This window comes from Aureimonas sp. AU20 (assembly GCF_001442755.1).
Taxonomy (GTDB): Bacteria; Pseudomonadota; Alphaproteobacteria; order Rhizobiales; family Rhizobiaceae; genus Aureimonas.
In genome coordinates, this window is the sequence record NZ_CP006367.1 from 736,918 (window position 1) to 846,949 (window position 110,032).

At 68.4% G+C, this 110,032-nt stretch carries 108 protein-coding genes, 2 pseudogenes and 1 riboswitch (2 of these 111 running past the window's edge); of the genes and pseudogenes, 45 read left to right on the forward strand and 65 right to left on the reverse strand.

All coding sequences use genetic code 11. The features are described from left to right. A protein-coding gene (locus M673_RS03345) for a sulfate transporter family protein (protein ID WP_061973557.1) crosses the window boundary here: on the reverse strand, window positions 1-380 show its 5' end (the start). It extends 400 nt beyond the left edge of the window; the window shows 380 of its 780 coding nt (coding positions 1-380); its start codon is at window positions 378-380; its stop codon lies off the left edge, out of view. A 110-nt stretch (window positions 381-490) separates the two neighbouring features. Here M673_RS03345 and M673_RS03350 point away from each other — a divergent pair, with 110 nt between their 5' ends. Beyond that, window positions 491-1,489: an adenosine kinase gene (locus M673_RS03350; protein WP_061973558.1), complete on the forward strand. Its 999-nt coding sequence runs from the start codon at window positions 491-493 to the stop codon at window positions 1,487-1,489. Window positions 1,490-1,698: 209 nt separating this feature from the next. Here the strand turns inward: M673_RS03350 and M673_RS03355 are convergent, their stop codons facing one another. Then, window positions 1,699-3,231, reverse strand: a complete 1,533-nt coding sequence (locus M673_RS03355; RefSeq protein ID WP_061973559.1) for a YifB family Mg chelatase-like AAA ATPase — start codon at window positions 3,229-3,231, stop codon at window positions 1,699-1,701. Between the two features lie 101 nt (window positions 3,232-3,332). Here M673_RS03355 and M673_RS03360 point away from each other — a divergent pair, with 101 nt between their 5' ends. Beyond that, window positions 3,333-3,863 carry a GNAT family N-acetyltransferase gene (locus tag M673_RS03360; RefSeq protein ID WP_061973560.1) on the forward strand — a complete coding sequence of 177 codons (531 nt, stop codon included), beginning with the start codon at window positions 3,333-3,335 and terminating at the stop codon, window positions 3,861-3,863. 117 nt (window positions 3,864-3,980) lie between these two features. Here the strand turns inward: M673_RS03360 and M673_RS03365 are convergent, their stop codons facing one another. Together M673_RS03365 and gshB are read right to left on the reverse strand one after the other, a co-directional pair. Continuing rightward, a complete protein-coding gene (locus M673_RS03365; RefSeq protein WP_061973561.1) occupies window positions 3,981-4,610 on the reverse strand; it encodes an SH3 domain-containing protein in 630 nt (209 codons plus the stop codon). Window positions 4,611-4,751: 141 nt separating this feature from the next. After that, complete coding sequence (gshB, locus tag M673_RS03370) at window positions 4,752-5,690, reverse strand: glutathione synthase (RefSeq protein WP_061973562.1); 939 nt, start codon at window positions 5,688-5,690, stop codon at window positions 4,752-4,754. 216 nt (window positions 5,691-5,906) lie between these two features. On the opposite strand from gshB, the gene M673_RS03375 reads away from it, so the two are divergent. Continuing rightward, window positions 5,907-6,515 carry a hypothetical protein gene (locus M673_RS03375; RefSeq protein WP_061973564.1) on the forward strand — a complete coding sequence of 203 codons (609 nt, stop codon included), beginning with the start codon at window positions 5,907-5,909 and terminating at the stop codon, window positions 6,513-6,515. Between the two features lie 21 nt (window positions 6,516-6,536). Here M673_RS03375 and M673_RS03380 read toward each other — a convergent pair whose 3' ends face one another. The 6 genes from M673_RS03380 to rph all read right to left on the reverse strand — a co-directional run bounded on the left by M673_RS03380 (window position 6,537) and on the right by rph (window position 11,277). Beyond that, complete coding sequence (locus M673_RS03380) at window positions 6,537-6,935, reverse strand: YraN family protein (protein ID WP_061973566.1); 399 nt, start codon at window positions 6,933-6,935, stop codon at window positions 6,537-6,539. Beyond that, window positions 6,932-7,888, reverse strand: a complete 957-nt coding sequence (gene rsmI / locus M673_RS03385; RefSeq protein WP_244493259.1) for a 16S rRNA (cytidine(1402)-2'-O)-methyltransferase — start codon at window positions 7,886-7,888, stop codon at window positions 6,932-6,934. The genes M673_RS03380 and rsmI overlap by 4 nt, the downstream gene beginning before the upstream one ends. Continuing rightward, on the reverse strand, window positions 7,885-8,226 hold the full coding sequence (locus M673_RS24830; protein WP_061973568.1) for a YnfA family protein: 342 nt from the start codon (window positions 8,224-8,226) through the stop codon (window positions 7,885-7,887). The genes rsmI and M673_RS24830 overlap by 4 nt, the downstream gene beginning before the upstream one ends. 367 nt (window positions 8,227-8,593) lie before the next feature. Continuing rightward, entirely contained in the window at window positions 8,594-9,814 is a 1,221-nt protein-coding gene (gene hemW / locus M673_RS03395) for a radical SAM family heme chaperone HemW (protein WP_061973570.1), read from the reverse strand. Further along, a complete protein-coding gene (gene rdgB / locus M673_RS03400) occupies window positions 9,811-10,464 on the reverse strand; it encodes an RdgB/HAM1 family non-canonical purine NTP pyrophosphatase (RefSeq protein WP_061973572.1) in 654 nt (217 codons plus the stop codon). The genes hemW and rdgB overlap by 4 nt, the downstream gene beginning before the upstream one ends. A gap of 93 nt (window positions 10,465-10,557) precedes the next feature. Further along, on the reverse strand, window positions 10,558-11,277 hold the full coding sequence (gene rph, locus M673_RS03405) for a ribonuclease PH (protein ID WP_061973574.1): 720 nt from the start codon (window positions 11,275-11,277) through the stop codon (window positions 10,558-10,560). Window positions 11,278-11,456: 179 nt separating this feature from the next. Here rph and hrcA point away from each other — a divergent pair, with 179 nt between their 5' ends. After that, window positions 11,457-12,578: a heat-inducible transcriptional repressor HrcA gene (gene hrcA, locus M673_RS03410; RefSeq protein WP_061973576.1), complete on the forward strand. Its 1,122-nt coding sequence runs from the start codon at window positions 11,457-11,459 to the stop codon at window positions 12,576-12,578. Window positions 12,579-12,693: 115 nt separating this feature from the next. Then, a complete protein-coding gene (gene grpE, locus M673_RS03415; protein WP_082639145.1) occupies window positions 12,694-13,443 on the forward strand; it encodes a nucleotide exchange factor GrpE in 750 nt (249 codons plus the stop codon). A 66-nt stretch (window positions 13,444-13,509) separates the two neighbouring features. Here grpE and M673_RS03420 read toward each other — a convergent pair whose 3' ends face one another. After that, entirely contained in the window at window positions 13,510-14,118 is a 609-nt protein-coding gene (locus M673_RS03420) for a LysE/ArgO family amino acid transporter (RefSeq protein ID WP_061973578.1), read from the reverse strand. Between the two features lie 100 nt (window positions 14,119-14,218). Here M673_RS03420 and M673_RS03425 point away from each other — a divergent pair, with 100 nt between their 5' ends. Beyond that, entirely contained in the window at window positions 14,219-15,124 is a 906-nt protein-coding gene (locus M673_RS03425; RefSeq protein ID WP_061973579.1) for a LysR family transcriptional regulator ArgP, read from the forward strand. Between the two features lie 3 nt (window positions 15,125-15,127). Here M673_RS03425 and folD read toward each other — a convergent pair whose 3' ends face one another. Beyond that, the gene (gene folD / locus M673_RS03430; protein WP_061973581.1) at window positions 15,128-16,030 is read right to left on the reverse strand and encodes a bifunctional methylenetetrahydrofolate dehydrogenase/methenyltetrahydrofolate cyclohydrolase FolD; all 903 of its coding nucleotides are present in this window, start codon (window positions 16,028-16,030) and stop codon (window positions 15,128-15,130) included. Window positions 16,031-16,230: 200 nt separating this feature from the next. Here folD and M673_RS03435 point away from each other — a divergent pair, with 200 nt between their 5' ends. From M673_RS03435 to M673_RS03440, 3 genes are all read left to right on the forward strand, one after another. Beyond that, the gene (locus tag M673_RS03435; RefSeq protein WP_061973583.1) at window positions 16,231-17,010 is read left to right on the forward strand and encodes a 3-hydroxybutyrate dehydrogenase; all 780 of its coding nucleotides are present in this window, start codon (window positions 16,231-16,233) and stop codon (window positions 17,008-17,010) included. 50 nt (window positions 17,011-17,060) lie between these two features. Beyond that, window positions 17,061-17,204: a DUF3096 domain-containing protein gene (locus M673_RS23475; protein WP_082639146.1), complete on the forward strand. Its 144-nt coding sequence runs from the start codon at window positions 17,061-17,063 to the stop codon at window positions 17,202-17,204. Between the two features lie 110 nt (window positions 17,205-17,314). Continuing rightward, a complete protein-coding gene (locus M673_RS03440) occupies window positions 17,315-18,610 on the forward strand; it encodes an NAD(P)/FAD-dependent oxidoreductase (protein ID WP_061973585.1) in 1,296 nt (431 codons plus the stop codon). Window positions 18,611-18,647: 37 nt separating this feature from the next. On the opposite strand, the gene cobO is transcribed toward M673_RS03440, so the two are convergent. The 8 genes from cobO to M673_RS03480 form a co-directional block, all read right to left on the reverse strand. Beyond that, window positions 18,648-19,289: a cob(I)yrinic acid a,c-diamide adenosyltransferase gene (gene cobO / locus M673_RS03445; RefSeq protein WP_061973587.1), complete on the reverse strand. Its 642-nt coding sequence runs from the start codon at window positions 19,287-19,289 to the stop codon at window positions 18,648-18,650. Next, window positions 19,286-23,056: a cobaltochelatase subunit CobN gene (gene cobN / locus M673_RS03450; protein WP_061973589.1), complete on the reverse strand. Its 3,771-nt coding sequence runs from the start codon at window positions 23,054-23,056 to the stop codon at window positions 19,286-19,288. The genes cobO and cobN overlap by 4 nt, the downstream gene beginning before the upstream one ends. Window positions 23,057-23,062: 6 nt before the next feature. Beyond that, entirely contained in the window at window positions 23,063-24,142 is a 1,080-nt protein-coding gene (gene cobW / locus M673_RS03455) for a cobalamin biosynthesis protein CobW (RefSeq protein ID WP_061973591.1), read from the reverse strand. Window positions 24,143-24,146: 4 nt separating this feature from the next. After that, window positions 24,147-24,659 carry a bifunctional adenosylcobinamide kinase/adenosylcobinamide-phosphate guanylyltransferase gene (gene cobU / locus M673_RS03460; protein ID WP_061973593.1) on the reverse strand — a complete coding sequence of 171 codons (513 nt, stop codon included), beginning with the start codon at window positions 24,657-24,659 and terminating at the stop codon, window positions 24,147-24,149. Then, the gene (locus M673_RS03465) at window positions 24,656-25,390 is read right to left on the reverse strand and encodes a CbtA family protein (RefSeq protein WP_082639147.1); all 735 of its coding nucleotides are present in this window, start codon (window positions 25,388-25,390) and stop codon (window positions 24,656-24,658) included. Before M673_RS03465 ends, cobU begins: the two co-directional genes overlap by 4 nt. Before the next feature lie 114 nt (window positions 25,391-25,504). Then, complete coding sequence (locus M673_RS03470; RefSeq protein WP_061977639.1) at window positions 25,505-25,690, reverse strand: CbtB domain-containing protein; 186 nt, start codon at window positions 25,688-25,690, stop codon at window positions 25,505-25,507. A gap of 32 nt (window positions 25,691-25,722) precedes the next feature. Further along, a riboswitch (cobalamin riboswitch) is annotated at window positions 25,723-25,960 on the reverse strand. Window positions 25,961-26,076: 116 nt separating this feature from the next. Continuing rightward, on the reverse strand, window positions 26,077-26,454 hold the full coding sequence (locus tag M673_RS03475) for a response regulator (RefSeq protein WP_082639148.1): 378 nt from the start codon (window positions 26,452-26,454) through the stop codon (window positions 26,077-26,079). Between the two features lie 162 nt (window positions 26,455-26,616). Further along, window positions 26,617-28,407 carry a sensor histidine kinase gene (locus M673_RS03480; protein ID WP_187301292.1) on the reverse strand — a complete coding sequence of 597 codons (1,791 nt, stop codon included), beginning with the start codon at window positions 28,405-28,407 and terminating at the stop codon, window positions 26,617-26,619. Window positions 28,408-28,629: 222 nt separating this feature from the next. On the opposite strand from M673_RS03480, the gene M673_RS03485 reads away from it, so the two are divergent. Beyond that, window positions 28,630-29,481 carry an SDR family NAD(P)-dependent oxidoreductase gene (locus M673_RS03485; RefSeq protein ID WP_061973597.1) on the forward strand — a complete coding sequence of 284 codons (852 nt, stop codon included), beginning with the start codon at window positions 28,630-28,632 and terminating at the stop codon, window positions 29,479-29,481. Window positions 29,482-29,522: 41 nt separating this feature from the next. Here M673_RS03485 and M673_RS03490 read toward each other — a convergent pair whose 3' ends face one another. From M673_RS03490 to M673_RS03505, 4 genes are all read right to left on the reverse strand, one after another. Further along, complete coding sequence (locus M673_RS03490; RefSeq protein WP_061973599.1) at window positions 29,523-30,110, reverse strand: cytochrome b; 588 nt, start codon at window positions 30,108-30,110, stop codon at window positions 29,523-29,525. 205 nt (window positions 30,111-30,315) lie between these two features. Further along, window positions 30,316-31,818, reverse strand: coding sequence for a cobyric acid synthase (locus M673_RS03495; RefSeq protein ID WP_061973601.1), 1,503 nt, complete (start codon window positions 31,816-31,818; stop codon window positions 30,316-30,318). Next, window positions 31,815-32,561, reverse strand: coding sequence for a TSUP family transporter (locus tag M673_RS03500; protein WP_061973603.1), 747 nt, complete (start codon window positions 32,559-32,561; stop codon window positions 31,815-31,817). The genes M673_RS03495 and M673_RS03500 overlap by 4 nt, the downstream gene beginning before the upstream one ends. Before the next feature lie 79 nt (window positions 32,562-32,640). Next, window positions 32,641-33,900, reverse strand: coding sequence for an MFS transporter (locus tag M673_RS03505; protein WP_061973605.1), 1,260 nt, complete (start codon window positions 33,898-33,900; stop codon window positions 32,641-32,643). A gap of 350 nt (window positions 33,901-34,250) precedes the next feature. On the opposite strand from M673_RS03505, the gene M673_RS03510 reads away from it, so the two are divergent. The 6 genes from M673_RS03510 to cobM all read left to right on the forward strand — a co-directional run bounded on the left by M673_RS03510 (window position 34,251) and on the right by cobM (window position 41,277). Further along, a complete protein-coding gene (locus M673_RS03510; RefSeq protein ID WP_061973607.1) occupies window positions 34,251-35,462 on the forward strand; it encodes a sirohydrochlorin chelatase in 1,212 nt (403 codons plus the stop codon). A 9-nt stretch (window positions 35,463-35,471) separates the two neighbouring features. After that, window positions 35,472-36,305: a precorrin-8X methylmutase gene (locus tag M673_RS03515; RefSeq protein WP_244493257.1), complete on the forward strand. Its 834-nt coding sequence runs from the start codon at window positions 35,472-35,474 to the stop codon at window positions 36,303-36,305. Window positions 36,306-36,753: 448 nt separating this feature from the next. Further along, the gene (locus M673_RS03520; protein WP_061973609.1) at window positions 36,754-37,971 is read left to right on the forward strand and encodes a bifunctional cobalt-precorrin-7 (C(5))-methyltransferase/cobalt-precorrin-6B (C(15))-methyltransferase; all 1,218 of its coding nucleotides are present in this window, start codon (window positions 36,754-36,756) and stop codon (window positions 37,969-37,971) included. After that, complete coding sequence (gene cobI / locus M673_RS03525; protein WP_061973610.1) at window positions 37,968-38,687, forward strand: precorrin-2 C(20)-methyltransferase; 720 nt, start codon at window positions 37,968-37,970, stop codon at window positions 38,685-38,687. Before M673_RS03520 ends, cobI begins: the two co-directional genes overlap by 4 nt. Further along, a complete protein-coding gene (gene cobJ / locus M673_RS03530) occupies window positions 38,684-40,498 on the forward strand; it encodes a precorrin-3B C(17)-methyltransferase (RefSeq protein WP_061973611.1) in 1,815 nt (604 codons plus the stop codon). Before cobI ends, cobJ begins: the two co-directional genes overlap by 4 nt. Next, a complete protein-coding gene (gene cobM, locus M673_RS03535) occupies window positions 40,495-41,277 on the forward strand; it encodes a precorrin-4 C(11)-methyltransferase (RefSeq protein WP_061973612.1) in 783 nt (260 codons plus the stop codon). Before cobJ ends, cobM begins: the two co-directional genes overlap by 4 nt. Here the strand turns inward: cobM and M673_RS03540 are convergent. Continuing rightward, window positions 41,266-42,009 (reverse strand): cobalt-precorrin-6A reductase, encoded by a 744-nt coding sequence (locus M673_RS03540; RefSeq protein WP_061973613.1) that lies wholly within the window; start codon window positions 42,007-42,009, stop codon window positions 41,266-41,268. The genes cobM and M673_RS03540 overlap by 12 nt on opposite strands. After that, window positions 42,002-43,105, reverse strand: a complete 1,104-nt coding sequence (locus tag M673_RS03545) for a cobalt-precorrin-5B (C(1))-methyltransferase (RefSeq protein WP_061973614.1) — start codon at window positions 43,103-43,105, stop codon at window positions 42,002-42,004. Before M673_RS03545 ends, M673_RS03540 begins: the two co-directional genes overlap by 8 nt. Window positions 43,106-44,171: 1,066 nt before the next feature. Here M673_RS03545 and M673_RS03550 point away from each other — a divergent pair. The 4 genes from M673_RS03550 to M673_RS03565 all read left to right on the forward strand — a co-directional run bounded on the left by M673_RS03550 (window position 44,172) and on the right by M673_RS03565 (window position 49,815). Further along, window positions 44,172-45,509: a cobyrinate a,c-diamide synthase gene (locus M673_RS03550; protein ID WP_061973615.1), complete on the forward strand. Its 1,338-nt coding sequence runs from the start codon at window positions 44,172-44,174 to the stop codon at window positions 45,507-45,509. After that, window positions 45,506-46,522 (forward strand): threonine-phosphate decarboxylase CobD, encoded by a 1,017-nt coding sequence (gene cobD / locus M673_RS03555; RefSeq protein ID WP_061973617.1) that lies wholly within the window; start codon window positions 45,506-45,508, stop codon window positions 46,520-46,522. The genes M673_RS03550 and cobD overlap by 4 nt, the downstream gene beginning before the upstream one ends. 381 nt (window positions 46,523-46,903) lie before the next feature. Continuing rightward, window positions 46,904-47,866 carry an adenosylcobinamide-phosphate synthase CbiB gene (gene cbiB / locus M673_RS03560; RefSeq protein ID WP_061973619.1) on the forward strand — a complete coding sequence of 321 codons (963 nt, stop codon included), beginning with the start codon at window positions 46,904-46,906 and terminating at the stop codon, window positions 47,864-47,866. A gap of 284 nt (window positions 47,867-48,150) precedes the next feature. Then, window positions 48,151-49,815 carry a hypothetical protein gene (locus tag M673_RS03565; RefSeq protein WP_061973621.1) on the forward strand — a complete coding sequence of 555 codons (1,665 nt, stop codon included), beginning with the start codon at window positions 48,151-48,153 and terminating at the stop codon, window positions 49,813-49,815. Window positions 49,816-49,821: 6 nt separating this feature from the next. On the opposite strand, the gene M673_RS03570 is transcribed toward M673_RS03565, so the two are convergent. The 4 genes from M673_RS03570 to M673_RS03585 all read right to left on the reverse strand — a co-directional run bounded on the left by M673_RS03570 (window position 49,822) and on the right by M673_RS03585 (window position 51,157). Continuing rightward, on the reverse strand, window positions 49,822-50,028 hold the full coding sequence (locus M673_RS03570) for a hypothetical protein (RefSeq protein WP_061973623.1): 207 nt from the start codon (window positions 50,026-50,028) through the stop codon (window positions 49,822-49,824). A gap of 62 nt (window positions 50,029-50,090) precedes the next feature. After that, window positions 50,091-50,273 carry a hypothetical protein gene (locus M673_RS03575; RefSeq protein ID WP_061973625.1) on the reverse strand — a complete coding sequence of 61 codons (183 nt, stop codon included), beginning with the start codon at window positions 50,271-50,273 and terminating at the stop codon, window positions 50,091-50,093. Beyond that, window positions 50,270-50,467 carry a CsbD family protein gene (locus M673_RS03580; protein WP_061973627.1) on the reverse strand — a complete coding sequence of 66 codons (198 nt, stop codon included), beginning with the start codon at window positions 50,465-50,467 and terminating at the stop codon, window positions 50,270-50,272. Before M673_RS03580 ends, M673_RS03575 begins: the two co-directional genes overlap by 4 nt. A gap of 63 nt (window positions 50,468-50,530) precedes the next feature. Beyond that, a complete protein-coding gene (locus M673_RS03585; RefSeq protein ID WP_061973629.1) occupies window positions 50,531-51,157 on the reverse strand; it encodes a ribonuclease D in 627 nt (208 codons plus the stop codon). A gap of 194 nt (window positions 51,158-51,351) precedes the next feature. Between M673_RS03585 and M673_RS03590 the strand changes: the two genes are divergently transcribed. The 3 genes from M673_RS03590 to M673_RS03600 all read left to right on the forward strand — a co-directional run bounded on the left by M673_RS03590 (window position 51,352) and on the right by M673_RS03600 (window position 53,778). Continuing rightward, entirely contained in the window at window positions 51,352-52,395 is a 1,044-nt protein-coding gene (locus M673_RS03590; protein WP_061973631.1) for a zinc-dependent alcohol dehydrogenase family protein, read from the forward strand. Between the two features lie 6 nt (window positions 52,396-52,401). Then, entirely contained in the window at window positions 52,402-53,100 is a 699-nt protein-coding gene (locus M673_RS03595) for a CHASE3 domain-containing protein (RefSeq protein ID WP_061973633.1), read from the forward strand. Between the two features lie 165 nt (window positions 53,101-53,265). Then, on the forward strand, window positions 53,266-53,778 hold the full coding sequence (locus M673_RS03600; RefSeq protein WP_061973634.1) for an NUDIX hydrolase: 513 nt from the start codon (window positions 53,266-53,268) through the stop codon (window positions 53,776-53,778). 28 nt (window positions 53,779-53,806) lie between these two features. On the opposite strand, the gene M673_RS03605 is transcribed toward M673_RS03600, so the two are convergent. From M673_RS03605 to treS, 5 genes are all read right to left on the reverse strand, one after another. Next, complete coding sequence (locus M673_RS03605; protein WP_061973636.1) at window positions 53,807-54,583, reverse strand: endonuclease III domain-containing protein; 777 nt, start codon at window positions 54,581-54,583, stop codon at window positions 53,807-53,809. Between the two features lie 186 nt (window positions 54,584-54,769). After that, complete coding sequence (locus tag M673_RS03610) at window positions 54,770-55,153, reverse strand: hypothetical protein (RefSeq protein WP_061973638.1); 384 nt, start codon at window positions 55,151-55,153, stop codon at window positions 54,770-54,772. A gap of 478 nt (window positions 55,154-55,631) precedes the next feature. Next, on the reverse strand, window positions 55,632-56,360 hold the full coding sequence (locus M673_RS03615; protein ID WP_061973640.1) for an LrgB family protein: 729 nt from the start codon (window positions 56,358-56,360) through the stop codon (window positions 55,632-55,634). Then, complete coding sequence (locus M673_RS03620; protein ID WP_061973642.1) at window positions 56,357-56,731, reverse strand: CidA/LrgA family protein; 375 nt, start codon at window positions 56,729-56,731, stop codon at window positions 56,357-56,359. The genes M673_RS03615 and M673_RS03620 overlap by 4 nt, the downstream gene beginning before the upstream one ends. 188 nt (window positions 56,732-56,919) lie before the next feature. Next, window positions 56,920-58,986: a maltose alpha-D-glucosyltransferase gene (gene treS, locus M673_RS03625; protein ID WP_061973644.1), complete on the reverse strand. Its 2,067-nt coding sequence runs from the start codon at window positions 58,984-58,986 to the stop codon at window positions 56,920-56,922. A 243-nt stretch (window positions 58,987-59,229) separates the two neighbouring features. On the opposite strand from treS, the gene M673_RS03630 reads away from it, so the two are divergent. Continuing rightward, on the forward strand, window positions 59,230-61,182 hold the full coding sequence (locus M673_RS03630) for a putative bifunctional diguanylate cyclase/phosphodiesterase (RefSeq protein WP_061973646.1): 1,953 nt from the start codon (window positions 59,230-59,232) through the stop codon (window positions 61,180-61,182). Window positions 61,183-61,188: 6 nt separating this feature from the next. On the opposite strand, the gene M673_RS03635 is transcribed toward M673_RS03630, so the two are convergent. Next, window positions 61,189-62,229: an HD-GYP domain-containing protein gene (locus tag M673_RS03635; RefSeq protein WP_061973648.1), complete on the reverse strand. Its 1,041-nt coding sequence runs from the start codon at window positions 62,227-62,229 to the stop codon at window positions 61,189-61,191. 229 nt (window positions 62,230-62,458) lie between these two features. Next, window positions 62,459-62,650 carry a helix-turn-helix domain-containing protein gene (locus M673_RS24505; protein WP_061973650.1) on the reverse strand — a complete coding sequence of 64 codons (192 nt, stop codon included), beginning with the start codon at window positions 62,648-62,650 and terminating at the stop codon, window positions 62,459-62,461. 683 nt (window positions 62,651-63,333) lie between these two features. On the opposite strand from M673_RS24505, the gene M673_RS03645 reads away from it, so the two are divergent. Continuing rightward, entirely contained in the window at window positions 63,334-64,440 is a 1,107-nt protein-coding gene (locus tag M673_RS03645; RefSeq protein ID WP_061977642.1) for a site-specific DNA-methyltransferase, read from the forward strand. Window positions 64,441-65,049: 609 nt separating this feature from the next. Further along, the gene (locus M673_RS03650; protein ID WP_061973652.1) at window positions 65,050-66,078 is read left to right on the forward strand and encodes a LysR family transcriptional regulator; all 1,029 of its coding nucleotides are present in this window, start codon (window positions 65,050-65,052) and stop codon (window positions 66,076-66,078) included. Here the strand turns inward: M673_RS03650 and M673_RS03655 are convergent. Then, on the reverse strand, window positions 66,059-66,304 hold the full coding sequence (locus tag M673_RS03655; protein WP_061973655.1) for a hypothetical protein: 246 nt from the start codon (window positions 66,302-66,304) through the stop codon (window positions 66,059-66,061). The two genes, M673_RS03650 and M673_RS03655, sit on opposite strands and share 20 nt — an antisense overlap. After that, window positions 66,301-66,873 (reverse strand): hypothetical protein, encoded by a 573-nt coding sequence (locus tag M673_RS03660; protein ID WP_244493256.1) that lies wholly within the window; start codon window positions 66,871-66,873, stop codon window positions 66,301-66,303. The genes M673_RS03655 and M673_RS03660 overlap by 4 nt, the downstream gene beginning before the upstream one ends. 88 nt (window positions 66,874-66,961) lie before the next feature. Here M673_RS03660 and M673_RS03665 point away from each other — a divergent pair, with 88 nt between their 5' ends. Further along, a complete protein-coding gene (locus M673_RS03665) occupies window positions 66,962-67,171 on the forward strand; it encodes a hypothetical protein (protein WP_148639962.1) in 210 nt (69 codons plus the stop codon). 6 nt (window positions 67,172-67,177) lie between these two features. Here M673_RS03665 and M673_RS03670 read toward each other — a convergent pair whose 3' ends face one another. Genes M673_RS03670 through M673_RS03680 form a run of 3 tightly spaced genes read right to left on the reverse strand, consistent with a single transcriptional unit; the run spans window position 67,178 to window position 69,178 of the window. Further along, on the reverse strand, window positions 67,178-67,786 hold the full coding sequence (locus tag M673_RS03670; RefSeq protein ID WP_061973659.1) for a DUF1007 family protein: 609 nt from the start codon (window positions 67,784-67,786) through the stop codon (window positions 67,178-67,180). Beyond that, window positions 67,783-68,589 carry a hypothetical protein gene (locus tag M673_RS03675; RefSeq protein ID WP_148639963.1) on the reverse strand — a complete coding sequence of 269 codons (807 nt, stop codon included), beginning with the start codon at window positions 68,587-68,589 and terminating at the stop codon, window positions 67,783-67,785. The genes M673_RS03670 and M673_RS03675 overlap by 4 nt, the downstream gene beginning before the upstream one ends. Then, window positions 68,579-69,178, reverse strand: coding sequence for a HupE/UreJ family protein (locus M673_RS03680; protein WP_061977644.1), 600 nt, complete (start codon window positions 69,176-69,178; stop codon window positions 68,579-68,581). The genes M673_RS03675 and M673_RS03680 overlap by 11 nt, the downstream gene beginning before the upstream one ends. Window positions 69,179-69,924: 746 nt before the next feature. On the opposite strand from M673_RS03680, the gene M673_RS03685 reads away from it, so the two are divergent. Both M673_RS03685 and M673_RS03690 read left to right on the forward strand, forming a co-directional pair. Continuing rightward, on the forward strand, window positions 69,925-71,229 hold the full coding sequence (locus M673_RS03685; protein ID WP_374755570.1) for an alpha/beta fold hydrolase: 1,305 nt from the start codon (window positions 69,925-69,927) through the stop codon (window positions 71,227-71,229). A 30-nt stretch (window positions 71,230-71,259) separates the two neighbouring features. Beyond that, window positions 71,260-72,423 carry a M24 family metallopeptidase gene (locus M673_RS03690; RefSeq protein WP_061973663.1) on the forward strand — a complete coding sequence of 388 codons (1,164 nt, stop codon included), beginning with the start codon at window positions 71,260-71,262 and terminating at the stop codon, window positions 72,421-72,423. Between the two features lie 101 nt (window positions 72,424-72,524). Here the strand turns inward: M673_RS03690 and M673_RS03695 are convergent, their stop codons facing one another. Genes M673_RS03695 through M673_RS03705 form a run of 3 tightly spaced genes read right to left on the reverse strand, consistent with a single transcriptional unit; the run spans window position 72,525 to window position 76,328 of the window. Further along, window positions 72,525-74,780: a xanthine dehydrogenase family protein molybdopterin-binding subunit gene (locus M673_RS03695; RefSeq protein WP_061977646.1), complete on the reverse strand. Its 2,256-nt coding sequence runs from the start codon at window positions 74,778-74,780 to the stop codon at window positions 72,525-72,527. Beyond that, window positions 74,773-75,831, reverse strand: coding sequence for an FAD binding domain-containing protein (locus M673_RS03700; protein ID WP_061973665.1), 1,059 nt, complete (start codon window positions 75,829-75,831; stop codon window positions 74,773-74,775). The genes M673_RS03695 and M673_RS03700 overlap by 8 nt, the downstream gene beginning before the upstream one ends. After that, the gene (locus M673_RS03705; protein ID WP_061973667.1) at window positions 75,828-76,328 is read right to left on the reverse strand and encodes a (2Fe-2S)-binding protein; all 501 of its coding nucleotides are present in this window, start codon (window positions 76,326-76,328) and stop codon (window positions 75,828-75,830) included. Before M673_RS03705 ends, M673_RS03700 begins: the two co-directional genes overlap by 4 nt. A 199-nt stretch (window positions 76,329-76,527) precedes the next feature. Between M673_RS03705 and M673_RS03710 the strand changes: the two genes are divergently transcribed. The 8 genes from M673_RS03710 to rnhA all read left to right on the forward strand — a co-directional run bounded on the left by M673_RS03710 (window position 76,528) and on the right by rnhA (window position 84,767). Continuing rightward, complete coding sequence (locus tag M673_RS03710; RefSeq protein ID WP_061973669.1) at window positions 76,528-77,124, forward strand: TetR/AcrR family transcriptional regulator; 597 nt, start codon at window positions 76,528-76,530, stop codon at window positions 77,122-77,124. A gap of 164 nt (window positions 77,125-77,288) precedes the next feature. Continuing rightward, a complete protein-coding gene (locus M673_RS03715) occupies window positions 77,289-78,395 on the forward strand; it encodes a LacI family DNA-binding transcriptional regulator (RefSeq protein ID WP_082639151.1) in 1,107 nt (368 codons plus the stop codon). A gap of 25 nt (window positions 78,396-78,420) precedes the next feature. Then, the gene (locus M673_RS03720) at window positions 78,421-79,476 is read left to right on the forward strand and encodes a sugar phosphate isomerase/epimerase family protein (RefSeq protein ID WP_061973671.1); all 1,056 of its coding nucleotides are present in this window, start codon (window positions 78,421-78,423) and stop codon (window positions 79,474-79,476) included. Beyond that, complete coding sequence (locus M673_RS03725; protein WP_210178632.1) at window positions 79,476-80,621, forward strand: Gfo/Idh/MocA family protein; 1,146 nt, start codon at window positions 79,476-79,478, stop codon at window positions 80,619-80,621. Before M673_RS03720 ends, M673_RS03725 begins: the two co-directional genes overlap by 1 nt. Further along, on the forward strand, window positions 80,606-82,123 hold the full coding sequence (locus M673_RS03730; protein WP_061973674.1) for a sugar ABC transporter ATP-binding protein: 1,518 nt from the start codon (window positions 80,606-80,608) through the stop codon (window positions 82,121-82,123). The genes M673_RS03725 and M673_RS03730 overlap by 16 nt, the downstream gene beginning before the upstream one ends. After that, the gene (locus M673_RS03735) at window positions 82,120-83,109 is read left to right on the forward strand and encodes an ABC transporter permease (protein WP_061973675.1); all 990 of its coding nucleotides are present in this window, start codon (window positions 82,120-82,122) and stop codon (window positions 83,107-83,109) included. The genes M673_RS03730 and M673_RS03735 overlap by 4 nt, the downstream gene beginning before the upstream one ends. 32 nt (window positions 83,110-83,141) lie before the next feature. Next, window positions 83,142-84,089: an ABC transporter substrate-binding protein gene (locus M673_RS03740; protein ID WP_061973677.1), complete on the forward strand. Its 948-nt coding sequence runs from the start codon at window positions 83,142-83,144 to the stop codon at window positions 84,087-84,089. Between the two features lie 195 nt (window positions 84,090-84,284). After that, entirely contained in the window at window positions 84,285-84,767 is a 483-nt protein-coding gene (gene rnhA / locus M673_RS03745; RefSeq protein WP_061973679.1) for a ribonuclease HI, read from the forward strand. 165 nt (window positions 84,768-84,932) lie between these two features. Here rnhA and M673_RS03750 read toward each other — a convergent pair whose 3' ends face one another. From M673_RS03750 to M673_RS03760, 3 genes are read right to left on the reverse strand one after another with little or no spacing between them, the layout of a single operon-like run. After that, window positions 84,933-86,264, reverse strand: a complete 1,332-nt coding sequence (locus M673_RS03750; RefSeq protein WP_061973681.1) for an NAD(P)/FAD-dependent oxidoreductase — start codon at window positions 86,262-86,264, stop codon at window positions 84,933-84,935. Window position 86,265: 1 nt separating this feature from the next. Next, the gene (locus M673_RS03755; RefSeq protein ID WP_061973683.1) at window positions 86,266-86,979 is read right to left on the reverse strand and encodes an SDR family NAD(P)-dependent oxidoreductase; all 714 of its coding nucleotides are present in this window, start codon (window positions 86,977-86,979) and stop codon (window positions 86,266-86,268) included. Then, the gene (locus M673_RS03760; protein ID WP_244493254.1) at window positions 86,976-87,368 is read right to left on the reverse strand and encodes a MarR family winged helix-turn-helix transcriptional regulator; all 393 of its coding nucleotides are present in this window, start codon (window positions 87,366-87,368) and stop codon (window positions 86,976-86,978) included. Before M673_RS03760 ends, M673_RS03755 begins: the two co-directional genes overlap by 4 nt. A 960-nt stretch (window positions 87,369-88,328) precedes the next feature. On the opposite strand from M673_RS03760, the gene M673_RS25185 reads away from it, so the two are divergent. Next, window positions 88,329-88,544, forward strand: a complete 216-nt coding sequence (locus M673_RS25185) for an HAD family hydrolase (protein WP_443111187.1) — start codon at window positions 88,329-88,331, stop codon at window positions 88,542-88,544. A gap of 689 nt (window positions 88,545-89,233) precedes the next feature. On the opposite strand, the gene M673_RS03770 is transcribed toward M673_RS25185, so the two are convergent. Beyond that, a complete protein-coding gene (locus M673_RS03770) occupies window positions 89,234-89,665 on the reverse strand; it encodes a GNAT family N-acetyltransferase (RefSeq protein ID WP_061973688.1) in 432 nt (143 codons plus the stop codon). A gap of 193 nt (window positions 89,666-89,858) precedes the next feature. Next, a complete protein-coding gene (locus tag M673_RS03775) occupies window positions 89,859-90,338 on the reverse strand; it encodes a DMT family transporter (RefSeq protein ID WP_061973690.1) in 480 nt (159 codons plus the stop codon). Here M673_RS03775 and M673_RS03780 point away from each other — a divergent pair. Further along, the gene (locus M673_RS03780; RefSeq protein WP_244493253.1) at window positions 90,301-91,314 is read left to right on the forward strand and encodes a LysR family transcriptional regulator; all 1,014 of its coding nucleotides are present in this window, start codon (window positions 90,301-90,303) and stop codon (window positions 91,312-91,314) included. The two genes, M673_RS03775 and M673_RS03780, sit on opposite strands and share 38 nt — an antisense overlap. A 223-nt stretch (window positions 91,315-91,537) precedes the next feature. On the opposite strand, the gene M673_RS03785 is transcribed toward M673_RS03780, so the two are convergent. After that, window positions 91,538-91,918, reverse strand: a complete 381-nt coding sequence (locus tag M673_RS03785; RefSeq protein WP_061973692.1) for a winged helix-turn-helix transcriptional regulator — start codon at window positions 91,916-91,918, stop codon at window positions 91,538-91,540. 97 nt (window positions 91,919-92,015) lie between these two features. Between M673_RS03785 and M673_RS03790 the strand changes: the two genes are divergently transcribed. Next, window positions 92,016-93,077, forward strand: a complete 1,062-nt coding sequence (locus M673_RS03790; protein WP_061973694.1) for an SDR family oxidoreductase — start codon at window positions 92,016-92,018, stop codon at window positions 93,075-93,077. On the opposite strand, the gene M673_RS03795 is transcribed toward M673_RS03790, so the two are convergent. The 10 genes and pseudogenes from M673_RS03795 to M673_RS03830 form a co-directional block, all read right to left on the reverse strand. After that, complete coding sequence (locus M673_RS03795) at window positions 93,051-93,485, reverse strand: GGDEF domain-containing protein (RefSeq protein WP_061973696.1); 435 nt, start codon at window positions 93,483-93,485, stop codon at window positions 93,051-93,053. The two genes, M673_RS03790 and M673_RS03795, sit on opposite strands and share 27 nt — an antisense overlap. 152 nt (window positions 93,486-93,637) lie before the next feature. Continuing rightward, window positions 93,638-93,772, reverse strand: a complete 135-nt coding sequence (locus M673_RS25085; protein ID WP_274534673.1) for a hypothetical protein — start codon at window positions 93,770-93,772, stop codon at window positions 93,638-93,640. Between the two features lie 22 nt (window positions 93,773-93,794). Then, window positions 93,795-94,187, reverse strand: a pseudogene (locus M673_RS25190) (aquaporin); the annotation flags it as partial. After that, window positions 94,147-94,647: a YidB family protein gene (locus M673_RS03800; RefSeq protein ID WP_061973698.1), complete on the reverse strand. Its 501-nt coding sequence runs from the start codon at window positions 94,645-94,647 to the stop codon at window positions 94,147-94,149. The pseudogene M673_RS25190 and the gene M673_RS03800, both read right to left, overlap by 41 nt. 70 nt (window positions 94,648-94,717) lie before the next feature. Next, a complete protein-coding gene (locus M673_RS03805) occupies window positions 94,718-95,665 on the reverse strand; it encodes a YsnF/AvaK domain-containing protein (RefSeq protein ID WP_244493252.1) in 948 nt (315 codons plus the stop codon). Between the two features lie 4 nt (window positions 95,666-95,669). Continuing rightward, on the reverse strand, window positions 95,670-96,107 hold the full coding sequence (locus M673_RS03810) for a DUF2382 domain-containing protein (RefSeq protein WP_061973700.1): 438 nt from the start codon (window positions 96,105-96,107) through the stop codon (window positions 95,670-95,672). Between the two features lie 270 nt (window positions 96,108-96,377). Beyond that, the gene (locus tag M673_RS03815) at window positions 96,378-96,557 is read right to left on the reverse strand and encodes a CsbD family protein (protein WP_061973702.1); all 180 of its coding nucleotides are present in this window, start codon (window positions 96,555-96,557) and stop codon (window positions 96,378-96,380) included. Between the two features lie 124 nt (window positions 96,558-96,681). Then, window positions 96,682-98,187 (reverse strand): helix-turn-helix transcriptional regulator, encoded by a 1,506-nt coding sequence (locus tag M673_RS03820; protein WP_061973704.1) that lies wholly within the window; start codon window positions 98,185-98,187, stop codon window positions 96,682-96,684. Between the two features lie 161 nt (window positions 98,188-98,348). Continuing rightward, window positions 98,349-99,119 (reverse strand): annotated as a pseudogene (locus tag M673_RS25195) (IS5 family transposase); the annotation flags it as partial. An 83-nt stretch (window positions 99,120-99,202) separates the two neighbouring features. Then, complete coding sequence (locus M673_RS03830; protein ID WP_061973706.1) at window positions 99,203-100,105, reverse strand: LysR family transcriptional regulator; 903 nt, start codon at window positions 100,103-100,105, stop codon at window positions 99,203-99,205. 93 nt (window positions 100,106-100,198) lie between these two features. Between M673_RS03830 and M673_RS03835 the strand changes: the two genes are divergently transcribed. The 5 genes from M673_RS03835 to M673_RS03855 all read left to right on the forward strand — a co-directional run bounded on the left by M673_RS03835 (window position 100,199) and on the right by M673_RS03855 (window position 105,995). Further along, entirely contained in the window at window positions 100,199-100,831 is a 633-nt protein-coding gene (locus M673_RS03835) for an RraA family protein (RefSeq protein ID WP_061973708.1), read from the forward strand. Window positions 100,832-100,914: 83 nt separating this feature from the next. Further along, window positions 100,915-102,438: an ABC transporter substrate-binding protein gene (locus tag M673_RS03840; RefSeq protein ID WP_061973711.1), complete on the forward strand. Its 1,524-nt coding sequence runs from the start codon at window positions 100,915-100,917 to the stop codon at window positions 102,436-102,438. A gap of 92 nt (window positions 102,439-102,530) precedes the next feature. Continuing rightward, the gene (locus M673_RS03845) at window positions 102,531-103,448 is read left to right on the forward strand and encodes an ABC transporter permease (protein WP_061973713.1); all 918 of its coding nucleotides are present in this window, start codon (window positions 102,531-102,533) and stop codon (window positions 103,446-103,448) included. Beyond that, window positions 103,414-104,367 (forward strand): ABC transporter permease, encoded by a 954-nt coding sequence (locus M673_RS03850; RefSeq protein WP_082639155.1) that lies wholly within the window; start codon window positions 103,414-103,416, stop codon window positions 104,365-104,367. Before M673_RS03845 ends, M673_RS03850 begins: the two co-directional genes overlap by 35 nt. Further along, window positions 104,364-105,995, forward strand: a complete 1,632-nt coding sequence (locus tag M673_RS03855; RefSeq protein WP_061973715.1) for an ABC transporter ATP-binding protein — start codon at window positions 104,364-104,366, stop codon at window positions 105,993-105,995. Before M673_RS03850 ends, M673_RS03855 begins: the two co-directional genes overlap by 4 nt. Before the next feature lie 150 nt (window positions 105,996-106,145). Here M673_RS03855 and M673_RS03860 read toward each other — a convergent pair whose 3' ends face one another. The 4 genes in view from M673_RS03860 to M673_RS03875 are tightly spaced (at most 53 nt apart) and all read right to left on the reverse strand, a layout consistent with a single transcriptional unit that may run on beyond the window. Continuing rightward, window positions 106,146-106,775, reverse strand: coding sequence for a methyltransferase family protein (locus tag M673_RS03860; protein WP_061973717.1), 630 nt, complete (start codon window positions 106,773-106,775; stop codon window positions 106,146-106,148). A 53-nt stretch (window positions 106,776-106,828) separates the two neighbouring features. Beyond that, complete coding sequence (locus tag M673_RS03865; RefSeq protein ID WP_061973719.1) at window positions 106,829-108,220, reverse strand: ATP-binding protein; 1,392 nt, start codon at window positions 108,218-108,220, stop codon at window positions 106,829-106,831. Next, window positions 108,220-108,963, reverse strand: coding sequence for a response regulator transcription factor (locus M673_RS03870; RefSeq protein ID WP_061973721.1), 744 nt, complete (start codon window positions 108,961-108,963; stop codon window positions 108,220-108,222). The genes M673_RS03865 and M673_RS03870 overlap by 1 nt, the downstream gene beginning before the upstream one ends. A gap of 50 nt (window positions 108,964-109,013) precedes the next feature. Then, on the reverse strand, window positions 109,014-110,032 hold the 3' end of the coding sequence (locus tag M673_RS03875; protein ID WP_082639156.1) for an efflux RND transporter permease subunit. It continues 2,071 nt past the right edge of the window; 1,019 of the gene's 3,090 nt are visible here — the last part of the coding sequence; the start codon falls outside the window, past its right edge; its stop codon occupies window positions 109,014-109,016.

Below are 110,032 nucleotides of genomic sequence, written 5' to 3' on the forward strand. Positions count from 1 at the left end.
AGGACCACGCTGCGCCCGAGCGGCAGGGCGCGGCCGACCGGCATGCCGGGATATTGATCCCGCTCCACCACCTCGGCCACGTCGTCCAGAAACAGGCCCGCGATCACCGCGCTCACCGGCGCGATCAGGAACGCGAGCAGCACCGCCAGCAGAAGCCCCGCCGCCCAGCCGGCGAAACTCTCGGCATTGTCCACCCAGGCCGGCATGTCGGGCGCGAAATGCGCGAAAAAGGGGATCGCCACCGTCTGAAACAGCCAGCGCACGGCGAACCAGAGTGCGACCAGCACCACGGCCGTCAGCCCGAGGGATTTCCAGAACACGGCGCGAAACGGGGGCGAGAACACGTCCCGGATCGCAAGAAAGGCGGCACGAAGAATCATCGAAAGGCTCCGGCATTGGCGCAGCGTCAAGATGGGATGGCCTCCGCCTCGCGGCAATGCGATAAGGGCGCTCCGCTCTCCTTTCGGCCCCTCCCACGAAGAAACCCGCCATGTCCCGTTTCGACCTCCTGACGATCGGCAATGCCATCGTCGACATCCTCTCGCGCACCGACGACGCCTTCCTGCGCGAGGCGGGGATCGAAAAAGGGGCCATGACTCTGGTCGACACGGCCCGCGCCCTCGACATCTACGGCCGCATGGGCACGGCCATCGAAATGTCGGGCGGCAGCGCCGCCAACACGGCCGCCGGCCTCGTCTCGCTCGGTGGACGCGGCGCCTATTTCGGCAAGGTCTCGGACGACCAGCTCGGCACGATCTTCGCCCACGACATCCAGGCGCTCGGCGTCCACTACCAGACCCGGCCGCTCGCCGGCGATCCGCCCACCGCCCGCTGCATGATCCTCGTCACGCCCGACGGCGAGCGTTCCATGAACACCTATCTCGGCGCCTGCGTCGAGCTCGGGCCCGAGGACATCGAGGAATCCGTCGTCGCCGACAGTCTCGTCACCTATTTCGAAGGCTATCTCTGGGACCCGCCGCGCGCCAAGGACGCCATTCTCCAAGCCGCCGCCATCGCCCATCGCAACGGACGCGAGATGGCCATGACTTTGTCCGATTCCTTCTGCGTCCATCGCTACCGCGCCGAGTTCCTCGACCTCATGCGCTCCGGCACGGTCGACATCGTCTTCGCCAACGAGTCCGAAGCCCTCGCGCTCTACGAGACCGAGGATCTCGACGACGCGCTCGCCCGCATCGGTGCCGACACCAAGCGCCTCGCCATCGTCACCCGCGGGCCGGACGGCTGCGTCGTGATCGAGGGCGGCCAGGCCACGGCCTATCCCGCCACCGCCGTCGATACGTTGGTCGACACGACCGGCGCCGGCGACCTCTTCGCCAGCGGCTTCCTGCGCGGCTACACCGCCGGCCTCGGCCACGAAAAGAGCGCCGCCCTCGGTGCCCTCGCCGCCGGCCACATCATCACCCAGATCGGCCCCCGCCCCCAGACGCCCCTGATCGATCTGCCCGGCGCACGGGCGCTGTTGGGCTGAGGGGAGAGGCAGGGGACGGCCGTCCCCTGCACCCCTGCCAGGGGCCGAGGCCCCTGGACCCCGTTTCCTTTCGAGCTGATGTCCGACCCCAGGGAGGGCCGCTGGCCCTCTCTGGGGTCGGAAAAGAGTCCCGAAAGAACGCGGGGGTTCCGGGGCGTCAGGCCCCGGGCGGGGCACGGGGCGGCAGCCCCGCCATTCCCCTCAGCCCATCAAGCCGCCTGCAGGCGCTCGGGCAGGCTGCGATAGGACAGGGCTTCGGCGAGATGGGGGCGGCCGATGGCATCGGCGCCGGCGAGATCGGCGATGGTGCGGGCGACCTTCAGAACGCGGTGATAGGCGCGGGCGGACAGGCGCATGCGCTCGGCGGCGTCGCGCAAGAGGGCGAGGCCGGCGCTATCGGGCGCGGCGGCTTGTTCCAGCCGGTCGGCCGGGCAGCGGGCGTTGGTGGTGCCGGGAGCCAGGCCAAGAGCTTCGTAGCGTCGGCTCTGGAGGGCGCGGGCGGCTTCGACGCGGGCGCGAACCACGGCGGAAGGTTCGGAGGCGCCGGGCTGGATGAGATCCAGCGCGGTGACGGCGGGCACGTCGACGCGCAGGTCGATCCGATCGAGCAGCGGGCCGGAAAGACGGCCCTGATAGTCGCTGACACAGCGTGGGCCCCGCGCGCAGACATGGCCCGGCTCGCCGGCCATGCCGCAGCGGCAGGGGTTCATGGCGGCGACGAGTTGGAACGCGGCAGGATAGGTCACGCGGTGGTTGGCGCGGGCGATGACGCACTCGCCGGTCTCGATCGGCTGGCGCAGCGAGTCGAGCACGGAGGGCGTGAACTCCGGCAACTCGTCCAGAAACAGGACGCCGTGATGGGCCAGCGAGACCTCGCCCGGCCGGGCGCGCTGCCCGCCGCCCACCATGGCGGCCATTGAGGCGGAATGATGCGGCGCGCGGAACGGCCGGCGGGCGGAGAGGCGCCCTTCCGAAAGCTCCCCGGCGACGGAGGCGATCATCGAGACGTCGAGCAGTTCGCGCGGGCCGAGAGGCGGCAGAAGCGAGGGCAGACGCTGCGCCAGCATGGACTTGCCCGAGCCGGGCGGCCCCACCATCAGAAGGTTATGATTTCCGGCCGCCGCGATCTCCAGCGCGCGCTTGGGGATTGTCTGTCCCTTGATATCCTGAAGGTCGGGAAGCGGATGGGCGCTGGCGTCCTCGAGCGTCGGCTCGGGCCGGGCGAGGCGCTGCGTGCCGCGAAAATGATTGGCGACCTGGATGAGCGAGCGGGGCGCCAGAATGTCCATCTCGGGATCGGCCCAGGCCGCCTCTGACCCGCCGCCCTCCGGGCAGATGAGGCCGAGACCGAGCGCGTTGGCGGCCATGGCGGCGGGCAGGACGCCGCTGACCGGCGTCACCAGCCCGTCCAGCGAGAGCTCGCCCAGCACGACGAAGCGCTGAAGCGCGTCGGCCGGAATGGCGCCGAGCGCGGCCATGAGGCCGAGCGCGATGGGCAGGTCGTAATGCGAGCCTTCTTTTGGAAGGTCGGCGGGCGCCAGATTGACGGTGACGCGCTTGGGCGGCATGGCGAGGCCCGAAGCGTGCAAGGCGGCCTGAACGCGCTCGCGGCTTTCCGTCACCGCCTTGTCAGCCAAACCCACGATGCTCATGCCGACCTTGCCGGGCGCCACCAGAACCTGCACATCGACCGGCACCGCCTCGACGCCCTGAAAGGCGACGGTTCTCACGCGCGATACCATGCCCGCCTTTCGATTCCAGTTTCATTCTAGGGGCGAGACTAAGTCGCGCTCGGCGTGTGCGCAAGGACGCTCGAGAATCGTTTGGCCCGGACGCGCTCTCCATGTTCAATGCCGTGATGATCACGACCGAGAGCCTCCATCTTCGTCCGCTTTCCGCCGCCGATTTCGAACAGCATCACGAGCTGAACGGGCATCCCGAGGTGTTCCGTTATCTCGGTGGAAAGCCGACTTCGCGGGAGGCGAGCTGGAACCGCTGCCTGGCCCAGGTGGGCCATTGGGTCAGCTTCGGCTACGGCATGTTCACGATCGAGGAGAAGGTCAGCGGTCGCTTGATCGGACGCGCGGGCCTGTTTCGATCGGAGCGTGGGCTCGGCCCCGATTTCGATCCGTTTCCCGAATCAGGCTGGATTCTTCATCCGTCCGTCTGGGGCCTGGGCTATGCCCGGGAAGCCGTTCTAGCCTCCCATGAATGGTTCGACATGGCGCATCGCACGGCGCGGACGGTGTGCATCATCAGCCCGGATAACGCCGCCTCGCTGAAGATCGCGCGACAACTCGGCTACGCCGAGACCGGCACTGTTGCGTATCAAGGAGACGATGTCCTGACTCTCACCCGGTTCGTCGCGGCTTAAGCGAACGAAGTCACGCATTCCGGACGATCGCAGAGAGTTTTCCCGATCGAGCTCGTCAAAACTCCAGGCACACTCCCAAAAACAAAGGCGGCGCCCTGCGGCGCCGCCTCGATGCGGTCAGTAATCTTCCCAGCCGGGCGGCGGTGGGGGCGGGGGCGGCGGGCCGTCCTCGAAACGGTCCCGGTCTCGCCGGCCCTCGAACCGGTCGCGGTCCCGCTCGAAGCGGTCGCGGCGGTCCCGCTCCCAGCCGGGAGGCGGCGGGGGAGGAGGCGGGGGCGGCGCGTCGTAATAGCCGCTGTAGCGCGGGCGCGGCGGCGGGGGCGGGCCACGGTCGAAGATGCGCGGCCCGTAGATGCCGTCCCAGCGCCTGCGGTCGCGGTAGAAGTCGCGGTCGCGATAGTGGTTGTCCCAGTAGCGGCCGAAGGAATAGGTGACCGTCGGCGCCCCGATATAGCCGACGACGCGCGGCCCGGTGTAGCGCTGGCCGCCCCGGACATAGGCGAGATAGCTGGAGGAGATCCAGCCGCGCTGTCCGTAGAAGTCCACGTCGCACCAGGCGCGGTTGGCCAGGCACCCGAAGACATGCACCTCCTCGCCGCCGCGCACGACGTTCACCGGCGGATAGGCCGTGGACGGGCCGGCGCGCAGGTTGACGTTCGTGGTGGCGATGGCCGAGGCGGCGCTGGCAAGGCCGGGCACGAGAGCGGCGCCAGCCAGGACCAGGGAGAAGAGACGAGCTTTCGTCATGATGGAACCATCCGGATGGAGGCGCGAGTTCGATGATGCCAATCTAATGCGGCCAAGCCGAACGGGGTCCGAACGCCCCGTTCAGCCCGCGTTCAGAAATGCGCGGAGGCTCCGCCGGTTGCGCGAGGCCGCGCGAACCGCTCAGCGCTTGGCCTCGACCGCATCCCAGAACAGGGCGGCGATGTCGGCGCCGCCGAAGCGCTTCACCTCGCGGATGCCTGTCGGGGAGGTGACGTTGATCTCGGTGAGATAGTCGCCGATCACGTCGATGCCCACGAACACCTGACCGCGTTCCTTCAGCTTGGGGCCGATGCGCTCGCAGATTTCACGCTCGCGCGCGGTGAGCTCGGTCGGCTCGGCTCGCCCGCCCACATGCATGTTGGAGCGCGCGTCGGTCTCGGAAGGCACGCGGTTGATCGCGCCCACCGGCTCGCCGTCGATCAGGATGACGCGCTTGTCGCCCTTGCGCACGTCCTTGAGATAGCGCTGCGCGATGAAGGGCTCGCGGAACAGGAGCGCGAAGGTCTCCAGGAACGAGGAGAGGTTGCGGTCGTCCTTGGTCAGGTGGAAGACGCCGGCGCCGCCGTTGCCATAGAGCGGCTTCAGGACGATCTCGCCGAACTCGGCGCGGAAGGCCGCGATCTCGGCCGGGTCCTTGGTGATGATCGTCTCCGGCATGAGATCGGCGAACTCGGTGACGAAGATCTTCTCCGGCATGTTGCGGACCCAGGCCGGGTCGTTGACCACCAGCGTCTTGGGATGGATGCGCTCCAAGATATGGGTGGAGGTGATGTAGTTCATGTCGAAGGGCGGGTCCTGGCGCAGAAGCACCACGTCCATGGTCGAGAGATCGACCTTGTGCGGCTCGCCCAGCGTGAAATGCTTGCCCTGCTCCTCGACGAGGTTCAGCGTCTCCACCCGCGCGGTGGCGACGCCGTCGCGCAGCGACAAACGGTCCGGCGTGTAGTGGAAGAGCTGGTGCCCGCGCCGCTCGGCTTCGAGGCAGAGGGCGAAGGTGGAATCGCCCTTGATGGTGATGCCCGACACATGGTCCATCTGGACCGCGACCTTGAGCGACATGCGGTGTGTTCCCCGAACGGTTCCGTCCCCGCCGAGGTAGAGGGGAACGGGGCCTCTGTCCACGGGGCGGGGCGGATCGTGACCCGCCGGCCACAGGCGCGCCCAAGCGCGAAAGGTCTCACGCCATGGTGATGGCGGGCGCCGCCGCCCCCGTTGCGGCTGAGGGAGGAGGCGCTAAAGCCGACGCTCCATCTCCCCAGCAGAAATCGGTTTCCCATGGTTTTCAGGTTGCTCGCGGCGCTCGCCTTCGCCGCGTTTCTGTCCGGCTGCGCCAGGCCCGTGGTCGAGACGACCGGCCCGCTCGCCGTGCGCGAGGTGAGCGTCAGCGCCATCGAATCGCTGAAACCCGAGACCGACATTCTCTCGCTGGTTCGCCAGACCGTTCCCTCGCAGATCATCGGCATCAGCGAAGGCAAGGCGACGAAGGTGGAGGTGACGCTGGTTCTCCTCGCCTACAAGAACCCGCTCATGTCGCTTCTGGCGGGAGACGCCAACAAGCTGGGCGCCACCGTGGTGCTGCGCGACACGGCCGGCACGGAGCTTTCGCGCTTCAACGTCCTGTCGCTCGACCAGACCCTGGTGAATGGCATTGCCGGGGCCATGCTGTCCATCGCGCAGGACCGGGCGCGGGTGGATCGCGCCCTGGCGCGCGATCTCGCCAGCACCATCGAAAAGCGCATCTACGGCCAGACCAGCCGTCCGGTCATGGTGCCGGAACTCGCCGCGCCCTTTTCAAGGGGGCAGGCCGCTTCGCCCGTCGCGCCCTCGATGCCGCCGGAGCCCCATGACCCTCGCCCCGCCAGCAGCCCCGGCGCGGGCGTCTGAGGGTTCGGCTGGAGAGCGTCTCTAAAGCGTCCCCCGCCACGCGTCCTTCACATGAACCGGCCAGCGGCGAGGGAGGACGGCGACGATGTCGAAGCGCATGGAGAGGCCGGCAGTGCGCTTCTGGCGGGACAGCCAGAGATCGGCGGCGCGCTCGATGCGCGCCTGGGCGGCGGGCGTCACGGCGTTCATGGCCGCTTCCAGCGTCGGGCGCGCCTTCACCTCGACGATGGCGACCAGCGCGCCGCGCCGGGCGACGAGATCGATTTCGCCGGACGGGGTGCGATAGCGCACGGCGAGAATGCGGTAGCCCTTGAGGCGCAGCGCCCAGGCCGCCAGCATCTCGGCCCGGTGGCCCTTGCGGAAGAAGGCGCGCTTGCGCTGGAGGCCGGGCTTCGCGCCATCGCCGCCGGCCCGGCTCATTCGCCCTTCAACTCCAGCGCGCGGGCGTAGAGGTCGCGGCGGGAAAGGCCGGTGAGCTTCACCGCCTCCTGCGCGGCCTTTGCCGGCTTCATCTCGGCGAGAAGCCCGCGCAGGATCGTGTCGACATCGCCGCTGGTCGCGGCCGCGTCCTCGCCGGGCGGGCCGACGCAGACGACGATCTCGCCGCGAACCCGCTCTTGCGCGGCAAACAGGTGGCTCAGTTCGGGCAGCGTGCCGCGATAGATCGTCTCGTAGGCCTTGGTCAGCTCTCGGCAGACGGCGGCTGGGCGCGCGCCCAGCACCTCAGCCATGGCGGCGAGGCTCTCAGCGATCCGGTGCGGCGCCTCGAAGAAGAGAAGCGTGCCGGGAATGCGGGCGAGCGTTTCCAGCTTGGTGACGCGCGCGCCGTCCTTCACGGGCAGGAAGCCGGCAAAGAAGAAGCTGTCGGACGGCAGGCCGGACGCGAGAAGAGCGGCCAGCGGCGCCGATGCGCCGGGAATGGGAATGACGGGAAGGCCGCGCTTGATCGCCTCCTCGCCCAGCCGGAAGCCGGGGTCGGACACGAGCGGCGTGCCGGCGTCGGACACGAGCGCGACCGAGCGGCCGGCTTCCAGCTCGGCCAGGAGCCCCGCGCCCGCCTCGGCGGCGTTGTGGTCGTGATAGGCGACGAGGCGGCGGCGGATGCCGTAGCGGGCGAGAAGCTTCTGCGTGACGCGCGTGTCCTCGCAGGCGAGCCAGTCCGCCCCGGCGATGACGTCCAGCGCCCGCAGCGTGATGTCGGAAAGATTGCCGATCGGCGTCGCCACGAGATAGAGCGCCGGCTCGGGTTTTTGCGCGCGCAGCGTCGCGCCGCGCACGAGAAAGCTCGCGCCGGACTCCGTGCCGTGATCCTCCACCACCACATCGTCCGGCAGCGTATCGTCGTTCTGGTGGTCGTCGGCCATGTCGCTCATGCGGCGCCCCGGGGTGCGAAGAGGATGAGGCTCGCGCCGCCGAGACAGAGCGCGGCGCCGGCGAGATCGAACCGGTCGGGCCGCACGCCCTCGACGGCCCAGAGCCAGACGAGCGAGACCAGGATGTAGACCCCGCCATAGGCGGCATAGGCACGACCGGCAAAGGCGGCGTCGACCCGGGTCAGAAGAACAGCGAAAAGAACGAGGCAGGCAAGGCCCGGTGCGAGCCAGAGCGCAGAGCGCCCGAGCCGCACCACCGCCCAGAAGGCAAAGCAGCCCGCGATCTCAGCGAGCGCCGCCAGGGCGTAGAGCGCCAGCGTGGCGGCCGGGCCGCTCAAGGCCGGGCTTTCCAGGCCAGCGCGGCAGCGCGGAGACGACGCGCCGATACGGAACTGCCGGAGCGCGGCAGGACAATTTGCGGTGTCGACTCGTCTCGCAATGTTCGGAGGGCGGGCCGGAGCGTCGTCACACCCGCTGCGCTGCCGTGCGCGCCAGCCGGCGACGATCCCTCGACTAGGTTCCGCCCGGCGGTTCGTTCCGCGCGCCCGAATGTCGGCAAGATGCTGCGCCTCGGACAGGCCGGCGAGGCGAGGTCGGAGCCAAGGCGCGGAGACTTGGCCCCCGTCGCATCGGAGAGGCAGCGCCTGCCCCGGAGCGACTTCGATGCGTCGCCCAACCGGCGCGCGCCACTTGCCACCGCGCCTCTCACGCCAGATCGGCGACGACCGCATCCAGCACCAGCATGCCGGCGGGCGTGGCGCGCAGCCGATCGGGGCCGATGCGCTCGATCATGCCGTGGCGCGTCAGCTCGGCCTCGACCTCGGCGTCGATGTCGCGCCCGGCCAGCTTGCGCCAGCGCTTGAGGTCGATGCCTTCCACGAGGCGCAGGCCCATGAGCATCAGCTCGTCGGCCTGCTCGTGCGAGGCCAACGCCTCGTCCTCGACCTCGCCCGAATCCCAGTCCTCGACCATTTTCAGCCAGGTCTCGGGATGCTTCTCGTTGGCCACGGCATGGCGCGCGCCGTCCTTGCCCGGCAGGCGGGCATGGGCGCCGGGGCCGACGCCGGCATAAAGGCCGTAACGCCAATAGGTGAGATTGTGGCGCGATTCCGCGCCGGGCGCGGCGTGGTTGGAAATCTCGTAGGCCGGCAGGCCGTGGAACAGCGTCAGCTGCTGCGTCGCCTCGTAGAGATCGGCCGAAAGCTCGCCGTCCGGCACCACCAGCTTGCCCGCCTTATGCAGGGCGTGGAAGATCGTTCCTTCCTCGATGGTCAGCTGGTAGAGCGAGAGATGGTCGGCGGCGAGCGAGATCGCCTCCGAAAGCTCGCGCTCCCAGGCCGGAACGCTCTGGCCGGGCCGGGCATAGATGAGGTCGAAGGACAGGCGCGGGAAGATCTCGCGCGCCAGCCGGATGGCGCCCAGCGCCTGGGACACGTCGTGCAACCGGCCGAGGCGCTTCAGGTCCGTGTCGTTCAGCGCCTGGACGCCGAGCGAGACGCGGTTGACGCCGGCCGCGCGGTAGCCCCGGAAGCGCTCCGCCTCGACCGAAGTCGGGTTGGCCTCCAGCGTGATCTCGGCGCCGCCGGCGACCGTCCACTGCGCCGAGACCGCGTCGAGGATCGCGGCGACGGTGGCGGGCTCCATGAGCGAGGGCGTGCCGCCGCCGAGGAAGATGGACGTGACGGTCTCGCCTTTGGTGCGCCGGCCCTGCGCGGCGATCTCGCGGCGGAAGGCCTCGACGAAGCGCCCCTGGTCCACCGGCTGGTGGCGCACATGGCTGTTGAAGTCGCAATAGGGGCACTTGGCCGCGCAGAAGGGCCAGTGGACATAGACCCCGAAGCCCGGCTCGCCGGCGGGCGGCGTGTAGGGGCGGATCTGCGAAATGGGGCGGGCGAGGGGGCTGGCGGGCGCCATCATGACGTTCATGCGAGCCCAAGCGCCTCCCGCGCGAAGATCTGGAACGCCCGCGCCCGGTGCGACAGGGCGTCGGGCTGGCCCGGCACCCAGCCGTGCTTCTCCTGCGACTGCATCTCGCCGAAGGTGCGCGTCTCGCCCTCCGGCAGGAAGCAGGGATCGTAGCCGAAGCCGAGCGTGCCGCGCGGCGGCCAGACGATCGTGCCCTCGACCTCGCCGCGATAAAGCCGCGTCTCGCCATCGGGCGAGGCGAGGCAGAGAACGGCGACGAAGCGCGCGGTGCGCCGCTCCGGCGTGGTGGCGCCGGCCGCCTGCAGCTTCTCCTCGATATTGCGCATGGCCATGGTGAAGTCCTTGTCGGGACCCGCCCATCGCGCGGAATAGATGCCGGGATCGCCGCCCAGCGCGTCCACCACCAGCCCTGAATCGTCGCTGAGCGCCAGAAGGCCGGTCGCCTTGGCTGCGGCCAGCGCCTTCAGCGCTGCGTTCTCCTCGAAGGTCGTGCCGGTTTCCTCGGGCTCGGGCAGGGCCTTGTCGGCCGCCGAGACCACCTCGAAGCCGAGCGGCCCCAGAAGCTCGCGAAATTCGGCGATCTTGCCGCCATTGTGGCTGGCGATCAGGAGCGGGCCGCCGGCGGGGTCGAGAAGGGGAGAGTGCGTCATGGCTGCCTGTCGATTGCTTGAAAGGCGGCGCGCACGGCCCCGTCCGTCGTCATGAGATATGCGCCCCGAAACTGATCCGAGGCTACATCTTTATCAGCCTTCGAGGCACTGCCGCTGGTGCGTCACCAGCTCGCCGATGCCCTTTTCGGCCAGCTTCATCAGCGCGTCGAGTTCGGCGCGCGAGAAGGGCTCGCCCTCGGCCGTGCCCTGGATCTCGACGATGCCGCCGCGCCCGGTGAGCACGAAGTTGGCGTCGGTGTCGGCCGCCGAGTCCTCGAGATAGTCGAGGTCGAGGATCGGCTCGCCCTTGTAGATGCCGCAGGAGATCGCGGCGACATGGTCCTTCAGCACCTTGTCGCGCTTCAGCATGCCGCGCGTCTCCATCCAGGACAGGCAGTCCGAGAGGGCGATGAAGGCGCCGGTGATCGAGGCCGTGCGGGTGCCGCCGTCGGCCTGGATCACGTCGCAGTCCACCGTGATCATGCGCTCGCCCAGCGCCTGGAGATCGACCACGGCGCGCAGCGAGCGCGCCACCAGCCGCTGGATCTCCTGCGTGCGGCCGCTCTGCTTGCCGCTGGCCGCCTCGCGCTTCATGCGCTCGCCCGTGGCGCGCGGCAGCATGCCGTATTCGGCGGTGACCCAGCCCTTGCCGGAATTCTTCAGCCAGCCCGGCACGCGCTCTTCCAGGCTCGCCGCGCACAGGACATGGGTGTCGCCGAACTTGACGAGGCACGAGCCCTCGGCATGGCGCGAAACGCCGCGCTCCAGCGAAACGGGGCGCAGTTCGTCGTTCTGGCGTTTGGAAGGCCGCATAGGCAAGGTGATCCGCATTAACAAAGCTTGAACCCGCCTCTTAATGATTGCGGCCCGGATTGGGAATAGCGCTGGAAGAGAAGAGGGGTTCGGGAGAGGCGGCGCCCGTGCCGGACACCCCGCGGCTGCCCGATGCCGCCCGCCTTGGCGCAAACCCCCGGCCTCCCTATAAGAGAGGCATGAAGCGCACGTTGCCCCCCTTTGCCGAACTCCTGTCCGGCCAGAGCGCCCTCACGGGCGCGCTCGACGAGCGTTCGCGCGAGATCTTTCGCCTGATCGTGGACTCCTATCTGGAGTCGGGCGAGCCGCTGGGTTCGCGCAACCTGTCGCGCCTCCTGTCCAATTCGCTCTCGCCCGCCTCGATCCGCAACGTCATGTCGGATCTCGAAGCGCTGGGCCTGATCTACGCGCCGCATGTCTCGGCCGGGCGCCTGCCGACCGAGGTCGGCCTGCGCTTCTTCGTGGACGCCTTCCTGGAGGTCGGCGACGTGCCGGAGCGCGAGCGGGCCGAGATCGAGGAAAAGGTGCGCGACCATGGCGAGCGCCGCCCGGTGGACGCGCTGCTGACGGAAGCCTCGCAGCTTCTGTCCGGCCTGTCGCGCGGGGCGGGCATCGTGGTCGCCGCCAAGGCCGATCCGCGCCTCAAGCATATCGAGTTCGTACGCCTCGACGCGGCGCGCGCGCTTGTGGTGCTGGTGGGCGAGAACGGGGAGGTGGAGAACCGCGTCCTGGCCCTGCCGCCCGGCATCACGGCGGCGCAGCTGGTGGAAGCGGCCAACTTCCTGAACGCCCATGTGGTGGGGCGCACGCTCGGCGAGGCGCGCGGGCGCATCGAGACGCTGAAGGCCGAGACCTCGCGCCAGCTGGACGAGCTGTCGCGCCAGCTGGTCGATGCCGGCCTGGCTGTCTGGGCGGGCGAGGGCGCCGGCCAGCCCTCGCGCCTCATCGTGCGCGGCCGGGCCAATCTTCTGGACAGCGTGTCGGCCGCCGACGATCTCGACCGGCTGCGCCATCTGTTCGACGATCTGGAGTCCAAGACCTCGATCATGGAGCTGATCGATCTGGCCGAGGCGGGCAACGGCGTGCGCATCTTCATCGGCTCGGAAAACAAGCTCTTCTCGCTCTCGGGCTCGTCTCTGGTGATCGCGCCCTATTCCGATTCGCAGGAGCGGGTGATCGGCGCGGTGGGGGTGATCGGCCCGACGCGCCTCAACTACCGCCGCATCGTTCCCATGGTGGATTACACCGCGCGGCTGGTGTCCCGCCTTCTGGCGAGCGGGGCGCCGTCGCGCCGGCCTTGATTTCCGGCCCGCCTCATTCGATATGCCGCAGCGACGAACCCTTCGGAGGGCTGGCGCGGCGGCCGCATGGCGGCGCCCGGCCGGCCCGTCCCTTTGACGCGAACAGGAGTGCCCCATGACAGGCGAGAGCGAAAAGCACGTGAACGACCACGCGGACGAGGCCGGCGCGTATTCCGCTGGCGGCGCGGCCTATTTCAAAGGGTCCGGCGTGTCGGGCGCGGCCGCCGGGGCGCAGGAGCCCGGCGCGCATGCCGATGCCGGCGAAGCGGGCGCCGAGCCCTCCGGCTGGGCCGGCGCGGAAGCGCACGAGGCGCTCCAAGTGCGCGTCACCGAGCTGGAAGCCGAGAACGCCGACGTGAAGGACCGTCTGGTGCGCCTTGCCGCCGACATGGAGAACCTTCGCCGCCGCACCGAGCGCGAAGTGAAGGACGCCCGCCAGTTCGCGGTCGCCAATTTCGCCCGCGACATGCTCGCCGTGTCCGACAATCTCGCCCGCGCGCTGCAGGCGATCCCCGAGGGCGCGCGCGAGGCCGATGCCGGCCTGCAGACGCTGGCCGAGGGCGTCGAGCTGACCGGGCGCGCCATGCAGTCGACGCTGGAACGCCACGGCGTGAAGAAGCTGGAGCCCGAGGGCCAGCGCTTCGACCCGAACTTCCATCAGGCCATGTTCGAGATTCCCAACGCCGAGCTGCCGAACAACACGGTGGTGCAGGTCGTGCAGGAAGGCTACGCCATCGGCGAGCGCGTCCTGCGCCCCGCCATGGTGGGCGTGTCCAAGGGCGGCCCGAAGGTCGCCGTGGGCGCGGACGCCAACGCCGCGCCGGCCAAGCCCGGCGTGCCCGACGAGTCCAGCCAGGACGCCTGAGCCGCCTCGCTCCTCGCGCCATTCCAAAGCCCCGCATCACCCGATGCGAGGCTTTTTTCTTGAGGGTCAGGCGCCCAGCAGAAGCTTGGCGGCGATGCCCCACATCACGAGCCCGATCGCCAGTTCCAGCGCGCGCCAGGCGCTGGGGCGCTCGAAGACCGGGCGCAGCCAGCGCGCGCCGTAGCCGAGCGCGAAGAAGAAGCCGAACGAGGCGGTGACGGCGCCCGCTCCGAAGGTGGGCTCGTTGCCGGGAAAGCGCGTCGACAGACTGCCGATCAGAACCACCGTGTCGAGATAGACATGCGGGTTGGCCCAGGTCAGCACGAGGCAGGTCGCGAGCGCCTGCGCCCGGTTGCCCGCTCCCGTGGCCGCCAGTTGCAGCGCGTCGCTGGCGCGAAAGGCGCGGTGGAGGCTTTTGGCGCCGTACCAGACGAGAAAGCCCGCCCCGAGAAGCCGCAGCGCCGGGTCGAGCATGGGCAGAACGGCGGCGACGCGCGCGAAGCTGCTGACGCCGAGCGTGATGAGAAGCGCGTCCGACACGGCGCAGGCCAGACACACCGCGAAGACATGCGCCCCCATGATCCCCTGCCTCAGGACGAAGGCGTTCTGCGCCCCGATCGCCAGGATCAGCGTCAGCCCCGTCGTCAGCCCCGTGCCATAGGCCGTCATGTCCATCTGTGCGCCTTCCCGCGTCCGAATGGGGACGAGCTAGCATGACACGGCGATGAAGGGGCGTTAAACCAACTTAGGCTGATGAAGCGGAGCTTATGTCGAGATGCTGGACTATCCCGCGTTGCGCGCGCTGGCGGCGGTGATCCGCACCGGCAGTTTCGAGAAGGCGGCGGGCGTCCTGAACGTCACGCCCTCGGCCGTGTCGCAGCGGGTGCGGCAGCTCGAGGAGCGGGTCGGCACGGTTCTGGTGGAACGCGGCCAGCCCTGCCGCGCGACCGAGAAGGGGGACTGGCTTTGCCGGCACATGGATCAGGTCGGCCTTCTGGAAACCGAGCTCTTCGCGCAGCTGCCGGCCTTGGCAGGAGAGGGCGAGGGCGCCTTGCGCCCGACCCTGCCGCTCGCCACCAATGCCGACAGTCTCGGCACCTGGTTTCTTCCGGCGCTGGCCCATTTTTCGCAGGAAAGCGACCCGCTTCTCGACATCGCGGTGGACGATCAGGACCATACGGCGGACTGGCTGCGGCGCGGCCGGGTGCTCGCCGCCGTCACCGCTCTTGCCCAGCCCGTGCAGGGCTGCCGCTCCACGCCGCTCGGGAGCCTGCGCTATGTCGCGACCGCCAGCCCCGCCTTCGTGCTTCGCCATTTCACCGGAGGCGTGACGCCCGAGGCGCTCGGCCGCGCGCCCGCCCTTACCTTCAACCGCAAGGACCGGCTGCAAAGCGGCTGGATCGCGGCCAATTTCGGCGAGGCGGTCACCCATCCCACGCACTGGCTGCCATCGACGCAGGGTTTCGTGGACGCCTGCCGGCTCGGGCTCGGCTGGGGGCTGAACCCGGTTTCCCTGGTGCGGGATCATCTGGAGGCCGGGCGGCTGGTCGAGCTCCTGCCCGGCCGCCCCTACGACACGCCGCTCTTCTGGCAGGTCAGCCGGCTTGCCGCCGAGCGCCTGACCCCTCTCACCCGCGCCGTGGTGGACACCGCGCGGCGCGAGCTGGTTCAGCCGGAGTAACGATCAGAAGCGCGGGCGCGGCTCACCGGCGGCGCGGCAGGCGCTGGCCAGCGTGTTGGCCATGAGCATGGCGATCGTCATCGGGCCGACGCCGCCGGGGACCGGCGTCAAGGCCGATGCGATAGTGGCGATTTCCTCGGAGGCGACGTCGCCGACGAGCCGCGTTCGGCCTTCGCCCTTTTCGGGCGCGGGCACGCGGTTGATGCCGACATCGATCACCACCGCGCCGGGCTTCACGCTGTCGGCGCGCAGGAAGTGCGGACGACCGATCGCGGCAACCAGGATGTCCGCCTCGCGGCAAAGCGCCGGCAAATCCTTCGTACGCGAATGGGCGACCGTCACCGTGGCGTTGGCGAGCAGCAGAAGCTGCGCCATGGGCTTGCCGACGAGATTGGAGCGCCCGACCACCACGGCGCGCTTGCCCGAGAGATCGTCGCCCAGCACGCTGCGCAGGAGAACCATGCAGCCGGCCGGCGTGCAGGGCACGAAGGCCTCGTCGGTCTGGCCGCTGGCGAGGCGCCCGGCGTTCACCAGCGTCAGCCCGTCCACGTCCTTGTCGGGGTCGATGCGCCCGATCACGGCCTCGGCGTCGAGCCCCTTGGGCAGCGGCAGCTGCTGCAGGATGCCATGAATGGCGGGGTCGGCGTTCAGCCGGTCGATCAGCGCCAGAAGCTCGGCCTGCGGCACGTCGGCGGGCAGGCGATGGGTCACGGAATGGAAGCCGCAGGCTTCCGCCGTGCGCCCCTTGTTGGCGACATAGACCTGGCTCGCCGGGTCCTCGCCGACGATCACCACGGCCAGGCCCGGCTGCACGCCGGTCTTGGCGCGCAACGCCTCGCCGCCGGCCTTGGCCGTCTGGAGAACCGCGGCGGCCGTCGCCTTTCCGTCGATCCGTGAAGCCTGCATCGGGGGAAGTCCTTTCGCGCCGACCGTCGTAACTCAAGAGCCCTGTTCGGCCGCAGCCATATAACGGGGACGGGGAGGGGCGAAAGGAAAATGCGCATCCGCGAGGACGCAATGCAGCATGGCGGTGCGCTCGCGGCCTTTTCACGCCCGCGTGCCGGACTATTCTCCTTCCCGCGAGAGGCAGGGAATCGGAGAGCGCCATGCGTCTGGAAGAGCAGGTCGCGGTCATCACGGGGGCGGGGTCGGGCATTGGCCGCGAGATCGCCCGGCGCTATGCGCGCGAGGGCGCGCGCGTCGCGATCGCCGACCTGAAGGGCGAGGCGGCGGAGGAGGCGGCGGCCGAGATCGAGGGGGCCGGCGGCAGCGCCATCGCGCTGACGATGGACGTCACCGACGAGGCCGCCGTGCGGGCGGGGATCGAGCGCGTCGCGCAGCATTGGGGCCGGCTCGACGTGGCGATCGCCAATGCCGGCATCCAGATCGTCCACCCGATCGAGGACTTCCCCTACGAGGAGTTCAAGCGCGTGGTGGACATCCATCTCGGCGGCTCCTTCCTCGTCACCAAGGCCAGCCTGCCGCACATGTACCGGCAGAAATCCGGCTCGATGATCTATATGGGCTCGGTGCATTCGCACGAGCCCTCGGCGCTTAAAAGCGCCTATGTCGCCGCCAAGCACGGCATTCTGGGCCTGGCCCGCGTCGCGGCCAAAGAGGGCGGGCCGCATGGCGTGCGCGCCAATGTCATCTGCCCCGGCTTCGTGCGCACGCCGCTGGTGGAGAAGCAGATCCCCGAACAGGCGCGCTCGCTCGGCATTCCCGAGGAGGAAGTGGTGAGCCGCATCATGCTCGGGCGCACCGTGGACGGCGAGTTCACCACGGTCGAGGACGTGGCGGAGGTCGCGATCTTCCTCGCCGGCTTCGGCTCCAAGGCGCTCACCGGCCAGTCCATCACCGTCAGCCATGGCTGGTACATGGGCTGACCTTCCTTCTCCGCCCGCTCGCAAGACCCACAAACACGGACAAGCCTTCCATGCAGATCATCACCGTTCAGCCCATCGTCGCCTTGATCGCCGGCGTCCTCATTCTCCTGATGCCCCGGCTCCTGAACTACATCGTCGCCTTCTATCTCATCATCGTCGGGCTGACCGGGCTGCTGGGCACGGGCGGCTTCTGACGCCGCGAGGCCGGCGGCTTTCGCTGGCTCTTTTCGCTTGAGCGACGGCGCGGATGCGCGCGACATGGGCGGCGGGTCGGCCGCGGCGTGAGAGAAGGGGAGCGAGAACCATGGCAGGCGGCACCGGGCGAGCGCGCATCGTCATTCTGGGCGGAGGCTCGGGCGGGCTGGAACTTGCCTCCCAGCTCGCTCACCACGGCAAGCTCGACGTGACGCTGGTGGACCGGGAGCTCGCCCATCTCTGGAAGCCCCGGCTGCACGAGTTCGCCGCCGGCACCGTGTCTTCCTCGCTCGCCGAAATGTCCTTCTACATGCTCGGCCAGATGCGCGGCTTCCGCTTCGAGCAGGGCAGCGTCGGCGCGCTCGACCACGACCGGCGCGAGGTGGTGCTGGCCGCCATTCCCGGCGAGGACGGCACGGTCGCGGCGCGCGAGCGGCGCGTACCCTATGACATCTGCGTCGTGGCGCTGGGCGGCGTCGTGCCCGATTTCGGCACGTCGGGCGTTCGGGAATATGCCGTGCGGCTCGACACCAAGGCCGATGCCGACCGGTTTCGCGATCGGTTCATCGCCACCATGATCGAAGCGCGCGAATCGGGCGAGCCGGCCGAGGTGGTGATCGTCGGCTCGGGCGCGACGGGCACGGAGCTTGCCGCGCACCTGCGCCGCTCCGAGCGCGGCTTCTTCGACCAGACCAAGGCCGAGCGCCGCCGCAAGCTGCTTGGCATCACCATTCTAGAGGCCGCGCCCGAGATCATGCCCGGCGCCGAGCCGGAGCTGCGCCGGCAGCTCACCGAGCGTCTGCGCCATCTCGACATCAAGACCGTGACCGACGTGAACGTCTCGCGCATCGATCTCGACTCCGTTTATTCCAAGAGCGGCGAGCGCTGGCCCTGCGACCTCGCGGTCTGGGCTGCCGGGCTCGTCGGCAATCCGCTGCTCAAGGATCTCGGCCGCTTCGAGATGGACAAGCGTGGGCGTATCGTGGTGGACGCGACGCTGCGCAGCACGGTGGACGAGCATGTCTACGTCATGGGCGACGCGGCGAGCCTGACGCCGCCCGGCGCCAAACAGCCCCTGCCGCCGACCGCCCAGGCCGCCAGCCAGCAGGCCGACTATCTCACCGAGACCCTGCCCATCCTCGCCAGGGGCGATCCGGTCGAGCCCTTTCACTATTCCGACAAGGGCCGGCTGATCTCGCTCGGCCGCGCGGGAGCGGTGGGCATGATCGGCTTCGGCGCCAAGGACGATTTCCTCATCCACGGCCACTTCGCCACCGCCGCCTACAACGCCCTGCAGCGCAAGCACCAGTGGCGCGTGCTCGGCCATGTCAGAGGCACGGTCGCCATCGCCGCCGACATGATCTCCCCGACCAAGGGCCCGGCGCTCAAGCTGCACGGCGACTGAGACGCCCGGGCCGGGCTGGGGGGAAAAAGGCGAGGCGTCAGAACTCGATGCCGCGCTGCGCCTTGATGCCGGAGCGGAACGGGTGCTTCACCATCTCCATCTCGGTGACGAGATCGGCGAACTCGATCAGCTCTTCGCGCGCGTTGCGGCCGGTGATGACGACATGCTTCATCTCCGGCTTGTGGTCGCGCAGGAAGTCCACGATCTCCTCGACCGGGAGATAGTCGTAGCGCAGGACGATGTTCAGCTCGTCCAGGATCACCATGTCGTGCTCCTCGTCGGCGATCATCGCCTTGGCCCGCTCCCAGGCGGCGCGGGCGGCGGCGATGTCGCGCTGTCGGTCCTGCGTTTCCCAGGTGAAGCCGTCGCCCATGGCGGTGATCGTCACCTCGCCCTCGAAGCGCTCCAGCGCGCGCCGCTCCCCCGTTTCCCACTTGCCCTTCACGAACTGCACGATGCCGACCTTCATGCCGTTGCCGAGCGCGCGGAAAACGAGGCCGAAGGCGGCGGTGGACTTGCCCTTGCCCTTGCCGGTGTGAACGATGACGAGGCCCTTTTCCTGCGTCTTGGTGGCGAGAATCTTGTCACGCGCGGCCTTCTTCTTGCGCATCTTTTCGGCGTGGCGGGCGTCGAGCTCTTCCTCGCTCATGGCGGCGACAAGGGGGGATTTCTCACTCATGGCAACGCTTCCTCCGCCGCAAGGGCGCTGGGTTCGAGGGCACCGGATTCGAGTGCACTGGGTTCGAGGGCGAATCTGACGGAGTTGGAGCGCGGATGCCAGAGCCCGCGCCTGATGGCCTCGGCAAAGCGCCGGCGCATTTCGGCCAGCGCCGCCGGGTTGTTTCGGGCCAGGAAGTCCAAGACCTCTCCATCCTCCAGAAAGGCGGCGTGGACGAGGTCGAAATGCCGGTCGGCCACGTCATGGGTGGTGGCGGCGAAGGCGAAGAGATAGTCCACCGTCGCCGTCATCTCGAAGGCGCCCTTGTAGCCGTGGCGCATGACGCCGGCGATCCATTTCGGGTTCACCACGCGGGCGCGCACGACGCGGGCGATCTCCTCGTCCAGCCGGCGCACCACGGGGCGCTCGGGGCGCGAGTGGTCGTTGTGGTAGCCGACTGGGGCACGGCCGGAGAGCGTTTCCACCGCCGCCGACATGCCGCCTTCGAACTGGTAGTAGTCGTCGGAATCCAGAAGGTCGTGCTCGCGATTGTCCTGGTTCTGCACCACGGCCTCGACGCTCGTGAGCCGCCGCTCCAGGCATTCGCGCGCCGGCAGGCCTTCGGCCTCCGCGCCATAAGCATAGGCGCCCCAATGGAGATAGGCGTCGGCAAGATCCGCCCGGCTGGTCCAGCCGCCCTCGTCGATCAGCGCCTGCAACCCCGCGCCATAGGCGCCGGGCTTGGAGCCGAAAACGCGGTGGCCGGCGAGTTGGCGCGCCTTATCGGGCGCGAGGCCCCGCGCCTCGGCCTCAGTCGCCTCGCGCCGCATCCGCTCGGCGATCGGGTTTTCGGCCGGGTCCTCGTCCAGGGCGCCGATCGCCCGAGCGGCCCGGTCCACGAGCGCGATCTGGTCGGGAAAGGCGTCGCGGAAGAAGCCGGACACGCGCAGCGTCACGTCCACCCGCGGCCGTCCGAGCCGGGCGAGCGGCACGATTTCGAAGCCGGTGACGCGGCCCGACGCGCGATCCCATGTCGGCTTGGCGCCCATCAGGGCGAGCGCTTGAGCGATGTCGTCGCCGCCCGTGCGCATGTTCGCCGTGCCCCAGGCGGTGAGGCCGACCGAACTCAGCCATTCGCCCTGGTCCTGGAAATGGCGCTCCACCAGCCGCTCGGCCGACAGGCGGCCGAGGCGCCAGGCCGCTTCCGTCGGCACGGCGCGCGTGTCGACGGAGAAGAAGTTTCGCCCTGTCGGCAGCGTGTCGGGCCGCCCGCGCGTCGGCGCGCCGGAAGGGCCGGGGGCGACGAAGCAGCCCTCCAAGCCCTGCAAGAGCCCCGCGATCTCCGCCGCGCCGCAGGCGGTGACGCTGGGCCTAAGCCGTGTTTCGATCTCGCCCAGCACGGCCGCCGTGCGGCTCCAGCCGGGCTCGGCCGCGTCCTCGCCCGCGACAAGGCGGGCGGCCAGGAGTTCGATCCGCTCGACCGTGTCGCCCACTGTGCGCCAGGGGTCTGTGGACAGGCTGTGAAGAACCTTGGGGCGAGGGCCGGCCCAGCTTGTGGAAAAGTCGCAGTCCAGCGGATCGAAGCCGAGCGCGAGATCGTCCGCCAGCGCCCGGTGCAGCGAGGCGTCGGGGCCTTCCGTGCCGCGCGGCAGGCGGGCGAGCGCGACCGTGAGGTCGGTGAGCAGCCGTCCCTCGGGCGCGACGCCGAAGACATGCAGCCCGTCGCGGATCTGAAGTTCCTTGAGATCGCAGAGCCAAGCGTCGAGCTTGCCCAGCGCCTCGTCGCCCGCCTCGCCGGGCGCGAGCCCCGCATCGGCGCCGAGCCCGCTCGCCTCCAGAAGCGCCAGAATGTCCTTGCGCAGGAGCGCGGCGCGTCTCGCGTCGCCCTGGTTCGCCTCGTAATACTCGTCCACCAGCTTTTCCAGATCGCGCGCCGGGCCGTGGCTTTCGGCGCGCGTGAGCGGCGGGGTCAGGTGGTCGATGATGACGGCCGAGGTCCGACGCTTGGCCTGCGTCCCCTCGCCGGGATCGTTGACGATGAACGGGTAGAGATGCGGCAGGGGGCCAAGGATCGCCTCGGGCCAGCAGCGCTCCGACAGCGCCAGGGCCTTGCCCGGCAGCCATTCCAGATTGCCGTGCTTGCCCATGTGGATGAGCGCATCGGCGCCGAACTGCTCGCGCAAGAAGGCGTAGAAGGCGAGATAGCCATGCGGCGGCACGAGGTCCGGCGCGTGATAGGTTTCCTTCGGGTCGATATTGTAGCCGCGCGCCGGCTGGATGCCGACGGTGACTTGACCGAACCGGGCGAGCGGCAGGCAGAAGCCCCGCGCGGGATCGAAGAACGGGTCGGCTTCCGGCGCACCCCAGCGCTCCACCATCGCGGCCTGCAATTCGGGAGGTAAGCCGGCAAAAGCACTGAGATAGGCGTCGAGCGAAAGGGTCTCGCGGACGATGCGCCCGGCGCGCTCGCCCGAATTGGTCGGTCCGGCCTGGAGATGCTCCACCAACGCATTGCCGCTTCGGGGAAAGTCCGACAGCCCATAGCCTGCGTCGCGCAGCGCCTCCAGAACGCGCACCGTACCGGCCGGCGTGTCGAGCCCGACGCCATTGCCGATGCGCCCGTCCCGGTTGGGATAGTTGGCGAGCACGATCGCGACGCGCCGCTCCCTGGGGCCAAGCATGCGCAAACGGGCCCAGCGGCGGGCCAGCTCCGCCACGAAGCGCAGGCGATCGGGCTCCGGCCGGTGCGACACGAGATCGATCTCGGTCAAGGCGTCCCATTCCGCCGCGCTCTTGAAGGCGATGGCGCGGCTGAGAACGCGCCCGTCCACCTCCGGCAGGGCGACGCTCATGGCGAGGTCCCGCGCGGAGAGGCCTTGGCTCGAGCGCTCCCAGGCCTCGCGCGCGCCGCTCGCCAGCACCGCCTGCAACACCACGGCGCCGGTCTCGTCCAGCACCGTGCCCTTGTGCGCGGCGCCCGGCGTGGAGACGGCAAAGCCCGTGAGATTGACGACCACGCCAGGGGGATGGCGCGCGAAGATCGCACGCAGCGTCTCGACGCTGACGGGGTCCTTCAAGCTGCTGACGAAGAGCGGCAGGGGCGCCAGCCCTTGGGTCTCCAGCGCGTCGCACAGGGCCTCGACCGCCTCCGTCTGTCCGCTCTGCACCAGCGCGCGATAGAAGATGACGGGCACGACCGGGCGAGGATCGCCCTCGCTCAGGGCTTCGCCCCGCGTGAGCAGCCCCGCCTTGAGGATCGGGCGCGGTTCGCCCGCCGGCCCCTCGCCCGTCAGCGGCTCGCCCTTCAGCAGCGCGCGGCAGCTTTCCAGAAATCCATCCGCATTCGCCGCGCCGCCTTCGCAAAGGAAGCGCCAGAGGCGATGGCGCGTCTCGGGAACGAGCGTGGAAAACCGGTCGAGCCCAGGGTCGGGCTTGTCGTCGCCGGGCAGGATGGCGAGGTCGAACCCGCCCGCCCGCGCCGCCGCCAGCAGCGCCTCGCATCCATGCGGCCAGTAGCGCTCGCCGCCGAGCAGCCGCACCACGACGAGCCGCGCCCCCCCGCCCATGCGGGCGAGATAGGTGTCGACCGACATCGGGTGCGACAGGCGCAGGAGATTGGCGAGGCGCAGCTCGGCCGAGCCGAGACCCAGCCGGCGTGCCGCGCCGGCCAGCGCCGCGAGCTCGGTGTCGGCGGCCGAGAGAAACAGGATCTCGCCGGGGCTCTGCCCGAGATCCACCGCCTCCGCGCCGTCCGCGATCGTTCCGCGCTGCGCGGCGAGGAGATGCAAGGCCGCTTACTCCGCCGCCGCCTGGGCTTCAGTGGAGGCGAGCGCGGCGATGGCGGCGCGGATCGCCCCCTCGTTTTCCTCGATCGCGTCGTGCAGGCCGATCACCACGAGACGGGTCGCGCGCGCTTCGCCGGGCGCGAAGGGCCGGTCGTAATAGGCCTCGACGCGCCCGCCGACGGCCTGCACGAGAAGCCGCGCCGCCTTGCCTTCGACGGCCGCGAAGCCCTTGAGGCGCAGGATGTCGTGCGCGGCGATCAGACCCTTCAGCCCGTCCACGAACCGGTCGGGCGAAGCGAGCGGGCGGGTCTCCACCACGATGCTCTCGAAATCGTCGTGGTCGTGCGCCACGCCGCCCTCGTGCTCGATCTCGTGATGCGAGCGGCGCTCGTGGATGTGGTCCTCCGTGCCGCTGGCAAGGCCCAGAAGCACGTCGGCCGGCAGCTTGCCCTGGCTCGCCGTCACGAGGGCGAGCTTGCGCCCGGCGACAAGGGTTACCTCCTCGCGCACGCGGGCTAGCTCCTCGTCCGAGACGAGATCGGCCTTGGACAGAACGAGAAGGTCGGCGGCGCGGATCTGGTCCTCGAACAGCTCTTCCAGCGGGTTGTCATGATCGAGGCTTTCGTCGGCCTCGCGCTGCGCCTGAACCTTCGCCTCGTCGTCGGCAAAGCGCCCGGCCGCAACCGCCGCCGCATCGATCACGGTGACGACGCCGTCCACGGTGACGCGGGCCTTCACCTCGGGCCAGTTGAAGGCGGCCACCAGCGGCTGAGGCAGGGCGAGGCCGGAGGTCTCGATCACGATATGGTCGAGCCGGTCCGCGTGCTCCAGCAGCTTTTCCATGGTGGGAATGAAGTCGTCGGCGACCGTGCAGCAGATGCATCCGTTGGTGAGTTCGACCACATCCTCCTCGCGGCAGGTCTCCACGCCGCAGCCTTTCAGGATGTCGCCGTCGACGCCGAGATCGCCGAACTCGTTGATGACGAGGGCGATGCGCCGGCCCTCGGCATTCTGCAGGAGGTTGCGGATCAGCGTGGTTTTGCCGGCGCCTAGAAAGCCGGTGACGACGGTGGCGGGAATCTTGCGCATGAGATCAGCCTTTGAGAGGGAGGGGCAGGCCGGCGGCGACGAAGGTGACGCGGTCTGCCAGCGCTGCGATCTGTTGGTGAAGACGCCCGGCCTCGTCGCGAAAGCGCCGGGCGAGCTTGTTTTCGGGGACGATGGATAGGCCGACCTCGTTGGAGACGAGCACCACGAACCCGGGCAGGGGGCCGCGTAGCGTCTCGCACAGGCGCGCCGCCTCAGCCGGAATGTCGGCCTCGCTGAAAAGGAGATTGCTGAGCCAGAGCGTCAGGCAGTCCACCAGGAGGGCGCGGCCCTCGCCCGCCTCGCGCCGCAGCGCGCCGGCAAGATCCAGCGGCTCCGCCACCGTCAGCCAGGGCGCGGGGCGGCGCGCCTGATGATGGGCGATGCGCTCCTCCATCTCGGTATCGAAGGCCTGGCCCGTCGCGAGATAGACGGGCTGGAGGCCGGAGGCCATGACGAGGGTTTCGGCATGGTGGCTCTTGCCCGAGCGCGCGCCGCCGAGAACGAAGTGAACGCTCACGCCGAGAGGGCCGCGGCCCGGCGCTCGTTTCGCACCAGCCGATCGCTGGCGAGCCCGGCGCCGAGGCCGATCAGCACCCAGAACAGGGCCGAGACGGCGAGCGAGGCGACGGCGAACTCGGCCGCCAGCGTCGGCGGAATGGGGCTGGCCAGATCGGCGGGATGGGGCGCGGCGAAGAGATGCGGCGCGACGAGAAGCGCGAGGCCCGCGAGCCGCGCGGCGGTGGAGCCGCGCAGAACGACCAGCCAGAGCCCGGCCACGGATGCGCCGACGGTGGCGAGCCACCAGAGCTGACGGGCGGCCAGATCGGCGGCCGGCATGGCGGGAAGCTCCGGCGGCAGGCCGAGCGCGGGGGCGAGCGTCACGGCGCCGAAGCCGGCCAGGCCCCAGAGCGCGCCGTTGCGGAACGTCAGCGGCCGGTTGGCGGCCAAGCTCGCGGCGGCGAGCAACAGCGCGAAGCCGCAGCCGAGCACGAGATTGGCCAGGATCGAGCCGCCGGTGCGGCTTTCCACCAGCGTCGTCGCCTCGCCGCCCTCGTGGCCGGAATGGGCGAGCGCGGGGGAAACGAGAGCAAGGCCGGCGGCATGGTCGTGGCCGGCGGGCGCGCCGCCTTCCTCGTAGACTTCCGCCGCGAGGATCAGGGGAACGAGCTTGGCCTGCTGAACGGGCGTGACGAGCAAGCCGGCGAAAAGGCCGGCGAAGATCGCGGCCGAAAGGGTGCGGGTGAGCATGGGCGAAATCCTGCGCGCGGACGGGGCTCGCGGGCGAGCGCGCGTCCGAAAAGACGAGACGAATCCGGGTTCAGCGTCGGCTGGCGAGATGCGGTGCGACGGAGCGGGGAGGCGTCAGTGGCAGGGAAGGCCCATGGCGTGGCGGGCGTCGTGCACGGTGTCGTGCAGCGCGTCGGCGCTGGCAAAGCCCGCGCCCCAGACGAGGAATGCGCCGAGCGACAGGGCGAAAGCGGCGACGAGAAGGCGCGTCTGCGCCGGTGCGTCGGTGTGAGGAACGGCCGGTGCGGCGGTTCGGATCATGGCATCAACCTCCGTGACGGCGGCCGACATGGCCGCCTTCGCAAGGGATGGCAGGTCTCCTGGCTCGCGGGTCACGGGTCCTCTCCTGCCTTCCCGGGCCGCGAGGCCCAGTGGCGTTTCCGGCGGAAAGACCGCCGGTGAAGAAACCTCGCCGCTCTACAGTCGCGGGGTCGGCTGCGATCCGGGCCCTTGGTTTAAGTCGGCCCTTCGCATTCCCTCTTAGCCCGCGCACGCATGTCGCGCCGCGGGACCATCCAGCGCGGGAGGATAAACCCCCTGGGCCTCAAGTCAAACGATTCAGGGAGATAGGCGACGAGGCGTCTGTCATCTCGTCAAGCTGCGGATGCGCCGTCCGGCTCACGCCAGCCAGGCGGCGCATTCGCCTATCAGCCGGTCGGCATCGCCTTTTCCAAGGCGCTGAGGATCAGCGCCGAACTGACGGGCTTGGGCAGGAAGCGCGCCTGCCGGGGCAGGTCGCTCGCGTCCGGCTGAACCCGGCCGGAGCAGACCACGATCGACACCTGCGGCCAGCGCGCGGCGACCTGGCGCGCCAGATCGATCCCGTCGATCGGGCCGGGCATCTCGATATCGGTGTAGAGCAGTTCGATCGTTTCGGTGTCCGCCAGATGGCGGAGCGCCTGGGTCGTGTTGGCGGCTTCCAGCACGGTGAAGCCGGCGTCCTCCAGGAGGTCGACGGCCTCCATGCGCAGGAGGGGTTCATCCTCGGCGACGAGGGCAACGGCATGTTTTGCTGGCGTGCTCATGTCCGATAAAGGCGCGAACACCGGAAAGGTTTCCAGTCTACGAACCCAGCCAACGACTTGCTTCGAATCGCCATTTTTCTGTGTCGTTCCGCATCGCTCTGCCACCTCGAATCAGCCTCTGAAATCAGCGGCGGCTGAGCTGTGAGAGCTCGCAAGACGCCTTCAGGCCTGCGGGCTGCGAATGGCCGCGAGCGGCGCCTCGATCCGGCACAGGAGGCCGGTGGGCTCGAAACTGTGCTCCACGCTGCCGCCGACCGAGCCGGGCAGGCCGCGCTCGATCAGCCGCGAGCCGAAGCCACGGCGGCTGGGCGCCAGGACGGGTGGCCCGCCGCGCTCCCGCCAAACGAGGCGGAACACCGGCGCGCCGTCCAGAACACCCGTGCTCCAGGAAAGGTCCACCTCGCCTTCGGGCACGGACAGGGCGCCGTATTTCACGGCGTTGGTGGCGAGTTCATGCAGGATCAGCGCCAGCGACAGCGCCGCGTCCGAGCCGATCTCGATGGCCGGGCCGTCGAGGCGGATGCGGTTCTGCCCGTCGTCGTGAAGCGCCAGTGTGTCGCCCACCACGGTGCGGATGTCGGCCGTGTCCTGGCTGCGGCCCAGAAGCAGGTCGTGCGCTCGGCTGAGCGCGGCGAGCCGGTTGCCCAGCGTTTCGCGCGCGGTCAGCATGTCGGGCGCGTTGCGCAGCGTCTGCGACGCGATCGCCTGAACCATGGCGAGCGTGTTCTTCAGCCGATGGCTCAACTCGTGGTTGAGCATCCGCTCGCGCTCTTCGGCGCGGCTGCGCCCGATCTCGGCATGGGCGCGGTCGCCCACCGCCCGCACGAAGCGAAGATCGGCCTCGGAAAACTGGTGCGGCTGGTCGTAGTGGACGAAGATCACCGCCGAAAACCGCCCGTGCTCGATGATCGGCACGTTGAGAAGGACGCGGATGCCGATCGTCTCCAGCGAGGCGCGGTGGAGCGCCGTGCGCGGATCGGCCGACACGTCCTCGATGATCACCGTCTCGCCACGCTTCAGGTCGTCGATGAAGGAGCCGTAGTCGCGGAAATGATGCAGACCGGCAATGCTGGCCGTGCCCGGCAGGCGCCAGTCGGGCTGCATCATCACCGTTTCCTGGACCGGGTCCACCACGCCGAAGCCGGCGCGGCTCGCGCGAAGCTGGCTCGCCATGGCCTCGGCGGCCGCGAAGGCGATCTCGCCGACATCGTGAAGCTCGCGCAGCCGCTCGCCGAGATCCACCAGCGCCGCCTTGCGCGCCTCGCCCTCGCGATAGGCCGTGGTGTCGATCGCCACGCCCGGAAAGCGCAAGGGGCGGCCGGTCGCGTCGTTGAAGGCGCGCCCGCGCGCGTGGACCCAGGTCACGTTGCCCGAACTCTTGCTGAGCAGGCGATAGTCCTCGCTGAAATCGCTGCCTTTCGAAACCGCTGTCGCGATCGCCTCCGACACGCGCGGCCGATCCTCGGGGTGGATGCCCTCCACGAACAGCTGGATCGGCACCCCGGCTTCGGCCTCCTCGGCATCGACGCCGAACATTCCCGCGAAATAGGGGCCGGCATAGACCCGGTCGGCCGCAAGGTCCCAATCCCACCAGCCGAGCGAGCCCGACGCCTCGAAGGCCAGCGCCAGGCGCTCCTCCGACATGAGGCGCGCCGCCTCGCTGCGGCGAAGCCGGGAGGCGAGATCGCCCACCTCCGCCGGCTCGCGCTCGGCTCCGCCGCTCAAGGCGGATCGCGGCTCGGGCGCGTCGTGGCCTTCGCGCGCCAGCCGGCGCGCAGCCCTCAGATAGCTCGCCGCCTCCGCCCGCATCTCGGCGATCTCGCGCATCTGGTCGTGCTGGCTCTCTCCATCTGGCAGCGGCGAGGCGAGCGGCACGGAGGCGATCAGACCTTGCAGGCGCTCGATTTCGGCCAGGAGCTCGTGCCGAGACGCGGAATGAAGGTCGAGAATCACGAAGGGCGGCAATCCGAAAAGGCGCGAAGCAAAGGGCTGTATGGGTGACATAGGGTGGCGTCCGCGCTTCGGGGCGTCAATCCATCGCACGCGACTTTGAGCGTAGGTGACGAGCCTTCTCGGCCCGTCCCGTCAAAATGTCGCGGCGTCTTTGCCGCTTTCGCCTTGGGGCGTGGGGCTGCTATCTCCCTTTTCGACGCCTTGAACCGCCGGGAGACCCCCATGCACCACCCCGCCATCGCACCCCTCCACACCGCCGTCGTGATCGGCGGCGCGACGGGTATCGGCTTTGCCGCAGCCAAGCGCTTCGTCGCCATGGGGCTCAAGGTCGCCGTGGTCGATCGGCGCATGGACGAGCTGGTCCGCGCCCACGAGGCTTTGAGCGAGCTGGCGGGCGGCGAGGAAGGGCGCGTTCTCGCCGCGGCCTGCGACGTCAGCGACCGGGCCGGCCTCGCCAAGACCGCTCAGCATGTGGCGGACACGCTCGGCCCCGTTCATGTCCTCATGAACAATGCCGGCATCCAGCCGGGCTCCTCGATCTTCGGGGATCAGGACGCGTGGGACGCGGTGCTGTCGATCAATCTGGGCGGCGTCATCAACGGCACGCGCATTTTCGGCCCCGGCATGCTGGCGCACGGCCAGCCCGGCCTCATCATCAACACCGGCTCCAAGCAGGGCATCACTACGCCGCCGGGCGACCCCGCCTACAACGTGTCCAAGGCCGGGGTGAAGGTTCTGACTGAGGCGCTCCAGCACGAGCTGCGGAACCGGCCGGACAACCGCGTCGAGGCCGCGCTGCTGATCCCCGGCTTCGTCTGGACCGATCTGACCCGCCGCGACCGGACCGAGAAGCCCGCCGGCGCCTGGACGCCGGAGGAGACGGTCGATTTCATGCTGGAGCGGCTGGAGGCCGGCGACTTCTACATTCTCTGCCCCGACAACGAGACCACGCGCGAGACCGACGAGAAGCGCATTCGCTGGGCCGCCGCCGACGTCGCCGACAACCGCCCGCCGCTGTCGCGCTGGGAGCCGACCTGGGCGCCGCGCTTCAAGGCCTATCTCGAAGGCGAGTGAGGGGCGCGGACGCGCTTCCCCAGGGGTGAGCCGCCCCGCCTTTATACCCTTGCGGCGAGGTGGCGCGCGGCGGGGCCGCGCGTCATGGAGCCGAACGTCCCGTCGCGCCGCACGAAGCCGTGCCAGAGCGCCATGGCGATGTGGCCGGCGATGAGGGCGAAGAGGGTCCAGCCGAGAAACTCGTGGACTTCGCCGGCGAAGGAGCCGAGAGCGGCGTTGGGACCCGGCGTTACCGGCGCGAAGACCTGATGGCCGTAGATCGTGAGGTCGCGGCCCTTGCCGAAGGCGCGCAGAATGCCGAGAGCGGGAACGAGGATCAAAAGCCCGTAGAGCGCGATATGGCCGAGCGCGGCGGCTTTGCGCAGGAGGGCCGGCCCCTCCGTCGCGGGGCGGCGGCGCAGGTTGGCCAGTCCCCAGGCCCCGCGCAGAATGGCCAGCCAGGCGATGGTGAAGCCGGTCCCGACATGCGTGCTCCAGAAGAAGGCGTCGAGCGGCGAATGCTCGGCGACGGCCCGCACCACCGCCGACAGAAGCTGCCAGACCAGAAGAAGCGCCATGCCCCAATGGAGTATGCGGCTGACCCGGCCGTAGCCCTCTGGATCGTCCACCCAAGGCGAATGCGTCGGCATCGAATTGTCCCTTGAATCCATTCTTTGGAATGCTTCTAAAAACCTCGGCCGGGAAGTCGAGTGAATTTCCCGTCTGGATTCGGCAATGTTCCGGCAATCTGGACGCCGCCCGATCCGGCGGGCGTGAGCCGGGGCGAACGGCAGGGAAGCTGTCTGGAAGCGCGATGCTTTCGGCAAGCCCGGCGAGGCGCTCCGGCCCTTCGTGTCAGTCGCCCGCGCGCTGCGCCAGACGCAGGAGCGCGTCGGCGTCGAGATGCTGCTCCAGCCGGGCGGCGATGGCGTCGAGCGCGGCCTCGATGCCGGCGCGGTAGGCGTTCTCGGGGCCGGACAGGCCAAGGCTCTGGAGCAGGTGGCGGCGCCAGGGGTCGGAGCCGAAGACGCCGTGGAGATAGGTCCCCTCGACCTGCCCGTCGGCGCTGCGCGCGCCCTCCGGCCGGCCGAGAAGCGTGGCGAAGGGGCGCTCGCGGTCCGGCCCCGCCGTCGCGCCCATATGGATCTCGTAGCCCTCCAGCGCCAACCCTTCGGGCGAGGTGCCGCTGGCGGCGCGCACGGTCTTCGGCCCCTGCATCACGGTTTCGACGTCGAGAAGGCCGAGCCCCTCGGCCTCGGGAATCGCGCCGTCCACGCCGTCGGGGTCGCGGATGCGCCGACCCAACATCTGGTAGCCGCCACACAGGCCGAGAATGCGCCCGCCGCGCGCGTGGTGGCGCTTGAGATCGGCGTCCCAGCCGTTGCGGCGAAACGCCAGGAGATCGGCGATCGTGGATTTCGTGCCGGGCAGGACGACGAGCCCCGCGTCAAGCGGCAGCGGCTCGCCGGGGCGCACGAAGCGCACCTCGACTCCAGGCTCGGCGGCGAGCGGGTCGAGATCGTCGAAATTGGCGATGCGGTCGAGCACGGGCACGGCGACGAGAAGGCGGGCCGCGCCTTCGCTGGGCGGCCGCCGCGCTTCCAGCGCCACCGAATCCTCCGCCGGCAGGCGGCTCGCCTCCGTCAGCCAGGGCACGACGCCGAAGCTCGGCCAGCCGGTGAAGCGTGTGATGGCGGCGAGCCCGTCCTCGAACAGGGTCGGGTCGCCCCGGAACTTGTTGACGAGAAAGCCTCTGATCGGCGCCAGATCCTCGGGCGGCAGGATCGTGTGGGTGCCCACTAGAGAGGCGATGACGCCGCCCCGGTCGATGTCCCCGACCAGCACCACGGGCACGCCGGCAGCCCGGGCAAAGCCCATATTGGCGATGTCGCCGGCCCGCAGGTTGATCTCGGCCGGCGAGCCCGCGCCCTCCACCAGAACGAGGTCCGCCTCCGCCTCCAGGCGCGCGAAACTCTCGAGCACGCGGCCGAGCAGCGCCGGCTTGAGGCGCTGATAATCGGCGCCACGCGCGGCGCCCGCGACGCGCCCCTGCACCACGATCTGCGAGCCGGTCTCGGACTGGGGCTTCAGAAGAACCGGGTTCATGTGGACGCTGGGCTCGGCGCCGCAAGCCAGGGCCTGCAGCCACTGCGCCCGGCCGATCTCGCCCCATTCGCCGCTCTCGGGAATGCGGGCGACGGCGGCATTGTTGCTCATGTTCTGCGGCTTGAAGGGGCGAACCGTCAGACCCCGATTGCGGAACAGCCTGCAAAGCCCGGCGACGAGCACGCTCTTGCCGACATCCGAGCCCGTGCCCTGGAGCATCAGGGCCGGGGTCGGCCTCAGCCCTGTGCTCATGCCCAGAGCAGGCGCACGGCGAGCGCGATGCAGACCGTGACCAGAAGCGGGCGGATCAGCTTGGAGCCAAAGCGCATGGCGGAGGCCGCGCCGACGCGCGCGCCGATGAACTGCGCGAGGCCCATGGCGAAGCCGAGCTGCCAATGGATCGTTCCGACGCTTGCGAAGACGAGGAAGCCGCCGACATTGGAGGCGAAATTCAGGAACTTGGTGTGGGCGGTGGCCTTGAGAACGCCGTAGCCGGCGAGACTGACGAAGGCGAGCATGAAGAACGAGCCCGTGCCCGGCCCGAACAAGCCGTCATAGGCGCCGATCAGCGGCACCACGACGAGCGCGAAGCGCCGGGGCGAGATGCGGCGCTCGCGGTCGATGTCCGACAGGCCCGGCTTGAAAGCGAAATAGAGCGCGATGGCGATCAGGAGAAAGGGCAGGAGGGTTCGAAGCAGGTCGAGCGGCAGCGCGGTGGCAAGCAGCGCGCCCCCGGCCGAGCCCGCCGCCGAAAGCAGCCCGGCGGGCAGGAGCGTGCCGAGCTTCACATGGCCCTTGCGCGCATAGGCGATGGTGGCCGAGCCCGAGCCGAAGAGCGACTGGAGCTTGTTGGTGCCGAGCGCGGTCAAGGGATCGACGCCCCCCAGAAGCAGCGCCGGCACGGTGATCATGCCCCCACCGCCGGCGATGGCGTCGATGAACCCGGCCAGAAACGCCGCACCGACGAGAAGCAGGAAGACGAGATCGAGAGGCATGGGCGCGTCCGGCGGGCGGGGAAGAAAACGAGCCCGAGCCCTAGCGCATCGTGGAGCGGAGCGGAATCGCCGTGAAGGGCTAGTCTGCCAAAACGGGCCGCGGCGATCCACTCTGCGGTTCGGGCGCTCTTCGCTTCAACCGTCGCACGACCGGGACCATGAGAGCCGAGACGGCGATGCAGTAGAGGCCGAGGAGCGTGAGGATCAGGGGATAGGAGACGCCCCGGTCGATCAGGACGCCGCCGAGACCCGGGCCGAGGGCTGCGGCCAGCACCATGAGCGGCACGATGGCCGAGCGGATCGCGCCCAGATGCCGCGTGCCGTAGACCTCGGGCCAGAGCGTTCCGAAGAGCGTCAGCGAGAACCCGTCGCTGAGACCGTAGAGGACGAGGAACAGGAAAGCGGCGCGTGGGCCTTCCACTTGGCCGAGAACGAGGCAGCCGAGGCCGAGCGGGAGGAGGTAGAGCGGCAGGAAGGCGCGCGCCGAGCGCTTGTCCACGCACCAGCCCGCCAGAAGCAGGGAGCCCAGCGTCGTCAGCGCATAGAGCGGCAGGGCGGAGGCGAATAGGCCGGGCGACCAGCCGCGCAACTCGCCGAGATAGGCCTGGTGAAAGAGGATCGTGTTCGAGATGAAGGCCGGGGGCAGCATGGCCAGCAGCAGAAGCGGGAAGAGCGGATCGCGCAGCGCCTCGCGCCGCGTCCAGCCGGCCATGGCTTCGCTCCCGCCGGGCGCCTCGGCCGGGCGGCGCTCGCGCGCGAACAGGACGCCGGCCAGCGGAACGGCGAGAAGCACGAGCAGCGCCGCCACCGCGCCCCAGATGCCGCGCCAGCCGAGCGGCGCCAGCGCGAAGGCAAAGAGCGGCGGCAGCACCGCCTGGCCCGCGTTCAGCCCCAGCGAGGCCAGCGACACGGCGCGCCCGCGTCCTTCCGCCCGCCCCGGCCCGAACCAGCGCCCGAGCAGCGTATAGGCGGCATGGACGCAGAAGCCCTGGCCGAACAGGCGCAGGAGAAACAGGGCGGCGGCAAGCGCGACGGGGCCGGGGGCCAGCGCCAGAAGCAGCGCGCCGAGGGCCAGCGCCCAAACCGCCAGCATTGCCGACCGCCGGGCCGACCAGCGGTCCACGACCGGGCCGACGAAGGCCAGCGTCAGCGCCCCGGCCAGCGTCACGCCCATGTAGAGCAGCCCGAAATCGCCGTTGGACAGGGCGAAGGCGCGGCGGATCTCGCCGCCCGACAGCGAAACGAAGAAGCTCTGGCCGAAGGAGGACACGAACAGAAGCAGGAAGCCGGCGGCGAGCCAGCGCCGGTTGAGGCGCACGAAGGCGAGCGAGGCGTTCAAGCGGGGAGTCCTTCACCGATTCGGCGGTATGGCTTGAGGCGCGGTTTGCGGCAAAGGCGGACCCGGTGGCAAGTCCGGCGGGCGGTGCGGGGCATCGCGTTTCCGCGCGCTTAGATGCGTCCGATCGCCCGACACGAGCGACGCCCGGTTTGACGTAGCGGACCATCCCGGCTTTAAGGCGCTGGCCTGACGGTGCCTTGCCCGGGACGATCTCGGCGGGGCTCTTGCAAAAGCGATTCCAGGACGGCCGACCCAAACCGGGGGCGCGAAGCGGAAACTGTCGGACGCGGCGCGTCGCCCCAAGGCGAGGCCCGTTCTCCGGCGCAACAACGTGACGGAGGATCAGTCCGATGAAGGCTCTCATGCTGTGCGGCCACGGCTCGCGCGATCGCGGCGCGGTGGAGGAATTTCGCGGCCTCGCCGAGAAGATCGCCCGCCGCCTGCCCGACTGGGCGGTGGACTACGGCTATCTCGAATTCGCCACGCCCATCATTCGCACCGGGCTCGACGCGCTGCGCGAGAAGGGGGCGGACCATATCCTGGCGCTGCCGGGCATGCTGTTCGCCGCCGGCCACGCCAAGAACGACATTCCGTCCGTGCTCAACACCTATGCTGCGGCCAACGATGTCGCCATCACCTATGGGCGCGAGCTCGGCATCGATCCCAAGATGATCCGCGCCGCCGGCGAGCGCATCCGCGAGGCGCTGCGGGCGGACGGCTGGCGCGACGGCGAGCCGCTGCACGACACGATGCTGGTGGTGGTGGGGCGCGGGGCGTCCGACCCCGACGCCAATTCCAACGTCGCCAAGGTCATGCGCATGCTCTGGGAAGGGCTCGGCTTCGGCTGGGGCGAGACGGCCTATTCCGGCGTCACCTTCCCCCTGGTCGAGCCGGCGCTGACCCATGTCTCGCGCCTCGGCTACAAGCGCATCGTGGTGTTTCCCTATTTCCTGTTCACCGGCATCCTGGTGGACCGCATCTATGCGGCGACCGACAAGGTCGCCGCCGCCATGCCGGACGTCCGCTTCCTGAAAGCCGGGTATCTCGATGCCCACGACCTCGTGGTCGAAACCTTCGTGGACCGTTTGAACGAGATCCTCGAAGGCACGAACAACATGAACTGCCAGATGTGCAAATATCGCGAGCAGGTTCTGGGCTTCGAAGCGGAGGTCGGCCTGCCGCAGGAAAGCCACCACCACCATGTCGAGGGCATCGGCACGGGTCCTGCGGACGCTCCGATCGAGGCGACGGCGACGCACGATCATTCCCATGGCGGCGCGGGACACGACCATGGGCACGGGCATGATCATGGTCACGACCATCCTCACGCGCATGGGCACGATCATCCGCATGCGCATGACCACTCCCACGACCATGCGCACGACCATGCCCATGGGCATGACCACGGCCACCCGCATGACCATGCGCATTCCCACGGCCACGGCCACGGCCACGGCCACGGCCACGGCCACGGCCACGGCCACGGCCACGGCCACGCGCATACGCACCACCCCTATCCCCATGCCGACCATCCGCTCGGGCCGCGTTCGCTGAAGTCCTGAGGCCGGGCCATGGCGCTGGACTATGTCAGGGACCCCGCCGCCATCTACGAGGCGAGCTTCGCCACGATCCGGCGCGAGGCGGCACCGTTGCTGGCGCGGCTGCCAGAGGGCGCGCAGACGCTCGCGATCCGCCTCGCCCATAGCTGCGGCATGGTCGAGATCATCGAGGATCTGCGCTTGTCGGTGGACGCCGTGGCGGCGGGCCGCGCGGCGCTGGCCGCCGGGGCGCCGATCCTCGTGGACGCCGAAATGGTCGCGCATGGCGTGATCCGCCGGCACCTGCCGGCCGGCAATGCCGTGCTTTGCCGGCTGAACGAGCCGGAGGTGGCGCCGCTCGCGGCCCGGCTCGGCACGACGCGATCGGCGGCCCAGGTCGATCTCTGGGTGGAGCGGGGCGAACTATCGGGCGCGGTGGTCGCCATCGGCAACGCGCCGACCGCCCTGTTCCGCCTTCTGGAACTTCTGGATGAGGGCGCCGCGCCGCCCGCCGCGATCCTCGGCTTTCCCGTGGGCTTCGTCGGCGCGGCCGAATCCAAGGCCGAACTCTTTGCCCGCCCGCGCGGCGTGCCCTTCGCCACGCTTCTCGGCCGGCGCGGCGGCAGTGCGCTGGCGGCGGCGGCGGTGAACGCCCTCGCCACCGGCCTTGCGACGGGGGCCGAGCCTTTGGGTGGCTGGACGGAAAGCCAGCAATCGGACGCGGGAGCCGAGACCGGCCCGGCATCGTTGGCCGGGCAGGCCGACGGCGAAGCGCAGGGCGCCCCCCTTCCTCCTGATAACCCAGCCGCACGATCGCCCGGCGACGGCAGCTCGGCCTCCGCCCAGGGTGAAGGACGGCTCGTATGAACGCGCCTTCGCGCAAAGCTTCTGTCCCAGCCAACGCGCTTGACGCGCGCGAGGCGAGGCGATCCATATCCATGCCTGTCTTTGCGGAAAGCCGTTGGTCTGGGCTGCGGTTTGCCGGCGCGTTCGAGCGGGGTGACCAGGGGCGCCCGCTTGCCGCGCCCCACCATCTTTCGCGGCTGACTTACCGGCGAAACGTCCGTTGCGCCTCGGACCCTGCGGAGGTCCGGATGACCGTAGCTCTGTTCGAGGCTTCGGTCGGAACGCGACAACTCGCCCCCTTCAACGTGCGCCCCGAGCGGACCGCTGGGGCGGGGTGGAGCGCTTGGTCCGACGCATCGGCGAGGCGTGCGGCCGGAAGAGGCCAAGAGGGATGGCATCCGTTCACCCTGAACGACCAAAGCTCCGAGCCCACCTATTCTCTGCCCCCGCTCGCTCCGGGCCGTCCCGCATGAGCGCGCCCTGGCTCGACCTGATCGGTGTCGGCGACGGCGGCCTGGCGACGTTGGCGCCCGAGGCGGCCGAGCGTTTGGCGCAGGCCGAGATCGTCTTCGGCGGACAACGTCACCTCGCCATGCTGGCGCCCGCACACCCGGCCGAGCGCCAACCCTGGCGCTCGCCCTTCGCGGACAGTGCGGCCGATCTCCTGGCCGCGCGCGGGCGGCGGTCCGTGGTGCTGGCGACGGGCGATCCGTCCTGGTTCGGCCCGGCCAAATGGCTGCGCAGCGTCCTGTCCACCGACGAGTTTCGGGTCTGGCCCGCGCCCTCCGCCTTCTCGCTGGCCGCGGCGAAGCTCGGCTGGGCGCTGGAGGACTGCCTCTGCCGCACCGTGCATGGAAGGCCGGTGGAGCAGGTCGCCGCTGATTTCGCCGAAGGACGCCGGCTTCTCGTCCTGTCGGAGGACGGCGCGTCCCCTGCCGCGCTCGCTGCCTGTCTCGTGGACGCCGGCTATGGCGCGAGCGACCTCCAGGTGCTGGAACATCTCGGCGGAACGGCGGAGCGCGTGCGAGGGAGCGTGGCGGAGCGCTTCGATCTTGACCAGATTGCCGCCTTGAACACGATAGCCGTGGAATGCCGCGCCACGGAGGGCGCCCGAGTTTGGCCGCCCGGCCCCGGCCTGCCGGACGAGGCCTTTCGGCACGACGGCAAGATGACCAAGCGCGTGTTGCGCGCGCTGGCGCTGGCGGCGCTGAGCCCGCGCGCTGGCGAACTTCTCTGGGATGTCGGCTCGGGCTCGGGCGCCATCGCGGTGGAATGGTGCCGTAGCGCTGGCGGCGCGCGGGCGCTCGCCATCGAGCCGAACCCCGAGCGCCTGGCCTTCATCCGCGAGAACCGCCGCCGGCTCGCAGCCCCCTGCATCGCCATCGTTGAGAAGCGCGCGCCGGAGGCCTTCGACGCTTTGCCGGCGCCGGACGCCGTGTTCCTCGGCGGCGGGTTGACGGAGGGCGTTTTCGCCCCCGCTTTCGCGCGGCTGAAGCCCGGCGGTCGGCTCGTCGCTCATGCGGTGACGCTGGAATCGGAGGCGATCCTCCTGGCGCTCCACGCCAAGCAGGGGGGCGATCTCCTGCGCGTCTCGGTGGACCATGCCGCGCCGGTCGGACCGTTTCGCGGCTGGCGCCCCGCCATGCCGGTTCTTCACTGGTGTCTCACGAAAGGCGCGCGCGGATGAGCGGCACGCTCTATGGAATCGGGCTCGGCCCCGGCGATCCCGAACTGCTCACGCTGAAGGCCCATCGCCTTCTCCAGCGCGTGCCCGTCATCGCCTATCCCGCGCCGGACGGCGCGCCCTCGCTCGCCCGCACCATTGCCGCGCCGCATCTGCCGGGCGGACAGGTGGAACTGCCGATCGGCCTTTGCATGGCGGTGGACCGCGCGCCCGGCCAGGGCGGCTACGACGCCGCCGCGCCCGAGATCGCCGCGCATCTGGAGGCGGGGCGGGATGTCGCCGTGCTCTGCGAGGGCGACCCGTTCTTCTACGGCTCGTTTCTCCATCTCTTCGCCCGGCTGTCGCCGCGCTTCGCCACCGAGATCGTGCCGGGCGTTTCCTCCGTCATGGCCGCCGCCGCCGCCCTGCGCCGTCCGCTGGTTGTCCGCAACGACCGCTTCGCCGTGCTGCCCGCGACCCTGCCGGATGCCGCGCTTCGCCCGGCCATCGAGGCGGCGGAGAGCGTCGCGATCCTGAAGCTCGGCCGGCATTTCGGGCGGGTGAAGGCGCTCCTGGCGGAGATGGGGCTCATGGCCGGCGCGCTCTATGCCGAGCGCGTGACGCAGGGCGGCGAGCGCCTTCTGCTCCTCGCCGAGACCGGCGAGACCGCCCCCTATTTCGCGCTGATTCTCCTCTACAAGGGCGCCGAGCCCGCGATCCTGGCAAGCGAGCGACCATGAGCGACCCCGTCTTTCTCTGCCTTTCGCCGGCGTCTCTGGCCTTGGCGACGCGGCTGCGCGCGGCGCTGGGCGGCGAAATCCACGGCTTCGCGCCGCGCCTTTCCGGCACCGACCACGACGTTTCCGATCTCGCCGCGCATCTCGGCGCCCTCTTCGCGGCCGGGCGGCCGATCCTGGCGCTGATGGCGAGCGGCGCGCTGATCCGCCTTCTTGCGCCCCATCTCGGCGACAAGCGCGCCGAGCCCCCGGTGCTGAGCATCGCGGAGGACGGCTCCTGCGTCGTGCCGCTCCTCGGCGGCCATCGCGGGGCGAACGACTGGGCGCGGCACGTGGCGGAAGTCACCGGCGGGTTCGCCGCCGTCACCACGGCGGGGGACCTGCGCTTCGGCGTCGCGCTCGACGTTCCGCCCGAAGGCTATCTCCTCGAAAACCCCGAACACGCCAAAGCCGTCATGGCCGATCTCGTGGCCGGCGAGGAGGCCTGGATCGAGGGCGAGGCGGAGTGGCTCACGGGCTCGGCGATCCCGGTCGCGGACGACGCGCGCATTGCGCTCACCGTTTCCACGGACGCCCGCGCGCCCCGCTCGGCCGAGCTTCTCTACCGCCCGCGCGTCCTAGTGCTGGGGATTGGCGCCGAGCGCGGCGCTCCGCCGGAGGAAGCCGTGGCGCTGGCCGAAGCGACGCTGGCGCAAGCCGGCCTCTCGCCCCTGTCGCTCGCCGCTGTCGCCTCGCTGGACCTGAAGGCCGACGAGCCCGCCGTCCATGCCGTCGCCGCGCATTTCGGCGTGCCGGCCCGCTTCTTCGACGCCTCGACCCTGGAGCGCGAGGCGCCACGCCTCGCCAACCCGTCCGAGATCGTGTTCCGCGAAACCGGCTGCCACGGCGTCGCGGAAGGCGCGGCGCTGGCCGGCGCGGGCGAGGGGGGCGAACTCGTGGCCCCCAAGCGCAAATCCGCCCGCGCCACGGCCGCTCTCGCCCGCGCGCCGCGCCCGCTGGATTTGGAGACGATCGGCCGGGCCAGAGGAACGCTGTTCGTGGTCGGCATCGGGCCGGGGTCGGACGCCTGGCGTTCGCCCGAGGTCTCGCGCATGGTTGCAAGCAGCACCGATCTCGTCGGCTATTCCCTTTATCTCGACCTGCTGGGCCCCTTGGCGCGCGGCAAGGCACGGCACGATTTCGACCTCGGCGCCGAAGAGGCGCGGGTGCGCCATGCGATGGAACTCGCCGCTGAAGGCCGCACCGTCGCCTTGGTCTGCTCGGGCGATGCCGGCATCTATGCCATGGCGACGCTGGTCTTCGAGCTGATGGACCGGGGCGGCGTGTCGGACGGGGCGCGGCGCATCGCCGTCGAAGTCTCGCCCGGCATTTCGGCGCTGCAGGCGGCGGCGGCTCGCGCCGGCGCCCCGCTTGGCCACGACTTCTGCACCATCTCGCTTTCCGACCTCCTGACCCCCTGGGAGGACATCCAGCGCCGGGTGGAGGCGGCAGCACGGGGCGATTTCGTGATCGCCTTCTACAATCCCGTCTCCAAGCGCCGGCGCACGCAACTTGCCCACGCGCGCGACGTGTTGCTCCAGCACCGGCCGCGCGATACGCCCGTCGTGCTCGCCACCAATCTCGGCCGACCGCAGGAAAAGGTGCGCATCGTGGACCTGTCCGATCTCGACGTGGACGAGGTCGACATGCTGACCGTCGTCGTCGTCGGCTCCTCCAACACGCGCGCCTTCACCTCCGGCGAAGGACGGCGCTTCGCCTACACGCCGCGCGGCTATGCCGCCAAGCCCGGCACCACGATTGCGGAAACCCCATGACCGTCCATTTCATCGGCGCCGGCCCCGGCGCGGCCGATCTCATCACGATTCGCGGGCTGCGGCTGATCGAGCGCTGCCCGGTCTGCCTCTATGCCGGCTCGCTGGTGCCGGAGGAAATCGTCAAGGCGGCGCCGGACGGCGCGCGCGTCCTCGACACCGCGCCCATGCATCTCGACGAGATCATCGCCGAGATGCAGGCCGCGCATGAGCGGGGCGAGGATGTGGCGCGCGTCCATTCCGGCGACCCGTCGATCTATGGCGCGACGGCCGAGCAGATGCGGCGGCTGGAGGCGCTCGGCATTCCCTTCGACGTGACGCCCGGCGTGCCGGCCTTCGCGGCGGCCGCCGCCGCGCTGCGCACCGAACTCACCGTGCCGGAAGTCTGCCAGACCATCATCGTCACCCGAACGGCGATGAAATCCTCCGCCATGCCGGAGGGCGAAGACCTGGCGACGCTGGGGCGCAGCGGCGCGACGCTGGCGATCCATCTTTCCATCCGCAACCTCGCCCATATCGAGCGGGAACTCTCGCCGCTGCCGGCCTATGGGCCGGACTGTCCGGTGATCGTGGCCTATCGTGTCGGCTGGCCGGACGAGGCCTTCATCCACGCCACGCTCTCCACCGTCGCGCGCGCCGTACGCGAGGCCAAGCTCACCCGCACCGCGCTTCTCTTCGTCGGCCGCGCGCTTGGGGCGAAGGACTTCGTCGATTCCAAGCTCTACGACGCCAGCCATCCGCATATCCTGCGGCCTGTCCGAAAGGCCGAATCAGCCGGCTAACCACGCCATCGCGGCATTGAGGCTGCGCAGGATCGGCCCGTCCGGCTCGGGCGGCCGGCGGATCAGGATGACCGGCAGGCCGAGCGCGCGCGCCGCCGCGATCTTGGCATAGCCGCGCGCGCCGCCCGAGTTTCGGCAAACGAGATGCGTGACGCGCTCGGCGCGAAACAACGCCGCCTCCTCGGCCGGATCGTCGGCGGGCCGACCGGTGATGAGCGTGGCGGCAAAGGGCAGAGGCTCGGAGGGCGCGTCCACCCGGCGCAGCACGGGCGACAGATCCGGACGGTGGCGGAACGGCGCGACATGCTGGCTGCCGAGGGCCAGGAAGGGCCGCGCCCCGTGAGGCAGCGCATCGCGCGCCGCGCGCAGGCAGTCGACTTCCTGCCAGAGGTCGCCCTCCATCCGCTGCCAAGCCGGGCGCAGGAAGGCGGCGTGCGGGAGGGCGCAACGCCGCGCCGCCGCCGCCGCGTTGCGCGACATGCCGACCGCGTAGGGATGCGTCGCATCGAGAAGATGCGTGACGCCGGCCGTGGTCACGAAGTCTGCGAGCCCTTCCACGCCGCCGAACCCGCCGATCCGGGTCTCTACCCCCTCCGGCAGCACGGGCGCCAAGGTGCGCCCGGCCAGCGACAGGAGAAGCCGGATATCGGTGCGCTCGGCGTGCAGCCGGCGAGCGAGGAGGGAAGCCTCGGCCGTGCCGCCGAGAAGGAGCACGAAGCGCGGCTCAGGCACGGGCGACCACCTGTCCGGCCCGGTCCACCACCAGGATTTCCGCCTCCACGGGAGCCTCGCCCAGCGTCTCGCGGATCGTCGCGAGCGCCCGTGTCGCCACATGGCCCGCGAGATCGACGCCCGCGTCCCGCGCAAGATCCAGCGCCTCCTTGGCCGTGTTGGCGGAAAGGATCGCGGGTGCAAGCGCGGTCGTCGCCGCAAGCTCCGCCAGAAAGGCGAAATCCACCTGGGACCGGCCGGAATGGAGGTCGAGCGACCCCTGAGCCAGCTTGGTGAGCTTGGCAAAACCCCCCGCCAGGGTCAGCGCGGGCACGGGGTGCCGGCGCAGATATTTGAGAACGCCGCCGGCAAAGTCGCCCATGTCGAGACAGGCGATCTCAGGCAGGTCGGGGTGGAGCCGGCGCGCGGCGTCCTCGCTCGCGGAGCCCGTCGCGGCGATGACGCGGGGCAGATTGGCGGCCCGCGCCACGTCGATGCCGCGATGGATCGAATGGATCCAGGCCGAGCAGGAAAAGGGATGGACGATGCCCGTCGTGCCGAGGATCGACAGCCCGCCCAGAATACCGAGCCGCCCGTTCCAGGTCTTCTCGGCGAGCTTCTCGCCGTTCGGCACGGAAATCGTGATCTCGACATCGGGCGCCCGGCCCTCGGCGGCGCAGAGCGCCTCCACCACCTCGCGCATCAGCCGGCGCGGCACGGGGTTGATCGCCGGCTCGCCGGGCGGGATCGGCAGGCCCGGCCGCGTCACCGTGCCGACGCCCTCGCCCGCGCGGAACTGGAGGCCCGAGCCCGGCGCCGTGAAACGAACCGTCGCGACGATCTCGGCGAGATGCGTGACGTCGGGGTCGTCGCCGGCATCCTTGACGATGCTGGCGCTGGCCGCGCCGGCGCCAAGATGCGTGCGGGCCAGCGCGAAGCCGGGCCGCTCGCCCTTGGGCAGGGTGATCTCGACCGGATCGGGAAAGTCGCCGGTAAGGAGCGCGGTGAGCGCGGCCTTGGTGGCGGCCGTGGCGCAGGCGCCCGTGGTCCAGCCGCGCCGGAGCGCCGCGCCCGGTGGCACGCCATCCTCCCGCCGCTTGCCGAGATTGAAGCCCATGGACGGCTTATAGACCGGCCGCTTGGCGCGAGGCGAGGGGCGCGCGAGGTATCGGCTTGGAATGGCTGGCGCTAAGCGTGAGGGGCGGGTGGATGGCGGGTGCTTTTGGGGGCATTTCGAGACGACCCCGCCCAAACTCGTCGTTTGGCAGGGGCGAGGTGGAAGGCTCTTAGGCATGAAGACTGAAGCCAGCCGCGTGAAGACGGAGTCTGGAAGAAGGGAACGACGTTCGCCGTATCGGAGAAAGGTCGGGTCATGGCGGCTCAACATGAATCTGTCCTCGACGGCCGATGTCGGCAAAGCGTGAGCCATTGGCTTTGGACGAAGGCGCGGGTGCTTTGATAAGGCGGAGCCGCAAGGGGGCGGAGGGATGGTCCGCGCCTTTCGAAGGGGCGTGTTGATGCGAGACCGGCTGCGCCGACCCTTCAAGGGGGAGGGCCGGGAGCCATTAGCCGGGCGCGGCCGGTGCGCGACGGGGGAGCGACAGCGAAGGCGAGTCGGTCGGACCCGGGTTCTCCGAAAGGCCGCTGGCAAGGCTGGGACGCTTTGGGCAGCCGTTGCCCGTGGCAGCGAAATTTCCGATCTGTCCTAAGCCAAAGCGCGATGGCCTTCGATCGCCAGTTTCTCGATAGCCCGTCGAGACAAGCCGTCGAAAGCGGCGCGCGGCGGTTTTCTCTTGGCCGCGCCCCAGTCCGGCAGCGGCAAGACGCAGGCGACCCTTCGCCTTCCCGCGCCATTGCAAGCGGACAGACGTCGCGCTGCGCTCGGCCAAAGCTGGGCCGGACTATATCGATCCGGCCGTTCAAGGGGCCGCAACCGGCCAGCCCTCGATCAATCTCGCCCCCCTACGCCATGCGGCCCGCGACGAAGATGGACGATGGGTCCACTGTCCTGCCGCAGGGTTCGAACACGTCGGGCATAAAAGCCCACCCGCTGGCCGCGCGTCTCCTTCATTGCCGGCGACCACCCTTACGCCGCCCATCCCCCTCCACCCCTCGCCTCCGGTTGAACCCTCCGCGAAAAGGCTGATAGACCGGCCCATCGCGGCGCGGCAGGAGCGAAACAGGTGCGGGACGAGGAGCGGGGTTCGAAGGAAGGTTGGAGCACGCCGCGCGCGGGCGGCGGCTTTCTCCTGGCCGCACCCCAGTCCGGCAGCGGCAAGACGCTGGCGACCCTCGCGCTGCTGCGCCATCTCAAGCGGGCGGGCGTCGCGATGCGCTCCGCCAAGGCGGGGCCTGATTATATCGACCCGGCCTTTCACGCGGCGGCGACCGGCCAGCCCTCGGTCAATCTCGACCCCTATGCCATGCGGCCCGACCTGATCCGGGCGCTCGCCTGGGCCGACGCGCGCCCGCTCGTCGTGGAAGCGATGATGGGCCTTTACGACGGGGCGGCGGACGGCACGGGGTCGGCGGCGGATCTGGCCGTGCTGCTCGGGCTTCCCGTCGTGCTGCTGGTGGACTGCGCCCGGCAGTCGCATTCCATCGCCGCCCTGGTGCGTGGCTTTCGCGACCATGACCCGCGCCTCCGCTTTGCCGGCGTCATGCTGAACCGCGTCGCCTCCGCCAGGCACGAAGTTCTGCTGAGAAACGCACTGGAGCCGCTCGGCCTTCCCGTTCTCGCCGTGTTGCCGCCCGAGCCATGCCTCGCGCTGCCCGAGCGCCATCTCGGCCTCGTGCAAGCCGGCGAACACAGTGATCTCGCCGGCTTTCTCGATCGCGCTGCCGGCTGGATGGAAAAGGGCCTCGCCCCCGGCGCGCTGGACGCCCTCCTGCAACCAGGAGAGGCCCATGCCGCCACCGTGGCACCTTTGGCCCCGCTTGGGCAGCGCATCGCGGTCGCCCGCGACACGGCCTTCGCCTTTCTCTACCCGCATCTTCTGGAGGGCTGGCGGCAGGGCGGGGCGGCGCTTTCCTTCTTCTCCCCCTTGGGCGAAGAGGCGCCGGAGGCGGGCGCCGACGCCGTGTTCCTGCCCGGCGGCTATCCCGAGCTTCATGCCGGGCAACTGGCGTCCGCTGAGCGATTTCGCGCTGGAATGCACCAGGCCGCTTCGCGCGGCGCGCTGATCTATGGCGAATGCGGGGGCTACATGACGCTGGGCGAAACGCTGACCGACGCCGAGGGAGCCGCGCATCCCATGCTCGGCCTCCTGCCGCTCGCCACGTCCTTCGCCGCGCGGCAGCGGCACCTCGGCTATCGCCGCCTCAGCCCGCTTCCCGGCGCGCCCTGGCCCCATGCGCTGACGGGCCATGAGTTCCACTATGCCACGATCACAGGGGAGGGCGCGGCCGATCGCCTGTTCGAGGCGCGCGATGCGCTGGGCACCGATCTCGGCGCGATGGGGCTTCGGTGCGGCCGCGTCATGGGCTCGTTCGCCCATGTGATCGACGGGACCCTGGCGTGAAGGAGGCGCTGCATCACGGCGGGGCGCTCGACGCCGCCGTGGCGCGCTTCGGCGGCGCGCGGGGCGATTGGCTCGACCTGTCCACCGGCATCAATCCTGTGCCGCCGCCCCTACCGGGCATCGAGCCCGAGCTTTGGGCGCGCCTGCCGGAGCGGGCGCTGGAGGCGCGCGCCAAAGACGCGCTGCGCCGCTTTGCCGGCGCGGGCGAGGGGGCGGGCGTCGCGTTGGCGCCGGGCACGCAAGCGCTGATCGCCCTCCTGCCGCATCTTTTCACGCCCGGCCCGGCCGCCGTGCTGTTTCCCAGCTACGAGGAACATGGCCGCGCTCTGGCAGCGGCGGGCCACGTCGTGTCGCGCTTCTCAACGCTGGCCGAGATCGCCCCGCAGACGCGGCTGGCGGTGCTCGTTTCGCCCAACAACCCGGACGGACGGCGCTTCTCGCCGGGCGACGTGCTCTCGCTAGCGGATCGGCTGGGGAGCCAAGGCGGGCTCTTCGTGCTCGACGAAGCCTTCGCCGACGCCGAGCCTGAGCAGAGCCTCAGCCGCGAGGTCGGGCGGCCGGGGCTTCTCGTTCTTCGCTCCTTCGGCAAGTTCTTCGGCCTCGCGGGGCTGCGCTTCGGCGCGGCCTTATGCGAGCCGGCGCTGGCCGCGCGGATCGAGACGCGGCTCGGCCCCTGGGCCGTGTCCGGCCCGGCGCTTGCGCTTGCCGCCGGGCTGATGGCGGACGAGGCGGGCGTCGCGCGCCTGCGCGCCGGCATCGCCGCCCGCGCCGTGCTGACGCGTCGCGCCCTAGCAGCGGCGGGGCTGGAGCCCGTCGGCGGCACAGCCCTGTTCTCGCTTCTTCAGGTGCCGGAGGCCGCTGGTCTGTTCGAGGCGCTGGCGCGCCGCCACATCCTGACGCGCCCTTTCCCCTATCGCGCCGACTGGCTGCGGATCGGCACGGTGCGGAACGAAGCGGAGGCGGAGCGGCTGACGGAGGCGCTGCGCGAAGCACGAGCCGAGGTCGGATGCTGAAGCGGGCGGATGTTTGTCGGGCAGGATCGGCGCGTCGCGTGCGGTCGGGTGAGGCCGAAGGCCCAGGCGCGCGTCTGACTGACGGTCGGGCAACGAGCGCCAATGCAGTAGGGACAAAGCTCCCTTCGATCACGTCACTTGAACCTCGACCAAGGCCTGATCCCATCGCCCTCCGCGCTGCGACCGATGATGTCCGCCACCACTCGAAAGATCGTGGGCGGCGTAGACCATATCCGGCCGGTGCCTTCGGCATCTTGATCGGAGCGACGGCTCGTCGGCTTCAACGGCCCGTTTTCGGGTTCGTCCCTCGATCGGCCTTCGCGACATCGGTTGGAATTTTCCCGGCCATGCCTCCTCAACCCTCGCGAGGGACGTGAGCCCATGGTCCTGTTTCTCGCGACCTTGATTGATCGTGTTCTAGGCGATCCCGACTGGCTTTGGCGGCGCTGGCCGCATCCGGTGGTTCTGTTCGGCGTCTTGATCGGAGCGGCGGATCGCGGGCTGAACCGGCCCGCCTTCGGCTTTGCGCTGCGCCGCGCGCTCGGCGTGCTGGCGATCCTGCTGCTGCTCGCGCTCGCCATTGCCGCAGGCCTTGCGATCCAGCGCTTGTTTGCCGGCTTCGGATGGGCCGGCCTGATTCTTGAGGCTGTGGTCGCCTCCTTGTTTCTGGCGCGAAAAAGCCTTGGCGACCATGTGCTGGCCGTGAAGCGCGCGTTGAAGGAGGGCGGGCTCGGACCGGGGCGGCAGGCCGTGTCGATGATCGTCGGACGCGATCCCGATCAGTTAGACGAAGCCGGGGTTTGCCGCGCGGCGATCGAAAGTCTGGCCGAGAACGCATCGGACGGCGTGGTCGCGCCCTGGATGGCACTCGCGCTCTTCGGCCTACCCGGCCTTCTCGCCTACAAGATGGTCAACACTGCCGATTCCATGATCGGCCATCGCTCCGAGCGCCACCTCGCTTTCGGCTGGGGCGCGGCGCGGCTGGACGATCTCCTCAATCTTGCCCCCGCCCGGCTCACCGCGCTGCTCTTCGCGGCGGTCGCGGCGCTCAAGCCCGGGCAGGGCGCCGGTGCGCGGGCGCTCAAGGTGGCGTGGCGCGACGCCCCCTCGCACCGCTCGCCCAATGCCGGCTGGCCGGAAGCCGCCATGGCGGGCGCGCTGGGCCTGTCGCTCGGCGGCTCGCGCCGCTATGGCGCGCTGGTGGTGGAGGCGCCTTGCCTCGGCGCTGAGGGGCGGCGCGAGGCCGCGCCCGCCGATATCGGCGCGGCGCTCCGCCTGTTCGGCTTCGCCATGGATGCGCTTCTCCTCCTCTCGCTCGCCATCGCCGTGGTCGGGAATATCTGAGAGCCTGTTCGAAAATTCCTCGGCGGGGGCGGAGCAAGGGATTTCACGTCGCCGCGAGACGCCGAACTTGAGCGATGCGAGGGCGCATCGGCGGAGATCGGCAACGGTCCGTACGGATGGGCGAGCGCTGCTGTTTCCCAGGAGCCATGGCGAAGAGCACCGTCGAACCGACCTGACCCTTTTGCCGAGTAGGCCCCAGGCCCCTCGATATTTTTGCGCTGCGTCATAGCTTCGCCCGAGCCCTCTGCCAGCGTGCCGCCACCTGCCATTCGAGGATCAGAGACATGGCCGAAACCGACACCAAGGCGCCCTTCGCCTCTCCCGGCCTGTCCAACGGCGCGGCGATGCGGCGTGGCGGGCCGCCCGTGCCGGCCTGGCTGCGCCAATCCTTCGCGCAGACGATGCGCGGCGTGCCGGAGGTCGAGACGCTGCGCTTCGGCCGGGAGGCTTCGGGCGACGCCGGCTCGACGGCGATCCGCGACGCCGGAGACCTCGCCCGCCATTTCAACCCGTTCCAAGGCGAGATCGACGCCAAGGGGCGTGTTCTGGGCGGCACCGGCACCACCACGATCAATTCCGAGGTGCAGAACTATCGCGGCGATTTCGGCGCGGGAAACCATGTGTTCGAGCCGGATGGGCTGCGCCTCCAGGCGACGGTCGATGCCGGGCGCTTCGACTCCTACCTCAGAGGCGACATCACGCGCCGAAAGGGCGGCTTCAACAGCAATCCGCCGGGCGGCACCGTGCCGACGCGCCTGTCCGACATCGGCTTGCGACCGGGGGACCTCGATAAGGTCACGGTCGGCGACGTCACCACCAACGGGCCGGGCGGGCTCGCCACGGTCGCCGCGATCGACCGCGCGGCGGGCACGATCGTCTTCGAGGCCGTTTCGGGCGGCGCGCGGGCGGACTATGCCGGCAATTTCCACCTGACCTTCACGCGCTTCGCCTTCGCGCCTCTCGCCGCGCCCGCCGCGATCGAGGAAGGGGTGACGCAGGAGGTGCAATTGTCGCGCCCCCTGCCGCCCGGCATCGTGCCCGGATGCTTCGCGCGCGGCGTCAAGCGCGGGCCACAGCCGAGCAACGATCCGCGCAGCATCGCGCAGGCCTGCGTCGCCTCGATCTCGGCCGACCGGCGCACCGTGCGCTTCGACCGGCCGCTGCGCTTCGGCGCGCCCATGCTGGCGGCGGAGGGGGACGGGCTCCTGTTCCTGCCCGGCCTCTGGTCCGGCCAGATCTGGTCGAAGCGCTCCTACGGCCCTCAGCGTCAAGGGCTCTCCGTCCAGGCAATCCGCATCGAGGCGAGCTTTCCCGCCCTGCCGAACTATCGCGGCGACACGGCCTACACCCGGGCCGACGTGGAAGCGGTGCTCAACGCCAATTCCGGCATGCCCTGGGGCTTTTGGCCGGCGCTTTGGCTCTACACGTGGCGGCCCGGTCCGAAGGGCATCGGCCAGCGCATCGTGCCGCAGGCGCGCAACGGCTGGGCCGAGGTCGATATCCTGGAACTCTTCACCCGGCTGGGGCAGGGGCCTTCGGTTTGGTCCGGCAATCTGCACAACCAACCCTATTCGCGCGTCCGCGCCTTGGCGCCGCAGGGAGGCGACGCGGCGCAGAATGGCGGCGCGTGGCGCGCCTCCGCACCCGACAAGAAGCTGCTTTCGGCCAATGCCAGCACGCTTCTCCTGCCACGGCCCATGGCTGACGGTGAGCGCCATTCCTTCGGCATCGTGTGGACGCGGGGTCAGGTCGTCCACTACATGGACGACCGTCCGATCTGCGTCAGCGACTGGCCGCTGCAGGTGGACTATCCCCACCAGCTCGGCCTCAATCTAGCCTGCGGCTCGCTCGCCGGCTTCAATCCCGTCGCGCTGTTCTTTCCGCAGACGCAAGCCGATGCTCAGAAGCAGTCGATGACGATCCATTCCGTACAGAGCTGGGAGGCCTGAGAGAGTTCAGCCCTCGACGGGACGGTCGGGAAGTTCGGGCGTGGAGCCGGAACGGACCTTGCCCTGGCCCTTGTTCTGATCATGACCCTGGCCGTTCCCCTGGCCGGGCGCTTCGTCGGGTTCGCGCGGCTGCACGAGCCCGTCCTCGCCGATTGGCTCGGGCAGGATCGGGTCGGGTGCGTTGCGCTCGGGGCTATCGGACAGGTTCGACATGGGGACGGGCTCCGTTCACCAGCCCAAACCCCGCGCCCTACCTGCCAGTTCCAGGTGAGACATCATGGCCCGCCGGCGAGCGAGCCCATGACCATCATCACCAGATCGTCGAGATCGACCGGGCCGTTGATCTCGACCCTGTCGGAACCCGGCTGGACCCGCAGCGCGCCTTCGCTGTTGCCCGCCTGACGCTGGAGCTCGTCCAGGATTGATTGGCGCACGGTGTCCCCGGCATCGGCGGTCATCGGCGGATGCCTTCCTGCGTCGGGCGCGGCGTGGCGCGAAGATCGGGCCGCCCGTCCACGGCGGGGCTGCGCCCGTCCGCGATGTCGCGGCGCCCGTCCTCCTGCAGGCGGGCGTCGCCGGTGATTTCGGCGACGACCTCCTTGGCGGTGCCGCCGATGCGCTTGCCCAGCGAGGCGATCGGATGGTCGCTCATGTCGGTCTCTCCCTTTCGTTCTGAGGGGGAAACGGACGGAGCGCCGATCGGTTCGAGTTGGCTTTAGGTGCGGTTCACCGAATGGGAGAAGATGTCCTCCTCGTCCCAGCCGAGAAGGTCGAGCTTGGCGCGCGTCGGCAAGAACTCGAAGGCGGCCTTGGCGAGATCGGTGCGCTCCTCGCGCTCCAGCCGCTGCAGGAGCACGCCCATCAGGTCATGGAGATAAAGGACGTCGGAGGCGGCGTAGTCGAGCTGCGCCGGGGTCAGCGTCTCCGCCGCCCAGTCGGACGACTGCTGCTGCTTCGACAGGTCCGTGCCGATCAGCTCCTTGGCGAGATCCTTCAAGCCGTGCCGGTCGGTATAGGTGCGCACCAGCCGCGAGGCGATCTTGGTGCAGAAGACCGGCTGCGTCATGACGCCGAACGCATGGTAGAGCGCGGCGATGTCGAAGCGGGCGTAGTGGAAGATCTTGACCTTGGTCGTGTCGGCCAGGAGCTTGCAGAGATTGGGCGCCTCGCGCTGGCCCTTGGCGATCTGCACGATGTCGGCCGTGCCGTCGCCCGGCGAAAGCTGCACCACGCAGAGCCGGTCGCGCCTGGTGTCGAGCCCCAGCGTTTCCGTGTCGATGGCGACCGAGCCGGTGTAGCGGGACAGGTCGGGCAGGTCGCCCTTGTGAACGCGAATGGTCATGACGCGGCAAACTCCGAAGGCGGGAACCCCCGGACGAGCCGGGGCGAGATGTCATGGTCTCGTCGCCTACAGCATCGGGCGGCAAATCGGAACGCTTTTTCGGACGGAGCGGAGGGACCGAACGGCCGGGCGCCGCGTTGTCGGCTGGGTTCGATCGCGATATGGGGAGCGAGGCGAGCAGGAAGGGACGCGCGATGAAAGCCATGATCTTCGAGGCCTTCGGGGCGCGGCCCGAGATTCGCGACGTGCCGGACGCGACGCCCACCGACGACGGCGTGGTGATCGAGGTCGTGGCGACCGGCCTGTGCCGCAGCGACTGGCACGGCTGGAAGGGCCATGACAGCGACATTCGCCTGCCGCACGTGCCGGGCCACGAGTTCGCCGGCACGGTGGCGGCGGTCGGGCGCAACGTGCGCGGCTTTCGCGTGGGCGAGCGGGTCACCGTGCCCTTCATCGCCGCCTGCGGCCATTGCGGGGAGTGCCGCGCGGGCCAGCAGCAAGTCTGCGAGGCGCAGTTCCAGCCGGGCTTTACGCATTGGGGCTCCTTCGCCGAGTTCGTGGCGATCTCGCGCGCCGACGAGAATCTGGTGCGCCTGCCCGAAAGCCTCGACTTCGCCACCGCCGCAAGCCTCGGTTGCCGCTTCGCCACCTCGTTTCGCGCCGTGGTGGACCAGGGCCGGGCGCGCGGCGGCGAATGGGTCGCCGTGCATGGTAGCGGTGGCGTCGGCCTCTCCGCCGTCATGATCGCCGCTGCGCTCGGCGCGCGGGTGGTGGCGGTGGACGTCGCGCCCTCCAAGCTGGCGCTGGCCAAGGCGATGGGCGCGGAGGCGGTGGTCAACGCGCGTGAGGTGGCGGACGTCGCCGAGGCCGTGCGCGAGATCACCGGCGGCGGCGCGCATCTTTCGTTGGACGCGCTCGGCCATTCCGAGACCTGCCGGAATTCGATCCGCAACCTGCGCCGGCGCGGGCGGCACGTGCAGGTCGGGCTCATGCTGGGCGAGCACACGGCGCCCGCCATTCCCATGGCGCAGGTGATCGCGCACGAGCTGGAAATCTACGGCAGCCACGGCATGCAGTCCTGGCGCTACGAGGCGATGATGGCGATGATCGAGGCCGGCACGCTCCAGCCCCAGCGCCTGATCGGCGAGCGGCTGACGCTGGCCGAGGCTGTGCCCGCCCTCATGGCCATGGACAGCCAGGCGCCGGACGGAATCGCCATCATCGACCCGCGAGCCTGACGCGGGGTGGGCTCGCTCCTGTCCTGGCGCCACCTGCGGCGCACGTATCTGACGACGCCGACGCTCCTGCGCGTGGTGCCGACCGGTCTCGTGCTCCTCGTCGGCATCGTCGCCACGGCCTGGACGCACAGCCTTCTCAACCACCAAAGCGACCTCGTCCTCCACACGCACGAGGTGATCGAGACCACCAAGGACGTGCTGATCGGCCTCGACGATGCCGAGACCGGCCAGCGCGGCTATCTCCTCAGCAGCGACCGGCGCTATCTCGACCCCTACGACAAGGCGCTGGAGCGGCTGGGGGATCTGCGCACGCGGCTGCGCGCGCAGATTTCCGACAACGCGGCGCAGGTCGCGCGGGTGGACGGGCTGGCAGGGCTGGTCGACGCCAAGCTCGCCGAGATGAAAGCCTCCATCGTCCTGCACGACGAGGCTGGCTTCGAGGCGGCGCGGGCGCGCGAGATCACGATGATGGAACGCGCCACGATGGACCAGATCCGCGTCGTCATCGGCGCCATCACCGAGGGCGAGAAGCAGCTGCTCGACGCGCGCATGGCGGAGGTGGAGCGCGACGAACACCGCGTGCGCCTCGTCGCCATCGTGATCGGTCTCCTTTCGCTCCTGACCCGGACGGGCGTCGAGTTCTACCTCGCCCGCAAGGGGCTCGATGTGCGCGTCGTTCCGCGCCATCCGGGTGAGACGGACTGATCGGCCGCATCGGTCCTCGGCGTCGAGCCAAGGCGGAAAGACCCGGCGAAATCGACCGATTTTCCCCATCGTCGCTTACCCATCCCGCGATTTTGGCCATCGGCCGTGACCTGTTCCCTAACCTTCCCGGCTCAGCCTTGAGCCTGAGGGAGTTGGGAGGATCGCATGAAACGAGCCGATGAAGCGGAGACCTGCCAGATCGCGGCGCTGCCCATCTGGGTGGACGAGACGGCGCGCGTGCGCCTCGGCCTCGTCACCTCCCGGCAGACCCATCGCTGGATCATCCCCAAGGGTTGGCCCATGAAGGGGCTTGCCGATTTCGAGGCGGCACGGATCGAGGCGAAGGAGGAGGCGGGCCTGCGCGGTGAGATGCTGCACCAGCCGATCGGCACCTATCATTACTGGCAGCGCAAGCGCACCGATTTCCAATACGTCACCGTCGCGACCTATCTCATGCGCGTGACCGGGCAGAAGAGTGCCTGGAAGGAACAGCACGAGCGCCGCTTCGAATGGGTGACTTTGCGCGAGGCGGCCGAGCGGCTGGAGGAGCCCGAACTCGTGTCCATGGTCGCGGACCTTTCCGAGAACGAGCGGGCGAGGCGTTTCCTGCGTGGCGGGGACAAGCCGGCGCCAAGGACCGCGCGCTCGATCGACATAGGCGCGCCCGAGTTCGCCTGATCGGCGCCTTCGTTCCAACTTGAGCCCGCTAAGCCTTGAAGGCGCTCGGGCAAAGATCGGTCAGAGGGCATCGATCGCAGGCGGGTCGGCGGAAGTGGCAGACCTTTTGTCCGTGCAGCATCAGGATCTCGTGGTTGTCGTAGAGCGCCTGGGCGCTCCAGTCCGCCGGCAGCTGCGCGCGCAGGATCGGGTGCGAGGGGCCGACATCCATTTTGTCGCCGATCAGGCCAAGCCGCTGGGCGACGCGGTGATGGTGGCTGTCCACCGGCAGGGCCGGCATGCGCAGGACCGAGAAGGAAAGCACTGCCGCGCTGGTCTTCGGCCCGACGCCGGGCAGCGCCTCCAGCCAGCGCCGCGCCGCCTCGACCTCCATCCCGGCCAGGAAATCCAGCGTCAGTTCGCCTTGTCGGTCCCGCAAGGCCCGCAGCACCTCCTGCAACCGGGGCGCCTTCAGCTCGGGCCAGCGCACGCCGTGAATCAGCGCTTCGACCTCGCCCGCGTCGGCCTCGATCATCGCATCCCAATCGGGAAAGCGGGCGCGCAGCGCTTTGAAGGCGCGGCCGGAATCGGCGTTGCGCGTCCGGTGCGACAGGAGCGAGGAGATCAGTTCGCTCACCGGATCGAGATCGTGGAAATACGCGATCGGGCATTCGTAGGTCCGGCACAGGCGCCGATGCACCTCCAGCGCCTTCTCGCGCAGGGCGGTCTCGTCCACCGAGGGGGCGGAGGCCGTGCCGGCTCGCCGCCGCTTCACGGGCGCTGCGGGCGGCGGGGCGGGTTCGGCGGGGTGAGGGTGCTCTCGCATGAGATGAGCAAGCGAGGAAGCGGCGCCGCCGTTCCGGGCGGGCCTCTCGCCGCGTCCTTTTGACTCAAGACCACGCAAACACGGCGCGACCTCATGTCGAGCGACCCCGTGCCTGACGGAATGCCGTTCCTCATGAACGGGCGAAAGCCTTCGCCCGTCCGCCGCGTGCAAAGTCTGGCGCCGAACTCAGTTGGCCTGGGGCGGCTGCGGCGCGATCGAGCCGGGCGGGATCACCGGCGTCGTTCCGGGATCGGCGTCGGGCACGGGCGCATCCATGTCGGGATCGCCATCGGTCTGGGGAATCAGCACGCTTTCGCAATCGTCGAGCTGGTCGGTTAGCATCTGGCCGTCGCTCGTGGTGCCGCCCGCCGTGTCGCCAGGATTGACGGTGCAGGTTTCGCTGCCCGCCGGGGGCGCGGCGTCACCTGGCGTCTGCGGGATCGGCGCCTCGGTGCCCGGTGTCTGCACGCTGGGAGGCGCGGGCGGCGCCGTCTGCGCCTCGGCCCGCCCGGCCAAAAGGGCGAGCGCCAGGGAAGCGGCGAGAAGGGGTGTGACGGTTCGCGCGGTCATGGGGCGAATCTCCTTCGCTGAGGTCGGAGCCGGTCTTCTCCCCGATCCCAACCGAATTGAGGCGGGCGCGGGTCAAACCATGGGAGAGAGCGGGAAAGTCGCCCCGCCGGCCGTCGCGACCCGGTCTTGCCCCCTCAACGCGCGAGCCGCCCCTCCGGCTCCACCGATCGAATGTCCGGGCTGTGTGTTTGGAGATCGTTCGATGAACCGGGCGGGTCAGGTCGTCGGCGCTTGCCCGCCGTTGCCCATGCTCACCGCGGTAACTCTCACATCACCTAAGTTTGTCTCCGCGCCGCCAAGGGATTTTTTGGCGTCGCAAGGCGCCAAACGCAGGCGATGCGAGGGCGCATCGGCGAGGATTGGCAACGGTCCATGCGGACGGGCGAGACCTCCGCTGCCCTTGCGCGGCATGTCTCGTCCTGGGGCGATGCCGGAAAAGCACCGACGGACCGACCCGCCCTAGTTTCCAAACAGGCTCTCAGAGCAACCAACCGAGCACGAGCGGAGCGACGATGGCGGTGACGAGGCCGTTCAGCGCCATGGCGAGGCCCGCGAAGGCGCCGGCGACATTGTCCACCTGGAAGGCGCGCGCCGTGCCGATGCCGTGCGAGGCGAGGCCAGCGGCGAAGCCCCGCGCGGCATAGTCGCGAATGCGCAGCGCGTTCATCAGCGGCGTCACCAGGATCGCCCCGATCACGCCGGTCGCGATCACGAACACGGCTGTCAGCGTCGGGTCGGCGCCGAGTCCCTGCGAAATGCCCATGGCGATGCCTGCCGTCACCGACTTGGGCGCCAGCGCCAGCACGAGCGGCTGAGGAAGGTGGAGAAGAAGCGCGATCGCCACCGTCGACACTACGCCCGCCAGCGCTCCGACGAACAGCGCCGCGAGCACCGGCAGGAGTGTTTCGCGCACCACGCGCCGGTTGCGATAAAGCGGCACGCCGAGCGCGACCGTCGCCGGCCCGAGCGCGAAATGGATGAACTGCGCCCCGGCGAAATAGGTGGCGTAGGGCGTGGCGCTCAACTGCAGGATCGCCACCACGAAGACGATGGCCAGAAGCACCGGGTTCATCAGCGGGTGGAAGCCCGTCAATTCGGCCAGCCGCCGGGCCAGCAGAAAGGCGCCGAGCGTCACCGTCAGCCAAAGGAGGGGGCTGGCGGAAAGATAGACCCAGAGTTCGAAGAGGGAATCGGGCGCCTGTATCATTGGCCGCGCTCTGTCAGGAGGCGCACGAGGCGGAAGGCGCCGACCGTCGCGAGCATCGTGGCCACGGTCGAGCCGACCAGGGTGATGAGAATGCCGGTGGCGTTGTGGGCAATGAGGTCGAGCTTGCCAGCGACACCGACGCCCGCCGGCACGAACAGGACGCCGAGATAAAGCAGCAGCCCGTCGGCCGCGCCTTCCACCGAGCGGGTGCGGGCTGCCATGCGCTCGCCGCCCAGGCGCTCCGACACTGCGAAATAAGCGATCAGGAGCAGGATGCCGAGCACCGGCCCCGGCACCGGACCGCCCGTCGCGTGGCGAACCGCCTCGCCCAGAAGCTGGCAGGAAAGGAGGACGAAGAGTCCGTAGAGCATAGTCCGCCCTCGCGATGGCGCTGGCCGCGCGATTTTCGTCCCGCGCAACCCGACTGTTCCGAAACGGCCACCCGAGGGGAAACCCAGGTGGCCGCGCGGAAGGTCACGCCTGCGCCGCATCGGCGCAAGAGCGGTGCGAGGCACAACACCCATGCGATGGACGCATGGGTGAGGGCTCCGTTATGTTCTCAGAGCGTCGGCAGCGCGCCGACGATGCGCAGCGACAGGCCCTCCAGCGGGTCGAGAGTGATCTTGAGGCGCCCGTCTTCGCCCAGGTCGCCCTCGATCGTCTCGGCGATCATATCCACCACCGGGCCGGGGCGCACATTGGCCAGTTCGATGGTCTCCTCGATCGGGTTCTGGCTGAAGTTGAGCGCCGTCAGCTGCGTGCCGCGCCCGTCGGGCAGCTCGTGCACCATGACGAGAAGGCCGGGGCTGGTGACGTCGGGAATGGCGGTCTGTTTCGCGGCGGCGATGCCATAGGCGTCGCGCACCTGAAGAAGCCGCTTCAGCCGCGAGGCGAAGGAGTCCGGGTTCTCCAGCTGGTCGCAGAGCGAGCCGTAGAGCGAGCGGGCGCGCGGCATGCCGCCCGAGGAGAAGCGGGCGCCCGGCGCGGCATCGATCAGGTCGTAGGCCCCGCGCTCGATCCAGCGCGTGTCGCCATCGCGCATCATGTCCGCCACCTGCTCGGGCTCCAGCGGCAGGGCGCCGACGAGATCCCAGCCCGACAAAGCGAAGACGCCGGGCTGATAGGCGTTGTACATGGCGAGCAGGAGATGCGCTTTTTGGATCTGCGCCAGTTCCTCGTCGCCGATCGTGGAGAGATCGGTGATGCCGAGCGCGGCCGCGACGACGCTCGCCGTGGTGCAGGCGATGCCGTTGGTGACGAAGCGCAGATTGTAGGGCGCCGCCGGCCCGCTGAGCTTCTCGTACATCGTCTCGCGGATATGAGTGCGCAGCGTGCGGCCCTGCCAGGTCTGGCCCTGGAACGTGTAGATGTCGTTGGCGTGCAGGGTCCAGAAATGGACGAGTTCCGTGGTCAGTTCGTCATGGTTCTGCAGCGCGTGGATCAGCGAGGCGGGGTCGATGCCGAACTCGTGCACCATGCGCAGCATCATGCGCAGGAACTCCGTATCGCCGGTGAGCAGCGCGTGCTGATAGGCGGGCCGGGTGATGAAGTCGTAGGAGAGATCCGCCCCGCCCTTGGACATGACGGCGATGTCGTCCACCGTCAGGTTCAACTCCTGGAACGAGAAGCCGCCGGCCTTGCGGATCATGCCGGCCAGAAGCTGGTTGCCGACCACCGAAAGCGGATGGCCTTCCGACCAGGCGGGCCCGTCCGTGCGCTTTTCCACGCCCAGGAAGCCGTTGGCGTCGAGCCGCAGGCCGCGCGCACCCATCTGGTCGATGGAATGCAGCGCGTCGCCGACGATCATCTGCTGCGCGGCGAAGGACGGGTCGAGCCAGTTGAGGCTCGGCTGGCCTTCCTTGAAGTAGTGGAGATAGACCCAACGTCGCGTCGCGCCGTCGACACCGACGATGGGCGGCGTGGCGCTCCAGTCGGTTTCCTTGACGCCCGGCTCGAAGAAGATGACCCGCTGCAACTGGCCGACGATATAGCCTTTCTCGCGCAGGATATCGACGGCTGCGGGCTGTAGGTTCACCGCGTCGCGCCCTTCGGGCACCTCGGGCAGCAGCGCCCAGTCCTCCTCCTGGATCTCCACCATGTGGTAGAGGCCGGGATAGTCGCCGACTTTCATCTCGGCGAGGCGGAAGTCCGCGCCCTTGCCGGTGTGGGCGGGCACGACGTCGTCGATTACCACCGCGTTGTGGGCGGCGGCCATGCGGCTGACGGCGACGAACTCCTCGCTCGTGCCGTAGGCGGGGTCGATGTCGAAGCTGATCCGATCGAAATTGCCGTCGATCGTCGGCGAATAGCGCTCGTCCTTGTAGCCGCCGGCCCGCTTCATCGGGCCGGTGTGGATGCCGCGCACGCCGATGGAGGAGAGCGCCGACCAGAGGCGCTGGTCGCTGAGCGTCGAAAGGACCGACTGCCCGTCGCGCGTGACGATGGAGGCGGGGTAGGCGGTGAACCAGACGGGCGCGACGGCGGAGGCGACGCGCGGGCGCGTTTCGGCATAGGGGCGCTGCCAGAGCCGGCCCTGGCCGCCATACTTCTCGGCGGCGACTTTGGCCTGACGCAGCATCGACATCTCGACAAGCGCTTGAATGGTCTCGTTCATCGGCATCGACATGTGGCGGGTCGTCCCTCGGGTCGGTTCTCTTGACGCGTGGGCCAAACGCGGCCCGGAGGGGAAGTTTCCGCGCAAGCGCGATCTTTCAAGGCCGGACCGGCCGCGCGTTTCGCGCAAGCCGATGTTTTGGCTCCTGCCGGGTCCAGTCGCGCCAACCGAAGCTTTCGCGGCTAAATTTTGGCGGCGAACGAAATTCTTAGGTTTCTCGGCGACAGTGCGGCTCTTGGAACGGGCGGACGAAAGATGGTTCGAAAGCACCTGCGGGAGATGTCGTTCGGCGTTTCCGACCTTCTGGTCGCGAAGCCGCAACTTGACGAGCTGAGCAGGCAGGTTCCGCTTCTCTATGTCCTTCTCAGCGTCAACTCGCTTGCGGTGGCCTATTCGCTGAGCGATTCCGCGCCTTTCTGGCTGACGACGCTGATGCCCGTCCTGCTCGTAGTCGTGTCCGCATGCCGGGTGTTTCTGTGGATGCGCCGCCCGACGCCGCCCGATGCCGCATCCGCAAGGCGTGCGCTGAACCGCATCACCGTGATCGCCGCCATTCTCGCGCTGGCCTTCGTCACGTGGGCGCTCGCGCTCTACAGCTACGGGGTCCGCGAGGAGCGGGCGCATATCGCGGTGTTCATGGCCGTTACCATGATCGGTTGCATTTTCTGTCTGATGCATCTGCCGCAGGCGGCCCTGGCCGTCACGGCGGTCGTCACGATTCCCTACATCGCCTACAGCCTGTACGAGAAGAATACCGTCTTCGCCGGAATCGCCTTCAACACCCTGCTCGTCATGTTGGTGATGATCCGCGTTTTGATGAACAATTTTCGGGGCTTCCGCGAACTCGTCCATTCCAAGGAGGAGATGGAGCGTCTCGGGCGCGAGAACCTCATTCTCGCCAATACCGACAATCTGACGGGCCTGTCGAACCGGCGGCTCTTCTTCGCGGAACTCGCGCGGATGCTGGAGGGGGCGGAGAACACGCAAGGCTTCGTCGCGGTCGGCCTTCTCGATCTCGACCGGTTCAAGCCGATCAACGACACGCATGGCCATGGAGTTGGAGACCGGCTTCTGGAGGCGGTCGCCCAACGGTTGAGCCAGGTTCAGTGGGAGGTGCCCGACCTCGTGGTCTCGCGCCTTGGCGGAGACGAGTTCGCTTTCGTCGGCCCCCTCGACAAGCGCTCGGCGGAGGCAGTCGGCGTCCGCTTGTGCGAGGCGCTGGCCCAGCCCTTCGAACTCGACGATCTGGTGCTGACGCTGGGGGCCTCCTGCGGGGTGGCGCTGTCGACCGACGCCAGCGGCTCGGCGCAGGAGCTTTTCAACCGGGCCGATTATGCGCTCTACCAGAGCAAGAAGAACTCCCGAGGCCAAGTGTGCCTTTATACGCTCGACCACGAGCGGGAAATCCGCTCGGAGGAGGCGCTCGAGCGCGCGCTGAGCACGGCCGATCTCGAAGCGGAAATGCAGCTGCATTTCCAGCCCGTGGTGCATTTCGACACCGGCGCCGTCCAGTTCGTGGAAGCGCTGGCCCGGTGGAACAGCCCGATCCTCGGGCCGGTGCGCCCCGATCTCTTCATCGCCGCGGCCGAGCGGATGGGCCTGATCCACGACCTGACACTGGTCCTGTTCCGCAAGGCGGTGGCGGCACTCGGCCAGCTGCCCGAGTGCGTGAACCTGTCGTTCAATCTCTCCGCGCAGGACGTGACCAACCCGCCGACCGTCCTCAACCTCGTCTCGATCGTGCGCCAGTCCGGCGTCGATCCCCGCCGCATCATGCTGGAACTGACCGAGACGGCGGTGATGCGCGACTTCCGGCAGGCGGACCAGTCGGTCACGCTCCTGCGCTCGCTCGGCATGGGCATCGCGCTGGACGATTTCGGAACCGGCTATTCCAGCCTCAGCTACCTGCATCGGCTGCCGATCGATAAGATCAAGATCGACCGCAGCTTCGTGCATGCGCTGCAGGACCAGTCGGGCCACGATCTGCTGCGCTCGATCCTCATGCTGTGCCAGAGCATGACGCTGGAATGCGTCGTCGAGGGCGTGGAGACGGTGGAGCAACTGGCGACGCTGCGCGAACTCGGCGCGCGCGCCTTCCAGGGCTACCTCTTCGCCAAGCCCATGCCGATGGACGCGCTTCTCGCCTGGATCGATGCGGACGAGCCCGAGGTCGCTCGGCCGGCCCGGCACGCCGCGCAGACCGTCTGACGCCTGCTAAGGGCGCGGGTCCGAATAGCCGTTCACCGCCTTGGACGCTTGGGCGTCGGGCATCTCGATGCGCAGGTCGAGCGGGATCGTTTCCTCGTAGCCGAGGCAGCGCGCGAAATCGGCCAGCAGCGGCATGTCGAGATGGCCCTCCCATTCGAACATGCGCGTCAGCGCTTCCTGCGGCGTCCAAGCCTTCCGATAAGGGCGGATCGAAGTCACCGCGTCGTAGACGTCGCAGATCGTGGACAGGCGCACCGGCCGGCTGATCTCTTCGCCGGCGATCCGATCGGGATAGCCGGTGCCGTCCAGTCGCTCGTGATGATGGCGGCAGATGTCCAGGATCATGTCGGGCATGTCGGGATGGGCGGACAGGATGCGATGCCCTTCGCCCGGATGTGCCTGGATCAGCTCCCGCTCCTGCTCGGTCAGGCCAGAGGGCTTCAGCAGCACGGAGGCGGGGATCGAGACCTTGCCGAGATCGTGCAACAGGCCCGCCATGCCGAGAAGCTGCAGGTCCTCGGTCTCCAGTTCGAGATACCGCCCGAAGCGCAGCATCAGCGCGCTGACGGCGATGGAATGAAGATAGGTGTAGGCGTCGGTGGACTTGATGCGCGTCAGCCCGATCAGCGCCGTGGAACTGCCGGTGAGAGACGTCAGGATCCCCTGGGTCACCGACAATGCGATTCGGGGGTCCGGCGTGCGGCCCATGCGGGCGCTGCCGAACAGGCGGCCCATCGCCCGCCTGCAGTTGCGCACGGTCATCTCGGCCAGCCGCTGCTGATCGAAACCCGCCGAGGGGCGGGGCTCCGCCGTGTCCGTCGGGCGCTGGACGGCACCGGGCTTGCCCACCTCGCCGCTCGCGTCCATTCCCGATTTGGCGTCGTCGATCAGCACGCCGGACACCGCGCTCGCGCGCAGGCGCGCCAGATCGCCGGGCTTGTTCAGGAGGAAGTTGGTCCGCCAGAACGGATGATCGGCCCAGCTTCCTTCGAAGCCGATGATGAACATTCCCAGTTGGGCGTCCTGCGGGCGAATGAGTTTCAGCATTGGGGGACACATACTTGGGAAGACTTACGATCTCCGCTTTTCGAGCGGGTCGATACCAAGAACTACATGCGGGGCGAACGCGCGGCTGTACAGGGCATTTTGTCGCATTTGGGACGGATTGGCCATGCTCGGGTCAGCTTGAAACTCCGAGAGCGCTTTTCCCGAAGGCTGGTTCGGCGTTTCCGATTTCGTAAGAAAAATGTGTTTCACGTGAAACGTCGTGTCGTCCTCAGTCCAGCAGGTCGCTCGGCTTGACCCGGAAATGCTGCGCCAGCGCTCGCAAGGCCTTGGGTGGGATTTCGGCGCGACCGTTCTCGATCGCCTGCAGAAGCGGGGCAGGAAGGCCTGTGGAGCGGGACACGGTCTCGATCGTGTCGCCATCCGTGGTGCGCAGACGACGGACATTGTCGGGAAGCGCCATGGGATCTCCTCGATCATTGGGGCGCGGCTCGGCTTCGCCGGCAGCAGGGTTCCAGATAGGCAGCCCGTTCAAGAGCCAGCGGTCCGAAGATGGCGTTCGGCCCATGAGGTGCGCAGCCTGCATGGACCTCAGGTTTCGGGTCGAACCGGCCCGGATTTGGCGGGGCGAGGCGCTGAGGTCAAGATCGGCTTTTGATCGACCGATAATCGCGACTTTCGAAGAGAGAAGTTGGCGGGCGGGACACCAGTCTCGATCGGAAAGACCAGCGTGAGGCATGAGTTGCCGATCTCCAGCTCTTGTTCGGCAGTCTTGGATCGGTCCCCGAACCCCCTGCTTCCTCGTGCCGAGCCTCGCGTGCGGGGTTAACGTCTGTACCGACATGAACCACCCCATACCGTCGCAACGACACGATTCCCGCCCGATGCAGCCCGATGGGCTGGTTTTGAATCGTAAGCGGAACGAGTTCTTAACCCTCTTCGGTAACCATGTTGTCTGAGGGTCGGCGGCGGATATCGGCTGCCTTTCGTGTTTTGCGTTGATGAGTGGGGGACGCCATGTCCAGGGCTGGAACGGTTCGGGTTTCTCGTTCGGGGACTTTGGCGGAGACGGGCGTTGGGCCCAGCGCAGGAGCCGGGGTGACGGCTCGTGGCGCCGGGCCGCTCGCCCTTCGCGCGCCGGGGGCACTGTCCCCCACTGGTGCGCCGGACTGGCTCGACACCATCATCAAGGGCGACTGCGTCTCGCGCATGGCCATGCTGCCCGCCGGCAGCGTCGACGCCATCTTCGCCGACCCTCCCTACAATCTCCAGCTCGGCGGCGATCTCACCCGCCCCGACCAGTCGCGCGTCGATGCGGTCACCGAGGAGTGGGACCGGTTCGAGAGCTTCGAGGCCTATGACGCCTTCACGAGAGCCTGGCTGCTGGCCGCCCGCCGGCTGTTGAAGCCGAGCGGCACGATCTGGGTGATCGGCTCCTACCACAACATCTTCCGCGTCGGCGCCATCATGCAGGATCTGGGCTTCTGGATGCTGAACGACATCGTCTGGCGCAAGACCAACCCGATGCCGAACTTTCGCGGCCGGCGCTTCCAGAACGCCCACGAGACGATTATCTGGGCCTCGCGCTCGGCCGAGGCCAAGAGCTACACGTTCAACTACGACGCCATGAAGGCGGCCAACGACGACACGCAGATGCGCTCGGACTGGCTGTTTCCGATCTGCTCGGGCGCCGAGCGGCTGCGCGCCGAGGACGGGGTGAAGGTGCACCCGACGCAGAAGCCCGAAGCGCTGCTCGCCCGCGTGATCCTCTCCTCCACCAAGCCGGGCGACGTGGTGCTTGATCCGTTCTTCGGCACCGGCACGACCGGGGCGGTGGCCAAGCGCCTGGGCCGGCATTTCGTCGGCATCGAGCGCGAGGACAGCTATATCGAGGCGGCGGCCGAGCGCATCCTGGAGGTCGAGCCGTTGTCGCCGGAAGCGCTCGCGACCAACGCGGGCAAGCGGGCCGAGCCGCGCGTGCCGTTCGCGGCGCTGCTCGACATGGGGCTGGTGCAGCCGGGCGCGGAGCTGACCTGCGCCAAGGGCCGGCACCGGGCGCATGTGCAGGCGGACGGGACGGTGCGCTGCGCGGTGGGCGAGCCGGCCTCGATCCACAAGATCGGGGCGCGGGTGCAGGGGCTGGAGGCGTGCAACGGCTGGACCTTCTGGCATGTGCGCGAGGGCACGCGGCTCACCCCGATCGACGCGCTCAGGCAGACCGTGCGCGACGCCATGGCCAAGGCGGGGCTGTAGGATTCTAGAACCCGGGACAAATCCTGCCGGGGTCGGCTGGGCGGGTTCTTGGCCGCTCCCGCGGTCGCGAATGCTTAAGCTGAGCCATTGGCATCACTCAGGGCTCGCTCTTTGTGAGCTTCCCAAAGTCTTGCGCGCATCTTCCGCCCTCAGGTCTTGCCCCGATCTCTGAGGCAACGCTCCCTTATAGAGAGAGCCGCATCGTACTTCGCTTTCGATAGCAGAGCGCAGCGCCTTGGAGCGCCGAGTTCGGGGAATTGAAAACCTCCCGTTGATCTCGCCCGGTCGCCGGGCGGATCGCAACGCAGCTCCCTGGGCCGAGCAGTCTATCGCCAGTCTACGATGCTTCGAAGCTCCCACTGACATCGGCAAGCCGACTGCTTGGCTGCCTGTCTTCCACCTCCCGATCGGCATCCATTCCGCGACGAAACGCCTCATGCCGCTCGCTGCGCCTCTGCCGCAACGTCAGCCTGTCTTAGCCTAATCGCCTTCGTGGCTGCTGAAGACAAGGCGCGTCCGATTTGACACGGAGGCGTTCTTTCCCGCATTTCCAAGGCGGGATCGGCGTCCGTCTGGGTCGGGCGATATGAGGGAGACGACGTTTCGATCATGCTTGAGCGTCTCGGCTCCGAGCCGAACATTCCCGCCGTCGACCGCTCTCCGCTCGATGTCGCCGGTCTTCTGTCCCGCCCGATCTGGAAGGAACTTCGCACCTTCCTGGCGGTGGCCAAGAGCCGGTCCTTCGCGGAAGCTGCGGTAATGCTGAACACGAGCGGGCCGACGGTCAGCCGCGACGTGAAGCGGCTGGAATCGCAAATCAACGCGCAACTCGTGGTTTCCAGCCATTCCGGCATCACGCTGACCGAGCAGGGGCGGGGGCTGGCGATGGACCTCGCCGATCTCGACTTCAAGCTTCACACGCTCTCGTCCAATATCGGGCGCGAAAAGACGGAGCTTGCGGGCACGGTGACGATCAGCGTCACCTCCGGCCTGTCGGTCGCCTTCGTGGCGCCGGCGGTGATGCGGCTCGGCGCGCGCTATCCCAACATCGCTGTGGATCTGAAGGACCAGATTTCCTTCGTCGATTTCAACAAGAACCAAGCCGAGATCATGCTGTCCATGGCGCCGCTGCCGCGCAGCGACGTGACCTCGCGCGAGGTCGGCACGCTGCATCTCATTCCCGTCGCGCACCGCCGCTATATCGAGGCGCAGGGCGTGCCGAGCCTGTCGCGCCTCGGTCAGCACCGTTTCCTGCAATGCAGCTACTACACGGCGGCGGGCGATCCCTGGGAGCGTTGGCGCGAGATCGTCCGCGCCGGGCTTCCCGCCCATAGCGCGGCCAATTCGCTGGCTTACTACTCCTTCGCCAAGAGCGGGATGGGTGTGGCGTTGCTGGGCAACTACGTGCTGATCGACCCGGATTTCGTGCCGATTGACCTGAACGTCCACATTCCCATCAAGCTCTATCTCGTCGCCCTGACGGACCGGCTTCGCTCGCGGCCCGTGCGCGCGGTGTTCGACTGGCTGGCCGGGACCATTGCGGACAATCCGATGTTCGCGCGCGAGCTGACCCTCCAGCCGACCCGCTCGGCGCCGGAAAACGATTTTCGCGCCTTTTTCAATCTGCCCTTGCTCTAGCCTCCCGCGTCCGCCGGTTCACCTCGTCGGCAATGTCGATATAGGCGTTGCCGACATCTTCCAGGAACGAGCTGAAGTCGGGCGGCAGGGCGCTGGAGTCGGACAGGAGCCGCAGCACCATTTCGGTGTGCATGCGCAGGCGGTTGACGATTTCGACCTGCGTGTGGGCGATGGTGAAGTCGGTGTCGAAGACCCGCAGCGCGTCGTTCTTGGGCGCGGCGCTCATTCGAAATCGCTCGGCCGATCCCAGTCGCCTTCCACCCGGAGAAGCAGCGCGCTGTCGGCGTCCATCGTGATCGCCTTGTCGTGCGGCTTCAGCGTACCGACGACGGTGATGTAGGGTTCGGAATGTCCCAGAATATAAGCCGGCTTATCGTCCAGCGCCTCGAAGCCGAAGAGCTTGGTCCAGAGCTTGGTCAGGCGCGGTTCGGACTGCGTCATGACCTTCGAATAGCCCTTGCGGGCGACATGCTCGAAGGTCGCCTGGATGCAGCGCTTGATGACGAAGGGGTTGCGCGCCTTCTCGCGAAAGCAGGTCCGCTCGTATTTGGCAAAGCCCGCGAACCAGCGGATGCGCAAGGCGCCGATCGGCTCCTCGTCGTCGTAGAAGACGAAATGCGTGGCCTGATTGTCGTTGCCGTCGAACACGAAGCGGGAGGGAACGTCCAACTCGTGCACGAAGCAGATGCTGCGCAGGATCGTGATGTCCCGCATATGGTCGGCGCTCGTCGCGATCACCGCGCGCAGGCTGTTGCTGCCGGGGCGGGGAGCGCTGGAAGTCGGGGAAACGGACATGATATCGTCTCGTTCGTTGCGTGACCCCAATCGTGCCAAAGACATGCGCTTGGTCGGAAGCATCAAGATTTTGAAGGGCGTTTCAAATATGAACGACTTCGACGTGCTGGAGCAGCGCTACGTCCAACTGGCGGTGGAAGGCGTCGGCCTGTTCGGCGACGACCCCGCCGAGATCCGCCGCCATATCGACCGGGCGCTGTCTGGCTGGAGCGAGGCCGATCGCCGGCGGCTGCGCGAGCTTCTGGCGATCAAGACCAGCGCGCCGGCGCAGATGGGGCCGGGCGAGAGCCTGTGCTGAGCCGGATCAGTCGCAGGCGACGCTGACCTCCTGCGGAATCACGAGCCCGTCGAAATAGGCGTCCGCCGGCTTGGAGGCGATCACCGCGCGGCAGCTTTCCGCCCCTTCGCCGCGAAGGAGGATCGGCTCGCCCGCCGCCAGCGCCGCGCCCACGGCATAGTCGGGGTCCTTGATCTCCACGCCGATTCGCGCCGTCTTCGGCGCCAGTGGCTGGGGCAGGCGCAGGCCGAAGGAAAAGGTCACGCGCCCGTTCGCCACTGCTGCCTTGAAGCCGAAAGGCTCGGGAACCGGAACGCTTTCGCCGTTCACCGTCAGGAAGGTGAAATAGTGGATGGCCGACAGGCGCGCGAAGGTCTCGTCGCGGATCGCCCCGCTTTCCGCCTCGCTGAAGGTCCCGTCGTTGTTCTCGTCGTAATCGGCCAGAAGCTGCGCGCTGAAGGTTTCGTCGAAGGTCCAGCTTTCGCCGAGCCCGGTGATCGCCGAGCCCTCGAAGTTGAACAGGAGATGGCAGTCCATCGTGATGTCGGGATGGGCCGCTGCCGGCGCGGCCGACAGCAGGGCGGCAACCAGGCCCAACGCCAGCGCGCGGAGGCGGATCGAAGCGCCTTGTCTCATGGCGGCGATCCCTCGCGAAACGGCATCGCCGGGCGCGCGCCTTGCGGAAACAGCTCCTCGGCGGCCGGCCCGGCGAACGGGTTCGGCCGGGGCGCCGACGGCCCGGGCAGGGCGGGGGCCGGCGAGGGCGCAGGCGGCGGCGGGGGCGCGACCGCGCGGCGCGGCGGCACGGTGGAGGCCGCGCCGTAGAGAAGCCCGATCGCCAGCAGCCAGCTTCCCAAGATGCGCGCGCCGATCGGCGCCCAGCGCGGGCGAAAGGCGCGGACGGTGAGGGTGACGGCGAGCAGAACCCAGGCGCCGGCCAGCGCGCCGATCGGCCCGACGCGGGGGTCGTAAAGCGTCGGGTCCGTCAGGCGCATCGCGGCCATGTGGAGAAAGCCGAGAAGCGCGGCAACGGGGAGCGCGAGCGCCGGCCGCAGCCGGCTCGGCGCCAGAAGCGCCAGCCCAGAGGCGACGGCCGCCACGGGGCCTGCGAGAAACAGGTGCTCGGCCGCATGCGGCACCGGCGCCATCAGGGCGATGAACAGGCGATGCCCCTCCCAGCCCGCCGCGGCGCCAACCGCGAAGGCGGCGAGCGACAGCGCGAGGCCGAGCGCGGGCACCAGCGCCAGCGCGACGCCGAGCCCGGCGAGCGGCAGGACGCGCTCGAAGCCGAGCGCGCCGACCAGCACCCATCGCTCCAGCATGTCGCCGCCGGCGCTGTTGCGCAGGGTGAGCCACGCCACGACGCCGCCCCCGAGAAGGAGCAGCGCCGGCCCGGCCCAGCGGGCGCGGGGTGGTGCGAGCCGAGGCTCAGGCGGCAAGGAAATAGCCGCCGCCCAGCGTAATCATGAGGCCCAGCGCGCGGGCGATGCGCCCGTGCATCGGCCGCTCCAAGGCAAGGCCGACACCGATGCCGAGAAGATGGATGAGGCCGGTCGCCAGCACGAAGCCGATGGCATAATCCGCCGGATCGGCCGCGTTCGGCAGTTCCGCGCCATGCGCATAGCCGTGGCAGATGGCGAAGACCGAGATCAGCGCCAGCGCCGCCCATTCCGGCGGCTTCCAGGCGCAGGCGACGGCAAGACCCAGCGCCACCAGCGACAGGGCGATGCCGATCTCGATGCCCGGCAGCGCGATGCCGGAAATGCCGATCACTCCGCCCAGCACCATGATGAGCGGAAAGGTGACGGGCAGAGTCCAGACCGAGCGCCCGCCCATCTGCGCGCCCCAAAGGCCGACCGCGAACATGGCGAGGAAATGGTCGGCGCCCGTCAGCGGATGCTCGAAGCCGCTGCCGAAGCCTCCGGCATTGCCCTGGAGGATATGGGCCTCGGCGACGCCGGGAAGCGCCAGCGCGAGCGCGGCGGCGATCAGGGCGGCGGATGCGAAACCGGAAAAATTGGGACGCATGGACACTCGCAAGAGTTTGGGCGCGGGCTGGTGAAAGCGCGGCGCGCCGGGATGCGATTCGGACAAAGGCCCGCCACCCTATCACGAGAAAGGGAGCGGCCCGTGACCTCGATTCCCGCCGATCGTGGCGGAAACGGGACGAAGGCTTGGGAGTCGGTTCGAAAACGCGGGCGGGATGGGCTTATGGGCCTGTTGCCTCGTCGCCTCAGCGACAGGGCCTGGGCCTCGCCTATCGACATGCGCATCGGCTTGCATTTCCCGAGTTGAATGCCTCGTGGGCTGCGAGACGCTCTCTAATCCTCCGGGCTGCCCTGATGCCGAACAGTCCTTGAAGGGGAACCTGCGGGTGGGAGCGTCACATCTTCACCGGTCCTCTCCTCGCGAAGGCCCGCTCTTTGGCCACACATCCCGTCATAGGTCCGCCAACTCGCGAGGCGTCGGCTGGCGGGTCCTCCATGGTCGGCAGAGTCGCCAATGCGCTTTCGCTCCACTCCTCACCTCTCGACGCGCCTATCCCCCGCCCGCAAGTCCTCTTCTGCGCCCCAGAGCACCAGCTTGTTTTCGCCTCGGTCGAAAAATCCTTGGCAGCCCCGGCCGCGAAGGCGCTATCAGGAGCGCCGTGACCGACAAGGGCGAAAGCCGAGTCGGTTTCAGGGCCGCAGAGGCGCTGCCCTTCGGGGCGGGACCTGTCCCGGTTCGCCGGCTTCGAGCCCGAACGGCCGAGAGAAGAAACGGAGCGTCTTGTGATCCTGTCCGACACCGTGATCCCCGGAATGCGCCTTCGCGACCATCGCGTCGCCGTGCCGCTCGACTGGAGCCGGCCGGAGGGCGGGCCGACGATCGAGATCTTCGCGCGCGAGGTCGTGGACCCCTCGCGCGACCGCGAGGCCGATCTGCCCAGGCTCCTGTTTCTCCAGGGCGGGCCGGGCGGCAAGTCGCCGCGCCCGGCGGGCGGCGGGCCGTCCTGGCTGAAGGAGGCGCTGAAGACGCATCGCGTCATCCTGCTCGACCAGCGCGGAACGGGGCGCTCCAGCCGGATCGAAGGCGCCGACATGGCACGCTTCGCCGGCGCCGAGGCGGCGGCCGACCATCTCTGCCTGTTTCGCGCCGACAGCATCGTGCGCGACGCCGAGCATCTGCGCAAAACCGTCTTCGGCGGCGGCAAGTGGGAAACGCTCGGCCAGAGCTATGGCGGCTTCATCACCATGAGCTACCTGTCCTTCGCGCCCGAAGGCCTGTCCGCCTGCTATGTGACGGGCGGCCTGCCGGGGCTTCGGACCGGGGCGGAGGAGGTCTATCGCCGCACCTTCCCGAGGGCGCGAGAGAAGACCCGGCGCTATTACGAGCGCTACGAGGGGGACCGCGCGCTGGTCGGTCGCGTCGCGGATTTGCTGGAGGCCGATGACGTGCGCCTGCCGGATGGCGACCGGCTCACCGCGCGCCGCCTTCAGATGCTGGGCTTCGACTTCGGCATGGGGCCGGGCTTCGAGAACGTCCATTGGCTCTTCGACGAGGCGTTTTCCGACAGCGGCCAAACGCGCCTGTCCGACCATTTCCTCGCCGCCGTCGAGGGACTGACCGGGTTCGCCGGCAACCCGCTCTATGCCGTCTTGCAGGAATGCATCTATGCGCAAGGGGAGGGGGCGACGGGCTGGGCGGCGGAGCGCGTGTCGCGTGCCCATCCCGACTTCGCGCCGGGCCATCGGCCGCTGCTCTTCCCCGGCGAGATGATCTATTCCTGGATGTTCGGCGAAATCCGCGCGCTGCGCCCTTTCCAGGCGGCGGCCGAGGCGCTGGCGGCCAAGACCCACTATCCGCCGTTGGTGGACACGGCGCGCCTTGCCGCCAGCGACGTGCCGCTCGCGGCGGCGGTCTATTTCGACGATCTCTATGTCGATGCCGGGCTGTCGATCGAGACCGCCGCCGCGCTCGGCAATGCCCAAACCTGGATCACCAACGAATACGAACATGACGGGGTGCGCGCTTCGCCCGCCGTCTTCGCCCGCCTTCGCGACATGGTGCGCGATCGCGGCGGCCCGCTCGCTTCCTGACCCTTGGTCCCGACCCCTGGACGAATGCCCATGCTTCCCTTTGCTTCCTGGTCCCACCCCGTTCCCCGCATCACCGAGGCCGAGCGCCTCGACCGGCTCCAGCGCCTGCGCGCGGCCATGGCGGCGGCGGGCGTCGCCGGCCTGCTGCTCGGGGCGACCGAGAGCCTTCGCTATTTCACCGGCTTCGTCTGGCACGCGAGCGAGCGCTTCTGCGGCGCGCTGGTGACGCGCGATCGCCTCGTCTATCTCGTGCCGGGCTTCGAGGTCTCGCGCTTCGAGACGCTGCCGCATCTGCCCGGCGACTGCGCGCCCTGGCAGGAGGACGAGGAGCCCGCCGCCCTGGTGGCCGACCTCGTCGGCCCCTCCGGCACGCTGGCGCTGGACGAGCAGATCCCGCTCTTCGTCTACCACCGGCTGGCTGGGGCGATGGGCACGGATCGCCTTCGCGACGGCGGCCCGCTCGTGTCGGCCTTGCGCATCCGCAAGTCGGCGGCCGAGATCGACCTGATCCGCCATGCGATGGGCATCACGCTGGAGGTGCAGGCGCGCGCGTTCGACGCCATGCGCCCCGGCGTGCGCGCCTCCGAGATCGTGGCGCTGATCGACGCCGAGCACCGCCGCATGGGCGCCGACGGTGGCTCGACCTTCGCCATCGTGTCCTTCGGCGCGGCGACGGCCCTGCCGCACGGGGCCGAGGGCGATCAGGTGCTGAGCGCGGGCGACCTCATCCTGGTGGACACGGGCTGCCGCCTCGACGGCTACCATTCCGACCTCACCCGCACCTACATGATCGACGATCCCGAGCCGGAGATCGCCCGCATCTGGGCGATCGAGCGCGAGGCGCAGGAGGCGGTATTCGCAGCCGCCCGGCCGGGCGTCGCCTGCTCGGCGCTGGACGAGGCGGCGCGACGGGTTCTTGCCGCGCACGGGCTCGGGCCGGACTACCATCTGCCCGGCCTGCCGCACCGGGCCGGCCACGGGCTCGGGCTGGAGATCCACGAGGCGCCCTATATCGTGCGCGGCAACGGCCGGGTTCTTGAGCCCGGCATGTGCTTCTCGATCGAACCGATGATCGTCCTGCCCGGCCGCTTCGGCATCCGGCTGGAGGATCATGCCCATGTGACACAGAGCGGCGCCGACTGGTTCACCCAGCCGCAGGCCTCGCTCACCGATCTCGGCGTGACGCGCGGCTGATCGGGGGAGGGCAGGGGGGCCGATCCCCCATGCCCGCCGCCGCTCTTGTCCAGCCCCATCAAAGCCCCCGCAACGGCGCGCTGCCGTTGCGGGGGAAAGCCTCAGTCGAGGAGGTCGGCCAGCGAGATCGGGAAGCGGCGGATGCGCTTGCCGGTCGCGTGCCAGATCGCGTTGGCGACGGCGCCGCCCGTGCCGGTGATGCCGATCTCGCCGACGCCCTTGATGCCGAGCGCGTTGACATGCGCGTCGTCCTCGTGAACGAGGATCGTCTCCAGCGAGGGCACGTCGGCATTCACCGGGATGGGGTATTCCGCGAGATCCGCGTTCATCACGCGGCCCGAGCGGCGGTCCGTCACGGCGTGCTCGTGCAGCGCGAAGGAGACGCCCCAGATCATGCCGCCGAAGAGCTGGCTCTGCACCAGCTTCGGATTGATGACCCGCCCGGCCGCGAACGCCCCGACGAGGCGCGTCGCGCGGATCTGGCCGAGATCGGGATCGACCTTCACCTCGGCGAAGACCGCGCCGTGGGCGTGCATGGCATAGGCCTCCTGCGCCGCGCCGTCGGCCGCCGCCTCGCCCTCGGCCTCGATCTTGGCGAGACCCGCCCGCTCCAGAATCGCGGTGTAGGGCTCGCCCCGGCTTTCGTCGTCCCGCCGCAGGAGCTTTCCCTCGCGCGCGATCGTGCCGACATTGCCGGCGCCATAGAGCGGCGAGCGCTCGTCGCTCACCGCGAGTTCGGCGAGCTTCTCGATCACGGCGAGGCCCGCCTTGTGCAGCGCCATGCCGGCCGTCGCCGTGTGGCCCGAGCCGCCGGCGATGCCGGCATCTGGCAGGTCCGACGTGCCGGCGCGGAACTCCACCTCGTCCATGCCGAGGCCGATCGCGTCGGCGCCGATCTGGGCGAGCGCCGTCCAGGCGCCCTGGCCCATGTCGTGCGCGCCGGTCTCGATCAGCCCCGTGCCGTCGCGCCGGATCGTCGCACGCGCCTTGGCCTGGAACATCAGCGCCGGGAAGGTCGCTGTGCCCATGCCCCAGCCGACCAGCAGCCCCGCCTCGTCGCGCATCTGGCGGGCTTGCTGCGGCCGCTTCGACCAGCCGAAACGCTCCGCCCCCTGCCGGTAGCATTCGCGCAGGGCCTTGGAGGAGAAGGGCTTGCCGGAGATCGGCTCGACTTCGGCATAGTTCTTCAGGCGAAAGGCGAGCGGGTCCATGCCGGCGGCCTCGGCCGCCTCGTCGATGGCGCTTTCCAGCGCGATCGAGCCCGTCGCCTCGCCGGGCGCGCGCATGAAGAGCGGCGTGCCCGTGTCGAGGCGCACCACGTCGTAGCTCGTGCGGATGGCGGGACTGGCATAAAGCGTGTGGGCGACGTCGGCGGCCGGCTCGAAGAAGTCGTCGAACGTGCTGGAGGTGGTGCGCGTGTGGTTCTCGATCGCGGTGAAGCGACCGTCCTCCGCCATCCCCAGCCGAATGCGCTGGCGCGTCGGCGCGCGGTGGCCGACCGGGCCGAACATCTGCTCGCGGCGCAGCACGAGCTTCACCGGGCGGCCGGTGAGGCGGGCGGCGAGGATGCCGAGAATCTGCGGCCCTGCGGGAAAGCCCTTGGAGCCGAAGCCGCCGCCGAGGAACGGGCTGCGGATGCGGATGTTCTCCGGCGCAATGCCGAAGAGGCCGGCGATGCGCCCCTGCGCCATGGCGAGGCCCTGGCTCGGCATGTCGAGCGAGAGCGTGTCGCCGTCCCATTGCGCCACGACGCAATGGGGCTCCATGGCGTTGTGATATTGCGCGGGGGTTTCATAGGTCGCGTCCACCCGCCGCGCGGCTGAGGCGAGGCCGGATTCGACATCGCCCGTTTCGGCGAAGGCTGGGTTGCCGACGCCGACCGACTGCGGCGCGAAGCTCTCCGCCCCGTCGAGTCCGGTGCGGGCGGGCTCCGCCTCGTAGCGGGGCGCGAGCAGCATCGCGCCCTCGGTGGCCGCTTCCAGCGTTTCGGCGATCACCACGGCAATCGGCTGGGTGGGGTAGCGCACGCGGTCGTTCTGCAGGAGGTCCAGCCGGAACATGAACGGATTGGACTTCTCGTCGGGGTCGGTGGCCAGCGCCGGCCGGTTGGCGCCGGTCATCACCTCGACCACGCCGGGATGGGCGCGCGCCGCCGCCTCGTCCAGAAAGGTGACCCGGCCGCGCGCGATCGTGCTGGTCGCCACCACGGCATAGAGCATGCCTTCGGGATGGTTGTCGGCGGCATAGGTCGCCGCGCCCGTCACCTTCAACACGCCGTCGCGCCGGGTCAGCGGCTGGCCGATATTGGAGCCGTGCCGGGCCCGGCGGCCGCTTTCGCTCAAGAGGGTCTCAGACATGGACGACACCTGCGGGAAGGGGAGCAAAGGGGGAGGCCGGCAGGGCGGGCAAGCGCTTCGGCGTGCCGGCGGCGGCCATGGTGAGCGCCCGCACCACGATGCGTCGGGCGAGCTCGATCTTGAAGGCGTTGTCGCCGGAGGGGCGGGCCTCGGCCAGCGCCGCCTCGGCCACGCGGGCGAAGAGCTCGCGACCCGGCGATTGGCCAGCGAGCAGCGCTTCGGCTGCCTCCGCCCGCCAGGGCTTCAGCGCCACGCCGCCGAGCGCGAGGCGGCCCGAGCGGATCGTACCGCCCTCCATCTCCAGCATGGCGGCGGCCGAGACCACGGCGAAGGCATAGGAGGTGCGCTCGCGCACCTTGAGATAGCGCGAATGGGCGGCGAAGCGCCCGGCCTCGGGCGGCAGGGTGAGGGCGAGGATCATCTCGCCCGGCGCCAGCACGGTTTCGCGCTCTGGCGTCTCGCCGGGCAGGAGGTGGAAGTCGGCGAGCGGAACCGTGCGCCGCCCGCTCGGCCCCTCGATCTCCACCAGGGCGCCCAGCGCCGCCAGCGGCACGCAGAAGTCGGACGGGTGCGTCGCGATGCAGCTTTCGCTCCAGCCAAGCACGGCATGGGAGCGGTTTTCGCCCTCCCGCGCGTCGCAGCCGCTGCCGGGCTCGCGCTTGTTGCAGGCGCTGGCCGTGTCGTAGAAATAGCGGCAGCGCGTGCGCTGGAGGAGATTGCCGCCGGCGGTGGCGACATTGCGCAGCTGCGCCGAGGCGCCCGACAGAAGCGCTTCCGCCACGGCCGGATAGAGCCGGGCGAAGTCGGGATGGTGGCCGAGATCGGCGTTGCGCACCAGCGCGCCGATCCGCATTCCGCCGCCCGGCAGCGCCTCGACGGCGGAGAGCCCCTCCAGATGCGTGATGTCGACGAGGCGACCGGGCCGCGTGATGCCGCCTTTCATCAGATCGAGAAGATTGGTGCCGGCGGCGAGATAGGCCGCGCCGGGCTCGGCCGCCGCCACGACTGCCTCGGCCACGCTTTGCGGGCGCACATAGTCGAACCGGTTCATGCCGCCTTCTCCCGCTCGGATTCGGCCAGGGTGGCTTGCGCCTCCAGCACCGCCTCGGTGATGCCGGCATAAGCGCCGCAGCGGCAGAGATTGCCGCTCATGCCCTCGCGCACCCGCTCGGGATCGTCGCCTGCCTGGCCCTCGTTGATGAGGCCCACCGCGCTCATGATCTGGCCGGGCGTGCAGTAGCCGCACTGGAACCCGTCATGCGCGATGAAGGCCGCCTGAACGGGGTGCAGCGCGCCGTCGGGCGCGGCCAGACCCTCGATCGTGGTGATCTCCGCGCCGTCGAGGCTGAGCGCCAGCGACAGGCAGGAATTGATCCGCCGGCCATCGACCAGAACGGTGCAGGCCCCGCACTGGCCGCGATCGCAGCCCTTCTTGGTGCCGGTGAGGTCGAGGCGCTCGCGCAGGAGATCGAGCAGCGTCACGCGCGGATCGTCGATCTCGATCGCCCGCCTTTCGCCGTTGATCGTCAAATGGATGGTCGGGTTCATGCTGTCCCCCGTTCAGTGATATGTCGATGCGAAAATTCGAGGACGCGCCGCTGCCGCAGGATCGGGCGGGAGGGGCGGATCGTTGCGAAGGGCGGAAGCGGAAGCGGGGTGTCTGACTTTAGCCCTCGGTCCGCCCATGCCATCAGATTATACGGAGGCATCCTCCGTTTTCAAGAGTCGAGGAGTTCTAAACAAGGAAATGGTCTGCGAGGCGAACAAGGCAACGCGAAAACCCCGCGCGGATTCGCTCAAGAACCGCGAGCGGCTGCTCGTGGCCGCGGCGGAGGTGTTTCGCGCCGGCGGGGCGGGGGCGAGCCTCGAGGCTGTGGCGCGCACGGCGGGCGTCGGCATCGGCACGCTCTATCGCCATTTCCCGACGCGCGAAGCCCTGTTCGAGGCGGTCTACCGCCGCGAGATCGACCAGCTCTCCCTTTTGGCCGAGACGCTGGCGAGGGACGAGGCGCCGGTGCCGGCTCTGCGGCGCTGGCTCCATGCCGGGGTCGGCATGGTGGCGACCAAGCGCGGCATGCTGTCCGCGCTCGCCATCGCCATGGACGGCGCCACCGATCTCCAGGCCTATTCGCTCCAGCATCTGACGCGCGCCATCGCCCTGCTACTGGCCCGCGCCGTCGCTTCCGGCGCGATCCGCCGTGACATCGGCCCCGAGGACCTGCTGCAGACGCTGATCGGCCTTTGCCTCATGGGCAAGCAGCCGGGCGGGGAGGCGGGCACGATCCGGCTGATCGACGTGTTCGTGGACGGGCTTCACGTGTCGGCGGAGGGCGGCAGGGCCTAGGGCCGGTCGATTGCCACTTGCCGCCTACCGCCCGGCGAGGGCCCGCTCCCGGCATCTGTCTTCCCGTCTCGCCCGGCGGAAAGGGACTGGCGGACATTGCCTGATGGAAATTGATTGACGTCTGTCAGCGCGCCTCCGATAGTCCGGTCGGGAGGAAATCATCCATGCGAAGCCCCACGTTGCACGACGTGGCGCGCAGCGCTGGTGTCAGCTATTCGACCGCCGACCGCGTTCTGAATGGACGTGGCGGTGTGGCGGAGAAGTCTGCCCTGCGCGTCCGGCACGCCATCGAGGCGCTCGGCTATGTCCGGGACATCCATGCCGCGAATCTGTCGCGCCGGCGCAGCTATCGCTTCCGTTTCTTCCTGCCGCGCGGCGACCATGGCTTCTTCTCCGTGCTGCGCGAGACGCTGGAGCGCGAGGCCGGCGCCCGCGCCGCCGAGCGGCTCGACGTCACCTGCCGCGACGTGCCGGCGCTGGACGCCAAGGCCCTGGCCGAGGAGCTGAGCCGTATCGAGGCGGGGGACTGCGACTGCGCCGCCGTGGTCGGCGCCGATTCGCCCTATCTGACGGCCGCGATCGCGCGGCTCCGGTCCATCGGCGTTCCCGTGGTCACGCTGGTTTCCGACACGGCGGACGAGGTTCGCAGCCTTTATGTCGGCATCAACAACCGCATGGCCGGGCGCACCGCCGGCCGGCTGATGCGCATGGCCCACCGCGCTAGGGCGGGCCGCATCCTCATCGTTCTCGGATCGCTCAGTGCGCGGGACCATCGCGACCGGCTGGAGGGCGCGCGCGAGATCATGCAGGCGCCCGGCTCGAAGCTCGACCTCCTGCCGCCGATCGAGGTGCGGGACCGGCCCGAAACCATGCGCGAGCGCCTGGGAGAGGCGCTGCGGCAGGATTCGGGGATCACCGGCCTCTACTCGATCGGCGCCGGCAACCGCGCCCTGGTCGGGCTGTTCGAGGGGCTGGAGGGGCCGCGCCCCTTCGCCGTGCTGCACGAGCTGACGCCGCTCAGCCGCGCCGCACTGGAGGGCGACCTGATCGACGCGGTGATCGACCAGAAGCCGGCCGAGGAGATCGCCCGCGCGCTGGACGCCATGCGCGCCATCGCGGACGGCCGGCCGCCGCCGCCGACCGACATCGTGCCCACGATCTATCTCAAGGATAATCTTCCCGGCGCCGGCCGGGGGGGTAATCTTCCCGGCACCGGCCGGGGGGCAATCTGCCCGGCGCCGGCCGGCCGGCGTCTTGGGCAAGCGACTTAACGACAGGCATCACGGGGAGAACGGGATGAAGACGATCAAGGGGCCGGGGCTTTTCCTGGCGCAGTTCGCGGGCGATGCGGCGCCCTTCAACTCCTGGGACGCGATCACCAAATGGGCGGCCGACTGCGGCTATGCCGGCGTGCAGGTGCCGACCTGGGACGCAAGGCTGATCGACCTCGCGAAGGCCGCCAAAAGCCGCGACTATTGCGACGAGTTCAAGGGTGTCGCGCGCCAGAACGGCGTCGATGTCACCGAACTCTCCACCCATCTTCAGGGCCAGCTCGTCGCCGTCCACCCCGCCTATGACGAGGCCTTCGACGGTTTCGCCGCGCCCGCCGTGCGCGGCAATCCCAAGGCCCGGCAGGAATGGGCCGTCGAACAGGTGAAGCAGGCGCTGACCGCCTCGCGCAACATGGGGATCGACGCGCACGCGACCTTCTCCGGCGCGCTCGCCTGGCCCTTCGTCTACCCTTGGCCGCAGCGCCCGGCGGGCCTCGTGGAAACCGCCTTCGACGAGCTCGCCCGCCGCTGGCGGCCGCTCCTCGACCATGCCGAGGAATGCGGCGTGGACGTCTGCTACGAGATCCATCCCGGCGAGGATCTGCACGACGGCGACAGCTACGAGATGTTCTGGGAGCGCACCGGCCGGCACGCGCGGGCCTGCATGCTTTACGACCCCTCGCACTACGTGCTGCAGTGCCTGGACTATCTCGACCATATCGACATCTACAAGGATCGTATCCGGATGTTCCACGTGAAGGACGCCGAGTTCAATCCGACCGGGAGGAAGGGCGTCTATGGCGGCTTCCAGCCCTGGATCAACCGCGCCGGCCGCTTCCGCAGTCCGGGCGACGGACAGGTCGATTTCGGCGCGATCTTCTCCAAGATGGCAGCCAACGACTTTTCCGGCTGGGCCGTGGTGGAATGGGAATGCTGCCTGAAGCATCCCGAGGACGGCGCGCGCGAGGGCGCGGCCTTCGTGCGCGACCACATCATCCGTGTCACCGAGCGGGCCTTCGACGATTTCGCCGGCGGGGGCACCGATGAGGTCGCCAACCGTCGCATGCTGGGGATTTCGTGATGGCGCCGCGCATCAGGCTGGGAATGGTCGGCGGCGGCAAGGACGCCTTTATCGGCGCGGTCCACCGCATCGCCGCGCGCATCGACGGCGAGTTCGAGCTGGTGGCGGGCGCCCTGTCCTCCACCCCCGAGCGCTCGCGCGAGAGCGGCCTGGCGCTGGGGCTCGACCCCGAGCGCTGCTATGCCGGCTTCGAGGAAATGGCGGAGGCGGAGGCCGCGCGCCCCGACGGGATCGAAGCGGTGTCGATCGTCACGCCGAACCATGTCCACGGCGCGGCGGCGGCGGCGTTTCTCAAACGCGGCATCCATGTGATCTGCGACAAGCCGCTGACCGCCACCATGGCCCAGGCGGCCGAGCTTGAAGAGGCGGTGCGCGCTTCCAAAGCCCTGTTCCTCCTCACCCACAACTACACCGGCTATCCCCTGATCCGGCAGGCGCGCGAGATGGTGGCCTCGGGCGCGCTCGGCCAGCTGCGCATCGTGCAGGTCGAATACGCGCAGGACTGGCTCACCGAGGCGAGCGAGGGAACAGGCACCAACAAGCAGGCGGAATGGCGCACCGACCCCGAGCGCTCGGGCGCCGGCGGCTCGATCGGCGACATCGGCACCCATGCCCACAATCTCGCCTGCTTCGTCACCGGCCTGAAGGTCGAGCGCCTGTCGGCCGACCTGCAGAGCTTCGTGCCCGGCCGGCGCGTGGACGACAACGCCCATATCCTCCTGCGCTTCGAGGGCGGGGTGCGGGGCATGCTCTGGTGCAGCCAGGTCGCGGTCGGCTGCGAGAACGCGCTGCGGCTGCGCGTCTTCGGCGACAAGGGCGGCCTGGAATGGGCGCAGGAGGAGCCGAACCACATGTGGTTCACCCGCTTCGGCGAGCCCAAGCAGCTGCTGACCCGGCGCGGCGCGGGCGCGTCGGAGGCGGCCAACGCCGTCAGCCGCACGCCGGGCGGCCATCCCGAAGGCTATCTGGAAGGCTTCGCCAACCTTTATGTCGGCGCGGCGAGCGCCATTCGCGCGGCGGGCGAAGGGCGGCGCGATCCCGTGCTGGACGTGCTTCCGGGTCTCGAAGCCGGCTTGTCCGGCATGCGCTTCATCGACGCCTGTGTGCGCTCCTCGGGCGGGGATGCGGCATGGGTCACGCTCTAGCCCCCCCGGTTCTGGAGCTGAAAAGGGTCGGCCGAAGCTTCGGGCCGATCCAGGTCCTGCACGGCGTCGATATCCAGCTTCGGCCCGGCCGGGTCCATGCGCTGATCGGCGAGAACGGCGCCGGCAAGTCCACGATGATGAAGATCCTGGCGGGCTACCAGCCCGCCACCAGCGGCGAGGTTCGGCTGGACGGCCAGCCCGTCACCTTCGCGGGGATGGACGAGGCCGAGCGGCTGGGCATCTCGATGATCCACCAGGAGTTCAACCTCGCCGACCAGCTCACCGTCGAGCAGAACATCTTTCTCGGCCGCGAGTTGAAGCGCGGCTGGCTGCTCGACAAGCCGGCCATGCGAAAGCGCGCCCGCGAACTTCTCGACCGGCTGGAATGCCGCGCCGGCACCGACCGCGTGGTCTCCACGCTTTCCAATTCCGACAAGCAGATGGTGGAAATCTCCAAGGCCATGCTGCGCGAGACGCGGGTTCTCGTCATGGACGAGCCGACCGCCGTGCTCACGAGAGCCGAGACGGCGATCCTCCTGCGCCAGGTGCGGGCGCTGCGCGAGGCGGGAACCGCCGTGCTCTTCACCTCGCACAAGCTGGACGAGGTGGAGGAGATCGCCGACGATCTCACCATCATGCGCGACGGGCGCGTGGTCTGGAGCGGGCCGGCCGGCGAGATGGACCAGCACGCCATGGCCAACGCCATGGTCGGGCGCGAGATGTCGGACCTCTTCCCGCCCAAGACCGGGCAGCCGGGCGAGGTGGTCCTCTCAGTGCGAGACTTCGCCGTGCCCGGCTTTTCCCAGGACATCTCCTTCACCCTGCGCCGGGGCGAGATTCTGGGCGTCGCCGGGCTGATCGGCTCGGGCCGCACCGAGACCTTCGAGGGGCTCTGCGGACTTCGCCCGGCGCGCGGCGCGGTGGAGGTCTTCGGCCGCCCGGCGCGGATCGAGCAGCCCTGGGCCGCCCAGGTGCTCGGCCTCTGCTATCTCACGGAGGACCGCAAGTCGCGCGGCCTCCTCCTGCGCAAGGGCATGCGCGAGAACCTGACGCTCCAGGCCCTGTCGCGCTTCGACCGGGGGCTGATCGACACCGGGGCCGAGGAGCGGGCGCTGACGGAAGCCATCCGGGATTTCGACATTCGCGGCCATCGCGGCGCGCTGGTCGGCAATCTCTCGGGCGGCAACCAGCAGAAGCTGCTCTTCGCCAAGGTGCTGCTCGCCGAGCCGCGCATCCTCGTCATCGACGAGCCGACGCGCGGCATCGACATCGGCACCAAGCAGCAGATGTACGGCTTCATCCGCCGGCTCGCCTCGGAGGGACGGGCCATCGTGGTGATCTCGTCGGAAATGCAGGAGGTGATCGGGCTGGCGGATCGCATCCTGGTGATGCGCCACGGCCGGATCACCGGCGAACTCGGGGCGGACGCCACCGAGGACGCCATCGTCAAGCTGGCCATGGGCGTCGCGCCCCTGCGCACCGAGGGGGAGACCACCGCATGAGCGAGACCACAGCCAAGGCGCCGCGCCGCATCGCCATGAGCGTGGTCGGCCCGATCCTGGCGCTGATCCTCCTGGTGGTCGCCGGCGCCCTGATGAACCCGAACTTCCTCGCCTTCGACAATGTCACCAACGTCCTGGCGCGCTCGGCGTTCATCGGCATCATCGCGGTCGGCATGACCTTCGTCATCACCGCCGGCGGGCTCGACCTCTCGGTCGGCTCCATGGCGGCCTTCATCGCCGGGCTGATGATCCTCGTCATGAACAAGGCGCTGCCGGGGCTCGGCGTCGGCGTGCCCATCGTGCTTCTCGGCATGGGCGTGGCGCTGCTCGCGGGGCTCGCCGCCGGCCTTCTCAACGGGCTCCTCATCACCAAGCTCGGCATCGAGGCCTTCATCGTCACGCTCGGCTCGATGGGCATCTATCGAAGCCTCGTCACCTGGCTCGCCAATGGCGGCACGCTGTCGCTCGACTTCAGCCTGCGCTCCTTCTACCAGCCGGTCTATTACGGCGGGGTGTTCGGCATCACCTGGCCGATCATCGTCTTCGCGGTGGTGGTGGTCGTGGGCGAGGTCGTCATGCGCTCCACCGCCTTCGGTCGGCACTGCGCGGCGATCGGCTCCAACGACCAGGTGGCGCGCTATTCCTCGGTGCGGGTGGCCCGCGTGCGGCTCGCGACCTACGCGGCGCTCGGCCTGCTCGTGGGCGTCGCCACCATCATGTACGTGCCGCGCCTCGGCTCGGCCTCGTCCGCCACCGGCCTTCTCTGGGAGCTGGAGGCGATCGCCGCCGTGATCATCGGCGGCACGGTGCTGAAGGGCGGCTTCGGCCGGGTCTGGGGCACGGTGATCGGCGTCCTGATCCTGTCGCTGATCGGCAATCTCCTTAATCTCACGGACTTCGTCTCGCCCTATCTGAACGGCGCGATCCAGGGCGCCATCATCGTTCTCGCTGTGGTGCTGCAGCGTGAAGGCAAAGCCGGCGCATAAGTCGGCATTCAACGAACGGGAGGACCAACCTTATGAAACATCTCTTGCCCGCATTGGCGCTCACCCTTGCCCTGTCCGTGCCCGCCTGGGCGCAGGACGCGGCCAAGAAGGTGGTCGGCGTCTCCATTCCCGCCGCGACCCATGGCTGGGCCGGCGGCATGAACTATTTCGCGCAGTCCGCCATCGAGCGGCTGAAGACCACCTATCCCCAGCTCGACTTCGTGCTGGCCACCGCCTCCGACCCCGCCAAGCAGGTCAACGACATCGAGGACATGCTCGCCACGCGCAAGATCAACGCGCTGGTGGTGCTGCCCTTTGAGTCCGAGCCGCTGACCGGCCCGGTGCAGAACGTCAAGGCGTCCGGCGCCTGGGTCACGGTGGTGGATCGCGGCCTGTCGGTGGAGGGGATCGAGAACCTCTATGTCGCCGGCGACAATCCCGGCTTTGGCCGTGTGTCGGGCGAATACATGGCCTCGAAACTGCCGAGCGGCGGCAAGGTCGTCGTGCTGCGCGGCATTCCGACCACGATCGACAACGAGCGCGTGGCGGGCTTCCAGAAGGCCGTCGAGGGCAAGAACATCGAAATCCTCGGCATGGAGCACGGCAACTGGAACCGCGACACCGCCTTCACGGTGATGCAGGACTTCCTGTCGAAATATCCCAAGATCGACGCGGTCTGGGCGTCCGACGACGACATGGCCGTCGGCGTCCTGGCCGCGATCGAGGCCGCCGGGCGCAAGGACGTCCAGTTCGTGCTGGGCGGCGCCGGCATGAAGGAGATGATCAAGCGCGCCATGGACGGCGACAAGATGGTCCCGGCCAACGTGACCTACCCGCCCTCGATGATCGCGACCGCGATCGAGGTCACGGCGGTCGGCCTCGTCTCGCCCACGCCCGTGTCCGGCAAGTTCATCATCGGCTCGACCCTCGTCACCTCGGAGAACGCCAAGGACTTCTACTTCCCCGACAGCCCGTTCTGACCGGGTCCTGAAACGCGCCCATGGCCGGGTTCGCCCGGCCATGGGCTTCATTCGGTGGCCCGGCCATCGCTCCCTCGTGAGGCGGGGCTTGCCAGAGCGAAGCGAAACAGGCCTCATCGCGGCGCAGGCGCCCGCAAGAGCGCCACTGATCTCCCGGCGGCCGAGCCGCACCCTTTCGCGCTCGCAAGAAGACGAATGTCCGACACCTCGCCGCCTCCGCGCCCGCCCATACCCCATCTCCTGATCCACACGGACGGCTCCTGCGCCGGCAATCTCGGCCCTGGCGGCTGGGCCGCCGTGGTGCGCGCGAGCGACGAGAGCGGCGCCCTTTCCGAACCCGTCATCCTCACCGGCCACGCGCCGCGCACCACCAACAACCGCATGGAGATGACGGCCGCGATCGAGGCGCTGCGGGCCTTTCCGGATGGGGAGGCGACGATCGTCAGCGACAGCCAGTATCTGATCAAGGGCATCACCGAATGGGTGCGCCCCTGGAAGTCCCGCAACTGGAAGAACGCCGCCGGCGCCAAGGTGAAGAACCGCGACCTCTGGCAAGAACTGGACGCCCTGACCGCCGGCCGAACCATCGCCTGGACCTGGATCAAGGGCCACGCGGGGCATGAAGGCAACGAAGAGGCGGATCGGCTGGCCAGCGCGGCGGGGAAACAAGCGGAATAGGGCAGGCTGTGAGCCGGGGCTTCCAAAAGCCTTGAGCGCCCATTCTCGCACCGATGACAAGCGCCGATCGTCGACACGCGACGCTACTGCCTTCCGTCGGAAGAGTCGCGCGGCAGGCAGGGGAATGGTCCTGCACGCGAGTCCGGCGCCTCCGGGATGATGGAGTTAGAATCCGCTGATGAGCTCGACCTTCGAACCGTCGGAAAAGCGCGAGAAGCGGAAGGCGTGGGGATCGACCAGCGGCGGGCGATCCGTGACGATGTCGGCCATCAGGCGCCCGGCGGCCGGGCCGATGCCGAAGCCATGGCCGGAAAAGCCGGTGGCGATGTGGAAGCCGGGAATGGCGTCGACGGGTGAGATCACCGGCACTGCGTCGGGCGTCACGTCGATATAGCCGCCCCAGCTCTGCGCGATCTCGGCCTTCTCGAAGACGGGGAAGTTCTCGCGCAGCGCCTTGAAGGCGCCGTTGGCGATGGACTTCACGGGCTTGGGGTCGAGAACGCGGTTGTACTCGAAGGGCGAGGCCTCATCGAGCGCCCAGTGCCGGCCCATGCGCATCTCGTCGCTGAAGCGACCGCCGACGCGAAAGCGCAGCGAGCGCCATTCGGCGCGCAGCGCGGGCAGGAAGTCGCGCGCGTGGCGGAACGTATCCGGCACGATGTCCACCACGTTCTCGTGGCCCGACGCGACGGTGTAGCCGCCGTCGCGGCGCTTGCGGATGGCGAAGTCCTTGGCCCAGATCGCTTGGTCGGGGCCGCCTTCCAGCGGCTTGGTGCGCAGAACGCTGTTGAGCACCTTCAACTGCGGCAGGTCGATGCCGAAGCGGTTCGAGAACAGGCTCGACCAAGCGCCGCCCGCCAGCACGACCTGCGAGCAGGCGATCGAGCCGCGCTCGGTGACGACGCCCGAGACACGCCCGCCCATGGTCTCGATGCCACGCACGGCGCATTCGGTCAGGACATGCGCGCCGCGCTCGCGCGCGGCTTCCGCAATGGCGGGCGCGGCCTTCTGCGGCTCGGCGCGGCCGTCGGTCGGCGTGTAGAGCCCGCCCTTCACGGTCATTCGCGAGTTGGGAAGCAGGTCATCCAACTCGCTCGCCGAGAGCATGCGATGCTCGATCTGGTAGGGCTCCAGATTGCGGCCCCAGCGCTCGTGCTCGGCCATCGACTGGTCGTCGGCGCAGGTGAAGACGATGCCGGCGCGGGTGTAGCCGGTCGGGCGGCCGATACGCTCGTCCAGCCCCTGCCAGATGCGAAGGGCTTCGGCCATGAGCGGCACCTCGCGCGGGTCGCGGCGCGAGATGCGCACCCAGCCCCAGTTGCGGCTGGACTGCTCGTGGCCGATGCCGCCTTTCTCGCACAGCGCGACGGAGACGCCGCGCTCGGCCAGTTCCAGCGCCGTGGAGGCGCCGATGATGCCCCCGCCGATGACCACCACATCCACCTTCTCGGGGAGGTCGGCATCGCCGTGGAACGGATCGACATAGGGACCGGGCATATCAGAAGCTCTCCTCGAGCTGGCACTTCACGGCGAATTCGGCGACGCTGGCGGTGTTGGACAGGTTGACGAGCATGGAGACGATGGCGGTGAGTTCCGAAGCACTCGTCATGGCCGCCGGCTCGCGATCGGTGATCGCGGCGGCCATGTCGGTGACGACGAAGCTGGGGCAGACGGCGGTGGCGCGGATGCCCCGGTCGAACCCGGATTGACGAATGCCGTGCGCCAGCGCCACGGCGGCGAACTTGATCATGGCGTAGAGGCCGGAGGCGGCCGACTTCACCCGCTGGCCCGACAGCGAGGCAAGCACGATCACCCGGCCCTGACCACTGGCGGCCAGCGCTTCGAAGGCCGCCTTGGCGAGGCGGCGCGGCGCCTTGACGTTGACCCCCAGCATCGCGTCGAGCTCTTCGTTCTCGGCGTCGATCACGCTTTTGGGGATCATCAGCCCGGCATTGGCGACGATGGCGTCAACGCGGCCGAACCGACCGAGCGCCGCCGATACCCACTCCGCCTCGCCGTCCGCCGCCGCCTCGTTGCGCTGGAGAGGGATGCGTCCGGGATCGGCGAAACCGGGCAGCGCCGGCTCGCGCATCCCGAGTGAGAGATGCAAGCCCTCGCTCGCGAGCCGTTCGGCAACGGCGAGGCCGATGTCGCGCAAGGCGCTGGAGATCAGCGCGACGCGGGGCGGGGCGTAGGCGGGGCGCGGGCTCACGCGCTGGCCCCCTTGTTGGCGACGATGCGCCAGTAGATCCGCCGCAGCTGGTTGACCAACTCGGCATAGTCCGCGTTGTCGGTGCCGGCGAAAAACTCGCGCGAGTCCTTCACGATGGCGCGCACCTGAAGGGCGAGCGCCTCGCCCTTTGGCGTCAGGAACGGTTCCTGCGCCCTGGAATCGTCGCCCGCCACCTCGCGCCTGAGAGGCCCGTGGCCTTCCATGTCGTCGAGGACGCAGCCCATGGCCGAGCGGTCCTTGAAGATGATCTCTGCGATCAGGGAGGGGCGGATGCCGGGATGATTGCCGACCAGAAAGAGGGTGGTGATCTTGCGGGTGCCGCGCGCGACGTCGAGACATTCCAGCCACCGATCGAAATCGCGCGTCACCGCGATGTCGATGCTGCGGATGGGCTTCCGACATCTTCAACCGCTTATCATACGTCGCTTTTTCGTATGCTGAGACGAGGTCCGACAGCAGGATCGGCGGCTCCTCCGCCGTTCCCATCAGGGCCGAGAACCGCTGCTGATCGTCAACCGTCCCCGTCTTCGTGGTCGGCTTGCCTTCCAGGCTGGAAGCGATCCTTTCCAGGCGAGCGATCCGCTCTTCGCGAGATCGCTCCATGAGATCCTTAGCCGGGGCCAAGGTGAAGCTTTCGAGGCGCGCGTGGGCGACGATCGCCCGATCGCGCTCCTGAGCGTCGGGCCCTGCGCTGTGGAGGAGCGAACGCCAATGGTCCTCGACGATGCGGTGCAAACGCTCGCGCGCGGCGACGGCTTCGCCGAAATCGGAGGTCTCGCAACTGAACCGGACCTTCGAGCGGGGATCGAGATCCTTGTCGCGGTCGGGGACGCGGCGCTCGTAGTACCAGATGCCCTCGCGCAGGGTCAGCCATTTGAGCTTTGGTTTCGCGGCCATGTTTGCGCGAATGTCTCCCGGTTTGTTCCCCGGAAAGCCCGAGATAACGGGACCGGCCTAGCGCGGATGTCGATTTTCTGGGGAAGTGCTTGCCACACAGTCGGTTGGGAATAAAGTTCTGTTTGGTCATGGCGGAGGGAGGAGGCGCAAGCGAACCTTTCTCCGAAGCCGGGTTCGCTGTTCATAGGGAATATACAGGGATAACCAGACATCAAGCAGAGTTCTGAACAAGGGGGCGGTTTCCGACTGCCAGTGTTTCCAAGGCTCAGCCCTCATATTCCCTAAGACAGCAACAGGGAAACTTGGACTTGTAACAGGCAGGACGCGGATAGGCTCATGCCCGCCTTCTTGACCCGGACGGCGTCGAGCGGCAGGGCGAGGCGATCCCGCAGGCGCGCGGCCGCATCTATAAGGAAAGCTACGCCGATCGCATCGAGCCGTTCGCTGATGTTGCGGCCCTGTTCCGCCGGGCCCGACATCACGGCTGGACGATCGTCCTCGCGACCTCCCGTCCCAACGAGGAAATCGAGCCGCACCTGGATCGGCTCGGAGTGCGCGACCTCGTCGACGCGGTGAAGGCGGCGGACGACGCCGAGCGCTCTAAACCGCTCTTCTTTATTTGGCATGTCGAGGTCAAGCGCTCCTGAACTTATGTCTCACCTTGACTGACGTGTGATCCCTTGCGGATCGCGCTTTTCTTCGGGCTCGACCCGGCCCGCCCCTCCCATGATGGGATCGGATAGAGCGAGGCGGCTCGATCTGTTGCGCTTGCCTGTCGTGCCATTGGCATGCTCGGCTCAAGAGTCGGTGCGAGCTTGCCTCGTTTCCCGTCCCGCAAGGGACACGTTTCCGCGGGTGCGGATGCTCGGCTGGTGTTTCCGTTCCCGAAGGCGTTCTTTTTTCAGGGCCTGCTCACGCCGTTGCCCGGGTCCATCGGAACTCGCTTCCCTCGACCCAGATGCTGTGAAAGATGACGGACAGTCGCCGGGACAACGCGACGAGGGCTCGTTTCATGCCGCGCCGTCTAGCCGGGTTCACAGCTCGGGCCTTCAGCCAGGACCATGTCCGAACACGGGTCAGAAGCACGGTGGCCGCCTCGAACTGAAGGCCGCGCGCTCCGTTGCAGACGCTCCCTGCCGGTGGGAGCCTTCCCGGCATCGGCATGAGGTCAGTGAGGGTTTAGGGAAGAGTTTGGTGTTCAAGGGCCGGCACTTTGCTCCTGACATCATTCTGCTTTGCATGCGGCGGTACTGCCGCTATGCGCTGAGCTGTCGTGACCTGAAGGAAGTAATGGCTAAGCGTGGCCTGTCGGTGGACCACAGGCGGATAGGCTGCTTTAGGCGTCCTGTATGAGCTGCTTACGCAGGAAAAACCGTCGCTGACCGATTGGATGGTCATTGATCGTGCCGAACACTTCGAAGCCACGTTTCCGGTAGAAGCCAAGTGCCTGGAACTCGTATGTATCGAGCCAAACGCCGATGCAGCCGCTCGCTCTTGCGATGTGCTCCGCCTTGTCCATAAGGTCTGTTCCATGCCCTTGCGAACGTTGATCTGAAGGCACGGCAAGAAGTTCCACGAAGAGCCAGTCGTAGGTAATCTTGCCGTACAGACCGCCGACTGTTGCGCCGCTCTCGTCGGTCAGGAGCACGGCGACCGGACGATAACCGGAAGGACCCGCCATCTTTTGGTTGTGCTGGACCAAGACGTCCAAGATCGCCTGCTCATGCACCTGAGTCGGAGTATCGGGTATGGTTATCCTGAGTGTCATGTCGCACCGTGGGGTTGAGGAAAGCGAACGACGTGCTGTATCGGGCTTCGATCCTGGTGCTGGCAAGGTTTTGGAAGGGTCGTCTGCGGATGAAGCGTTCTCGGACGGCAGCTTCTCTCGTCGGAGACCGGCTCGAGACCGGGCGATGCGGGTGGACGCCAACACAAGTGGCGAGCCGTCGCCGCCAGTGTTCCTACTCGAGACCCGTTCGGGAGCTGAACGTCTGCGCCTGCATCACCACCAGACCGCCGAAGATCAGAAGGAGTCCCGCCAGGCGTTGAAGCGTCATCGCCCGTTGGGGAAAGCCGATCAGGCCCCCATGGTAGATCGCGACAGACGCGATCATCTGGCCGGCGATCACCGCGGTCACGAATCCGGCCGCGCCGAGCCGGGGCGCCACCAGTATAGCCCCGGTCACGTAGAACGCTCCGACGATGCCCCCGATCCAGATCCACCGCGGCGCGTGCGATAGGCTCGACAGGGTCGGCAGCTCGACTCTCGCGATGAGGAGGAGCGGCAGAACGCACGCCATGCTGATGGCGAGCGACATCAAGGTCGCCCAGAGAGGGTGCCCGAGGGTCCTGCCCAGGGCCGCGTTCGCGCCGGCCTGAAACGGCACCGCCGCGCCGGTCACGATGGCGCAAAGGATCAGGAAAAGAGAATGGGCTTGCATGATGAACCTCCATGTCGTCTCGCTATGCGATCAGGCGGATGGATGGAAATTCGATCTTGGCAGCTTTGGTATGAGCGATGTGAATAGTCTGCGTGGGATCGACCTGAACCTCCTCGTCGTGCTCCAGGCTCTCCTGACGGAGCAGCACGTTTCGCGTGCGGCTGCCCGACTCAATATGAGCCAGCCGGCCGTCAGCCACGCCCTCGGCCGCCTGAGGGAGTTGTTCGAGGACCCCCTCCTGATACGGCAGGGAGGCAGGCTCACGCTGTCCGCCAAGGCTAGGCAACTTGGGCCGCCACTGGCACAAGCGATCCGACACATCGCCGACGTGGTCGGGCCGGGAACGTTCGATCCGGCGAGCGAGCGCATGACCTTTCGGTTGGCGATGTCGGACTACGGATCGTCCGTCGTCCTGCCGCCCCTGATCCGGGCCATGCGCCGTCTTGCTCCCAACGTCTCCCTGAGCGTTACGCAAGCCGGCCGGGAGGCCATGCTGCGCCAGGTTCTGGAGGGCGAGATCGATCTGGCCTTCGGCGTTTTCCCGAGCCAGCCGGATCGGATCGAGCACGAGGAGCTGTTCACGGAATCCTTCCTTTGCCTGTCGGACGCGGGACATGCGTCGGCAGCGGCCATCTGGGATCTCGACGCCTATCTCGCCCGGCCGCATATTCTCGTTGCGACACCGGGCGAGGGGACGACGGAGATCGACGCGGCACTGCTGTCAATCGGGGTCACTCGCGACATCGCGATGGTTCTGCCGCACTGGAGTGCCGCACCTCGTCTCGTGCACGGCACCGACCTCCTTCTGACGATCGCCAGCCGGGCGCTGGGGACCGTTGAGAACTTGTCGGGAATCACGGTTTTCGAACCGCCGTTTCCGATCGCAACTTTCTCCTTCAAGCAGGTCTGGCACGAACGCAAGAACGCGGATCAGGCGCATCGCTGGATGCGAAACCTCGTGCAAGAGTGCTGTTAAGCTGGCGGCGCAGTCGACATGCACCGACAGCGATCGTGCACCGGTCGGGCTCACAGATGGAGCCTTGGCGAATGGGCCAAGCACATAGCAACATCGCTCTTTGACGTGCCGTCGACCGCACCGGAGGGCACTGAACGTCCGAACGCCAGCAGCACGAAGGTGCGTCGGCTTGACGCGTGCTGCCGCAGAATCTGTAAGAGACAGTTCTCGAAGAGAGCGCCTCCTATCTCTTGCGCGATGAACGCCGAGCGCGCAGCAAGTCCAGCGCGTCCGCGTTCGCGCGCCCCCAGTCGTAGAGAAGCTCGACGGGCTCGACGAATCGCAGCCCGAGATCGGTCAGGCGGTATTCGACGGCGGGTGGGATCGTGCCTTGCACATGCCGCGTGACGAGCCCGCTTTCCTCCATCTCACGCAGCGTCTGCGTCAGCATCTTCTTGGAGATGCCCGGCAGGCTGCGCAGGAGGACGCCCGTTCGCGCCGACCCGCCATGGCGTGCGTGAAGCGTATGCAGGACCATGCTCGTCCACTTCGTGGCGAAGAGTTCGAGCACGCGGCGCGGCGCGCAGTCCTCGCGCCAAGCCTCGTCGGGCGTTCCGGGTCGCATGGGTGGGTACCTCTTGGTGCCTATGTCCCCAAATGGTGCCGTCTGGACGCATCTCGCAAGCCCTCCTAGCTCTTGGTCCCATGAGAAGGACAACGGCATGACACGAACGGCATTGGTTGTGGGTGCGAGCGGCATCGTCGGCAGCGCAACAGCGGCGCTTCTTCTGGAGAAGGGTTGGACGGTTCACGGGCTCGCCCGCCGCCCCGTCGAACAGGCAGGTGTTCTGCCCGTGGCAGCCGACCTTCAGGACGCTGCGGCAACAGCGGTCGCGCTGAAGGATCTGAAGCCGGACGCGGTTTTCATCACGACATGGCTGCGCCAAGACACCGAGGCTGAGAACATCCGCGTCAATTCGGCTATGGTGCGCAATCTCCTCGACGGACTACGGCCGGCCGGATCGGTGCGCCATGTTGCCCTCGTCACGGGCCTCAAGCACTATCTCGGACCCTTCGAGGCATATGGAAAAGGCGCCTTGCCCCAGACTCCGTTCCGGGAGTCCCAGGGCCGACTGGACGTGCCGAACTTTTACTACGCGCAGGAGGACGAGGTTTTCGCCGCCGCCAAGCGCGATGGCTTCACCTGGAGCGTCCACCGTCCCCACACGGTGATCGGCAAGGCCGTCGGCAACGCGATGAACATGGGCACGACGCTGGCTGTCTATGCCACGCTCTGCCGTGAGACCGGCCGACCTTTCCGCTTCCCGGGCTCGGCCGCGCAGTGGAATGGCCTCACCGACATGACCGACGCTCGCCAACTCGCTCGGCAGCTTCTTTGGGCCGCCGCGACGCCGGGAGCGGCGAACGAGGACTTCAACATCGTCAACGGCGACGTCTTCCGCTGGAGCTGGATGTGGGGCCGTATCGCCGATTGGTTCGGGCTTCAAGCCGCGCCCTTCGACGGGACGCTGCGCCCGTTGGAAGACCAGATGAAAGACGATGCGCCGGTGTGGCAACAAATCGCCGAGCGGGAGGGGCTCACCGAACGCGACCTCTCGCGTCTTGCCTCCCCTTGGCACACCGACGCAGACCTCGGTCGACCGATCGAGGTGGTGACGGACATAGGCAAGAGCCGGCGGCTTGGTTTCCTCGACTACCAGGCTACGGACGATGCCTTCGTCGACCTCTTCGAGCGCTTACGTGCCGATCGGTTGATCCCGTGAAGAGACGCGAGAAAGCGCTGCATTTAGAACGCACCGCATGATGGTTGAGCACGTCGTCACGCTCTCTGCACCAGACATGAGATCGGCTATGCTGACGTGCTCGATCTGCGAGGGCATTACGCCGACGCTGGCCGAGATATGAGCGATCTGGTGCTCGATCGTGATAGGCATCTCGACCGCCTGAATGATCTTTCGCCCGATCGATCTACCCTCCAGAGGGTCTGCGCTACCAGGGAGAAGGACGGCGAACTCGTCGCCGCCCAACCGGGCGATAAGATGGCTCGGATCGACGAGGGCCCGCACGCGCTCGGCAGCTACGCGTAGAACCTCATCGCCGCCCGAATGCCCGTACGCGTCATTGAGGCTCTTGAAGCCATCCAGATCGAAGACGAGAAGCGAGAAGGGCAAGCCGCCGCCTGGTTCTGTTCAACTAGTTCGGCGAGCGTGTCGTGAAAGCGGGGACGGTTGGCAAGGCCAGTCAACGCATCGGCGAAAGCAAGCGATCGAATACGTGCCTCGCTGCGCAGACGCTCGCTCTAATCGCGAAAGGCGATGACGGTTTACCGCTGCCCCGCCAGCCGCACGTCGCTGCGCAGCACGCGAACGGGTACGAGATCGCCGAACACCGAGACGAGGTCGGCATCCACTTCCTCGCGCTGAGGCAGGCTCAGGCAGTCGAACTTGGGCGACGACATAGGCATCGATTCCGTAGGCAGCCCAGACAGCCAAGCCAGCGAGAATGTCGCCAGCGACTTGTGCCAGGACAGAGATCGGCACCTTCGGCCAAGGGAACTTGCCGGCGACGGCCAGCCCAATGGTCACGGGAGGGGGCACGTGGGCGCCGCTGATATACCAGAGCGCACCGACTATGGCGATCAGCGCCAAGCCGAACGAGAGAGCAATGGATAGGGGTCCGTAGGCCGGAGCGGCGGTGTTGTCGCCCTTGGTGTCCGCTGTCGCGACGGCTGTGCCAACAAGCACGAGGATGAACGTGCCGACGAACTCGGCCAGGGCGCGGACATCAGCGGCACCGGAGCCCGGAACGGCAGCGGGTCCCGTTCTGTCGGCGTCACCACTTCGCCATTTCGTCGTCGTTCGGCATTCGCCCATGCGGTGTCATCCGGTCTACGACACCGGGCAGGACCCTGGACAGTTCTGTCAGGAGATCACCCCGTTCCATTCCCGTCTGCCGGGAAAGGTCGTCGACCGTTCCATGGCCGATGGCCTCGCCGAGCTGGTTTGGTGAGATCTCATGGTTCTGGTCCGGCCCCATCCACGACTGAAGAATGTCGCCGTGCCCTGCACGTTGAAAGCTTTGGATGAGGCCGCCAAGGCCGCCCACACCCCCGCCCGGCATCGACATGGACCCGGGGTTTCCGCCTCCGGTCAAGCCGCCGAGCAGATCGCCGAGGCCTCCGGTTCCCCCGGCACCCTGGCGACCCATGGCCCCGGACAGCGCCCCGGACGAGAGAAGCGCCATCAGCGCCGTCATAAGCGGTGACGAGCCGCCCTGTTGCTGGCCTGCGCGTGAGCCCAGGGCTCCGCTCAACACCTGATCGAGAAGTCCCATGGCGATGTTCCTTGAAAGAGGGCAAAACGGGTAGGGTCGGCGCGTGCGCCGACCCTGTTCGAAATAGGTCTTAGACGCCGCGGCGGGCCCGCTCTTCGGCGGTCAGGCCTTCGTCCGTCCGTAGCTTGCCCGTGCGCTCATCCTGGATGTCGACCTCGGTGCGGCGAACCGTGTCGGACACCGTTTCCGTACGGTCGGACACATGCTTGGCGAGATCGATCTCCTCGACGACGCGAGCGGTCTTCGAGACCACAGCCTCCTCGGCGGTCTCTTCCAACTCGATCGTCTGGTCCTTGAATGCATCGTCGAAGCTGGCGACGGGACGATCGACGACGCGGCGTTGGATGTCGACACGCTCGCTGCGCAGGTTCACGTCCTGACTGACCGCTTCCTCCACGACATAGGAGCGGACACGCACTCGGCCGTGGCTGACGTCGCGCTTGCCCACCTTCAGGTTCTCTTCCATGACCTCGATAGTGCCGTCGCGGTCGGCGGCGGTGCCGAGATCGGCCGAACGGCGGGCGGCACTGTCCTCGGTGCGCGTGGAGCTTTCCGTCGAGCCGGCGCTGCCGACCGCCATGGCGGACTCCGTACGGACCGGGGCGACGTAGCCCGTCTCCGTGCCGGACCAGCCCTCGGACTTCCAGCTCGCCTCGCGCTTGTCCATGTCGACCGTGCCCTCGTCGTCAAGGATATCGAGGATCGCGTCGCGGTTACCAACAGTGGTCGGCACCGAGACGAGGTAACCGCCCCGGCGCAGGCCCTCCGCATAGGAGTGGCGGTCCTCGTCGGGCATGAAGAAGTCGCCCAGGGACTCGAAGAAACTGCGTTCGTGGATCGGCGCTGTGGTCGCAGGGAACGTGCTGGTCTCGGCGCCGTCCACGATCTTGATCGCGCTGCGGGAGACGCCCGCCGCGACGATCCGCTTGATCGCTGCATCGGCGTCGCTTCGGCTGTCGAAGAAGGCGGTGACGGTCTGGCTGAAGGTCATGCCTTCGCTGGCGGAAATGTTGGACATGGGTTCATTCCTCATTGGGCTGGGTGATGGCTGGACTGCCGACGGGGAGCCGTTCGATGACGGCCCGCTGCCTTCGAACCGACACGGGCAGCCGAACGCTCTCGCTCGTCGTCTCGTGGCGGATGTGGAGTTCCTCGACGAGGCGGATGCGTCGTTCGACGACGAGCACCTCCTCGAACACCGGGACGATTGTGACATCGCCCTCGACGCGCGTTTGGGGGATCGTCTCGACGATGCGGTCGATGGCGACCCGTTCGACCACGGCCTTCGTGCCCGACAGGTGCGCTGCGACCTCCTCGTCGAAGGTTTCGGTCACGGTCCGGACCGACAGCGACCCCGTGGTCACGACCCGTTTGGAAACCACGGCGAACTCTTCCAAGAGTTCGATCGTGTCGGTCGCTCTAACGACCTCCGTCTCGCAGACCGGGTCTTGGTCGATCATGGCTCGGCTCCGATGGGCAACGTGGATCGCTCAAGGCTGGCGGTTGCTGACCACCAGCCTCGTGACGTCGACTGTCAGACGCGGCGACGCGTCGGGACGATGCGGTCGGCAGTGGCGGCATGGACGGATCCCGTCGTATCGCGGACGGAACTGGCGTGGTCGGTCATGGCAGTGACTTTCGGATTTCGGGACAGCGGGCCGACGCATCCGAGCGCCGGCGTTCCGTTCAGGAGTGCGGCCCGGGTCCCTGCGAGACACGGACGGATGATGTCAGACTGGCTTGTCGGGATCGGGGATGGGGGCGTGGGCGGGACCGGGAGTGCCTGCCTGGCCCGACTTCTCGCGAGCGCCCTCGTCCTCGATCTGCTTGTCGCCGATCAGCTTCCCGATCAGTTCCTTCACCGATCCGGCGACCTGTCTCCTGCGGCTCGGGTCGCGGTCCTTGCCCATATCCGTTCCTTCCCCGTTTCGGGTGAGGTCCGGTGGAGCCCGAGAGTTCGAGTGCCTGCGGATAAGAAACTATCTGGTGCGGCCGAGCTCGATCACACAGACGTGGATGAACCAGTTGACCTGGTTACTTCTGTCTTTTCTTGCCTTGTTTGGACGCGGTTCTTCCCGTCAGGCCGCGTTCACGGGCCCAAACCACCGCCGCACTCCGCCGGGCGACGTGGATCTTCCGGTAGAGCGAGCCGAGATGGTTGCGGATGGTGTGCCGCGACAGGTTGAGCGTCGAGGAGATTTCCGCGTCGGTCATGCCTTCGCAAACGAGTTCGAGAACCTCGCGTTCGCGACCGGACAAGGCCTCGAGCCCGGCCCCGGTTTCCAGCCCCTTCGAGCCGTGGCGGGCGATGGCCAGGCGCTCGACGATCTTTTGGCTGAACCACGTCGCGTCCGTCATCACCGCGTCGATGGCCTCGACCAGCTCGACCTCGGTGCGCTTGAGATCGGTGACGTCGGAGATGACGGACAGCACGCAAGGGACGTCGTCGATCTCGATGCGTTCCGCCGACAAGAGGCAGTCCGCCTGCGATCCATCGGCTCTCCTGAGTTCCAGCGCGAAGGAGCGCACCGATCCGACGTCCGTCATCGCGGCCTCGAACGCGCTGCGTGAAGCGGGGTCCGTCCAGAGCTTCAGGTCGGGCGCCGAGCGGCCGATCACGCTTTCTGAACCGTATCCGGTCAGGTCCTCGAAGGCGGCGTTGACCTCGACATAGCGAAAGCCGTCGAGGCGACTGATGGCCGACGCCACCGGCGACAGCTTGAACGCCTTGGAGAACCTCTCCTCGCTTTGGCGCAGCGACTTCTCCGCCCGCCGCCTCGGTTCGAGATCGGCGAACGTGAACAGCATGCAGGGCTCGTCGTTGAGTTCGATCCGCTGCCCGGCGACGATCACGCATTTGGTCGACCCATCCGGAAGCGTCAGGTCGGCCTCGTTCTGCGGGATGGTGCGACCTTCATGGAGGCGCTCCATCGCCTCTTCGCGTCCCCGCGATCCCGCGAGGACATCGAACTCGGTCGCGGTGCGTCCGATCACGTCGTCCTTGGAGAAGCCCGTCATGTCGAGAAAGCCCCGGTTGACCCGGACGTGGCGCTGGTCCGCGATACGGCAGATCATGGCGGGCGCGGGATTGGCGTTGAAGGCGCTCTCGAACCGGTCTTCCGCGTCGTAACGCGCGGTCTCGTCTTCCACGATCAGGACGACGAAGTCGGGTTCGCCGTCATCCTTGGTGATGACCTGGAAGCGCAACGCGTGGACGCGGGACTGGTCTGGCGTTCCGTCAACTCGGACTTCCACGACAATGGGTTCCGATTGCTCGCCAGCAAGAACACCCTCGATCGACAGTCCTGTTCCTCGCACGGGATGCTTGTTGCGATAGGTCAGCCGGAAGCGCTTGCGATAATCGTCGACGTCGCAACCGAGATCCTCGATGCGCTCGGCGCCGTGCATCGTCAGGGCGGCGTCGTTGGCCCAAAGCACACGCTGGTCCAAGCCCAAAAGGATGACCCCGTCACGCAGCCCCGAGATCAACTGGTGAAGTTGGCGGCGGTCGGGGTCCGTCTCCGTCTTGGAGTTTGCCATGACATCTCATCCTTGCTCCGGCTCTCGAATACCGGGAAGCTCGATCCGGACCGGCATCGCCATGCCTGTTCACCTGAACGAAGATCGACCGCTTTGGGGACAGAAGCCATGTCGCTTTTGTGCCGTGGATAGGTTGTTTTCGGAACGGCAGCTTTTCGCCAGGACCTGTCGACATAGTCCCTCAGCCACATGCGTGAGGGGGCAGGGGAGAGGAAGGCGAGGAAGGCGAGGAAGGAACTGGCGGCTTGATCGTAGCGGGTGGCGATGCGGCGAGCCTGCTTCAGACGGTTGAACATGCGCTCGATGCGATTGCGGTCCTGGTATTGCTTGAAGTCGCAAGCTGCGGGCGCCCGGCGGTTGGCCTTGGATGGGATCATCGGCAGGACGCCCTTCAGAAGCAGCGACTGGCGCACCTCGTCCCCCTCATAGCCCTTGTCGGCCGGCATGAGACGCGGCTTGCCGACAGGCATGGCGAGAAGGGCGGGAACGGTTTTGTAGTCGGACACCTCGCCGCCGGTCAGCACGAAGCCGAGAGGGCGTTCGTGACCGTCGGCGCCGGCATGGATCTTCGACGTAAAGCCGCCGCGGCTTCGACCAAAGCCTCGGCGTCAGGTCCCCTTTTGCGCCCGCCGCCTGAGAATGGCCGCGAACGGTGGTGGAGTCGATCATGTGCCGCCAGTCGTCGGTCAGCCCGAGCTTGACCAGCGTCTCCAAGAGCGCATCCCAAACGCCTTGTTCGGCCCAGCGACGAAAGCGGACGTAGACGGAGTTCCACTTGCCGTAGCGCTCGTGCATGTCGCGCCATGGGCATCCGGCCCGCAGGACAAACAACATCCCATCGAGGAACCGCCGATTGTCGTGCGCCGGGCGAGCCTTGCGACCTCGCTCCTCGGCAAAAGCGCGCCGATGATCGCCCATTCCTCGTCCGTCAGATCGCCTCAAGCCAACGCTGCCTCCAAAAGGCAGCCTTGAATCAGACCTCAACCAGTCCGTGAACCCACTATGTCAACAGAGCCTAGGAATCCATGTTGCAGACTCGTGAGCAAATCTCGGCAACTTGGCTGCAAAAGTCGGTATGCCCATCACGGTTATAGGTCGCGAAGTATTCCAGGCGTGGCAGGGCCGTGTCGCACTCGATCACGACAAGCCGCTCATCGTCCAAAAAGTTGCGGAAGAACGCCTTTGGCAGAAGAGTCACCCCCATGCCGTGCGCGGCGAGATGGGCGAGCGCTGCCATGTTGTTGCACGAGATCCGACGCACGAACACGAGATCGGGATCGTCGAGCACGAGGCTGAGAGCGGGGTGCATGATCGACGCACTGTTCTGCGCAAGCAGCGGTAGCGCGGCCAGTTCCCCTTTGCTCAGTGACCGGCGCCCGTTCAGTATTTTGGGGGACGCCATCCAAACCAGTTCGAGATAGCCAAGCTCCGTTGCTGCGAAGCGGGGATTTCGAATGGTCGAGGGACACACCACGAAGTCCAGGCGACGATCCGAAAGACGCGTCAGAAGTGTCGCAGACAGATCGATTTCCGGCTCGATCGTCACCTGTGGGTAGAGCTTCTCGAGCCACTCAAGAAGAAGCGGCATCCAGGACAGCGCGATGAGATCCGTCACGCCGAGGCGAAACCTGAACGATGGGATCGTCCCAGGTCGCGCCAGCGCCGCAAGCCGATCATGCAGGTGCAGCATCTCCTCCGCGATCTCGCGCACCTCCTCGCCGCGCGCCGTCAGGACAGGTCGACGTCCGGTACGATGCAGCAGTTCGTCGGCAAAGCCCGCTTCGAGCTCCGCGACACGCTTGGAGACAGTGGATTGCGCGAGGTGGAGGCGATCGGCCGCCGCTTCGAATGTTCCCAGGCGTCCGACCCAGATGAAGGCTTCGAGCTGTTTCAACGTCGCCACGACGAGATATTCCATTTCTCGATCACACGATGCGCATTAATATCGCTTTTCTTACAGTCCCGCTTCCCCAAAGATCGCCGAATGGCATTTTGCCGGCTTGGGGAGAAAGTGGCCGTGACAATCCAAGAGAATGCATGCGCAGAACCCGTCGAGGCCGCTTTGCTCGCCGCATATCGTGGATTGGCCACCTCGCTCGTCAGTGACAATCTCGATCGGATGCCGGGTGCGGTTGGCCTCAGGCCGCTGCATTCCGGCGGACCGCTCCTGGGTACCGCGCTGACGGTCAGGACGCGGCGCGGCGACAACCTCGCGATCCACGCCGCCCTGGCACTCGCGCGGCCCGGCGATGTGATCGTCGTGGACGGCGGCGGCGATCCGAGCCAGGCTCTGATCGGCGAGATCATACTGACGCATGCCGCTTCGAAGGGTGTCGCAGGCTTCGTGATCGACGGCGCGGTGCGGGACGTCGCCGCGATCCGCGCTTCGCCTCTTCCCTGCTATGCACGGGACGTGATCCATCGCGGCCCCTACAAGAACGGTCCAGGCGAGGTGAACGTCGCCGTCTCGGTGGGCGGACTGGTGGTGCGCCCCGGAGATCTCGTGCTCGGCGACGAGGATGGCATCGTGGCGATGGCACCGGACGTCGCGCGTGCGATCCTTCCCGCGATCCGGGCGCAGGAAGCCCGCGAGCGCATCAAGATCGATGGCTTCCTCGACGCGATGCGCCGTCGGAACGCCTGACCGTTCGCACGAGACGAAGCGGACGCGGATGGCCTGGAGGAGGCCGCGGCGTCGAGGCAAGACGAGCTGGGAGGCTTTTCACAATGCGCATGATGCTTTGCGTCACGGGATTGACGCTCGCGCTGGCGACCGCGCCCGCAGCGGCCGAGGCGCAGGTGCGCTCGGACACCGTCACCATCGTCCTGCCGGCGGCGCCCGACCGTCTTGATCCATGCGAGACGCCGCGATCGGTGATCGGCCGGATCATCCGGCAGAATGTCGTCGAAACGCTGACCGAGCTCGACTACGCGACCTCGCGCATCATTCCGCGCTTGGCGGAAAGCTGGGAAGAAACCGCTCTGAACCGCTGGCGCTTTCACCTGCGGGCGGGCGTTCGCTTCCATGACGGGTCGTCCTTCGACGCCGCTGCCGTGGTGGAAGCGCTGGAGCGCACGCTGGACCCGGCGCTCACCTGCATCACGCGCACCAAGTATTTCGGCGGCATCGACATCAAGGCCGAAGCGATCGATCCGCTGACGGTGGAATTCGTCACGGCGACGCACGTGCCGATCCTTCCGACACTGCTGGCCCAGCTGTCGATCTCGTCGCCGGCGACGCCGCGAGGCGTCTACACCAACGAGCCCGTGGGCACCGGTCCATACCGCCTCGCCGGCTGGACGCAGGGCGAGAGCGTACGTCTCGAGCGCAACCCCGCCTATTGGGGCGAGGAGCCCGCGATCGGCGGTGCGCGTTACATCTGGCGCAGCGAGTCTTCGGTGGCAGCGGCGATGGTCGAGACCGGAGAAGCCGATCTCGCCTTCGCCATCGCGCCGCAGGATGCCACCGATCCCGCGACGGACAAGGTCTATCCGAACTCCGATACCGCACTCTTCCGTCTCTCGCTCGACATCCCGCCTCTCAACGACCGGCGCGTGCGCGAGGCGATCAATCTGTCGATCGACCGGCGCGCCTTTCTGGGCACCATCATCAGCGGCGAGGCGCAGTTGGCGACGCAGCAGGTCGGTCCCAGCGCGCTCGGCTACAACGCCGCGCTCGTTCCCTGGCCCTACGATCCGGATCGAGCCACGAAGCTCCTGGCCGAGGCCCGTGCCGACGGCGTTGCCGTGGACCGGCCGCTGCGCATGATCGGCCGTCCAGGCATGTTCGCCAACAGCAACGAGTTCGTGGAGGCCGCCGCCGAGATGCTGCGCTCGGTCGGCCTCAACGTGCGGCTCGACAATCTCGAAATGTCACAATGGCTGAAGGAGGCCAACAAGCCCTTCGCCGAGCGGCGGATGCCCAATCTCCTTCTCACCATGCACGACAACAACAGCGGGGATGCCTCGTTCACCGCGTTCTTCAAGTATGGCAGCGAGGGGCGGCAGAGCGAGTTGCACGACGCGCATGTCGACGCGCTGATCGCCGAGGCCGGCGCGGCCTCGGGCGAGAACCGCGCGCATCTCTACGGCGAGGTTTTCCGGACCGTCTACGAAGACCTCGTCGCCGACGTGCCGCTGTTCCACATGGTCAACGTCATGCGCGTCGGCCCCCGGCTCGATTTCACGCCGACAATCGCGAACGCCGTGGAACTGCAGCTCGCCCGGCTGCGCCTTCGCCCCCAATCCTGAACCGGTCGCCGCGCCTTCTGGTGCGGGCGACGCGCATCTTCAACCTCGCGGGGCCCGCCGGGCCGCGCCATGTCCGGTGGGAGGCCGGTATCATGGGACGCTTCATTCTGAGACGATCGCTCCAGAGCGTCTTCTCGCTCCTGGCGCTGGTGGTCTTCGTCTTCGTGCTTGCGCGGCTGGCCGGATCGCCTGCCGATCTGTTCCTGCCGCCGGACGCGACCGACGAAGCCCGGCAGCAGTTCGACATCCGCTACGGCTTCGACGATCCGATCGCGGTCCAGTTCCTCCATTTTGTCGGCGGCCTCCTGCGGCTCGACTTCGGGGAATCGATCCAGTTCGGTCGCCCCGCGCTCGACGTGGTGCTGGAGGCGTTTCCGACCACGCTCGCGCTCGCGGCCATCACCATGCCGATCGTGATCGCGGTGTCGCTCGTCGCGGGATCGCTTGCCGCGGCGCGACCGGGCAGGCTGTTCGACCGGCTGGCGGCGATCATGTCGCTCGTCGGTGCCTCGACGCCGAACTTCTGGGTCGCGATCGTCGGCGTGATCGTGTTCGCGGTCACGCTTCGCATCCTGCCGACGTCGGGAACCGGCTCGGCCGCGCATTGGGTGCTGCCGGTGGCGGTGCTGTGCCTTCGGCCGGTCGGCGTCCTCGTTCAGGTCGTGCGCACCTCGATGCTGGCGGCACTCTCCTCCGCCTACGTCAAGACGGCGCGAGCCCGCGGCGTCTCGCCACGTGCGATCGTCTTCGTCCACGCGCTGCGCAACGCCATGCTGCCGGTGATCAGCGTCGCCACAGACCAGGCGGCGGGCCTCGTCAACGGCGCGGTGATCGTGGAAACCGTGTTCGGCTTTCCCGGCGTCGGCAAGCTGATGATCGACTCCGTCCTTCTGCGCGACTTTGCGGTGATCCAGGCCGCCGTGCTCGTGACGGCGCTTGCCGTCTTTCTCATCAACATCATCGCGGACATCGCCTATGCGCTCGTCGATCCTCGCATCCGCTACAGCTGAGCGCGCCGGGTCCGCCTGGCGACAGCTGAACCGCGCCGGACAAGCGACAGCGGAGCTTCTGGCGACCCTGCGGGGCGACCGGGCAGCCCTTGCCGGTGCCTTGTTCCTCCTCCTGGCACTCGCCGCGACCCTCTTCGCCCCGCCGATCCTCGCGGACGAGGCGCGCAGCATCGATCTTGCCATGCGCAACGCGCAGCCTTTCGATCCCAACCTGCCTTGGCGCTACATGCTCGGCGCCGACTCCTTGGGCCGCAGCATCCTCTTCCGCCTGCTGGTCGCCACACGCAACACGCTCCTGATCGCCGGCACGGCGACGCTTGGAGCCGCGATCGCCGGCACGCTGCTCGGCATCGTTGCAGGCTATCGCGACGGGGCCGTATCGACGTTCCTCCTACGCCTGGCCGACGCGATCATGAGCTTTCCATCCATGCTCCTGGCTGTGTTGGTTCTGTTCGTCTTCGAGCCCGGCATCCTCAACGTCGTCGCGGTGCTCGCCGTCTCGCGTCTGCCGATCTTCCTGCGCACGGTGCGCGCGGAGGTGCTCGAAATCCGACAGCGGCTGTTCGTGGTCTCGGCCCAAGCAATGGGCGCTGGCCGCACGCGGATCGTTCTCAAGCACATCCTACCCATGGTGATGCCGACCGTCGTTACCTTGACCGCGCTCGAGATGGCCTTCGTGATGCTTTTGGAATCGGGCCTCTCGTTCCTGGGCATCGGCATTCAGCCACCCGAGATCACCTGGGGACTGATGGTGGCGGGCGGGCGCAACTACATCGGCTCGGCGTGGTGGGTGGCGTTCTGGCCCGGTCTCGCGATCTTCCTCGTCGCCGCGGCTCTCAATCTCGTCGCGAACTGGCTCCGCACCGCCCTCGACCCGGCGGAGCGCTGGCGGCTCGGATCGTCCCTGGAGGTCTCATGAGCACCCGTCCGCTTCTCGAGGTCCGCGACCTCTCGATCCGATTTCCTGGTCGCAATGGTCTCGTACGAGCCGTGGAGCGCGTGTCCTGGAAGGTCGAGGCCGGACAGACCCTGGCGATCCTCGGCGAAAGCGGCTCGGGAAAAAGCGTCTCCGCATCCGCCGTGATGGGGCTCGTGGATGCGCCGCCGGCGGTGATCGCTTCGGGACAGATCCTGTTCGAGGGCTACGACCTCTTGCGCGTCACCCCGACCGAGCGGCGAGGGATCAATGGGTCTAGCATAGCGATGATCTTCCAGGATCCGCTGGCGGCCCTCAACCCCGTTTATCCGGTCGGACGGCAGATCGCCGAGGCGATGCGCGTTCATGGTGTCGATGCCCAGACCGCGCGCCGACGGGTGGTGGAGCTTCTGGAGCGCGTCGGCATTCCCGAGCCCGAGCGACGGATGCGCGACTATCCCCATCAGTTCTCGGGCGGCCAGCGACAGCGTATCATGATCGCGGCCGCGATCGCGCTGGCGCCGCGCCTCCTGATCGCCGACGAACCCACCAGCGCGCTCGACGTTACCGTGCAGGCGCAGGTGCTCGATCTTCTGAAGGACATCCGACGCGACAGCGGCATGGCACTCGTCATCATCACGCACGATCTCGGCGTCGTGGAGAGGATCGCCGACGACGTCGTGGTGATGCAGGGTGGCGAAGTGGTCGAGCGCGGCACGCGACAAGCGGTGATGCATAGTCCGCGACACCCTTACACGCAACGCCTCCTCGCTGCGGTGCCCGGCCAAGGCGTGGCGGAAAGCGCCAAGAATGCTGCGGACGGGAGTGTCAGTCCCCTCCTGTCCGTGCGCAACGTCGCCAAGCGGTACTTTGGCCGACCTCCATTGCTGTCGCGGCGCCCCCAACCGGTGTTCACGGCCCTAGACGGGGCGAGCTTCGACCTCCACCGGGGCGAAACGCTCGGCATCGTCGGCGAGTCCGGGTCGGGCAAGTCGACACTTGTGCGCATCCTGCTGGGTCTCGACAGGCCGACCGAGGGTCAGATCGCCTTCGAGGGGCGGGACATCGCCTCGCTCAGCGAGGTTGAATTGAAGGCGCTCCGCCGCCGCGTCCAGTGCGTGTTCCAGGATCCCACCGCTTCCCTCAATCCGCGCATGCGCGTCGGCGAGATCATCGCCGAGCCCTTCGCGATCCACAAAGGCGTGCTCGAGCCTGTGCGGCGCCCGGCGCGCGTTGCCGAACTGTTGGAACTGGTCGGTCTCAAGGCCGAGCATGCCGAGCGCTTCCCGCATCAGTTCTCGGGCGGTCAGCGACAGCGCATCGCCATCGCGCGGGCGATCGCGCTCCGGCCGGACCTCGTCGTCTGCGACGAGGCGGTGTCCGCCCTCGACGTGTCCGTGCAGGCGCAGGTCATCGACCTTCTGAAAAGGCTGCAAAGGGAGTTCGGCCTCGCCTACGTCTTCGTTGCTCATGACCTCGCGCTCGTGCGCGACTTCGCCACGCGCGTCGCTGTCATGTATCGAGGTCGGATCGTCGAGCAAGGATCGACGGAGGAGGTTTATGGCCGCCCTCGCGACGACTACACGAGGCGTCTCCTGCGAGCCAGCGGCCTGACGGCGGCGCAGAGCTGACGAAGCCGGTCATCGGCGGGTGGAGGTTCGCCGGTTACCGAGGAGCGCCTGCTTCCATCGCCGATGCCGCCGGCATCGACTGCGGTTGGCGCCTCGCGACACCCAAAAACCCCTCGCCGGCCCTCTGCCGCCAAGTTTCCAAACACACTCTCAGAAGAGACGAACGAGCGGCGCGCCGAGCGTCGAGACCTGCGCCCATCCGATACCGCGCAGGACCGGAACGAAGGCCAGAAAGAACAGGGCATCGAGAACCGTCTGTCGCCAGCGGCCGGGGTCCACGCAAAGCGCGCCGACATCGCGCCAGAGAGAGGGTCGCGGCAGGAAGCGGGGGACCATTTGCCGATACCGTTCGAACGCGCCGCCGTGCAGGGCGGCGAGCGCTTTCTCCTCGTCGCGCACCACCGGAAGGAAAATCGCGTAGGCGCAGAGGAGGAGAACCAAGGTGATGGTGAGGCTGGCGGTTTGGGCGCCGAGACCGGCGGCCGCGAGGAAGGACGAGACGTAAAGCGGGTTGCGCGTCACGGAATAGGGTCCCGCCGTCACGAGCTCGCGAACCTTGCGGCCGCCGATGTAGAGCGTGCTCCAGGACCGGCCGAGGATGGCAAGGAACACAAGGACAAGCCCGAGGTCTTCCATCGCCTCCCGCTGCCACGAGGCGATGCCCCAAGGGCCCGAGGCCAGAAGAACCAGCGGCAGCGAGACGAGGGCCGCGAGGCGGATGCGCAGCTTCCTGCGCGATTGCGTGCGATCCAGCGCGTGATGGATGGTGGCGTCAAACATTGGCGAGCGTTCCGAACGATCGAGCGGCGGGCGCCGCTTGTTGCGTTCCCTGCTTAGCCGCCTCCCGAGCCCTTCGACGCTTCGTTTGATGTCGAGATGTTGCGGCTCGTCGTGTGCGTGTCGCGTCGGCGCAGCGGCAGCGCGAGGCGCACGACCAGACCGTGAGGCGCACGGGCCAGAAGGCTCATCGTGCCGCCATGCGCCCGCACGATGTCGGCGACGATCGAAAGACCGAGGCCGAAGCCCTCACGCGGGCGCTCGCCACGCGCCGCGTCGATCTTGAAGAAGGGTTCGGTGACGAGCGCGCGAAGCTCCGCGGGGATGCCGGGGCCGTCGTCGGCCACCTCGATCCAGATCGTGTCGGCATTCGGGATCAGCGAGACGACGACCCGCTTCCCGAACTTCACGCCGTTGTCGCACAGGTTCGTCACGGCGCGCGTCAGCGCGTTCGGCCGGCAGGTCGCGGCAAGACGGGCCGGTCCCTCGTATCGCAGGTCGAAGCCGACGTCGGCGAAGTCGGCTTCGATCGTCTGGAGGAGGCTGGCAATGTCGACGCTTTCCTCGGCCTCGCCCTGCGCGTCGAGACGCAGGTAATCGAGCGTCTCGGTGGCGAGTGCGTCGATGCGTTCGATATCGGAGATCATCGCGTCGCGCTCTGTTCCCTCCGGCAGCCGCTCCACGCGCAGGCGCAGGCGCGTGAGCGGTGTGCGCAGGTCGTGGCTGACGCTGCGGAGCATGCGCATGCGCATGTCGATCATGCCACGGATGCGTGTTCGCATGCCGTTCAAAGCCCTGGCGAGGGCAACCACTTCGACCGTTCCGCGCTCCGGAATCAGGCGCTCCTCGGCGATGCCGTCCGTCCGGTCGAGTTCGGCCACGATGCGATCGATGGGCCGCGCAACCGTCTGCGCCGCATAAAAGGAGAACAGAAGAAGGAGAATGACGAAAGAAAGGACGTAATAGGTCAAGGGTCCCACGACGTCGTTGGTCAGGACGTCGGGAAGGTTCGGCACGACGAGCACCGATCGACCGTCCACGGGCACCGCCAAGGCCCGATGACCGTCCAGAACGATCCAACGGGCTCCGGTCGACAGATCGGTGTCCTGCGGAAACAGGAGTCCGACCAGTTGCGCCGCAAGACCAAGCGGCGGCGACGCCGCGATCCGCGCATCGAGATCGCCCGTCGCGACGAGTTCGATCTCGAAGCCGAGGCGCGCGGCGCTTGCGAGCAACCATTCGCGCTGCGCCGGGTCGGCTCCCTCCATCTGCCGGCCGATCGTGAACGCCCGCTCGGCAATCGCGTCGGTATCGGCAGTCGGAAGAATCGTCTTGCGCAACGGTTCGATGGCGCCCTCCAACGAGACCACGGCGACGACCGCGAGGACGATGACGATCATCATCTGCGCGCGGATCGTCTTGGGCCACCATCGCCGCGGTTCGCCCATCACGCCCGCTCGACGGTCGCGGCGAAGAGGTATCCCGCCAAGCGCACCGTGGTCAGCAGGGTCGGCTGCGCGGGGTCGGGCTCGATCTTCTGACGCAGGCGGCTGACATGAACGTCGATCGAGCGTTCGATCGGTCCGGCCAGCCCCGCATGGGTCATCGACAGAAGCTGCTCGCGCGAAAGGACACGGCCCGGATTGCGGCACAAGGCCAGAAGGAGGTCGAACTCCGTCGTCGTCATCGCGACCCGCGCGCCGGACGGGTTGCGCACCGTGCGGCGCTGGGGGTCGATCGTCCAACCGTCGAAGCGCAGCGTCTCGCTTTCGTTGCGTCCTTCCGGTGCGTAGGCGGCTCGGCGGAGAAGGCTGCGGATGCGCGCGACGAGCTCGCGCGTCGAGAATGGCTTGGTGACGTAGTCGTCAGCGCCGAGCTCCAATCCGACGATCCGGTCGATCTCCTCGTGCTGCGCCGTCAGCATGAGCACCGGAATCGTGCTCGACGCGCGCAGCCGTCGGCAGATCGAGAAGCCGTCCTCGCCCGGCAGCATCAGGTCGAGAACGATGAGGTCGTAGGTCGAACGGCGCATGGCGGCGTCCATCTCGGCGCCGCTGCCCGCGATATCGGCGAACAAGCCCGCATCCCCGAAGGCTGCCGCGACCATGCGGGCAATCTCCGGGTCGTCCTCCACGAGAAGCACGCAAGGCATCTCGCTGTTTCGCTTCGGGGGCGTCGGCGTCAGGATCATCGTAGTCCCGTTTGAAATGCGCGAAGGCGAGTGAAGGAGAGCGGATCGCATTAGACTAGCATCTCGGAGCGGCCGGTGTCGGAAGCGGACGACGTCGCGCGGCGGGCATTCCGCAGGCGTGCCGCCCATGCCGTCCAGTCCCCGAACAGGCAGTGAAGCGCTGGCACCACGACCAGTGACAGAAGTGTCGAGACCACGAGCCCGCCGATCACCGCGATCGCCATCGGCGAACGGATGCCTCCGCCCTCGCCGATCCCGATCGCGGCCGGCACCATGCCGGCCACCATCGCAAGCGTCGTCATGACGATCGGCCGAGCTCGCTCCATGCCGGCTGCGACCGAAGCGTCGCGGCGGGACATCCCAGCCCGTTCGCGATCCAGCGCGAAGTCGATCAGCATGATGGCATTCTTCGTGACGATACCCATCAGCATCAGAATGCCGATCACAACCGGCAGGGAAACGGCGGTCCCGGTCACGAGAAGAGCCAGAACCACGCCGCCGGCCGAGAGCGGCAGCGTCACGAGGATCGTCAGCGGCGTCAGGAGGCTGTTGAAGAGAAGGATCAGCACCACGAGGACGAGGCCGATGCCCGTGCCCATCGCGACCGCGAAGCCGGCGAAGACCTCACCTTGCGTGTCGGAATCGCCGCTCGGCACGACGCGCACATCGTCGGGAAGGGATCGGACCGAGGGCAGCGCCATGAACGCTCGCAGTCCGTCGCCCGCCGCCATGCCGGATGCCATATCGAAGCCGATCTCGACACGGCGCTCCCGGTCGAAGCGCTGAATGCGCGAGAGGCGGCTCGCCGTCTCGAAGGATGCGACCTGCGCAAGCGGAATCGTGCCGCCTTCGAACGTCGGGACGCGAAGCGCCTCCAACGTTTCGAGGCTGTCTCGACCCACCTCCGACAGGCGAAGACGGATCGGGATCCTGCGCTCGCCGTCCGTGAAGTCGGGTAGCGCTTGTTTGGCGGCTCCCCTCGTGGACACGCTCAGCGTCTCGGTGATCGCGGCGGTGGTGACGCCTGCATCCGCCATGCGTTCCGGCAGCAGCCGGAGGCGAAGCTCGG

What these genes read in the sequence shown, in the direction of transcription:
- M673_RS03350 (WP_061973558.1), top strand. Translation starts at nt 491, where the DNA reads ATGTCCCGTTTCGACCTCCTGACGATCGGCAATGCCATCGTCGACATC.
- M673_RS03355 (WP_061973559.1), bottom strand. Translation starts at nt 3,231, where the DNA reads ATGGTATCGCGCGTGAGAACCGTCGCCTTTCAGGGCGTCGAGGCGGTG.
- M673_RS03360 (WP_061973560.1), top strand. Translation starts at nt 3,333, where the DNA reads ATGTTCAATGCCGTGATGATCACGACCGAGAGCCTCCATCTTCGTCCG.
- M673_RS03365 (WP_061973561.1), bottom strand. Translation starts at nt 4,610, where the DNA reads ATGACGAAAGCTCGTCTCTTCTCCCTGGTCCTGGCTGGCGCCGCTCTC.
- gshB (WP_061973562.1), bottom strand. Translation starts at nt 5,690, where the DNA reads ATGTCGCTCAAGGTCGCGGTCCAGATGGACCATGTGTCGGGCATCACC.
- M673_RS03375 (WP_061973564.1), top strand. Translation starts at nt 5,907, where the DNA reads ATGGTTTTCAGGTTGCTCGCGGCGCTCGCCTTCGCCGCGTTTCTGTCC.
- M673_RS03380 (WP_061973566.1), bottom strand. Translation starts at nt 6,935, where the DNA reads ATGAGCCGGGCCGGCGGCGATGGCGCGAAGCCCGGCCTCCAGCGCAAG.
- rsmI (WP_244493259.1), bottom strand. Translation starts at nt 7,888, where the DNA reads ATGAGCGACATGGCCGACGACCACCAGAACGACGATACGCTGCCGGAC.
- hemW (WP_061973570.1), bottom strand. Translation starts at nt 9,814, where the DNA reads ATGAACGTCATGATGGCGCCCGCCAGCCCCCTCGCCCGCCCCATTTCG.
- rdgB (WP_061973572.1), bottom strand. Translation starts at nt 10,464, where the DNA reads ATGACGCACTCTCCCCTTCTCGACCCCGCCGGCGGCCCGCTCCTGATC.
- rph (WP_061973574.1), bottom strand. Translation starts at nt 11,277, where the DNA reads ATGCGGCCTTCCAAACGCCAGAACGACGAACTGCGCCCCGTTTCGCTG.
- hrcA (WP_061973576.1), top strand. Translation starts at nt 11,457, where the DNA reads ATGAAGCGCACGTTGCCCCCCTTTGCCGAACTCCTGTCCGGCCAGAGC.
- grpE (WP_082639145.1), top strand. Translation starts at nt 12,694, where the DNA reads ATGACAGGCGAGAGCGAAAAGCACGTGAACGACCACGCGGACGAGGCC.
- M673_RS03420 (WP_061973578.1), bottom strand. Translation starts at nt 14,118, where the DNA reads ATGGACATGACGGCCTATGGCACGGGGCTGACGACGGGGCTGACGCTG.
- M673_RS03425 (WP_061973579.1), top strand. Translation starts at nt 14,219, where the DNA reads ATGCTGGACTATCCCGCGTTGCGCGCGCTGGCGGCGGTGATCCGCACC.
- folD (WP_061973581.1), bottom strand. Translation starts at nt 16,030, where the DNA reads ATGCAGGCTTCACGGATCGACGGAAAGGCGACGGCCGCCGCGGTTCTC.
- M673_RS03435 (WP_061973583.1), top strand. Translation starts at nt 16,231, where the DNA reads ATGCGTCTGGAAGAGCAGGTCGCGGTCATCACGGGGGCGGGGTCGGGC.
- M673_RS23475 (WP_082639146.1), top strand. Translation starts at nt 17,061, where the DNA reads ATGCAGATCATCACCGTTCAGCCCATCGTCGCCTTGATCGCCGGCGTC.
- M673_RS03440 (WP_061973585.1), top strand. Translation starts at nt 17,315, where the DNA reads ATGGCAGGCGGCACCGGGCGAGCGCGCATCGTCATTCTGGGCGGAGGC.
- cobO (WP_061973587.1), bottom strand. Translation starts at nt 19,289, where the DNA reads ATGAGTGAGAAATCCCCCCTTGTCGCCGCCATGAGCGAGGAAGAGCTC.
- cobW (WP_061973591.1), bottom strand. Translation starts at nt 24,142, where the DNA reads ATGCGCAAGATTCCCGCCACCGTCGTCACCGGCTTTCTAGGCGCCGGC.
- M673_RS03465 (WP_082639147.1), bottom strand. Translation starts at nt 25,390, where the DNA reads ATGCTCACCCGCACCCTTTCGGCCGCGATCTTCGCCGGCCTTTTCGCC.
- M673_RS03470 (WP_061977639.1), bottom strand. Translation starts at nt 25,690, where the DNA reads ATGATCCGAACCGCCGCACCGGCCGTTCCTCACACCGACGCACCGGCG.
- M673_RS03475 (WP_082639148.1), bottom strand. Translation starts at nt 26,454, where the DNA reads ATGAGCACGCCAGCAAAACATGCCGTTGCCCTCGTCGCCGAGGATGAA.
- M673_RS03485 (WP_061973597.1), top strand. Translation starts at nt 28,630, where the DNA reads ATGCACCACCCCGCCATCGCACCCCTCCACACCGCCGTCGTGATCGGC.
- M673_RS03490 (WP_061973599.1), bottom strand. Translation starts at nt 30,110, where the DNA reads ATGCCGACGCATTCGCCTTGGGTGGACGATCCAGAGGGCTACGGCCGG.
- M673_RS03495 (WP_061973601.1), bottom strand. Translation starts at nt 31,818, where the DNA reads ATGAGCACAGGGCTGAGGCCGACCCCGGCCCTGATGCTCCAGGGCACG.
- M673_RS03500 (WP_061973603.1), bottom strand. Translation starts at nt 32,561, where the DNA reads ATGCCTCTCGATCTCGTCTTCCTGCTTCTCGTCGGTGCGGCGTTTCTG.
- M673_RS03510 (WP_061973607.1), top strand. Translation starts at nt 34,251, where the DNA reads ATGAAGGCTCTCATGCTGTGCGGCCACGGCTCGCGCGATCGCGGCGCG.
- M673_RS03515 (WP_244493257.1), top strand. Translation starts at nt 35,472, where the DNA reads ATGGCGCTGGACTATGTCAGGGACCCCGCCGCCATCTACGAGGCGAGC.
- M673_RS03520 (WP_061973609.1), top strand. Translation starts at nt 36,754, where the DNA reads ATGAGCGCGCCCTGGCTCGACCTGATCGGTGTCGGCGACGGCGGCCTG.
- cobI (WP_061973610.1), top strand. Translation starts at nt 37,968, where the DNA reads ATGAGCGGCACGCTCTATGGAATCGGGCTCGGCCCCGGCGATCCCGAA.
- cobJ (WP_061973611.1), top strand. Translation starts at nt 38,684, where the DNA reads ATGAGCGACCCCGTCTTTCTCTGCCTTTCGCCGGCGTCTCTGGCCTTG.
- cobM (WP_061973612.1), top strand. Translation starts at nt 40,495, where the DNA reads ATGACCGTCCATTTCATCGGCGCCGGCCCCGGCGCGGCCGATCTCATC.
- M673_RS03545 (WP_061973614.1), bottom strand. Translation starts at nt 43,105, where the DNA reads ATGGGCTTCAATCTCGGCAAGCGGCGGGAGGATGGCGTGCCACCGGGC.
- cbiB (WP_061973619.1), top strand. Translation starts at nt 46,904, where the DNA reads ATGGTCCTGTTTCTCGCGACCTTGATTGATCGTGTTCTAGGCGATCCC.
- M673_RS03565 (WP_061973621.1), top strand. Translation starts at nt 48,151, where the DNA reads ATGGCCGAAACCGACACCAAGGCGCCCTTCGCCTCTCCCGGCCTGTCC.
- M673_RS03570 (WP_061973623.1), bottom strand. Translation starts at nt 50,028, where the DNA reads ATGTCGAACCTGTCCGATAGCCCCGAGCGCAACGCACCCGACCCGATC.
- M673_RS03575 (WP_061973625.1), bottom strand. Translation starts at nt 50,273, where the DNA reads ATGACCGCCGATGCCGGGGACACCGTGCGCCAATCAATCCTGGACGAG.
- M673_RS03580 (WP_061973627.1), bottom strand. Translation starts at nt 50,467, where the DNA reads ATGAGCGACCATCCGATCGCCTCGCTGGGCAAGCGCATCGGCGGCACC.
- M673_RS03585 (WP_061973629.1), bottom strand. Translation starts at nt 51,157, where the DNA reads ATGACCATTCGCGTTCACAAGGGCGACCTGCCCGACCTGTCCCGCTAC.
- M673_RS03590 (WP_061973631.1), top strand. Translation starts at nt 51,352, where the DNA reads ATGAAAGCCATGATCTTCGAGGCCTTCGGGGCGCGGCCCGAGATTCGC.
- M673_RS03600 (WP_061973634.1), top strand. Translation starts at nt 53,266, where the DNA reads ATGAAACGAGCCGATGAAGCGGAGACCTGCCAGATCGCGGCGCTGCCC.
- M673_RS03605 (WP_061973636.1), bottom strand. Translation starts at nt 54,583, where the DNA reads ATGCGAGAGCACCCTCACCCCGCCGAACCCGCCCCGCCGCCCGCAGCG.
- M673_RS03610 (WP_061973638.1), bottom strand. Translation starts at nt 55,153, where the DNA reads ATGACCGCGCGAACCGTCACACCCCTTCTCGCCGCTTCCCTGGCGCTC.
- M673_RS03615 (WP_061973640.1), bottom strand. Translation starts at nt 56,360, where the DNA reads ATGATACAGGCGCCCGATTCCCTCTTCGAACTCTGGGTCTATCTTTCC.
- M673_RS03620 (WP_061973642.1), bottom strand. Translation starts at nt 56,731, where the DNA reads ATGCTCTACGGACTCTTCGTCCTCCTTTCCTGCCAGCTTCTGGGCGAG.
- treS (WP_061973644.1), bottom strand. Translation starts at nt 58,986, where the DNA reads ATGTCGATGCCGATGAACGAGACCATTCAAGCGCTTGTCGAGATGTCG.
- M673_RS03630 (WP_061973646.1), top strand. Translation starts at nt 59,230, where the DNA reads ATGGTTCGAAAGCACCTGCGGGAGATGTCGTTCGGCGTTTCCGACCTT.
- M673_RS03635 (WP_061973648.1), bottom strand. Translation starts at nt 62,229, where the DNA reads ATGCTGAAACTCATTCGCCCGCAGGACGCCCAACTGGGAATGTTCATC.
- M673_RS24505 (WP_061973650.1), bottom strand. Translation starts at nt 62,650, where the DNA reads ATGGCGCTTCCCGACAATGTCCGTCGTCTGCGCACCACGGATGGCGAC.
- M673_RS03650 (WP_061973652.1), top strand. Translation starts at nt 65,050, where the DNA reads ATGCTTGAGCGTCTCGGCTCCGAGCCGAACATTCCCGCCGTCGACCGC.
- M673_RS03655 (WP_061973655.1), bottom strand. Translation starts at nt 66,304, where the DNA reads ATGAGCGCCGCGCCCAAGAACGACGCGCTGCGGGTCTTCGACACCGAC.
- M673_RS03660 (WP_244493256.1), bottom strand. Translation starts at nt 66,873, where the DNA reads ATGTCCGTTTCCCCGACTTCCAGCGCTCCCCGCCCCGGCAGCAACAGC.
- M673_RS03665 (WP_148639962.1), top strand. Translation starts at nt 66,962, where the DNA reads ATGAACGACTTCGACGTGCTGGAGCAGCGCTACGTCCAACTGGCGGTG.
- M673_RS03670 (WP_061973659.1), bottom strand. Translation starts at nt 67,786, where the DNA reads ATGAGACAAGGCGCTTCGATCCGCCTCCGCGCGCTGGCGTTGGGCCTG.
- M673_RS03680 (WP_061977644.1), bottom strand. Translation starts at nt 69,178, where the DNA reads ATGCGTCCCAATTTTTCCGGTTTCGCATCCGCCGCCCTGATCGCCGCC.
- M673_RS03690 (WP_061973663.1), top strand. Translation starts at nt 71,260, where the DNA reads ATGCTTCCCTTTGCTTCCTGGTCCCACCCCGTTCCCCGCATCACCGAG.
- M673_RS03695 (WP_061977646.1), bottom strand. Translation starts at nt 74,780, where the DNA reads ATGTCTGAGACCCTCTTGAGCGAAAGCGGCCGCCGGGCCCGGCACGGC.
- M673_RS03700 (WP_061973665.1), bottom strand. Translation starts at nt 75,831, where the DNA reads ATGAACCGGTTCGACTATGTGCGCCCGCAAAGCGTGGCCGAGGCAGTC.
- M673_RS03705 (WP_061973667.1), bottom strand. Translation starts at nt 76,328, where the DNA reads ATGAACCCGACCATCCATTTGACGATCAACGGCGAAAGGCGGGCGATC.
- M673_RS03710 (WP_061973669.1), top strand. Translation starts at nt 76,528, where the DNA reads ATGGTCTGCGAGGCGAACAAGGCAACGCGAAAACCCCGCGCGGATTCG.
- M673_RS03715 (WP_082639151.1), top strand. Translation starts at nt 77,289, where the DNA reads ATGCGAAGCCCCACGTTGCACGACGTGGCGCGCAGCGCTGGTGTCAGC.
- M673_RS03720 (WP_061973671.1), top strand. Translation starts at nt 78,421, where the DNA reads ATGAAGACGATCAAGGGGCCGGGGCTTTTCCTGGCGCAGTTCGCGGGC.
- M673_RS03725 (WP_210178632.1), top strand. Translation starts at nt 79,476, where the DNA reads ATGGCGCCGCGCATCAGGCTGGGAATGGTCGGCGGCGGCAAGGACGCC.
- M673_RS03730 (WP_061973674.1), top strand. Translation starts at nt 80,606, where the DNA reads ATGGGTCACGCTCTAGCCCCCCCGGTTCTGGAGCTGAAAAGGGTCGGC.
- M673_RS03735 (WP_061973675.1), top strand. Translation starts at nt 82,120, where the DNA reads ATGAGCGAGACCACAGCCAAGGCGCCGCGCCGCATCGCCATGAGCGTG.
- M673_RS03740 (WP_061973677.1), top strand. Translation starts at nt 83,142, where the DNA reads ATGAAACATCTCTTGCCCGCATTGGCGCTCACCCTTGCCCTGTCCGTG.
- rnhA (WP_061973679.1), top strand. Translation starts at nt 84,285, where the DNA reads ATGTCCGACACCTCGCCGCCTCCGCGCCCGCCCATACCCCATCTCCTG.
- M673_RS03750 (WP_061973681.1), bottom strand. Translation starts at nt 86,264, where the DNA reads ATGCCCGGTCCCTATGTCGATCCGTTCCACGGCGATGCCGACCTCCCC.
- M673_RS03770 (WP_061973688.1), bottom strand. Translation starts at nt 89,665, where the DNA reads ATGACACTCAGGATAACCATACCCGATACTCCGACTCAGGTGCATGAG.
- M673_RS03780 (WP_244493253.1), top strand. Translation starts at nt 90,301, where the DNA reads ATGGCGCAAAGGATCAGGAAAAGAGAATGGGCTTGCATGATGAACCTC.
- M673_RS03775 (WP_061973690.1), bottom strand. Translation starts at nt 90,338, where the DNA reads ATGCAAGCCCATTCTCTTTTCCTGATCCTTTGCGCCATCGTGACCGGC.
- M673_RS03785 (WP_061973692.1), bottom strand. Translation starts at nt 91,918, where the DNA reads ATGCGACCCGGAACGCCCGACGAGGCTTGGCGCGAGGACTGCGCGCCG.
- M673_RS03790 (WP_061973694.1), top strand. Translation starts at nt 92,016, where the DNA reads ATGACACGAACGGCATTGGTTGTGGGTGCGAGCGGCATCGTCGGCAGC.
- M673_RS25085 (WP_274534673.1), bottom strand. Translation starts at nt 93,772, where the DNA reads ATGTCGTCGCCCAAGTTCGACTGCCTGAGCCTGCCTCAGCGCGAGGAA.
- M673_RS03800 (WP_061973698.1), bottom strand. Translation starts at nt 94,647, where the DNA reads ATGGGACTTCTCGATCAGGTGTTGAGCGGAGCCCTGGGCTCACGCGCA.
- M673_RS03805 (WP_244493252.1), bottom strand. Translation starts at nt 95,665, where the DNA reads ATGTCCAACATTTCCGCCAGCGAAGGCATGACCTTCAGCCAGACCGTC.
- M673_RS03810 (WP_061973700.1), bottom strand. Translation starts at nt 96,107, where the DNA reads ATGATCGACCAAGACCCGGTCTGCGAGACGGAGGTCGTTAGAGCGACC.
- M673_RS03815 (WP_061973702.1), bottom strand. Translation starts at nt 96,557, where the DNA reads ATGGGCAAGGACCGCGACCCGAGCCGCAGGAGACAGGTCGCCGGATCG.
- M673_RS03820 (WP_061973704.1), bottom strand. Translation starts at nt 98,187, where the DNA reads ATGGCAAACTCCAAGACGGAGACGGACCCCGACCGCCGCCAACTTCAC.
- M673_RS03830 (WP_061973706.1), bottom strand. Translation starts at nt 100,105, where the DNA reads ATGGAATATCTCGTCGTGGCGACGTTGAAACAGCTCGAAGCCTTCATC.
- M673_RS03840 (WP_061973711.1), top strand. Translation starts at nt 100,915, where the DNA reads ATGCGCATGATGCTTTGCGTCACGGGATTGACGCTCGCGCTGGCGACC.
- M673_RS03845 (WP_061973713.1), top strand. Translation starts at nt 102,531, where the DNA reads ATGGGACGCTTCATTCTGAGACGATCGCTCCAGAGCGTCTTCTCGCTC.
- M673_RS03850 (WP_082639155.1), top strand. Translation starts at nt 103,414, where the DNA reads ATGCGCTCGTCGATCCTCGCATCCGCTACAGCTGAGCGCGCCGGGTCC.
- M673_RS03855 (WP_061973715.1), top strand. Translation starts at nt 104,364, where the DNA reads ATGAGCACCCGTCCGCTTCTCGAGGTCCGCGACCTCTCGATCCGATTT.
- M673_RS03860 (WP_061973717.1), bottom strand. Translation starts at nt 106,775, where the DNA reads ATGTTTGACGCCACCATCCATCACGCGCTGGATCGCACGCAATCGCGC.
- M673_RS03865 (WP_061973719.1), bottom strand. Translation starts at nt 108,220, where the DNA reads ATGGGCGAACCGCGGCGATGGTGGCCCAAGACGATCCGCGCGCAGATG.
- M673_RS03870 (WP_061973721.1), bottom strand. Translation starts at nt 108,963, where the DNA reads ATGATCCTGACGCCGACGCCCCCGAAGCGAAACAGCGAGATGCCTTGC.